109 protein-coding genes and 2 tRNA genes (2 of these 111 only partly in view) are annotated in these 113,557 nt (G+C 69.8%); 53 read left to right on the forward strand and 58 right to left on the reverse strand.

All coding sequences use genetic code 11. From position 1 onward, the window contains the following. Together AB0C35_RS11010 and AB0C35_RS11015 are read right to left on the reverse strand one after the other, a co-directional pair. Window positions 1–750: the 5' portion of an SDR family oxidoreductase gene (locus AB0C35_RS11010; RefSeq protein WP_358453072.1), read on the reverse strand. The gene continues 3 nt to the left of window position 1, outside the view; 750 of the gene's 753 nt are visible here — the first part of the coding sequence; it begins with the start codon at window positions 748–750; its stop codon lies beyond the left edge, outside the window. 11 nt (window positions 751–761) lie between these two features. Further along, window positions 762–2,150, reverse strand: a complete 1,389-nt coding sequence (locus tag AB0C35_RS11015) for an MFS transporter (RefSeq protein ID WP_358453074.1) — start codon at window positions 2,148–2,150, stop codon at window positions 762–764. 101 nt (window positions 2,151–2,251) lie between these two features. Between AB0C35_RS11015 and AB0C35_RS11020 the strand changes: the two genes are divergently transcribed. After that, window positions 2,252–3,109 (forward strand): helix-turn-helix domain-containing protein, encoded by an 858-nt coding sequence (locus AB0C35_RS11020; protein WP_358453076.1) that lies wholly within the window; start codon window positions 2,252–2,254, stop codon window positions 3,107–3,109. A 51-nt stretch (window positions 3,110–3,160) separates the two neighbouring features. Here the strand turns inward: AB0C35_RS11020 and AB0C35_RS11025 are convergent, their stop codons facing one another. After that, window positions 3,161–3,574: a DUF3592 domain-containing protein gene (locus AB0C35_RS11025; protein ID WP_358453079.1), complete on the reverse strand. Its 414-nt coding sequence runs from the start codon at window positions 3,572–3,574 to the stop codon at window positions 3,161–3,163. A 73-nt stretch (window positions 3,575–3,647) separates the two neighbouring features. Beyond that, the gene (locus AB0C35_RS11030; RefSeq protein WP_358453082.1) at window positions 3,648–3,995 is read right to left on the reverse strand and encodes a YrdB family protein; all 348 of its coding nucleotides are present in this window, start codon (window positions 3,993–3,995) and stop codon (window positions 3,648–3,650) included. 71 nt (window positions 3,996–4,066) lie between these two features. Here AB0C35_RS11030 and AB0C35_RS11035 point away from each other — a divergent pair, with 71 nt between their 5' ends. Then, window positions 4,067–5,218 carry a class I SAM-dependent methyltransferase gene (locus AB0C35_RS11035; protein WP_358453085.1) on the forward strand — a complete coding sequence of 384 codons (1,152 nt, stop codon included), beginning with the start codon at window positions 4,067–4,069 and terminating at the stop codon, window positions 5,216–5,218. 70 nt (window positions 5,219–5,288) lie between these two features. Here AB0C35_RS11035 and AB0C35_RS11040 read toward each other — a convergent pair whose 3' ends face one another. After that, window positions 5,289–6,143 (reverse strand): helix-turn-helix transcriptional regulator, encoded by an 855-nt coding sequence (locus AB0C35_RS11040; RefSeq protein ID WP_358453087.1) that lies wholly within the window; start codon window positions 6,141–6,143, stop codon window positions 5,289–5,291. A gap of 103 nt (window positions 6,144–6,246) precedes the next feature. Here AB0C35_RS11040 and AB0C35_RS11045 point away from each other — a divergent pair, with 103 nt between their 5' ends. Continuing rightward, entirely contained in the window at window positions 6,247–7,023 is a 777-nt protein-coding gene (locus AB0C35_RS11045; protein ID WP_358453090.1) for an alpha/beta hydrolase, read from the forward strand. A gap of 31 nt (window positions 7,024–7,054) precedes the next feature. Here AB0C35_RS11045 and AB0C35_RS11050 read toward each other — a convergent pair whose 3' ends face one another. Then, window positions 7,055–8,179: an epoxide hydrolase family protein gene (locus AB0C35_RS11050; RefSeq protein ID WP_358453092.1), complete on the reverse strand. Its 1,125-nt coding sequence runs from the start codon at window positions 8,177–8,179 to the stop codon at window positions 7,055–7,057. Next, window positions 8,172–8,555, reverse strand: coding sequence for a nuclear transport factor 2 family protein (locus AB0C35_RS11055; protein WP_358453095.1), 384 nt, complete (start codon window positions 8,553–8,555; stop codon window positions 8,172–8,174). The genes AB0C35_RS11050 and AB0C35_RS11055 overlap by 8 nt, the downstream gene beginning before the upstream one ends. A gap of 87 nt (window positions 8,556–8,642) precedes the next feature. Between AB0C35_RS11055 and AB0C35_RS11060 the strand changes: the two genes are divergently transcribed. Together AB0C35_RS11060 and AB0C35_RS11065 are read left to right on the forward strand one after the other, a co-directional pair. After that, complete coding sequence (locus tag AB0C35_RS11060) at window positions 8,643–9,101, forward strand: MarR family transcriptional regulator (RefSeq protein ID WP_358453098.1); 459 nt, start codon at window positions 8,643–8,645, stop codon at window positions 9,099–9,101. Next, window positions 9,098–9,601 (forward strand): GNAT family protein, encoded by a 504-nt coding sequence (locus AB0C35_RS11065; protein ID WP_358453101.1) that lies wholly within the window; start codon window positions 9,098–9,100, stop codon window positions 9,599–9,601. The genes AB0C35_RS11060 and AB0C35_RS11065 overlap by 4 nt, the downstream gene beginning before the upstream one ends. Window positions 9,602–9,648: 47 nt before the next feature. Here AB0C35_RS11065 and AB0C35_RS11070 read toward each other — a convergent pair whose 3' ends face one another. The 5 genes from AB0C35_RS11070 to AB0C35_RS11090 all read right to left on the reverse strand — a co-directional run bounded on the left by AB0C35_RS11070 (window position 9,649) and on the right by AB0C35_RS11090 (window position 14,373). Further along, a complete protein-coding gene (locus AB0C35_RS11070) occupies window positions 9,649–10,764 on the reverse strand; it encodes a HAMP domain-containing sensor histidine kinase (RefSeq protein ID WP_358453104.1) in 1,116 nt (371 codons plus the stop codon). Continuing rightward, entirely contained in the window at window positions 10,757–11,464 is a 708-nt protein-coding gene (locus AB0C35_RS11075) for a response regulator transcription factor (protein WP_358453107.1), read from the reverse strand. The genes AB0C35_RS11070 and AB0C35_RS11075 overlap by 8 nt, the downstream gene beginning before the upstream one ends. A 131-nt stretch (window positions 11,465–11,595) precedes the next feature. Continuing rightward, complete coding sequence (locus tag AB0C35_RS11080; protein WP_358453110.1) at window positions 11,596–12,579, reverse strand: D-alanine--D-alanine ligase; 984 nt, start codon at window positions 12,577–12,579, stop codon at window positions 11,596–11,598. A gap of 13 nt (window positions 12,580–12,592) precedes the next feature. Next, on the reverse strand, window positions 12,593–13,591 hold the full coding sequence (gene alr, locus AB0C35_RS11085; RefSeq protein WP_358453113.1) for an alanine racemase: 999 nt from the start codon (window positions 13,589–13,591) through the stop codon (window positions 12,593–12,595). Window positions 13,592–13,719: 128 nt separating this feature from the next. Then, the gene (locus AB0C35_RS11090; RefSeq protein WP_358453116.1) at window positions 13,720–14,373 is read right to left on the reverse strand and encodes a M15 family metallopeptidase; all 654 of its coding nucleotides are present in this window, start codon (window positions 14,371–14,373) and stop codon (window positions 13,720–13,722) included. Window positions 14,374–14,842: 469 nt separating this feature from the next. Here AB0C35_RS11090 and AB0C35_RS11095 point away from each other — a divergent pair, with 469 nt between their 5' ends. After that, a complete protein-coding gene (locus AB0C35_RS11095) occupies window positions 14,843–15,490 on the forward strand; it encodes a dihydrofolate reductase family protein (protein ID WP_358453119.1) in 648 nt (215 codons plus the stop codon). Between the two features lie 164 nt (window positions 15,491–15,654). Beyond that, entirely contained in the window at window positions 15,655–16,020 is a 366-nt protein-coding gene (locus AB0C35_RS11100) for a hypothetical protein (protein ID WP_358453122.1), read from the forward strand. Window positions 16,021–16,242: 222 nt separating this feature from the next. On the opposite strand, the gene AB0C35_RS11105 is transcribed toward AB0C35_RS11100, so the two are convergent. Together AB0C35_RS11105 and AB0C35_RS11110 are read right to left on the reverse strand one after the other, a co-directional pair. Next, window positions 16,243–16,479, reverse strand: coding sequence for a hypothetical protein (locus tag AB0C35_RS11105; RefSeq protein ID WP_358453125.1), 237 nt, complete (start codon window positions 16,477–16,479; stop codon window positions 16,243–16,245). Further along, the gene (locus tag AB0C35_RS11110) at window positions 16,461–16,853 is read right to left on the reverse strand and encodes an ATP-binding protein (protein ID WP_358453128.1); all 393 of its coding nucleotides are present in this window, start codon (window positions 16,851–16,853) and stop codon (window positions 16,461–16,463) included. Before AB0C35_RS11110 ends, AB0C35_RS11105 begins: the two co-directional genes overlap by 19 nt. A gap of 82 nt (window positions 16,854–16,935) precedes the next feature. On the opposite strand from AB0C35_RS11110, the gene AB0C35_RS11115 reads away from it, so the two are divergent. The 3 genes from AB0C35_RS11115 to AB0C35_RS11125 are packed head-to-tail and all read left to right on the forward strand — an operon-like array spanning window position 16,936 to window position 18,314. After that, a complete protein-coding gene (locus AB0C35_RS11115; RefSeq protein ID WP_358453131.1) occupies window positions 16,936–17,826 on the forward strand; it encodes a helix-turn-helix transcriptional regulator in 891 nt (296 codons plus the stop codon). Continuing rightward, window positions 17,814–18,002, forward strand: coding sequence for a DUF397 domain-containing protein (locus tag AB0C35_RS11120; protein WP_358453134.1), 189 nt, complete (start codon window positions 17,814–17,816; stop codon window positions 18,000–18,002). Before AB0C35_RS11115 ends, AB0C35_RS11120 begins: the two co-directional genes overlap by 13 nt. A gap of 48 nt (window positions 18,003–18,050) precedes the next feature. Further along, window positions 18,051–18,314 carry a DUF397 domain-containing protein gene (locus AB0C35_RS11125; protein ID WP_358453137.1) on the forward strand — a complete coding sequence of 88 codons (264 nt, stop codon included), beginning with the start codon at window positions 18,051–18,053 and terminating at the stop codon, window positions 18,312–18,314. Window positions 18,315–18,482: 168 nt separating this feature from the next. Here AB0C35_RS11125 and AB0C35_RS11130 read toward each other — a convergent pair whose 3' ends face one another. Next, window positions 18,483–18,956: a hypothetical protein gene (locus tag AB0C35_RS11130; RefSeq protein WP_358453140.1), complete on the reverse strand. Its 474-nt coding sequence runs from the start codon at window positions 18,954–18,956 to the stop codon at window positions 18,483–18,485. Between the two features lie 9 nt (window positions 18,957–18,965). After that, the gene (locus tag AB0C35_RS11135) at window positions 18,966–20,201 is read right to left on the reverse strand and encodes a helix-turn-helix transcriptional regulator (protein ID WP_358453143.1); all 1,236 of its coding nucleotides are present in this window, start codon (window positions 20,199–20,201) and stop codon (window positions 18,966–18,968) included. A gap of 487 nt (window positions 20,202–20,688) precedes the next feature. Between AB0C35_RS11135 and AB0C35_RS11140 the strand changes: the two genes are divergently transcribed. The 4 genes from AB0C35_RS11140 to AB0C35_RS11155 all read left to right on the forward strand — a co-directional run bounded on the left by AB0C35_RS11140 (window position 20,689) and on the right by AB0C35_RS11155 (window position 23,519). After that, a complete protein-coding gene (locus AB0C35_RS11140) occupies window positions 20,689–20,910 on the forward strand; it encodes a hypothetical protein (RefSeq protein ID WP_358453146.1) in 222 nt (73 codons plus the stop codon). A gap of 97 nt (window positions 20,911–21,007) precedes the next feature. After that, window positions 21,008–22,111 carry a radical SAM/SPASM domain-containing protein gene (locus tag AB0C35_RS11145; protein WP_358453149.1) on the forward strand — a complete coding sequence of 368 codons (1,104 nt, stop codon included), beginning with the start codon at window positions 21,008–21,010 and terminating at the stop codon, window positions 22,109–22,111. Continuing rightward, on the forward strand, window positions 22,108–22,740 hold the full coding sequence (gene tmk / locus AB0C35_RS11150; protein ID WP_358453152.1) for a dTMP kinase: 633 nt from the start codon (window positions 22,108–22,110) through the stop codon (window positions 22,738–22,740). The genes AB0C35_RS11145 and tmk overlap by 4 nt, the downstream gene beginning before the upstream one ends. After that, window positions 22,725–23,519, forward strand: a complete 795-nt coding sequence (locus tag AB0C35_RS11155) for an endonuclease/exonuclease/phosphatase family protein (RefSeq protein ID WP_358453155.1) — start codon at window positions 22,725–22,727, stop codon at window positions 23,517–23,519. The genes tmk and AB0C35_RS11155 overlap by 16 nt, the downstream gene beginning before the upstream one ends. A gap of 6 nt (window positions 23,520–23,525) precedes the next feature. Here AB0C35_RS11155 and AB0C35_RS11160 read toward each other — a convergent pair whose 3' ends face one another. Beyond that, the gene (locus AB0C35_RS11160; protein ID WP_358453158.1) at window positions 23,526–24,077 is read right to left on the reverse strand and encodes a CYTH domain-containing protein; all 552 of its coding nucleotides are present in this window, start codon (window positions 24,075–24,077) and stop codon (window positions 23,526–23,528) included. Window positions 24,078–24,271: 194 nt separating this feature from the next. Continuing rightward, a complete protein-coding gene (locus AB0C35_RS11165) occupies window positions 24,272–25,480 on the reverse strand; it encodes a PQQ-binding-like beta-propeller repeat protein (RefSeq protein WP_358453707.1) in 1,209 nt (402 codons plus the stop codon). Window positions 25,481–26,143: 663 nt separating this feature from the next. Between AB0C35_RS11165 and AB0C35_RS11170 the strand changes: the two genes are divergently transcribed. Beyond that, window positions 26,144–26,992 carry a slipin family protein gene (locus tag AB0C35_RS11170; protein ID WP_358453161.1) on the forward strand — a complete coding sequence of 283 codons (849 nt, stop codon included), beginning with the start codon at window positions 26,144–26,146 and terminating at the stop codon, window positions 26,990–26,992. A gap of 49 nt (window positions 26,993–27,041) precedes the next feature. Here the strand turns inward: AB0C35_RS11170 and AB0C35_RS11175 are convergent, their stop codons facing one another. The 3 genes from AB0C35_RS11175 to AB0C35_RS11185 all read right to left on the reverse strand — a co-directional run bounded on the left by AB0C35_RS11175 (window position 27,042) and on the right by AB0C35_RS11185 (window position 30,955). After that, window positions 27,042–28,490 (reverse strand): hypothetical protein, encoded by a 1,449-nt coding sequence (locus AB0C35_RS11175; RefSeq protein ID WP_358453164.1) that lies wholly within the window; start codon window positions 28,488–28,490, stop codon window positions 27,042–27,044. Continuing rightward, entirely contained in the window at window positions 28,487–30,217 is a 1,731-nt protein-coding gene (locus AB0C35_RS11180) for an NAD(P)/FAD-dependent oxidoreductase (protein ID WP_358453167.1), read from the reverse strand. The genes AB0C35_RS11175 and AB0C35_RS11180 overlap by 4 nt, the downstream gene beginning before the upstream one ends. 195 nt (window positions 30,218–30,412) lie before the next feature. Then, entirely contained in the window at window positions 30,413–30,955 is a 543-nt protein-coding gene (locus AB0C35_RS11185; RefSeq protein ID WP_358453170.1) for a MarR family transcriptional regulator, read from the reverse strand. A 132-nt stretch (window positions 30,956–31,087) separates the two neighbouring features. On the opposite strand from AB0C35_RS11185, the gene AB0C35_RS11190 reads away from it, so the two are divergent. Beyond that, window positions 31,088–32,020, forward strand: coding sequence for an NADP-dependent oxidoreductase (locus AB0C35_RS11190; protein ID WP_358453173.1), 933 nt, complete (start codon window positions 31,088–31,090; stop codon window positions 32,018–32,020). A gap of 125 nt (window positions 32,021–32,145) precedes the next feature. Here the strand turns inward: AB0C35_RS11190 and AB0C35_RS11195 are convergent, their stop codons facing one another. The 4 genes from AB0C35_RS11195 to dnaB form a co-directional block, all read right to left on the reverse strand. Then, window positions 32,146–33,180, reverse strand: coding sequence for a CU044_5270 family protein (locus AB0C35_RS11195; protein WP_358453176.1), 1,035 nt, complete (start codon window positions 33,178–33,180; stop codon window positions 32,146–32,148). A 1-nt stretch (window position 33,181) separates the two neighbouring features. Beyond that, a complete protein-coding gene (locus AB0C35_RS11200) occupies window positions 33,182–33,733 on the reverse strand; it encodes a sigma-70 family RNA polymerase sigma factor (RefSeq protein ID WP_358453178.1) in 552 nt (183 codons plus the stop codon). A gap of 106 nt (window positions 33,734–33,839) precedes the next feature. Continuing rightward, the gene (gene rox, locus AB0C35_RS11205; RefSeq protein WP_358453710.1) at window positions 33,840–35,264 is read right to left on the reverse strand and encodes a rifampin monooxygenase; all 1,425 of its coding nucleotides are present in this window, start codon (window positions 35,262–35,264) and stop codon (window positions 33,840–33,842) included. A gap of 341 nt (window positions 35,265–35,605) precedes the next feature. After that, window positions 35,606–38,227 carry a replicative DNA helicase gene (gene dnaB, locus AB0C35_RS11210; protein WP_358453181.1) on the reverse strand — a complete coding sequence of 874 codons (2,622 nt, stop codon included), beginning with the start codon at window positions 38,225–38,227 and terminating at the stop codon, window positions 35,606–35,608. Between the two features lie 341 nt (window positions 38,228–38,568). Between dnaB and AB0C35_RS11215 the strand changes: the two genes are divergently transcribed. Then, window positions 38,569–39,894, forward strand: coding sequence for an MATE family efflux transporter (locus AB0C35_RS11215; RefSeq protein WP_358453188.1), 1,326 nt, complete (start codon window positions 38,569–38,571; stop codon window positions 39,892–39,894). 57 nt (window positions 39,895–39,951) lie between these two features. Next, the gene (locus AB0C35_RS11220; protein ID WP_052357975.1) at window positions 39,952–40,140 is read left to right on the forward strand and encodes a hypothetical protein; all 189 of its coding nucleotides are present in this window, start codon (window positions 39,952–39,954) and stop codon (window positions 40,138–40,140) included. A gap of 23 nt (window positions 40,141–40,163) precedes the next feature. Here AB0C35_RS11220 and AB0C35_RS11225 read toward each other — a convergent pair whose 3' ends face one another. The 7 genes from AB0C35_RS11225 to AB0C35_RS11255 form a co-directional block, all read right to left on the reverse strand. Then, on the reverse strand, window positions 40,164–40,847 hold the full coding sequence (locus AB0C35_RS11225; protein WP_358453192.1) for a peptidoglycan recognition family protein: 684 nt from the start codon (window positions 40,845–40,847) through the stop codon (window positions 40,164–40,166). A gap of 562 nt (window positions 40,848–41,409) precedes the next feature. Next, window positions 41,410–41,898 (reverse strand): hypothetical protein, encoded by a 489-nt coding sequence (locus tag AB0C35_RS11230; RefSeq protein ID WP_358453195.1) that lies wholly within the window; start codon window positions 41,896–41,898, stop codon window positions 41,410–41,412. A gap of 207 nt (window positions 41,899–42,105) precedes the next feature. Next, window positions 42,106–42,552 carry a 50S ribosomal protein L9 gene (rplI, locus tag AB0C35_RS11235; protein WP_358453198.1) on the reverse strand — a complete coding sequence of 149 codons (447 nt, stop codon included), beginning with the start codon at window positions 42,550–42,552 and terminating at the stop codon, window positions 42,106–42,108. 16 nt (window positions 42,553–42,568) lie between these two features. Further along, a complete protein-coding gene (rpsR, locus tag AB0C35_RS11240; RefSeq protein ID WP_019631633.1) occupies window positions 42,569–42,805 on the reverse strand; it encodes a 30S ribosomal protein S18 in 237 nt (78 codons plus the stop codon). A 76-nt stretch (window positions 42,806–42,881) separates the two neighbouring features. Continuing rightward, window positions 42,882–43,454 (reverse strand): single-stranded DNA-binding protein, encoded by a 573-nt coding sequence (locus AB0C35_RS11245; protein ID WP_358453201.1) that lies wholly within the window; start codon window positions 43,452–43,454, stop codon window positions 42,882–42,884. A gap of 37 nt (window positions 43,455–43,491) precedes the next feature. Continuing rightward, complete coding sequence (gene rpsF / locus AB0C35_RS11250; protein ID WP_089310777.1) at window positions 43,492–43,782, reverse strand: 30S ribosomal protein S6; 291 nt, start codon at window positions 43,780–43,782, stop codon at window positions 43,492–43,494. Between the two features lie 184 nt (window positions 43,783–43,966). Beyond that, complete coding sequence (locus AB0C35_RS11255; RefSeq protein WP_358453204.1) at window positions 43,967–44,134, reverse strand: hypothetical protein; 168 nt, start codon at window positions 44,132–44,134, stop codon at window positions 43,967–43,969. A 217-nt stretch (window positions 44,135–44,351) separates the two neighbouring features. Between AB0C35_RS11255 and AB0C35_RS11260 the strand changes: the two genes are divergently transcribed. The 3 genes from AB0C35_RS11260 to AB0C35_RS11270 all read left to right on the forward strand — a co-directional run bounded on the left by AB0C35_RS11260 (window position 44,352) and on the right by AB0C35_RS11270 (window position 46,072). Beyond that, window positions 44,352–44,657 (forward strand): hypothetical protein, encoded by a 306-nt coding sequence (locus AB0C35_RS11260; RefSeq protein WP_358453207.1) that lies wholly within the window; start codon window positions 44,352–44,354, stop codon window positions 44,655–44,657. Window positions 44,658–44,753: 96 nt separating this feature from the next. Next, complete coding sequence (locus tag AB0C35_RS11265; RefSeq protein WP_358453210.1) at window positions 44,754–45,521, forward strand: deoxyribonuclease IV; 768 nt, start codon at window positions 44,754–44,756, stop codon at window positions 45,519–45,521. 173 nt (window positions 45,522–45,694) lie between these two features. Further along, window positions 45,695–46,072, forward strand: a complete 378-nt coding sequence (locus tag AB0C35_RS11270; protein WP_358453213.1) for a DUF4190 domain-containing protein — start codon at window positions 45,695–45,697, stop codon at window positions 46,070–46,072. Between the two features lie 7 nt (window positions 46,073–46,079). Here AB0C35_RS11270 and AB0C35_RS11275 read toward each other — a convergent pair whose 3' ends face one another. Both AB0C35_RS11275 and AB0C35_RS11280 read right to left on the reverse strand, forming a co-directional pair. Then, entirely contained in the window at window positions 46,080–46,547 is a 468-nt protein-coding gene (locus tag AB0C35_RS11275) for a barstar family protein (protein WP_358453216.1), read from the reverse strand. A 258-nt stretch (window positions 46,548–46,805) separates the two neighbouring features. Then, the gene (locus AB0C35_RS11280) at window positions 46,806–47,735 is read right to left on the reverse strand and encodes an aminoglycoside phosphotransferase family protein (RefSeq protein ID WP_358453219.1); all 930 of its coding nucleotides are present in this window, start codon (window positions 47,733–47,735) and stop codon (window positions 46,806–46,808) included. A 70-nt stretch (window positions 47,736–47,805) separates the two neighbouring features. On the opposite strand from AB0C35_RS11280, the gene AB0C35_RS11285 reads away from it, so the two are divergent. Next, complete coding sequence (locus AB0C35_RS11285) at window positions 47,806–48,747, forward strand: MerR family transcriptional regulator (RefSeq protein WP_358453222.1); 942 nt, start codon at window positions 47,806–47,808, stop codon at window positions 48,745–48,747. Here AB0C35_RS11285 and AB0C35_RS11290 read toward each other — a convergent pair. The 4 genes from AB0C35_RS11290 to AB0C35_RS11305 all read right to left on the reverse strand — a co-directional run bounded on the left by AB0C35_RS11290 (window position 48,744) and on the right by AB0C35_RS11305 (window position 57,483). After that, a complete protein-coding gene (locus tag AB0C35_RS11290) occupies window positions 48,744–50,204 on the reverse strand; it encodes a glycosyltransferase 87 family protein (RefSeq protein ID WP_358453225.1) in 1,461 nt (486 codons plus the stop codon). The genes AB0C35_RS11285 and AB0C35_RS11290 overlap by 4 nt on opposite strands. Window positions 50,205–50,369: 165 nt before the next feature. Continuing rightward, on the reverse strand, window positions 50,370–52,772 hold the full coding sequence (locus AB0C35_RS11295) for a transglycosylase domain-containing protein (protein WP_358453228.1): 2,403 nt from the start codon (window positions 52,770–52,772) through the stop codon (window positions 50,370–50,372). 439 nt (window positions 52,773–53,211) lie between these two features. After that, window positions 53,212–55,770 carry a transglycosylase domain-containing protein gene (locus AB0C35_RS11300; RefSeq protein ID WP_358453231.1) on the reverse strand — a complete coding sequence of 853 codons (2,559 nt, stop codon included), beginning with the start codon at window positions 55,768–55,770 and terminating at the stop codon, window positions 53,212–53,214. A gap of 1,335 nt (window positions 55,771–57,105) precedes the next feature. Next, window positions 57,106–57,483, reverse strand: a complete 378-nt coding sequence (locus AB0C35_RS11305) for a DUF5318 family protein (RefSeq protein ID WP_358453234.1) — start codon at window positions 57,481–57,483, stop codon at window positions 57,106–57,108. 166 nt (window positions 57,484–57,649) lie between these two features. Here AB0C35_RS11305 and AB0C35_RS11310 point away from each other — a divergent pair, with 166 nt between their 5' ends. From AB0C35_RS11310 to AB0C35_RS11325, 4 genes are all read left to right on the forward strand, one after another. Next, window positions 57,650–58,297 carry a PadR family transcriptional regulator gene (locus AB0C35_RS11310; protein ID WP_358453237.1) on the forward strand — a complete coding sequence of 216 codons (648 nt, stop codon included), beginning with the start codon at window positions 57,650–57,652 and terminating at the stop codon, window positions 58,295–58,297. 63 nt (window positions 58,298–58,360) lie between these two features. After that, window positions 58,361–59,440 carry an inositol-3-phosphate synthase gene (locus AB0C35_RS11315; RefSeq protein ID WP_358453240.1) on the forward strand — a complete coding sequence of 360 codons (1,080 nt, stop codon included), beginning with the start codon at window positions 58,361–58,363 and terminating at the stop codon, window positions 59,438–59,440. A gap of 172 nt (window positions 59,441–59,612) precedes the next feature. Next, the gene (locus AB0C35_RS11320) at window positions 59,613–61,385 is read left to right on the forward strand and encodes an ABC transporter substrate-binding protein (RefSeq protein WP_358453243.1); all 1,773 of its coding nucleotides are present in this window, start codon (window positions 59,613–59,615) and stop codon (window positions 61,383–61,385) included. A gap of 86 nt (window positions 61,386–61,471) precedes the next feature. Next, complete coding sequence (locus AB0C35_RS11325; RefSeq protein ID WP_358453246.1) at window positions 61,472–62,782, forward strand: MFS transporter; 1,311 nt, start codon at window positions 61,472–61,474, stop codon at window positions 62,780–62,782. On the opposite strand, the gene AB0C35_RS11330 is transcribed toward AB0C35_RS11325, so the two are convergent. After that, window positions 62,779–64,092, reverse strand: coding sequence for an adenosylmethionine--8-amino-7-oxononanoate transaminase (locus tag AB0C35_RS11330; protein WP_358453249.1), 1,314 nt, complete (start codon window positions 64,090–64,092; stop codon window positions 62,779–62,781). The two genes, AB0C35_RS11325 and AB0C35_RS11330, sit on opposite strands and share 4 nt — an antisense overlap. Beyond that, the gene (locus tag AB0C35_RS11335; RefSeq protein ID WP_358453252.1) at window positions 64,089–65,552 is read right to left on the reverse strand and encodes a CCA tRNA nucleotidyltransferase; all 1,464 of its coding nucleotides are present in this window, start codon (window positions 65,550–65,552) and stop codon (window positions 64,089–64,091) included. Before AB0C35_RS11335 ends, AB0C35_RS11330 begins: the two co-directional genes overlap by 4 nt. 380 nt (window positions 65,553–65,932) lie before the next feature. Here AB0C35_RS11335 and AB0C35_RS11340 point away from each other — a divergent pair, with 380 nt between their 5' ends. The 6 genes from AB0C35_RS11340 (at window position 65,933) to AB0C35_RS11365 (ending at window position 74,254) form a co-directional block, all read left to right on the forward strand. After that, a complete protein-coding gene (locus AB0C35_RS11340) occupies window positions 65,933–66,475 on the forward strand; it encodes a YbaK/EbsC family protein (RefSeq protein ID WP_358453255.1) in 543 nt (180 codons plus the stop codon). A 232-nt stretch (window positions 66,476–66,707) separates the two neighbouring features. Next, window positions 66,708–69,158 (forward strand): DUF6049 family protein, encoded by a 2,451-nt coding sequence (locus AB0C35_RS11345; RefSeq protein WP_358453258.1) that lies wholly within the window; start codon window positions 66,708–66,710, stop codon window positions 69,156–69,158. After that, on the forward strand, window positions 69,127–70,884 hold the full coding sequence (gene murJ / locus AB0C35_RS11350) for a murein biosynthesis integral membrane protein MurJ (protein WP_358453261.1): 1,758 nt from the start codon (window positions 69,127–69,129) through the stop codon (window positions 70,882–70,884). Before AB0C35_RS11345 ends, murJ begins: the two co-directional genes overlap by 32 nt. Before the next feature lie 193 nt (window positions 70,885–71,077). Continuing rightward, entirely contained in the window at window positions 71,078–72,694 is a 1,617-nt protein-coding gene (locus AB0C35_RS11355; RefSeq protein ID WP_358453264.1) for an AMP-binding protein, read from the forward strand. Between the two features lie 184 nt (window positions 72,695–72,878). Further along, entirely contained in the window at window positions 72,879–73,487 is a 609-nt protein-coding gene (gene sigM / locus AB0C35_RS11360) for an RNA polymerase sigma factor SigM (RefSeq protein WP_358453267.1), read from the forward strand. Further along, complete coding sequence (locus AB0C35_RS11365; RefSeq protein WP_358453270.1) at window positions 73,484–74,254, forward strand: zf-HC2 domain-containing protein; 771 nt, start codon at window positions 73,484–73,486, stop codon at window positions 74,252–74,254. Before sigM ends, AB0C35_RS11365 begins: the two co-directional genes overlap by 4 nt. Window positions 74,255–74,313: 59 nt before the next feature. Here AB0C35_RS11365 and AB0C35_RS11370 read toward each other — a convergent pair whose 3' ends face one another. Beyond that, on the reverse strand, window positions 74,314–74,886 hold the full coding sequence (locus tag AB0C35_RS11370) for a dienelactone hydrolase family protein (RefSeq protein ID WP_358453273.1): 573 nt from the start codon (window positions 74,884–74,886) through the stop codon (window positions 74,314–74,316). A 177-nt stretch (window positions 74,887–75,063) separates the two neighbouring features. Here AB0C35_RS11370 and trxB point away from each other — a divergent pair, with 177 nt between their 5' ends. Both trxB and trxA read left to right on the forward strand, forming a co-directional pair. Next, window positions 75,064–76,017, forward strand: a complete 954-nt coding sequence (gene trxB / locus AB0C35_RS11375) for a thioredoxin-disulfide reductase (RefSeq protein ID WP_358453276.1) — start codon at window positions 75,064–75,066, stop codon at window positions 76,015–76,017. A 107-nt stretch (window positions 76,018–76,124) separates the two neighbouring features. Beyond that, entirely contained in the window at window positions 76,125–76,439 is a 315-nt protein-coding gene (gene trxA / locus AB0C35_RS11380; RefSeq protein WP_358453279.1) for a thioredoxin, read from the forward strand. A gap of 153 nt (window positions 76,440–76,592) precedes the next feature. Here the strand turns inward: trxA and AB0C35_RS11385 are convergent, their stop codons facing one another. Then, the gene (locus AB0C35_RS11385) at window positions 76,593–77,210 is read right to left on the reverse strand and encodes a GNAT family N-acetyltransferase (protein ID WP_358453282.1); all 618 of its coding nucleotides are present in this window, start codon (window positions 77,208–77,210) and stop codon (window positions 76,593–76,595) included. Between the two features lie 310 nt (window positions 77,211–77,520). Here AB0C35_RS11385 and AB0C35_RS11390 point away from each other — a divergent pair, with 310 nt between their 5' ends. Together AB0C35_RS11390 and AB0C35_RS11395 are read left to right on the forward strand one after the other, a co-directional pair. Further along, complete coding sequence (locus AB0C35_RS11390; protein WP_358453284.1) at window positions 77,521–78,813, forward strand: PLP-dependent aminotransferase family protein; 1,293 nt, start codon at window positions 77,521–77,523, stop codon at window positions 78,811–78,813. An 88-nt stretch (window positions 78,814–78,901) separates the two neighbouring features. Next, window positions 78,902–79,843, forward strand: a complete 942-nt coding sequence (locus AB0C35_RS11395; RefSeq protein ID WP_358453287.1) for a D-alanine--D-alanine ligase — start codon at window positions 78,902–78,904, stop codon at window positions 79,841–79,843. 86 nt (window positions 79,844–79,929) lie between these two features. Here AB0C35_RS11395 and AB0C35_RS11400 read toward each other — a convergent pair whose 3' ends face one another. The 4 genes from AB0C35_RS11400 to rsmG all read right to left on the reverse strand — a co-directional run bounded on the left by AB0C35_RS11400 (window position 79,930) and on the right by rsmG (window position 84,942). Beyond that, the gene (locus AB0C35_RS11400; protein ID WP_358453290.1) at window positions 79,930–80,088 is read right to left on the reverse strand and encodes a hypothetical protein; all 159 of its coding nucleotides are present in this window, start codon (window positions 80,086–80,088) and stop codon (window positions 79,930–79,932) included. Window positions 80,089–82,106: 2,018 nt separating this feature from the next. Next, window positions 82,107–83,105: a ParB/RepB/Spo0J family partition protein gene (locus AB0C35_RS11405; protein ID WP_358453293.1), complete on the reverse strand. Its 999-nt coding sequence runs from the start codon at window positions 83,103–83,105 to the stop codon at window positions 82,107–82,109. Then, complete coding sequence (locus tag AB0C35_RS11410) at window positions 83,102–83,932, reverse strand: ParA family protein (protein WP_358453296.1); 831 nt, start codon at window positions 83,930–83,932, stop codon at window positions 83,102–83,104. Before AB0C35_RS11410 ends, AB0C35_RS11405 begins: the two co-directional genes overlap by 4 nt. Window positions 83,933–84,264: 332 nt before the next feature. After that, the gene (gene rsmG, locus AB0C35_RS11415; protein WP_358453299.1) at window positions 84,265–84,942 is read right to left on the reverse strand and encodes a 16S rRNA (guanine(527)-N(7))-methyltransferase RsmG; all 678 of its coding nucleotides are present in this window, start codon (window positions 84,940–84,942) and stop codon (window positions 84,265–84,267) included. A gap of 169 nt (window positions 84,943–85,111) precedes the next feature. On the opposite strand from rsmG, the gene AB0C35_RS11420 reads away from it, so the two are divergent. Beyond that, window positions 85,112–85,579 (forward strand): DUF6458 family protein, encoded by a 468-nt coding sequence (locus tag AB0C35_RS11420; protein ID WP_358453301.1) that lies wholly within the window; start codon window positions 85,112–85,114, stop codon window positions 85,577–85,579. Window positions 85,580–85,826: 247 nt separating this feature from the next. On the opposite strand, the gene AB0C35_RS11425 is transcribed toward AB0C35_RS11420, so the two are convergent. From AB0C35_RS11425 to rpmH, 5 genes are read right to left on the reverse strand one after another with little or no spacing between them, the layout of a single operon-like run. Next, window positions 85,827–86,312, reverse strand: a complete 486-nt coding sequence (locus AB0C35_RS11425; RefSeq protein ID WP_358453304.1) for a R3H domain-containing nucleic acid-binding protein — start codon at window positions 86,310–86,312, stop codon at window positions 85,827–85,829. 37 nt (window positions 86,313–86,349) lie between these two features. Beyond that, window positions 86,350–87,423: a membrane protein insertase YidC gene (gene yidC, locus AB0C35_RS11430; protein ID WP_358453307.1), complete on the reverse strand. Its 1,074-nt coding sequence runs from the start codon at window positions 87,421–87,423 to the stop codon at window positions 86,350–86,352. Continuing rightward, window positions 87,416–87,823, reverse strand: coding sequence for a membrane protein insertion efficiency factor YidD (gene yidD / locus AB0C35_RS11435; RefSeq protein WP_358453310.1), 408 nt, complete (start codon window positions 87,821–87,823; stop codon window positions 87,416–87,418). The genes yidC and yidD overlap by 8 nt, the downstream gene beginning before the upstream one ends. Continuing rightward, window positions 87,820–88,188, reverse strand: coding sequence for a ribonuclease P protein component (gene rnpA, locus AB0C35_RS11440; protein WP_358453313.1), 369 nt, complete (start codon window positions 88,186–88,188; stop codon window positions 87,820–87,822). The genes yidD and rnpA overlap by 4 nt, the downstream gene beginning before the upstream one ends. Window positions 88,189–88,201: 13 nt before the next feature. Then, a complete protein-coding gene (gene rpmH, locus AB0C35_RS11445) occupies window positions 88,202–88,339 on the reverse strand; it encodes a 50S ribosomal protein L34 (protein ID WP_358453316.1) in 138 nt (45 codons plus the stop codon). Window positions 88,340–89,036: 697 nt separating this feature from the next. Between rpmH and dnaA the strand changes: the two genes are divergently transcribed. The 9 genes from dnaA to AB0C35_RS11490 all read left to right on the forward strand — a co-directional run bounded on the left by dnaA (window position 89,037) and on the right by AB0C35_RS11490 (window position 102,226). Continuing rightward, on the forward strand, window positions 89,037–91,235 hold the full coding sequence (dnaA, locus tag AB0C35_RS11450; RefSeq protein WP_358453319.1) for a chromosomal replication initiator protein DnaA: 2,199 nt from the start codon (window positions 89,037–89,039) through the stop codon (window positions 91,233–91,235). Between the two features lie 651 nt (window positions 91,236–91,886). Continuing rightward, complete coding sequence (dnaN, locus tag AB0C35_RS11455) at window positions 91,887–93,029, forward strand: DNA polymerase III subunit beta (protein WP_358453322.1); 1,143 nt, start codon at window positions 91,887–91,889, stop codon at window positions 93,027–93,029. Window positions 93,030–93,170: 141 nt separating this feature from the next. After that, complete coding sequence (gene gnd, locus AB0C35_RS11460) at window positions 93,171–94,091, forward strand: phosphogluconate dehydrogenase (NAD(+)-dependent, decarboxylating) (RefSeq protein ID WP_358453325.1); 921 nt, start codon at window positions 93,171–93,173, stop codon at window positions 94,089–94,091. A gap of 161 nt (window positions 94,092–94,252) precedes the next feature. Continuing rightward, window positions 94,253–95,377: a DNA replication/repair protein RecF gene (gene recF, locus AB0C35_RS11465; RefSeq protein ID WP_358453328.1), complete on the forward strand. Its 1,125-nt coding sequence runs from the start codon at window positions 94,253–94,255 to the stop codon at window positions 95,375–95,377. Window positions 95,378–95,541: 164 nt separating this feature from the next. Further along, a complete protein-coding gene (locus tag AB0C35_RS11470; RefSeq protein WP_358453331.1) occupies window positions 95,542–96,075 on the forward strand; it encodes a DciA family protein in 534 nt (177 codons plus the stop codon). 339 nt (window positions 96,076–96,414) lie between these two features. Further along, entirely contained in the window at window positions 96,415–98,352 is a 1,938-nt protein-coding gene (gene gyrB, locus AB0C35_RS11475) for a DNA topoisomerase (ATP-hydrolyzing) subunit B (RefSeq protein WP_358453333.1), read from the forward strand. A gap of 85 nt (window positions 98,353–98,437) precedes the next feature. Beyond that, window positions 98,438–100,942, forward strand: coding sequence for a DNA gyrase subunit A (gyrA, locus tag AB0C35_RS11480; RefSeq protein WP_358453336.1), 2,505 nt, complete (start codon window positions 98,438–98,440; stop codon window positions 100,940–100,942). A gap of 42 nt (window positions 100,943–100,984) precedes the next feature. Next, entirely contained in the window at window positions 100,985–102,082 is a 1,098-nt protein-coding gene (locus tag AB0C35_RS11485; protein WP_358453339.1) for a DUF3566 domain-containing protein, read from the forward strand. A gap of 67 nt (window positions 102,083–102,149) precedes the next feature. Beyond that, a tRNA-Ile gene (locus AB0C35_RS11490) sits at window positions 102,150–102,226 on the forward strand. Between the two features lie 385 nt (window positions 102,227–102,611). Here the strand turns inward: AB0C35_RS11490 and AB0C35_RS11495 are convergent. After that, window positions 102,612–102,893: a hypothetical protein gene (locus tag AB0C35_RS11495; protein WP_358453342.1), complete on the reverse strand. Its 282-nt coding sequence runs from the start codon at window positions 102,891–102,893 to the stop codon at window positions 102,612–102,614. Between the two features lie 169 nt (window positions 102,894–103,062). Then, on the reverse strand, window positions 103,063–103,953 hold the full coding sequence (locus AB0C35_RS11500) for a dioxygenase (RefSeq protein ID WP_358453345.1): 891 nt from the start codon (window positions 103,951–103,953) through the stop codon (window positions 103,063–103,065). 1,297 nt (window positions 103,954–105,250) lie between these two features. On the opposite strand from AB0C35_RS11500, the gene AB0C35_RS11505 reads away from it, so the two are divergent. The 3 genes from AB0C35_RS11505 to AB0C35_RS11515 all read left to right on the forward strand — a co-directional run bounded on the left by AB0C35_RS11505 (window position 105,251) and on the right by AB0C35_RS11515 (window position 107,355). Then, the gene (locus AB0C35_RS11505) at window positions 105,251–105,484 is read left to right on the forward strand and encodes a hypothetical protein (protein WP_358453348.1); all 234 of its coding nucleotides are present in this window, start codon (window positions 105,251–105,253) and stop codon (window positions 105,482–105,484) included. Further along, on the forward strand, window positions 105,441–106,361 hold the full coding sequence (locus AB0C35_RS11510; RefSeq protein ID WP_358453351.1) for an AraC family transcriptional regulator: 921 nt from the start codon (window positions 105,441–105,443) through the stop codon (window positions 106,359–106,361). Before AB0C35_RS11505 ends, AB0C35_RS11510 begins: the two co-directional genes overlap by 44 nt. A gap of 73 nt (window positions 106,362–106,434) precedes the next feature. Continuing rightward, window positions 106,435–107,355 carry a DMT family transporter gene (locus tag AB0C35_RS11515; RefSeq protein ID WP_358453354.1) on the forward strand — a complete coding sequence of 307 codons (921 nt, stop codon included), beginning with the start codon at window positions 106,435–106,437 and terminating at the stop codon, window positions 107,353–107,355. A gap of 264 nt (window positions 107,356–107,619) precedes the next feature. On the opposite strand, the gene AB0C35_RS11520 is transcribed toward AB0C35_RS11515, so the two are convergent. After that, window positions 107,620–108,411, reverse strand: coding sequence for an SDR family NAD(P)-dependent oxidoreductase (locus AB0C35_RS11520; RefSeq protein ID WP_358453356.1), 792 nt, complete (start codon window positions 108,409–108,411; stop codon window positions 107,620–107,622). A 17-nt stretch (window positions 108,412–108,428) separates the two neighbouring features. Next, on the reverse strand, window positions 108,429–108,638 hold the full coding sequence (locus AB0C35_RS11525) for a hypothetical protein (RefSeq protein ID WP_358453359.1): 210 nt from the start codon (window positions 108,636–108,638) through the stop codon (window positions 108,429–108,431). 231 nt (window positions 108,639–108,869) lie between these two features. On the opposite strand from AB0C35_RS11525, the gene AB0C35_RS11530 reads away from it, so the two are divergent. The 4 genes from AB0C35_RS11530 to AB0C35_RS11545 all read left to right on the forward strand — a co-directional run bounded on the left by AB0C35_RS11530 (window position 108,870) and on the right by AB0C35_RS11545 (window position 110,419). Further along, on the forward strand, window positions 108,870–108,989 hold the full coding sequence (locus AB0C35_RS11530) for a DLW-39 family protein (RefSeq protein ID WP_358453362.1): 120 nt from the start codon (window positions 108,870–108,872) through the stop codon (window positions 108,987–108,989). A 23-nt stretch (window positions 108,990–109,012) separates the two neighbouring features. Continuing rightward, window positions 109,013–109,729, forward strand: a complete 717-nt coding sequence (locus AB0C35_RS11535) for an HAD family hydrolase (RefSeq protein WP_358453365.1) — start codon at window positions 109,013–109,015, stop codon at window positions 109,727–109,729. A gap of 16 nt (window positions 109,730–109,745) precedes the next feature. Further along, window positions 109,746–109,818: transfer RNA gene (locus AB0C35_RS11540), tRNA-Ala, on the forward strand. 208 nt (window positions 109,819–110,026) lie between these two features. Beyond that, window positions 110,027–110,419: a VOC family protein gene (locus AB0C35_RS11545; RefSeq protein WP_358453367.1), complete on the forward strand. Its 393-nt coding sequence runs from the start codon at window positions 110,027–110,029 to the stop codon at window positions 110,417–110,419. Window positions 110,420–110,806: 387 nt separating this feature from the next. Here AB0C35_RS11545 and AB0C35_RS11550 read toward each other — a convergent pair whose 3' ends face one another. The 3 genes in view from AB0C35_RS11550 to AB0C35_RS11560 are tightly spaced (at most 37 nt apart) and all read right to left on the reverse strand, a layout consistent with a single transcriptional unit that may run on beyond the window. Beyond that, window positions 110,807–111,619 (reverse strand): family 16 glycosylhydrolase, encoded by an 813-nt coding sequence (locus AB0C35_RS11550; protein ID WP_358453370.1) that lies wholly within the window; start codon window positions 111,617–111,619, stop codon window positions 110,807–110,809. Then, window positions 111,616–113,025 carry a hypothetical protein gene (locus tag AB0C35_RS11555; protein ID WP_358453372.1) on the reverse strand — a complete coding sequence of 470 codons (1,410 nt, stop codon included), beginning with the start codon at window positions 113,023–113,025 and terminating at the stop codon, window positions 111,616–111,618. The genes AB0C35_RS11550 and AB0C35_RS11555 overlap by 4 nt, the downstream gene beginning before the upstream one ends. A gap of 37 nt (window positions 113,026–113,062) precedes the next feature. Then, window positions 113,063–113,557, reverse strand: the end of a protein-coding gene (locus AB0C35_RS11560) for an FAD-binding monooxygenase (RefSeq protein WP_358453374.1). 885 nt of this gene lie beyond the right edge of the window; 495 of the gene's 1,380 nt are visible here — the last part of the coding sequence; the start codon falls outside the window, past its right edge; the stop codon is at window positions 113,063–113,065.

Below are 113,557 nucleotides of genomic sequence, written 5' to 3' on the forward strand. Positions count from 1 at the left end.
GATTTGTCGGAGCGCACCGCCGTCCACCGTCCACTCCGCCCCCGTGACCTGGGCGGCCAGCGGCGACAGCAGGTAGGCGATGACCCGCGCGACGTCCTGCGGTGTGCCCAGCCGCCCGACGGGCAGCCGTCGCTCTTCGCGGACGAACCGCTCTATGGCCTCCTCGACCGGAAGCCCGAACTGGGCGGCCAACTGGTCGGCGAACCCACCGGGCTGATCCCACAACCGGGTTCGTGTGGGGCCGGGCGTGACGATGTTGGAGCGGATGCCGCAGCGGCCGAACTCCCCCGCCAGCGTCTTGGACACCGACAGCAACGCCGTCTTGGACGCCGCATAGTCGACCAGTGGCGTATCGGGGAACCGTCCGGCTTCGCTGGACACGTGCACCAGGCTCCCCGCGCCCTGGTCGATCAGGGCGGGCAGCGCGGCGCGGGCCATCCGGACGGCCGCGTGGAAGTTCAGCTCGAAGGTCGCATGCCACTGGTCGTCGGTCACGTCGAGGAAACCGATCCGGGAGTCGAGCGCACCCGCGTTGTTGACCAGTCCGTCCAGCCGGCCGTGGCGCTCCAGCGCGACGTCCACGACGCGTTGCGCGGAGGCGGGGTCGGTCAGGTCGGCCGCGACGTCGCCGTTGCGGGAGACGCCGACGACCTGCGCGCCCTCACCGGTGAGCAGCGCGGCCGCCGCCTCACCGATCCCGGCGGACGCCCCGGTGACGATGAAGACCTTGCCGTCGAGTTCGAGATCCATGGCGGGCCCCTTCAGGATCGGCGCAGGAACGACCCGACGAGGGCCGCCCCGGCGAGGACGATCGCGACGTTCACCGCGATCGCAGTGTGGACGCCGCCGAGGACGGACGTGTTCGCGGTGGCCACGGCGCTCATCACGGGAATCCCGAGGGTGATGGCGACCTGCTGGGTCATGGTGGCGACACCGGTCGCGAGGCCCTGCTCGCCGTCCGGCAGCCCGGACGTCACGGTCCCCATGAACGCGACGATCGCGACGAGGTTCCCGAATCCGCCGATCGCGGTCGCGACGAGCATCAGGCCGAGCCCGTCGCGCGACTCACCGACCCCCAGCAGCGCCGCCGTCGCCGCCGCCTGCAGGAGGAGCCCGGCGACGAGGGTGGTGCGGCCGCCGAACCGTCCCATGATCCGGGGCGCGGCGACACCGCCGGCGAACGTCCCGGCGCCGAGAACGCCGAGCGCGAGCCCGGTCGTCAGCGGCGAGAAGTCCAGCACCTTCTGCAGGTAGAGCGTCATCAGGAACACCAGCGACGTTTCGGTGGCGAACGCCACGAACCCGCCGACGTTGCCCCAGGTGACGGTCCTGCGCGTCAGGACGCTCAGCGGCGCCAGCGGGGCCGGGGACCGCCGCTCCACCAGGACGAACGCGCTCAGCAGGACTGCCGCGGCCACGAGCGCGCCGACGGCGACCGGGTCGTCCCAGCCCCGCGAACCGCCGGACGTGATCCCGTAGACGAGCGCGAGGAGGCCGCCGGTCACGGTCACCGCGCCGGGAACGTCCAGCTTCGCCCCGCCCCGCGACCGGCTCTCGGACACGACCGCGGGCGTCACGGCGAGGATCAGCACCGCGACCGGCACGTTGATCAGGAAGGCCCAGCGCCAGCTCAGCACGTCCGTGAGCACCCCGCCGAGGATCGCGCCGACGGTGAACCCGGCGGACATGAGCGCGCCGCTGAGGCCGAGCGCCCGCGTCCGCATCGGCCCTTCCGGGAAGGACGTCGTGATCAGCGACAGGGCGGCCGGTGTGGCGATCGCCGTGGCGAGGCCCTGCAGAACCCGTCCGGTCAGCAGCATCGCCGGTGACGCGGCCAGCCCGCCGATCAGGGAGCCTGCCGCCAGGAGCGCCATGCCCGTCAGCAGCATCCGGCGCCGTCCGAACAGATCGGCCACGCGGCCGAACAGCAACGTGAATCCGGCGGCGGGAAGCGCGAACGCGGTAGCGATCCATTGCAGTTCGTCCAGACCGAAGCCCAGTCCCCTGCCGACGACGGGAAGCGCCACGTTCAGGATGGAGAAGTCGATGGCGAGCATGAACTGCGCGCCGAGCAGAAGGGTCAACACCAGTTTGTGCCGTGGCGACATCCGCCCAGGAGGAGCGGAGACGGCGGTGGTCAGTGCGGTCATGGCAGAGACCCTCGCGCCGTAGGACGCGGCTACCCAGCCCCCGCCTGTTCGTACCACCCGCAGTAGCAGGCTCCGCGGCGCCCGCCGGATAGCCTCTGCGCATGGCGCGCAACGTCGAACTCGGCGAGTTCCTCAAGTCGCGGCGGGCCCGGCTGCGGCCCGAGGACGTGGGCGTCCCCTCCTACGGGAGCCGCCGGCGCGTACCGGGGCTGCGGCGGGAGGAACTGGCACAGCTCGCCGGAGTCAGCGTCGCCTACTACATCCGCCTCGAACAGGGGACGGCCGAGGGCGTGTCCGCCGAGGTGCTCGACGCGATCTCCCGGGCCCTGCGGCTGGACGGCGACGAACACGTCCACCTGCACCGCCTCGCGCACCCGCCGCGCCGCGAACCCGCCACGGGCCCGCCCCGCCTGCGGGCCCCGCTCCGGCATCTGCTCGACTCGATCACCCACGCCCCCGCGTACGTGGTCGGGCACTACACGAACGTGGTCGCGTGGAACCGGCTCACCGCCGCCGTTTTCGTCGACCTCGCGAACGTCCCGGCGGACGAGCGGACCTGGTCGCATCAGATCCACCTGAACGGCGACTACCGGGCGCGGCTCGGGGACAACTGGCCCGCGGTCGCCCGCCGCAACGCCGCCTACCTGCGGTTCCGCTCCGGGCAGGACCCGGACGACCCGCGGCTGCGCACGCTGATCGACTGCCTGCGCGACCGGAGTCCCGAGTTCCGGCGGATGTGGTCGGCGCACCACGTGGCGGACCTGACGCACGGCGAGGCCCGCATCGACCACCCGGACGCCGGACGGCTCGTCCTGCCGTTCGAGACCCTGCACCTGCCCGGCGACCCCGACCTCAGCCGCCTCATGCTCTACGCCGCCGAACCGGGCTCGTCCTCGGAGGAGGCGCTCCGGAGGCTGGCCGAGACGTCCACCCACCTCTCCAGCGCCGACCTGGCTTGAACAACGTCGCGCGAGTCAGGCGGGACATGCCCGAGCCGCTCGCTATCGGGCCTAACCGGCCACGAAGACCACCGCGGCGCCCAGGAACAGCGATCCGATGGCCAGGAGACCCGTGTTCTCCAGCAGCGATCTCACCATGTTCTTTCGGGTGAAAAGGAGCATGACCTTCGGCTTGTGCGCCAGATACACCACCGGCACTTCCTGCCCCGGCTCCATCTCGGTGTCCATGCGCACGATCGACTTGAAGGCCACCCGGCTCCCGTGCTGGTCCTCGAAGGCGAAAACGGGTGTCCACCGTGTTTCTGATTCGACTCCGCCCACCGCTTGGTGGCCGACCACGACACCGGTCGTGCGTACGCCACTTCGCCATAGCCGGCACACGTGCACGACGTCCCGCAGGTAGCCCGCGAGGAAACCTGCTCCGAGCGCCCCAATGGCCACGATGGGAATCAGATCACCCGACACACCGCCCCCTCCACCCCATGGGCTCCCGAACAATGGGACGCCCCGAGGTGCCCCGCAGTTCGGGGCTATCCGCTCATTCGGCGGCGGCGCGCAGGCGGGTTTCGCGGTCTATGGTCAGCAGGGCCGTGTTGACCAGGGCGACCACGGCGAACGCGATCGCGAGCGTCGGATGCCCGACGCCGTGGAAGGCGAGCGCGCCGGCGCCGAACACGACCGCCTTCACCAGCATGACGAACGGCAGCGCGACCTTGAACTTCGCCTTGGGCGCGGCGAACATCCCCCACAGGAACATCGCCGCGACCGGCGTCCCGATGCCGAGGACGATGTTGACGAGCACATTGCCGCCGGTCGTGAACCCCCACCAGGCAAGGGCGGCGAAGGCGGCCATCTCCAGCAGGAAGGCGAGGCCTTCGTTCGGCACGCGCAAAGCTCCTGGTAGTGGCACGGGCTGATCCTCCCATCCGTGCCGCCGGCGGCGCTAACGTACCCCCTGTGGACGAGATCGCCTGGAATGAGGACGGCCGGGCGCAGCGCGTCCGCTGGCGGTCGGAGACCGGGGCCCCGCCGCCCCGCCGCGTCGTGACCGCCGACGATGAGACGCGGGCGGACGACGCCTACCGGCTGGCCTGCGAGGGCACCGCGCTGCTGTGGCGTGGCGACTTCCAGAACGCGCGGCAGCTTCTCCAGGCGATGGCACGCCGGATCGACCGTCCTCCACGGCGACGTAGGCACAAGGCTGAGCCGTCCCAGGTGCAGGCGTTCCACCTTCACCGCCAAGCACGTGCCCAGCGCGCGCGGACGCTGGGCATGCTGCTCATACCGTTCGATCCTGATCACGTGATTCCGCTTCGGCGGGCACCGGACGTCCAGGCCGCCTGCACGGAGGTCTACGGACCGGACGACCAGCCATACGTGACGTCGCTGCGCGAACTTCTCGGGCTGATCGGCGCACACGAATGGCGCGTGAAGGGCGTACCGATCCCCGCGCTCGGCGGCGACCACGTCCACCCGCACTACGGCGTCTTCTCGCCCGTCAGAGGCGAGTACGTGGACCTGGTCGCCCAAGCGCCGTTGCCGTCGACGGCATCGGCCTTCGACATCGGAACCGGGACGGGTGTCCTTGCGGCCGTCCTTGCCCGTCGCGGCGTAGAACGCATAGTCGCCACAGACCATGACCCGCGCGCGCTGGCGTGCGCCCAGGAGAACCTCAACCGGCTGGACGTGGCGAAGCAGGCCGACGTCGTCCAAGCCGACCTCTTCCCAGAGGGACGGGCCGGCCTCGTCGTCTGCAACCCGCCCTGGGTACCGGCCAAACCCAGCTCGCCCCTCGAACACGCCGTCTACGACCCGGGAAGCCGGATGCTCCGCGGCTTCCTCGACGGCCTCACCGACCACCTGGAGCCGGACGGCGAAGGCTGGCTGATCATGTCGGATCTGGCCGAGCATCTGGGCCTCCGCACACGCGGCGACCTCCTCGCGATGTTCTCCTCGTCCGGCCTGGAAGTCGCAGGGAGCCTCGATACCAAGCCGACCCACCCCCGCGCCGCCGACCCCGACGACCCCCTGCACGCGGCCCGCGCCGCCGAAACGACCACCCTCTGGCGGCTGAAACCCGGCTCCGACGGGCGGGCCCCAGACCTGTGACGCGTGCCCGTCCACGCCGCGTCGTTCTCACGGAGGACTGATCTTCGGCGCGGTCGCGCACGCCGAAGGATCAGATGTGGCTGCGGTGGGCGGTCTCCGGGCCGACCACGCGGAGGAGTTCCAAGGCCTCGATGGCAGCGGTTCCCGGCGGCGGGGTGAAGACGATCAGCCGCTGGTCCTCGGCCGGGGTCAGCAGGACCTCCGCGTCGAACTCGATGGCGCCGATGTCGGGGTGCAGGACCCTCATCCGGCTGGTGCGGCGCACGGCGACCTCGTGCCGCTCCCAGAGCCGGGCGAACTCCGGGCTGGCGTCATGCAGGCGCCTCACCAGGGCGGACGCGGCGGCGTCGTTGCCGCGGCGGGCGACGGCGGCGCGCAGGTCGGCGACGTGGAGGCGGCTGTAGTGGGCGTGTTCGCCGTCCGGGTAGGCCTCCCGGACGAACGGGTCGGTGAACCACCGCCACACGATGTTGCGGTCGCCCTCCCCGACCGTGCACACGCAGCCGAACAGGTACTCGGCCATGGCGTTCTGCGCGAGGACGTCCCCGAGGTCGCCGATGAGCTGCGCGGGGGTCTCGTGGAACCGGTCCAGCAGGTAGAGCAGGCCGGGCCGGATGTGATCGCCCGCGAACGGCCCGGCGGGCGGACGGTGCCCGGCGAGGACGTACAGGTGGTCGCGTTCGTCCGCGGTCAGCCGGAGCGCGCGGGCGAGCGCACCGAGGAGCTGCGTGGACGGCTGCGGGCTCCGCGCCTGCTCAAGGCGCATGTAGTAGTCGGCGGACATGCCCGCGAGCTGCGAGACCTCCTCGCGCCGCAGCCCCGGTGTGCGGCGGCGCGGCCCCGCCGCGAGGCCGACCTCCTGGGGACGCAGCCGCTCCCGCGAACGGCGCAGGAAGTCTGCGAGCTGGCGGCGGTCCATGTCCATGCCTCCCATGATCCGCCATCGACTGGCGCGCAGCCTGGGATCGCTTGTCCTAGCCAAAGCGGTCCGCTCCTCATCGGCGAGCCGCGCTGGCAGCGTCGGAAGCATGACGAAACTCACCGTTGGAAACGCCCGCATCGCCTACCGCACCACGGGTTCCGGTCCGGCCGTGGTCCTCGTCCACGGCGTGGGGCCCGGCTCGGTCATGTGGGACGAACCGGCCGGGCGGCTCGCCGGCCGCAACACCGTGATCCTGCCCGACCTCGCCGGATCCGATCCCGCTGGGGACGACGGCTCGCCGCTGACCGTCGAGGCTCTCGCGGCCCAGGTCATCGCCGTGATCGAGGACTCCGGGGCCGCCTCCGCCGACGTGGTGGGCTTCTCGCTCGGCGCCCCGATCGCGGCCGCCGTCGCGGCGCTGCGTCCCGACCTCGTCCGGCGGCTGGTCCCCGTCGCCGGGCTGGCGCACGGAGGCGACGTGTACGTCCGGCAGCTGATCGCCCTCTGGCTGAGCCTCTCCGGAAACCCCGCCGGCTTCGGACGTCTCGGGACGCTGACCGCCTACAGCCGCGCGTTCCTGAACGAGGTCGGGGACGACGGCGCCGAGCAGTTCCATGGGTTCATGCGCCCCACGGACGGCCGGCTGCGCCAGCTCGACCTCGTCCGGCGCCTCGACATCCGGGAGCTGCTCCCCAAGATCGAGGCCCCGACGCTGGTCGTCGGCTGCACGCGGGACCAGACGATCCCCGTCGAGAACCACCGGGAGTTGTTCGCCGGCATCGCGGGCAGCGAGTACATCGAACTCGACACCGGCCACGTGGCGATGATGGAACGGCCGGACGAGTTCGAAAAGCTCGTGCGGGACTTCCTCGACCGGCCATAGCGACCTTTCCGGGTGAACTACCTGTCCGGGCTCACCGCCCCCTGACAAGGCGGAAGAACGCCCGGATGTCGCGGGTGAGCAGATCGGGTGCTTCGATGGCCGGGAAGTGTCCGCCACGGTCGAACTCCGTCCAGTGGACAACGTCGTAGACGCGCTCTACGAGACGCCTCACCGGCCGGACGAGATCACGTGCGAACACCGCCACGCCAAGCGGAACCGGACACGGAGCGGGCGGACCGCCCCGCGCGGCGTTCTCCCTATGCAGCCTTGACGAAGACCCTGCCGTGCCGGTGAGCCAGTAGAGCATCACCGTCGTGAGCAACCGGTCGTCGTCGATACCGCTCGCCGGGTCGGTCCACTCTGTGACCTTGTCGGCGATCCAGGCGAGCTGACCGGCGGGGGAGTCCGTCAGCCCGTAAGCGACGGTCTGCGGACGCGTCGACTGCATCTGCCAGTACCCGGCGGGACTGGCCAGATACGCCTTCTGCCGTTCCAGCCTGTCCCTGTCGTCCTCTGACAGATCGGGGACGTCGCCTGGAGGCGATCCCAGGTAGTTGAGATGGACGCCGACGACCCGCTCTTCGGCCACGGCACCGAGTGCGTTCGAGATGGGCCACCCCCAGTCACCGCCCTGCGCGCCATACCGCTCGTAGCCCAGCCGGTCCATCAACTCGGCCCACGCACGTGCGATGCGGTTCACGTCCCATCCGGCCTTGCGTGTCGCCCCGGACAGCGTGAACCCCGGCAGCGACGGGATCACGACGTGGAACGCGTCCGCCGGGTCACCGCCGTGCGCCCGGGGGGCGGTGAGCGGGCCGATCACGTCCAGGAAGTCGGCGACCGTGCTCGGCCACCCGTGCGTGATGATCAGCGGCAGCGCGTCCGGCTCCGGCGACCGCACATGGACGAAGTGGATGTTCGCCCCGTCGATCTCCGTCGTGAACTGCGGCAGCGCGTTGAGCTTCGCCTCCTGCGCCCGCCAGTCGTACTTCGTCCGCCAGCGCTCGGCCAGCTCCTTCACCCGGCCGAGCGGGATGCCGTGATCCCATCCGATGCCGGGAAGCTCGTCCGGCCACCGCGTGCGGTCGAGCCGCTCCGCGAGGTCGTCGAGGTCTGCTTGCGGGACGTCCAGCCGGAACGGCGTGATCTCAGACATTCGAGACCTCCCAGATCGGACGGGCCTGCACCCGCGAGATCCGCCAGCCGCTCTCGGTGCGGGCGGCTTCCAGCTCGTAACGCTCGCCCAGCAGGCGAGGCGCGCCCTCGTGCGCGAAGACGACGAGAAGGTTCGCCGCGATCGTGGCACTGTCGCCGTCCACGTCGATCAGCGGGCCGGTGATGAAGTGCTGGGTCGGCACCGTGTGGTTGCGGCGCGCCTGCGCGACCAGCGCGTCGACGCCCTTGGCTATCCCGCCCAGCGTGTGGGCTTCCGCGTCCTCGGTGAAGAGGGCGCGTCCCTCATCGAAGCTCTTGTCGTCCAGCCAGAGCCCCAGCCGGCTGAGCAGGTCGGTCAGCTCGTAACGGTCGTCCATGATCTCTCTTTCGTTGGCCTGACCAACATTGGTGGGACCAACGATAACCGATCGTTGGCAGCACCAACAACCCGTAGACTGATCCGCATGATGACGGCCGACGCCCGGACGCCCGCGCGCCTCCGGCACGCCCCGAGCTGGCTGATCAACCTGGTCTCCGCGCACAGCCACCGCCTGGTCAGCGACGGTTTCGCCGCCGCGGGCGCCCGCGGCTACCACTACCGGCTGCTCGCCGCCCTCGACGAGTACGGCCCGTCCAGCCAGGCCGCGCTCGGCCGCAACACCGGCATCGACCGCAGCGACGTCGTCGCCGCGCTGAACGAACTCGCCGCGAAGAACCTGATCGAACGCTCCCCCGACCCGTCCGACCGGCGCCGCAACATCATCACGCTCACCCCGGACGGCTCACGCCACCTGGCGGAACTGGACGAGGTGCTGACCGGCATCCAGAACGATCTCCTCGCCCCGCTCACCCCGTCCGAACGCGACCAGCTCACCGGCCTCCTGACCCGCGTCATCGACCACCACGCCAAGAGCCGCTCATGATCAGATTCGTAGAACTCCCCGCACCCGTGATGACCGCGCTGCTGAACGGCGACCTGGCCACTGCCAGCACCGCGGCCGGAGTCACCCTCACCGACTACTTCGTCACCGACGAGGCCAAGGCCCTCTGGAAGTTCCGGCTCGCCCAGCTGAACCGCGAACCGGAGCACGCCCCCTGGATCGTCCGCGCCGTTGTCGCAGAACCCGAAGGCCACGTCATCGGCCACGCGGGATTCCACGGCGCGCCCGCAGAGGACGGCACCGCCGAGATCGCATATTCGGTCGACCCCGCCCACCGCCGCCGGGGATACGCCCGCGCGATGCTCGCCGCGCTGCTCGAGCGCGCCGCGTCGGAACCGTCCGTCAAGACCGTCCGCGCGTCGATCAGCCCCGGCAACGCCGGGTCGCTGGCGACGATCGCGGGCCACGGCTTCACCCACGTCGGCGAACAGTGGGACGAAGAAGACGGCCGGGAGCTGATCTTCGAACGCCCCGCCCGCTGACGGCGGGACCACCGCACCGAGCGCCGCTCATGATCGCGGCGGCCCGGCTACCGCGGGTGCCGGGGAAGCCGGATCGTGACGACGAGGCCGCCGGAAGGGCGGGGTGCGAGGTCGAGGGCCCCGTCGTGTGCTCGGACGATGCTGTGCACGATGGTCAGCCCGAGGCCGACACCGGCGTGTTCGTCGGTGCGGATGCGCGTCGTTCCGCGTTGGAAGGGCTCGGTGAGGGTCGGCAGGAGTTGCGCCGGGAGCCGAGGGCCCGTGTTCTCGACCTGAAGCACGCTCGCACCGTTCTGCGATTCGGTGTGGACCGTCACGGTGCCGCCGGTCGGGAGGTTGTGGACGATCGCGTTCTGGACGAGGTTGGTCACCACCCGCAGAAGGAGCGCAGCGGAGCCGGCGGTGTGCGTCGCCTCGCCGGTGACGTCGAGCGTGATCTGGCGCCGTTCGGCGAGGGGAAGCAGTGTTTCGGTGGCCTCCTCGGCGATGAGGGACAGGTCGACGGGCTCGCGGGCGAAGCTCCTGCTGTTGCCGCGGCTGAGCAGCAGAAGGGCCTCGGTGAGGTCGATCGCCCGGGTGTTGACGGTGTGGAGGCGTTCGATGAGTTCGCCGTGATCGCTCTTGGGGTCACTCCGGGCGACGTCGAGGAGTGTCTGCGAGATGGCCAGCGGTGTGCGCAGTTCATGGGAGGCGTTGGCGGCGAATCGCTGCTGTTCGATGACGTGGGATTGCAGTTGTTCAAGCATGGTGTCGAACACGTCGGCGAGTTCGCGGAACTCGTCGTTGGGGCCTTGCATGCGGATCCGGTGCGACAGCGACCCGTTGGCGGCCATCCTCGCCGCGTCCGCGATCCGCGTGAGCGGCGCGAGCATCCGGCCGGCGAGAAGCCATCCCCCCAGGAGGCCGAACAGCAGCAGGAACACCAGTGCTTGGCCCGCGCGGGGAGCGAAGGCGCGCTGGAGGTCGGAGCGGTTGGGTGCGAACGGCTGGGCCGGCGCCCCGCGCCTGCCGCCCCCCGGCCCGGTGACGAGCGAGCCGTCCGGTACGTAGCGCAGCAGGAACACCCACACCACGGCCAGCAGGAGAGCACCGGCGACCATGAGGAACCCGGCGTAGCTGAGGGTGAGTTTCAGTCGGGTGCTCAGCCCCGGGCGCCTATCCATGGGTGCCGCCAGGTTGGACGGGGTCCTTGCCAGTGTCCGTGCCGGTGTCGATTCGGTAGCCGACGCCGGGCACAGTGGCGATCAGCCACGGTTCGCCGAGCCGTTTGCGCAAGGCGGAGACGGTGATGCGGACGGCGTTGGTGAAGGGATCGGCGTTGGCGTCCCAGGCCCGCTCCAGGAGCTCTTCGGCGCTGATGACACCGCCTTCTGCGGCGACGAGGACTTCGAGCACGGCGAACTGCTTGCGGGTGAGAGCGACGTAACGTCCGTCGCGGTAGACCTCCCGGCGGAAGGGGTCCAGCCGCAGGCCCGCGATCTCGCTGACCGGGGGCCGGGCGTGCGCGCGTCTGCGGTCCAGCGCCCGCAGCCGCAGCACGAGCTCCCGGAGATCGAACGGTTTGGTGAGGTAGTCGTCGGCGCCGAGCCCGAACCCGGACGCCTTGTCGTCGATCCGGTCGGCGGCGGTGAGCATGAGGATCGGGACGCCGCTGCCGGACGCGACGATCCGCCGGGCGATCTCATCGCCGGACGGGCCGGGGATGTCGCGGTCGAGGACCGCCAGGTCGTAGGAGTTGACGCTGAGCAGCTCCAAGGCGGTGTCCCCGTCGCCGGCGATGTCGGCGGCTATCGCCTCCAGCCGGAGACCGTCACGGACGGCTTCGGCCAGGTAGGGCTCGTCCTCCACGATCAGAACGCGCATACCTGCAGGTTAAGCGGCACCACATATCGCCGGCATATGCGAAACAAGCACGCCCGGCCCCGGCGGCCCTGCCTCCCTTTGCCTCTCGCAACGCCCGCCCGGCCTTCTCCGGGTCGGCCGGATCACAGGCTTCACACGCTCAGATTCGAGCCGGCCGGTGCGGGCACGGAGGCGGCGTCGACCAGGCGCACAACCAGCTGTTCGTAGGACAGTCCGGCAGCGGCGAACATCCTGGGCACCTGGGAGGCGGCCGTCATCCCCGGCATGGTGTTGACCTCGTTGAGGACGGGTCCGTGGTCGGTGAGGAAGAAGTCGATGCGGGCGACACCGGCGCAGCCGAGCGCGTCGAACATCCGCAGCGCCGCCCCGGTCAGCGCCGCCCGGTCAGCGCCGTCGATGCCGGCGGGCACGCTGAACCGGGCTGAACCGTCGTACTTCGACCGGGTGTCGAACAGGCCGTCGGCATGGATCTCCAGCGGCGGCGACGCCCACCGGCGGCCATCGGCCTCGCGCAGGACGGCCACGTCGATCTCCCGGCCCACGACGACGTCCTCGATCAGGATCCGGTCGTCGAATCGCGCCGCGCAGCGCAGCGCGTCGCGTAGCTGGGAGGCGCCGCGCGCCAGGGCGACACCGAAACTCGACCCGGCCGAGGCCGGCTTGACCACCACCTCGGACTCGAACTCGACGTCCGCGATCTGTGCCGCTGTCACCAGTCGGCCGGGCGCGGTGTGGATCCCGACGGCCTGTGCCACGAGCTTGGTGGCCCACTTGTCCATGCCGAGCGCACCGGCGCGCAGGCCCGAGCCGACCATCGGCGTGTGCGTGAGGGCGCACAACGCCGCGAGGGTCCCGTCCTCGCCGGACGGGCCGTGGACTGCGGGGAAGACGACGTCGGCGCGTTCGATGACGCTCAGCGCCGCCGCCAGGGAACCGACGGCCTGTGACCCGAGCACATCGGCTCCCCGCCTCCACAGACCGTCGCGGCCGATGGTCAGCTCGTCCACGTCGAATCCGCTGGAACACAACGCCTTGGCGACCGCTGTGGCGGTGGCCAGAGAGACGTCGTGCTCGGCGTTCTGTCCGCCGCCGATCACCACGATCCGCCGTGTCATGCGATGCCGCCTTTCACGTGATGCTCCTTTTCACACGCGGCCCGATGCCGGTGACGATGGTGTGCGGAATGGTCCCGGCCCAACGAGCCCAGTCCTGGACGGCCGGGACCGCGCCCCCGTCCGGGCCGAACACGGTCGCGGACGTGCCGGCCGGGAAGGACACGGCACCGGTGTCGATCACGATCTGGTCCATCGAGACCCGTCCGACGACCGGGAAACGGCGCCCGCGGATCTCAACGCCGGCCTGGGGCGAGCACTCTCGCGGGATCCCATCGGCGTAACCGACCGGCAGGACGCTCAGATGGGCGGCACGATCGGTGACATACGCACCTGCGTAACCGACCGGCGTCCCGGCCGGGGCCGCCGTCGTGTGCACGATCGGTGCGGTCAGACGGGACGCGCCGTGCATCGCCACGGTCCCGGAGGGATCGATGCCGACGAGTCCCGCCCCGACGCGGACCATCCCGAAATGGGTCGCCGGGTCGGTCAACGTCCCCGACGTGGCCGCGAGATGGACGACCGGCGAACCGAGCCCCGCCGCCCGGACCGCCCGCTGCGCCTCCCGCATACCGGCGACCGCCGGCGCGTTCGCCGCCGGGTCGGCCCGGTCGGCCAACGGAAGATGCCCCATGACGCCCACGACGCGGATCCTGCGAGCCCGTTGACCACGCTGAGCGAGGCCGATCAGCTCGTCCCATTGCCTGCGGGGGCAGCCCCCACGAGACATTCCGGTGTCCACATGCAGATGAACCCGCACCGGCGATGCGGCTTGCGCGATAAGCGCGCCGAGCTCGTCCACCGACCCGACCGCGACATCGACCTTGGCGGCCACCGCTGGCTCGGCGTCGATCCCGGACGGATGCAACCACGTGAGGATCGGCACCTCCAACCCGGCGGCGCGCAACGCACAGCCCTCCGCGACGCTCGTCGTCCCGAGCCACTCGGCACCGGCGGCGACGGCGGCCTTGGCGACCGTGACGGCACCGTGGCCGTAACCGTCGGCTTTGACCACGGCCATGATCGTGCTCGACGTCCGCGCACGAATCCTGGCCACGTTCGCGGTCACCGCCACGGGCAGCGTCTCCAAGGTCGGCGGCCGGTAGGTACCTGATCGGCGCTGGGGCACGACCGGAACCCGGTTCAAGGCCGCGTCCTCGGGTCCTCAACCGGGTCCGCACACATCCGCGGGCAACCGTCGGCGGCATCGGGACGCAGCTCGTCATGCCAAGACTCATTGCCATAGACCGGACACAGCCCGTACCAGGCGCCGTGCTCAGACAGCCAAGCCGCGGCATCCGGATGCGGAAGCCGGACCGGCTCCGCCGTCCGGTACTCGAAGTGCCACCACTCGTTGTCGTAGACGCGGTAAAGCCGGTACCGCCCGCCGTGCCGTTCGAGCCACCGCGCGCCCTCGGTCGGCCGGACGTCGAGCGCGAGCCCCCGCACGTGACTGGATTCCTCCGGTGGCAGCACCCGGCGCCGCGCCGCCGCCACCGAGCCGGTGCGCCGCACCTCCTCGGCGAAGATCCGGCGCTGTTCCACCGCGTCGCGATGTCCCGAGGTGAGGCCGATCAACTGCCCGTCGCGCCAGAACGCCTCGGCCCGCGCATGCGTGAACGCCGCCAGCGTCTCCGGTGTCAGCCCGCGCAGATCCTCAGCGGGATAGCGCAGGGCAAGCGCCCACTGGCAGGCCAGGAAGCGGGCCCGGCCCGGCGCGCGGCAGAAGGCGATCGGCACCAGCAGCACCGCGACGAGCCGACTGATGGACGCCAGGACGCGCGCTTTGATCGCCAAGGATTGATTCGCCACGACTCACCGCCGAAGCCCGTACGCAGGGCCTCGGTCGGCGAGAGCCGGGCGGCGCAGGGCGATCGCCACACCGAGGATCGCCAGACTGACGAGCACGCCCCTGCGCCGACGACGGGCCGACGCTGACAGTGATGCGCTGTGATCCATGCCTCCACGGAAGGCGAACGGCAGTTGCGACGGCGTATGCGATTTTCGATACGCCCGCGATACACGCCATCCCCGGCATCGAAGAACCGGCGCAAGCCGTCAGTGCGATGCACCCACTCGCCTGGGCTCATCACCCTGTGAAGCACAGGTGTTTCCCCTGGTGTAGGGGTATGTGCCCGCCTGGACGCTCATGTCGCGAGCAAGATGACCAAAACACCCGACGAGGTGATGTCGAGACGGCCGTGCCGGCTCCGACCTTCTCGTGACGGCACCGGACGGTGGTGCCGATGGATCGAAGGAGCACCCGATGTCCAAGGTTCGCGTTCACAACTTCACGATCTCGCTCGACGGCTTTGGCACCGGCGCCGGTCAGGCCCCGGACGCCCCGTTCGGCCACGCCGGCGAGCGCCTGCACGAGTGGATGTTCGCCACCCGGTTCTGGGGCGAGATGACCGGCGCCCAAGGCGGCAGCACCGGCGCCGACCACGCGTTCGCCGCGCAGCACGGCCCCGGCATCGGCGCCGAGATCATGGGCGCCGGCAAGTTCGGCCCGCCCGGATGGCAGGACGACCCCGACTACAAGGGCTGGTGGGGCCCCAACCCGCCGTTCCACACCCCCGTCTTCGTCCTCACCCACCGGCCCCGGCCTTCGATCGAGATGGAGGGCGGCACCACCTTCCACTTCCTGGACGCCACACCCGCCGAAGCGCTCAACGCGGCCCGCGAGGCGGCCGGTGGCCAGGACGTGCGCCTGGGCGGCGGCCCCTCGGTGATCCGCGACTTCCTTGCCGAGGGCCTGGTCGATCACATGCACGTGGTTCAGGTCCCGATGCTGCTCGGCCGCGGTGTCCGGCTCTGGGACGGTCTGGAGTCGCTGGAGGAGACGTACGACATCGAGGCGGTCTCCACGCCCAGCGGCGTGACGCACCTGACGTTCACCGCCAAGCGCCGCTGACCGCGAAGCCGCGAGGTCTCCGGTAGCCGGGACGGACTCCGAAGACCTCGCGGCCGCCCCCGGACGAGCAGACCCCAAGTGCCAGATCGCGTCTGTTAACCGGCTGGCATCATGGGAGTTCGATCTTGAAGGGGACTGACCGCGTGAGACTCACCCGTGACCCCGTGTACGGCGAAGTGGATCTCAAGGCATCGGCAGAGGAACTGAATCGCTTGGCGGACGCGGTGGCCGAGGGTGAGGGCCTGCTCAGCTCTACGCCTTCGCCAGGCGGCGACGCCCTGGCGGGGATCGTGGTCAAGAGAGCTGCCGGCCCCGGTGTCCTCGTCCATCTGGATTCCGAGCGGCAATTCCTCGTGATCAGCGGTGACGCCGCAGGCCGGGCGGTACTCGCGGACAATCTGCGTGGCATGGCTTCCGCCGAAGACGGCGGTCACCTCCACATCGACTATTTCCCGGGGCACTTCTACCTGTCTGAAGGGTCTCTGCCGCTGGTGGTCAACAGCCCACACGGAGGCATGCCAAACCGCTAGCGTCGGCCCATTCCTCCAGACCAAGCTCCGCTTGCGCGAGAGCCGCAGCAGTTGGACGTCTTGCTCAGCAGTGCCCTAGCGAAGAGCGCAGACGCGACGCCCTCGTCCGACATCAGCAGGATGCCCGCGCCGTCGGCGACCAGTCCGGCATCGACCTCCAGCATGGCGGCGAGGACCACGGCTCTTCACGAGGTCGGCGGGCGATGCGCCCGTCCACCGCGATCACCTCTTCTCCCTCAGCAGCGCCACGGCCCGGCGCGTGGCATCGGGGTCGGCGACGGCCATCAGGCCGAGCAGCCCGTCAACGTCCGAGGCCGAGATCGCGACGCGGCCGGTTGCCTCCCAGATTCCGCGCTCGTCCCGCGTGATCGTCCAGCCGGGGAAGAGGTGCTGGAGCAGCAGCAGCGTGACGGGCTCGTTCGTCTCCGGCCGCCGGCGGGTCAGCGAAGCTTGGCCCACACGACCTTCCCTTCCTCGTTGAGGGGACGGACGCCCCACCTCTGCACCAGCTCCGCCATCAGCGCCAGCCCACGGCCGGACGTGGCGGCGTAGTTGTCCGGCTTGATCATCGGCCGCCCCTCCCCGCCGTCCCACACCTCCACGACCACGAGGCCGTCGCGCTCGTCCTGGAACACTCGCACGACGATCGGCCCTTTCCCGTGCTGCCAGGCGTTGGTGACCAGCTCGCAGACGACGAGCCGTCCCACGTAGTCGTCGGCGATTCCCCACTCCGCGAACCGCTCGGCGAGGAACCGCCGCGCCAGCCGCGGAGCCTCTTCTGTGGGATCGAGTACGAGTGTCGGGGTCTCGGGCGCACATGTCGGAGCGGCCACTTCAGATCACCTCCGGAACATTCCGTGATTGGGCTGTAACGGAGCGTCCCGCGCGAAAGGATGCCAACGAGGCACAGAACACATGGTCGCGGGCATCACCGCGACTCTGCGTTCGCCACCGTTCATCGTTCGGTCATCACCGGTCGGAGGAGACGACATGCCGCAACGTCCAAAGCGCCTAACGCCCTCGCGCGGCCCCCTGGACCTGTTCGGATCCGAGGTGCGCCGATACCGGCAACTGGCGGGGTTGTCCCTCGCCCAACTCGCGGACCAGATCCCGTACGCCGCGTCCACCATCGGGGAAATCGAGCGAGGCGAGTCAAGCTGCGACCGAGTGTTCGCCGAGCAGTGCGACCATGTACTCGACACCCGAGAAGCCCTCGCCCACCTCCACGACGGCCTCTTCGACGGCCGCACGGCCGTGTTCCCCGAACACTTCGCCCGATGGCCCGAGTACGAGGCCAGAGCCGAGACCCTGCGTTCCTACCAGCCGCTCGTGATCCATGGCCTGTTGCAGACGCCGAGTTATGCCGAGGTGCTCCTGTACGGCGACCAGCAAGCGGTGCAGGGCCGGATCGACCGGCAGGCCATCCTCATCAGGGACGAACCGCCCCCGCCGAGGCTGATCTACATCCTGCCGGAACGAGTCCTGCGCTCACGGGTCGGCACCGCCGAGGTGATGTACGAACAACTTCACCGACTCGCCGATGCCGTATCTCCACGCCTGTCCGTTCAAGTGATTCCGGACGGTGCCCCACATCCGGGCAACTCGGGAGCGTTCATCATCGCGACCCTGCCCGGCAGCCTGCGGGCCGCTTACACTGTCTCCGAGCCGCACGGCAGGATTTTGGATGGGCTGTCCGACATCGAACGACTGGACGAGCGGTTCGCGGACATTTCCACTTACGCACTTCCGGCCGAACTGTCGGCGGTGCTGATCAGGGAGATCGCGGAGGAAGTATGGAAGCCATGACCCCCCGCCCCGCGTGGCGAAAGAGCAGCCACAGCAGTTCACAGGGCGACGACTGCGTTGAACTGGCCGACCTCAACGGTGTCATCGGCGTCCGCGACAGCAAGGACCCGGACGGCCCCAAGCTGCTCATGGACGCCGACGAATTTGCGGCCCTTGTGGCGGCACTGAAGCGCTGACCTCCCAGACGGCAGAGGATCGATAGAAGACGTGACATCTCGGCCGACGTGGTAACCCCTCGCCTCACCTGGCGTAAGAGCACCTACAGCAGCAACCAGGGAGCCGGCTGCGTCGAACTGGCGCCGACTTCGCCGGAGTCCGCGCCAGTGAAGTTCGGACGTGCCGAAGTCGGTCGTGAGCCGTGTGGCCTTCTGCTGGCGGACATCTATAAATGCTGGTGGACGGTCTTGAGAGTGCCGGTTGACGGCCAAGGCCTGTGTCGCCAGGCGGACAACGAAGGTGCCGGTTCAGAAGTGCGGTTCTTGGCGTAGCCGGGCGTGATGTCGCTGCGGGTCCCGATGATTCGTCCCAGCACATCATCAGCCGATGCGGCTCAGTAACGTCTACTGGAAACGGTAGTTGTACAGCCGTGAGTTCGTCGCTCGGTCGGTCGAGAAGGACGCTTTTACAGGCACCACATTCAGGATGTCCGCTGCCGGTTAGTCTCGTGAGGCGCCCGCCGGCCAGATGGCTCGGACGGGCTTGTTGAGGGCGTGGGCGGCTTGGACTACGTCGGCGGTGCCGCCGTAGCCGCGGGCGGGTTGGCCGTCCCAGACCGCCCAGAGTTCGTCAGCGAGGGTGAGCATGTGTTGGCTGGCGGCCATGTGGGCTTCGCTGTCGGATTCGGTGAAGGGCATGTGGTGCACTTTGGTGGCTTGGGCGAGGAGCTTGCGGTACTCGGCGTGGTGCTCCTCGGGTAGGCCGGCGAGGTACTGCTCTGCTGGGACGATGACCTCGACCTGGCCGCCGTGTGCGAGTACGGCACGGGCGAACAAGGTGTCGGCGCCGTCGGCGAGGCAGGTCAGGCCGACAATGTTCGCGGTGACCGGGGCGAGCGCCTCCTCGAGCGCTTCGGCTACGAGGGCTTCGGTTGCCTCTGGGAGGAGGCGGTGTCCAGAAATGGCGATGCGCAATGGGTGCTCCTATAGCAGGGTCGATCTCAAGCGGTCGTCGAAGCGGGTCACGGTGGGTGTTGCGGACGGGGTGTTGAGGTAGCGGAACTGCCGGGCTTGCCTGATGATGCGCTCCGATCCGTACGTGATGCCTGTGTCGAGTGCGTCGAGGGCAAGGGTGAACGCCTCGTCGATTTCGCCGCGTTGGCAGGCTGCCGTCGCTACCTCCAGGGTGGTCAACGCGGCCTGCTTGGGTGCGGGTTGAGCGGTCGGGAGCGATTCGGTAAAGGCGCGGGCGGCTTCGGTGGGCTGGCCGAGTCGGACCGCAATTGAGGCCCGGGTGCGTGCGAGCTTGGTCTGGTCGAAGGGGTACACCCATGGCCAGGGAGGAGGGCCACCTGCGCGGGAGATTGCGCGTTCGGCGCTTCTGATCGCGTGGGTAGCAGCGCTCTCGTCGGGGTGGGGGCCGGAGGCGTGTGCCAGGGCTTCAAGGGACGCGAGCCAGGCGGTCGGCGTACTTCCTGCGGATGGCGGCAGTGTCTTTCGGGCTTTGTCGATCATGGCGAGGCCGAGCAGCGGGTCGCCGGCTGCGTCGATCTCGAATGAGGCAAGGCTTCCCGTCATATAGACGACGAGCAGGTCGTTCTTGGCGAGCTTGGCCGCGGTGATCGCCTGACGGTAGTAGGTGCGAGCGCTGCCGAGGTCGAGCATGTCCATGGACAGCCAGGCCGCGAAACCGGCTGCCTCGCTGACGGCGGCCGCGATGGCGGGGGTTTGTGGGCCTGCGCCGCGGTGCGCTCTGACGGCCAACTCCAGATGCGAGCGGACGCCGTCGATGAGGTCGCGAGAGCAGAAGGAGGCGTCCAGGCGTCGTTGTGAGCCGGTGATGGCCGTCAGGTCGGAGGCCGTGTTCTCGCCGGTGGCGAGCGCGGTAGCGGGGGACGGCAAGAGGGCCAGGGCGGCGAGCTTGCCGAATTGCCTGCGATTCGTGGGATCTTCCTCGTCTATCCGATGATCGCCGAATCGGAGCAGTTCTGCGGGGATGCCGAGTCGGCGGATGATGATCTGGACCTGGGCGAGCGTGAGTGAGGTCTCCCTGCGCAGGACCTTCGATACCCAGCTCTGTGTGTAGCCGACCGCCTCGCCGAGGTCGGTCTGGCTCCAGCCTCTTGCCTTCCGGATCTCTTCCATCAGGGTCGGCACGTCGCATGTTGCGAGGGCCTGACTCACGGTCGGAATCGACCAGAAACCGAGGGGCTCGTCCATGAAATCTAGGCTACGCACCGCCTCTGAGCGGCTGAGAGTCCTGATTGGAATAGGCCAGCTTCGTTTTCTAGTCGCGGCAGTGGTAGCGCCTTCCCGGGGAGTCTGCGGAACGTGACCATCAGGTTGCCGAGCGAAAGCGCCGTTTGCCGGTAGCTCGCCCCTCTGACCGCCACCTTTAGGAGCAGTTCCACATCATGCAGGATGAACAAGTTGCAAGGGCGGCGGACGGACATTACGGGCTATCGCTCGCGATTCGTTGCGGCAGCAGATGTGATCTCTCGAATGCATCCACACAGCGAGCCGTAGAAGGGCTGTGCGAGCGGTTCCCGTGGGCGCAGTGCTGGTGGGGACCGTATACGCGGAGCTGGTGGGCATACCTGCCGGGCGTCGGGCTCGGGAGGCTGGTCGAGGCCGGCGGTCCGGAGTTGCTTGCTGAGGAGATCCTGCGGGCGCTGTGGTCGTCGTGGCGGTGAAGCCCAGTGGATGCGTGCCGTTCGAAGTCTGCGGAGCGCTCGTGGAGGAAGCGATCCGCGAGGCCCTGTCAGGCCGGTTCTTCAAAGGCACGGTTGAAGAGACGCTCGCCGTGGCCCGCGGCAAGGTCGAGCAGCTTCGCGCCGACCTGGACGAGGTCGATGACGGGATCCGTGCGCCTGGCGGACACCAGGCCGCCGACACCTCCGCCTGTGGCGCGCACCAGAAGGGCGGGTGATCGGCGTCTGGACAACCTGGTCAGACCGGCTCGGCTGTGTATCTGGCGGCAACCGGGCTCGGAGACGTTCGATCCTCGGATGGGCGGGAGGCCTAGATTGAGACGTTCCTTGATTCTCGACACCCATGCCAGTTCCTGCTACTTCCGGACGTCGGTGGGAGAGGGGGAGCGCAAGGCGCTCGTGCAGATCACCGAACGGTGCAACCTGCACTGCGCACACTGCTTCGTGTCCTCGACGGCCGTCGGCGGTGACATCTCGTTGACCGACTTCACCAGCAAGGTGTTGCCCCGGCTGCGGGCCGCGCGGGTGGAGCGCATCACGCTGACCGGTGGAGAGCCGTTCGTTCATCCAGAGTTGCTACCGATGTGCGCTGCCGTCATCGAGGCGGGCCTGCCGGTGGGCATCTGCACCAACGCCACCCGCGTCACCGAGCAGCAGATCGCGGAGCTGGTCGCTCTGGACGATGTGCACATCAACGTCAGTCTCGACGGCTTCCGGCCCACCTCGCACGGCAAGTTCCGCGGCAACGTCGCCTCGTTCGAGGTGACCGTGGAGACCACCCGCAAGCTCGCGGCCGCCGGCCTGCTGCAAGGGCTGCTGTCGACTCCGAACGCGCTGACCGATCCTGAAGAGTTCGCCGACCTGTGCGCATTTGCGGTCGAGATCGGGGCCAAGTACGTCCTGATGAACCCGCTGTCATCGTTCGGACGCGGGGTCAAGTCCCAGGGACGGCTGGCCGCCCCCGAGGAGGCCATGCGGGCGATCGAGGCGGCAACGAGGCGCTTCGACGGACAGGGCGTGGAGCTGGTCCACATCCGGTTCCCCAACGAGGACAAGCCCCTGGCGGGATGCGACGCCGGAAAACTGATCTACGTCTTCGTCGACGGGGCCACAGCGGTCTGTCCCTACCTGGTGTTCGCCGCCCGCACGCCACAGTCTCAGTACGCCGACACCGAGTTCCTGGTCGGCAACATCTTGGCGGACGACGTCACCGAGGCACTGGACGGCTACGACCTGGCCGGGCGCCTTGCGATGGGACGCAACAACACCTGTCATTCGTGCACGCTGAACGGCACATGCGGAAAAGGCTGTCCGGCCGCGGTGGTCTCGCGAGGGGAACGCATCGGCGAAGTGGACGTCGAGCAGTGCCCGCAGACCGACGGCAAGCCGCTGCTGCAGATAGGACGGCGGCCGACGTGACCGGGATCTTCATAGCGATCGAGGGGCCCAACGGGGTCGGGAAGTCGGTCAGCTCCCGTCTGCTGGCCACCCGACTGGCCACGCGCGGACACTCGGTCCACCTGACCACCGAGCCGAGCCGCAATCGCCTGGGCACCCTGATACGGCAGACCGAGGCGGAACTATCCGGCCGGGCGCTCGCGCTCGCAGTCGCGGCCGACCGGGCCGCTCACGTGGTGGACGAGATCGCCCCCGCTCTGGCCGACGGGAAGATGGTGATCAGTGACCGCTACCTCCCCTCCTCTCTGGTCCTCCAACGGCTGGACGGGGTGCCTCTAGCGGAGATCTGGCGTTACAACGCCTTCGTGCCGCGCCCGTGCCTCACCCTCTACCTTGAGGAGGATCCCGCGGTCATCAGCGCCCGCTTGAAGGAGCGCCAAGTCCTCAGCAGGCTTGAGCAGACCGGTTCGCCCAGCCGTGAGCTGGCGCTGTACCGCAAGGCGTACACGTTCCTGGGGCGGCGACGCTGGCGGCAGGCGCGTATCGACTGCCGTGGTCTGACACCCGACGAAGTAGTGAAGGCCATGCTCGGCCGCATCGATCTTCTGAATCTCTGGGAAAGGAATCCCCTGTCGTGCTCTCGGTCCTGACCGTCAACCTCGGCGCGGCGGCCCGTCCGCGTGCTGAAGCCATGTTGGGCTGGCTGGCAGCTCGCCCCGAACAGGTGCTGCTGCTCACCGAGACCAGCGCGGGGCCCGGTACGGCCTACCTGCTCGAACGCTTCCGTGAGGCAGGACACGCGGTCATCAAGACCCCGGACGAAGGCGAACGGGGCGCAGCCATCGTCAGTTGCGTCAAGGTTCTGGAGGAGTCATCGGCGAAGCTCAGCAACGTCACGGTGCCCGGACGGGTCGCCGCCTGCCTTCTGGACTGCGAGCCGCGGGTCTTCGCCGTCGCCGTCTACGTGCCCAGCCGCGACCGCAGCCAGAGCAAGACCACTCGCAAGCAGCAGTTCATCACGTCCTTCCAGACGGCCCTCGCCTCCTTGCCGCAGGAGGCGGCGGCCAACGTTCTCGTGGGAGGTGACTACAACGTCATCAGCCGTGATCACGAGCCCCGCCACCGCGGCTTCCTGCCGTTCGAGTACGGCCTACTGGAGACGCTGGAGTCGACCGGCTACGTCGACACGTACACGAGGCTGCACCCCGACGAACAGGCCCACTCCTGGATCGGCCGGACCGGCGACGGCTACCGCTACGACTACTTCCACGCCGGACCTGCCCTCGCCGACAGGGTCACCGACTGCCGATACCTCCACGAGACCCGTGACAGCAAGCTCACCGACCATGCGGCGCTCACTGTGACCCTGGACGTCGTCCCCAATCTGTTGCCCACGACGGATCCGGCCACCAGCGGCGCGCTGTTCTGAGCTGGTTCAAGCGCTGTGATCCTGTGCAAGCCGAACGAGCGAGTCGTAGGTGTCGGTCACCCGCTCCAGCTTGACCCCCAGGTTGCTGGCCCATTCGTCCAGCTGCGCCTGGATAGCCAGGCCCGACTCGTCGGCGGTCGTCACCGTTTCGATCTCCAGAAACGGTCCCACGCCCTCGACCTGGTCTAGGCACAACGACCACCGCCCCGCCCGCCCGGTCCGACGCTCTTTGACGATCCGGACCGTTGGACGGAGCCCCATCTGCAGCAGCGCGTCGTGCATCTGCCCGGGGTCGGCCACGATCGTTTCGGCCTCCAGGCAGGCCATCTCGTTGTCCTGCGGGGTCTTCACGGTGAACAAGTGCTTGCCCTGCACAGTCCGAATACGTCCGAACGGGACACCGGTCTTGGGCTTGCCGTAGTCCCACCAGGTCGGAGCGTACGCCTGATCCACCTGGACGACCGGTGGGGAGAGCACAATCTCTTGATCAGCCAGAGCCTGCACCAGCGCGTCCCGCTCGATCACGCGGTACTTGACCTCGATCTCCTGAGCTCCCACGGTGCCCCCGGTCGTGACGAGTTTGCTCGAAGGAGCCTAATGGCGCCGGCCTCCTCACGAGGGCTTTTGGGCAGGCGGACGGAGATGCGGAAACTTTACGCGGGTGGATGAGCCGCGTCGTATCTGCGTGATGCCGGAGGTCGTGCTGCGGAACAAGGTCGGGCCCGGAACCGGCATCTGCGGCAGCGCCACCTTTAGTCGAGGACGAAGACTCCCTCCGTGCTTCCCCTTAGATGCACCGCCACGCCACCAGGGATTTCCACCACCTCCAGGGGCCGGGTGAGGCACCACTCCTCGTCCGGAGCGGTGGTCGGCTGGAACGGGCCCCGCCGTTCGCCGGTAGTGATGTCCCAGGCGGCCATCGCACAGCCCTTGAACCGGCCTGCGGCGGTCAACTCGCGGTACGCGACGAACAACCGGCCGTCCCGGAGAAGCGCTTCCGGACCGGGAGAATCGTTCAAGTCGCGGACCTCGATTTCGGGGACGTCGCGAGACCAGGACTTCTCGCCGGTCTGAACGTCAAAGGCGCGCAAGGCGGTCGAGTAGCGTGCTTCATCGCCCGTCCCAGTGCGGCGGTTCTCGGTGAAGACCGCCGTACCCGCCGCGGCGTGCAACTGCCCACGCTCGCCCGGATCGTCCGACCTCAATCGGCTGCCGCGTCCGCCCGGCTGCCACCACACCGGCCGGCCGTCGGCGACCCGGACTCCGACCAGGTTGTGCGACACCGTCGCCTCTTCGACCTCGCCGACCTGCCCCCGGTAGATCTCGCGAGCGTCGACGACCGCCACTCCGTCGGTGACCGCCATCGACACCTGCTCGAACCGCTGCACATCGCCGGGCTCGGCGCCATCCCGCTTGACCTGCCATGACCAGCGCGGTCGGCCGGTGCCGCCGTCGAGCCGCACCAGCCGATGATGGGGGTCGACGTGCTCCCTTTCGCTCGGGCAGGAAACGACGGTCAGTACGTCGTCACCAACTAGGGCCATTTCGGTGGGCCGGCATCCCTCGTCGAGGACGAACCGCCACGCCGTGTCGCCATCGAAGGTGAACTGGCCCAGTGCGCCGCGTCCGGTGGAGCCGGGGTCATCCCGGGCCGACGGCATGTCGACCGTTACCCGGTCTGCGCCGACGCCGACGACGCTTACGGTGTCCGGCACCGCGAAATCCGCCTTCAGCCGGCCGGAGACCGTGTCGAAGACCCATACGCGGGTGCTGGCGCGCAACCCGTCGATGAACAGCGTCCGCGGCGTGTCGACGAAGGCCGTCATCGCGAGCAGCCGCCCGTCCGGACTGACCGCCGCGCTGCCGGTGTCCACTCGGTTGGGCAGGTGCCGCGGGCCGAGGATCCGGGCGTCCCACCGGTGGAACGTCCACCGCTGCGCTCCGTTCGCCGGATCCAGCATCCGCAGACCGCGTGGGTCCAGCACCGCCAAACCGCCCGCAGTGCCGATCACGGAGATGCGGGCGGAACGGGACGTCCCCTTTTCGTTCGGCGGCGTCGACCACGCCACCGTGCCGGTCAGCGCCGGGGAACCGGCCGCCACCGGCCACGACGGCCCCGCAAAGCGCCGCCGTCACACCCGCGGTCACAAGGGGATTCCTCGACACCGTCTGCAGGCGTGACATCGCGTACCTCGGGGGCGAGTGAGCGGCCCAGATCCTGTAAGGCCCTTAGGCGTACCACGGACACCGGCCGAGCACCATGCCGCGACCGATCACCCGACGCCCGGAGCACATCACCTCGCCGGCCACCAGGCGGTCGGGATTTATGGGACGGCTGCCGAGGCGATGCCTGTTCATGGCGGGTGGCCTGCGGGAGGGCGCGACCGGGTCCACCGGAGTCATGTTCATTGTGAACTGCGCCCGCATTAATTCGGGCGACCGTCCGCCAATGGGTGCGTTATCGTTTTGTGCGGGTCGCCCCGGCGGGTTCAGGAGCGAGTGGCCTTCCGGACACCGTGCACTCGGACAGTCATCCTGTGATAGCTGGTTTCCCATCCGAAAACTCGTCCTTCACATCGGGCCTGTTACGGGGCGGCTCCTTCGCAGTTCCAGGAGAGATAGTCATGGCCCACACGCGAGACATCATCATCAAGTCCACCCACCGTGGTCTCCGCTATGAGGACGGCCGGCTGACCGACGTCCTGGAAGCGGGCCGCTACGAGGTCCCAGACGCCTCGCGGCGCCGCAAGAACAGGCCCGTCGTCGAGATCGTGCTGGTGGACGTCCGCGAGCGGGAACTGCTTCTCAAGGGTCAGGAGATCCTGACCTCGGACAAGGTCGCGGTGCGGGTCAGCATCATCACCCAGTACCGGGTCGTCGATCCGGCCGCCGCGCTGGAAAAGGTGGAGTCCTACACCGACCGTCTCTACAGCGATGTGCAGCTGGCCGCTCGCCGCTCCCTGGCGTCCATGACGCTGGAGGGGATTCTCACCAATCGCAACCAGCTCAGCGAGGACATTCTCGGTGACGTGCAGGACGCCGCGTCCGGATATGGAATCGCCATTCTGCGGGCCGACGTCAAGGACCTGGTGTTCCCCGGCAACCTCCAGGAGATCATGAACCGGGTGCTCGCCGCCGAGCGGCTCAGCGAGGCGCAGCTCGTCGAGGCCAGGACCAGCGCGGAGCGGGAGGGGATCGAGGCTCGGTCGAAGGCCGAGACCGAGCGCGTCGCGGCGGAGGCCGAGCGCGAGTCGGAGCGGATCAAGGCCGAGAGCCGCGCGGACACCCAGCGGCTGCAGGCCGAGGCGGACGCCGCCGCCCTGCGGCTGCACGCCGACGCGGCCACCGCCTACACCGACCACCCGGTGCTGCTGCGTGTACGGGAGCTGGAGACGCTGGCGCGCCTCGCCACCAACGCCGAGGCCCGCCTCTACATCGGCTTCGACAAGCACACCGACCTGCACGCGGAGTGAACACACGCCCAGGGACGACCCCGGAGGTCGTTCCTGGGCGCGCGGGTGGTCACGTGCCGGCCACCATCACCGGGATCGTCAGCGCTATCAGGGCGGTCAGGATCCACAGGGCGGGCGCCGAGCCGAGGACCTGTTCGCGGCGGGCGGTGGCGCGGGCGGCCTCCAGGTCGCTGCGGGCCAGCCACCACGGGTTCTCCCGGTGTTCCAGCCAGGCGTGGACGGCGCCCAGCGCGCCGCCGTAGGCGAGGTGGCCGATGAGGCTCGCGAAGTCCGCGGCGATCGTGGGGGCCGTCCACCACAGGGGGACGTCCAGCACCGCGGGCATCAGGGTCAGGCCGCCGAACACCCACCAGAAGAACCCATAGGAGAGCCCCCAGCCGACGCCGGAGACCAGGTCGTAGCCGCGTCCGCGGAACAGCAGCGCGTAGGACACGCCGATGCCCTGGGCGATGAGGAGATGGACGATCCACCCGGCGACGTCGCCGCCCGCGCCGACGAGTTTCGCCACCGTGGTCAGCACGTCCACGGCGCCCCACACGAGACCGAAGAGGATCCCGCCGACGAGTCCGGACAGCGCGCCGTAGCCGACGACCCGCAGGCCGCGGGTCCCGATCGCGCGGTTGCGGAGCCGGACGTCGTCGACGAACAGGGCGCGGGCCAGGGAACCGAGCCAGCCGAAGACGGCCGCGATCCCGGCGCCGGCCAGCAGGTACGGCGGCAACCTGGTCGCGGCGTCCGCCACGGCGGGCTGCGACCAGTCGAGGCCGCCGTCGTCCAGCAGCGGGGTGAGGGTGAGGCCGGCGACGACCCACCACAGGAAGCCGTAGGCGGTGCCGCGGACGATCGCCGGGCCGGTGCCCTCCGCGCGCCCGGTGAACAGCAGCGGGTAGCCGACGCCCATGCAGACCGCGACGGCCGGCAGCCACCCGAGACGCGCGCCGGCGCCGGCGCCGAACGCGAGGACGAGGAGGCCGCCGACGATCACGGCGGCGAGCAGTCCTCGGAGGAGCGTTCTCGGGCGCAGGTGGTCCCGGGCGACGGAACCGCCGTCCCGCTGGAGAAGTGCGAAGCCGACCGCGGTGACCGCCCCGTAGTAGAGGTGGCCCAGCAGGCTCGGCACGGCGGCCTGCGCGGCGTCCAGGCTCCAGGTCATCGGCGTACCGGACAGCAGCGGCAGCAACGTCAGGGTCCCCAGGAACCACCAGAACACGCCGTAGGCCAGGCCCCAGAACAGCAGTTCGCTCGACCGGATCCGCTGGTGCGCCGCGAGCAGCCCGAACCCGGCGCCGACCGTGACCGCGATCGCCATGTTCAGGACGAAGCCGAGCCACGGCGCGCTGGACCCGGCGAGGACGGCGACGTCCGGGAGGGTGCCGAGCGACAGCATCGCCGCACCCCAGACCAGGCCCCCGGCCGCGCCGGCGAACGCGCCGGCGGGTGCGCCGCGCCCCGGGAACACCGGCTCGCGCACCGGTTCGCGCACCGCCTCCGCCGTCATCGCGCACCCTGCCCGGGCAGCGGCGCCGGAGCGTCGGCGGGTGGGCCGGTGACGACGATGTCGCGCGGGAACGCCGCGTCCAGGACCCAGTCGAGGAGGACGCGGACGCGGCGTTCGACGCCGGGCAGCTTGGCGAGGTAGATGCCGCGCCACAGCAGCCAGGCGACCAGGCCGGAGAAGGGCCGGCCGCGGATCTCACCCGCGGCGGTGCGATGGCCGAGCGCGACGAACGTCCCGATGGTCCTGAACCGGAACGGGTGGGGGCGCTGGCCGCCCAGGACGGCGGCGATGTTGTCGGCGACCGCCTTGCCCTCGCGTGTCGCGTGCTGGGCGGTCGGCGGGTAGAGGGCGCCGTCCTCGGCGGGGATCTGGGCGCAGTCACCGATCGCCCAGACGCGGTCGAGTTCGAACGCGCGGAGCGTCCGGTCGACGACGACGGAGCCGCGGCGGCCGCTCTCACCGGGAAGGATCCGCAGCAGCGGGTTCGACCGGTTGCCCGCCGTCCACACGAAGGTCGCCGTCTCGATCACCTCGCCGCTGTCGAGCCGCACGCTCCGGCCGGTCGCGGCGGTCGCGCGGGCACCGAGCCGGAACTCGATGCCGCGGGCCCGCAGCTTCGTCAGCGCGTAGTCGCCCAGCCGGTCCGACAGTTCCGGCAGGATGCGCTCTTCGGTGTGGACGAGGACGAAACGCGGCTCGTCCGGGTCGATGGCGGGATAGAAGTGGAGCACGTCGTGAGTGAGGTCGTACAGCTCGGCGACCGACTCCGTCCCGGCGAACCCGCCGCCCGCGACGACGAAGGTCAGCAGGCGCCTCCGCTCCGCCGGGTCGGCCTCCTGGTCGGCGCGCTCCAGCAGCGCCAGCACCCGGTCCCGCAGCCGCACCGCGTCCGCGAGCGACTTCAGGGTCAGCGCGTGCTCCGCCACGCCCGGCAACTCGGGAAAATGCGGGACGGACCCGACCGCGAGCACCAGATGCTCGTACCCGACGGCCTCGCCCCCCGACTCGAGGACGACGCGCCGCCGCGCGACGTCGACGCCGGCGACCCGCCCGTGCCGGAACCGCGTGTGGGACGCGGCGGCGCGAACCGGTGAGCTGATGTGCCGCTCCTCCAGCCCGCCGGACGCCACCTCGGCGAGCATCGGCGTGAACAGCAGGTAGTTGGAGTCGCTGATCAGCGTCACGTCGATGCGGTGGCCCCGCAGGTTCAGCCGCTCGAACCGGCGCGCGGCGCTGACACCGCCGAACCCTCCCCCGACGATGACGACGCGCGGCGCGGGCTTTTCCGGATTTGCCGGACGTCCGGGGAGCCGGCGCGCGGCGACGTGGAACAGCATCCCGGCGAGCGTCCCCTGGAGCAGTGAGCCGACGAGTTCCGGGTACACGGCCGTGGCGGCCTCGACCGACCAGGTCGGGCTGGTGCCCCGGAGCCACGGACTCAGCGTCAGCCACCACACCGTCCAGCCGAGAAGCCCGAGCAGCAGCCCGCCCGCCGCCGACACCGCAAGGCCGGACGGACGCCGTCCGACGAACACGCCGAGCAGTTCACCGACGACCGCCGCGTACAGGGCGAACACCGCCCAGCCGTACGTCCCGTGGGACGCGAGCAAGTTCTGCGAGGCCATCAGCGCGCCGACCGCCAGCCCCGACGCCAGCCCGCTGCCCATCCCGACGAGCACCCGGACGCCGCCCCTGAGCGCCGTAGGTCCTTGCTCTCGAAACCGCACGTCACATCACCGTCCCCCGCCGTGGGCGGGGCCGCCCGCTCGTCCCCGTCCCAGCAGAGCCTCGGGACCGGACGAACCGCCCCCGTGAAAACCGGCGCGTTCCGACCCCGAGGCACTCGCTTCCCCGTACGGGCGGATGCGGCCGGCCGGTTCAGCGGAGCCGCGCCGAATTCCGGCGGGAGGAGTGGGCGCCGGTTACGGGGCGGCCGGGGCCTCCGGCGGGGTGCGGCGTTTGCGCGGGGCGGCGGAGCGGGGCGGCTGGGTGCGCATGTGGTCGCGCACGCGGGTCATGATGTCGCCGAGATGGTGCAGGTCATCGCCGGACATGGGGTCGAACAGCAGGCGGCGGACGCCCCGGACGTGGCCGGGCAGGACGCGGCCGAAGAGCGCCAGGCCGTCCTCGGTGATGGTGACCAGGGTGGCGCGCTCGTCGTCGCGGCCGGGAGCACGGGTGATGAGGCCGGCCTTCTCCAGCAGGCCGGCCTGGTAGGTCAGGCCGCTGCGGCTGTAGACGACGCCGTCGGCCAGCTGCGTCATGGTCAGCGGGCCCTGCGCGTCGGCGAGGCGGGCCAGAAGCTGGAACTGCACGTAGCTGAGGTCGCCCTCGGCGCGCAGTTGCTGTTCGACCTGGTGCTGGAGGAGGCTGACGGCCTCCATGAGCATGAAGTAGGCCCCGAGCTCCTGGGGATCGAGCGCCTCACCGTCATCGGCGCCGGCGTCGGGGTGGGTGGCGCTCATCCCGCCATCGTACGTGCTTCGAACTCAAAGCATTGTGACGAGGGTCACGGGCCCGCCCGGTATTGCTTCGAAGTTGAAGCAGGTTACGGTGGCAACATGCTTCGACTTCGAAGCACGAGTGAAGGAGAGATCATGAAGGCTGTGCGTTACCACTCCTACGGCGACAGCGGCGTCCTGGTGTACGAGGACGCCGATCGTCCGGCTGCGGGAGCGGGACAGGTGGTGGTGAAGGTGGCCGGAACCTCGTTCAACCCGGTGGACGCCGGGCTCCGCGGCGGATACCTGCAACAGGCCTTCCCGCTCGCCCTCCCGCACATCCCGAACTTCGACGTGGCGGGCACCATCGCTGAGGTCGGCGAAGGGGCCGGCGGCTGGAACGTCGGGGACGCCGTCGTGGCGTTCCTGCCGATGAACGAGCCGGGCGCAGCCGCCGAATACGTCGCCGCACCCGCCGAGGCGCTGGCCGCCGCCCCCCGCACGGTCGATCCGGCCGACGCGGCGGCACTGCCCTCGTCCGGCCTGACGGCCTGGCAGGCGCTGTTCGAGCACGCCGGACTCAAGGCGGGGCAGAGCATCCTGGTCAACGGCGCGGGCGGCGCGGTCGGCGGCTACGCCGTCCAGCTCGCCGTGCAGGCGGGCGCCACCGTGACCGCGACCGCGAGCGCCCGCAGCGTCGACCGCATCCGCTCCTACCGGGCCGACCGGATCGTCGACTACACCGACACCCCGGTCCCGCAGGCGGTCGCCGGGCAGCGGTTCGACGTCGTCCTGAACCTGGCGAAGACCACCCCCGAGGAGACCTCGCGGCTCGTGGACCTGGTCGCCGACGGCGGAGCCTTCGTCAACACCGTTCCCCCCGGCCCGCAGGACGCCGGACGCGGAGTGCGGACGGTGCAGATGTTCGTCCGCAGCGACGCCTCCCAGCTCGCCGGCCTCGTCACCCGCGTCGACGCCGGCGACCTGAAGATCGACGTCGCCCAGCGGCGGCCCCTGAGCGACCTGGCCGCCGTCCACGACGATTCCGACGCCGGACGCCTGCCCGGCAAGACCGTCCTGACCCCTTGATTCCATGCACCGGACCTTGACGCACCGCGAAGGCGTGGCCGGCTCCATCCACGACCACGCCTTCGCGATGACTGCGGGCTCCAGCGACGGCATCCGCACCGGGGCGGCGGTGCGGATGCCGGCGGTCAGGACCGTTGACCGGGCTCGTCGACGACGGCGATGGCGTCGCGGACGATGAGACGCTGCAACGTCCCCGCCTTCACCGTGCTCGGGGCTTCGCCGTCCGACTCTGTCGTGTGAGTCTTGACCGCGACCGCACGCTCCCCGAGGTAGGCGTAGGTCTTCGGATCGAGCAGCACCTCCTCGTGCAGCCAGCCGTAGAAGGTCCGTCCCAGGGCGATCATCGGCCGGCCGTTGACGTCGACCCTGCCCTTGATCGGCGTCACGCCGGGGATCAGCTTGATGGCCCGGAAGATCGCCGCCTCCCTCTCCGGGGACTGGACGCTTTCACGCAGAATGGTGACCAGCCTTTCGTAGGCGAGGTCGTAGTAGCCCTCGCTCCCGCCGACCTTCCGCAGCAGCGCCTCGGGGTCGCTGGGCAGAGGATCGAACTCGGACGCGGTGGACGGGGTCCCGAGTTCCGGCCCGGTCTGCACCTTGCCGTCCTTGTAAGCGGCGAACTGCCTGCCGTCGACCCGCCGCCAGAGCTCCCAGGCATTCGTCTTGTACGGACCGCCCGTGGCGAGCCCGCCCGCGTTGGCCGACGTTGTCAGCCGCATCTTCGTGTAGACCCACTGCCGGGGCTTCGGGAGGGTGAACGGCCGGGTCTCCGCGGCCTTGGCGGCCTGGTCGAGGACGTGTGCCGCCTGCGCGACCGAACCCAGCGGAATGTCCGGGGGCAGCGGCGGCTTGGTCCGCCGTCCATCATCGTCGGCCAGGACGATCACCCCGGCGGCCATCGCCGCCAGCGCGCCCGCGGCGACAAGGCGTACGCCCAGCCGCGGGAGGCGGAACCGGCGGCGCGGCCGCTCCGGCTTCACCGGTTCCCCGCCGGCCGGTGTCCAAGCTGCCGTTTCGGCGTGGGAACCCTCGTTCGGCGCGGCCGCCATGACGTCTTTCACCAGGGCCCGCGCGGCCGGCCGGCCGGCGAACCCGGCCAGGGACTCGTCGCGGACGCGGGCCATCGAACGCACCAACTCGTCGGTGGAGTGAGGCTTCATGTCAGGTGCTCCGTTCGCTGATGGGACGCGTGGTGGCGACGGGAATCACGTCGCTCTGCGCCGCGCGCAGGGCACGGGAGAAGCGCTTGCGCGCCCGATGCAACCGGACGCGCGCCGCCCCCGCCGAGCAGCCGAGGACCGCGGCGACGGCGGAGTGGTCCAGTCCCTCCCAGGCGACCAGGCCGAGCAACTCGCGATCGTCGTCGGACAGGCCGCGGAAGGCGTCGGCGATCGCCGACGCCTCGACCGGATCCTCGACGCCGACCGCGGCGATCTCGTCCCGCAGGTCGTGGCGCAGGCTCGTCGTACGCCGCCGACGCTGCGCCTCGCCCCGCCAGTGATTGGCCAGCACCCGGCGCGCGACGCCGTACAGCCACAGCCGCGCCCGGCCGCCGGGCGGAATCTCCTCCAGCCGCCTCCACGCGATGGTGAACGTCTCCGCGACGACATCGGCGGCGTCATCCGGCGACGGACAGCGACGCAGCACATAGCCCAGGATCGGCTCGTACGTCGCGGTGTACATCGCCTCGAACCTGTCCTCGCGATCACCCATCGAAGCCCCGATGGCCGGATCTCTCATGGCGCACGCGCATCTCCTTCACTGGGGGGACACCCCGTACGTGTCGAGAGATCCACCAGTGTTACCGCCCAACGCCCCGTCAGTGGGCGGGCTTGCCGAACCAGCGGGAGAGGTGGTCGTCCAGGTCCTGCTGATCGTCGCCGATCCAGGCGACGTGGCCGTCGGGGCGGAGCAGGACGCATGGAACATCCAGGGCCGCGGTGGGATCCGACAGGTGATCGACCCGGTCCGACCAGCCGCCGGCGGTCAGGCGTTCGGTGCGGTCCAGCAGCAGGCCGCGGCCGCGATGCAGCAGACCGTAGAGGCGGCCCTGGTCCACGTCGATGTCGCGCAGGCGGCGGCCGAGCAGGTCGGGGCCTTCGCCGAAGTCGTAGCGGACGCCGATCGCGGTGATCTTCTCGATCAGATGGCGGTTCACCTCGTCGAAGTCCATCAGTTCGGTGAGCAGCCTGCGCACGGCCTGCGGACCCGGCTCGGCGGACAGCAGTTCCGTCTGGGCGCGAGTGTTGTCCAGCACGTCCTCGGCGACCGGACGGCGTTCGGCCTCGTAGGTGTCCAGCAGGGTTTCCGGCGCCCAGCCGCGGATCTGCGCGGCCAGTTTCCAGCCGAGGTTGAAGGCGTCCTGAACACCCAGGTTGAGGCCCTGACCGCCGATGGGCGGATGGACGTGTGCCGCGTCGCCGGCCAGCAACACCCGGCCGACCCGATAACGCTCGGCCAGCCGGGTGGCGTCCCCGAAGCGGGACAGCCAGCGCGGGGAGTGCACGCCGAAATCGGTTCCGGCGATCGCGCGCAACTGTTGCTGGAAATCCTCAAGGGTCGGCGGTTCCGCGCGATCGCCGACTCCCGCGGCGGGGACGACGACGCTATAGACGCCCTCGCCGAAGGGCCTGAGCCAGAATCGCCGATGGGTCGCGCCGACTTCGGTCACCTTGGCGGCGATCTCCTCCTGCGGCACACCCACTTCCATCTCGCCCATCAGCGTCTCGGTCCGCGAGGGCTCGCCGGGGAAGCCGACGCCGAGCAGTTTGCGCACCGTGCTTCGCCCGCCGTCGCAGCCGACGAGATAGCGCGAACGCACTTGTTCCCCGTCGGCCAGCCGGACGGTCACGCCCTCGTCGTCCTGCTCGAAACCGGCGACCGCGCAACCGTGCCGGACCTGCGCACCCAGTTCGACCGCATGTTCTTCCAGCAGACGAACGACGACCGGCTGCGGGATGCCCAGCAGATAGGCGTGCGCGGAGTCCAGGCGCTTGGGCGCGGGTTTGGCGATGGCGGCGAAGAATCCGGCGGCCGGACGCTTTCTTCCGTGTTCGAGAATGCGGTCCAGCAGTCCGCGCATCGCCATCAGCTCGAGACTGCGAATATGCAGACCGACGATGCGGACGAACGACACGGGCTCGGTTTCCTTCTCCAGAACGAGTACCCGCACATCGTGCAGCCGAAGTTCGGCGGCCAGCATGGCACCGGTCGGCCCGCACCCGGCAATGATCACGTCGAACATGTGGGGTGGGCGATCGGCGCCGGAGGCCCGCGAACGGAGTTCGGGGACATCGCCCACGGTGGAGTCGCGCTCGGTCGTGTCGCTTGACGACGGCTTGGCGGTGAACTGCGGAGCATGCATGGGTGTTGCCTTTCGGGAGTGCCTTGTTGTCGAGGCGCTCCCGGCGACACCTACGTCAATCGCCGGCCATGACGGGAAGGGGGAGCACCCACGTCGATCCGTTCATGGGTCTCACCTCCTCGGGCGGTGTCACGGTCAACGGCAAGTTACAAGCCCGAGCATCACGCCGTCCACCCCTTTCCCCACCACGTGATCACGACCGGAACCCCGCAGCGGACGGTCTACTGGGCCATGTCGACGAAGCGGCTGTAGTGGCCCTGGAAGGCGACGGTGACGGTGGCGGTGGGGCCGTTGCGGTGCTTGGCCACGATCAGGTCGGCCTCACCTGCGCGCGGCGACTCCTTCTCGTAGGCGTCCTCCCGGTGCAGCAGGATCACCATGTCCGCATCCTGTTCGATTGAGCCACTTTCACGGAGATCGGACACCATGGGCTTTTTGTCCGTCCGCTGCTCGGGGCCTCGGTTGAGCTGCGACAAGGCGATGACCGGGACGCCCAGCTCCTTCGCGAGGAGCTTCAACGACCGGGAGAACTCCGACACCTCGACCTGGCGGCTCTCCACGCGCTTCCCCGACGTCATCAGCTGCAGATAGTCGACGATGACCAGCCGCAGATCATGCTGCTGCTTCAGCCGCCGGCACTTCGCCCGGATCTCCATCATCGACATGTTCGGCGAGTCGTCGATGAACAGCGGCGCCTCGGCGACCTCGCTCATCCGCCGGGCCAGGCGCGTCCAGTCCTCGTCCTGCATCGTGCCGGACCGCATCGCATGCAGCGCCACCCGCGCCTCGGCGGACAGCAGCCGCATCGTGATCTCGTTGCGCCCCATCTCCAGGCTGAAGAACGCCGACGTCAACCCGTGCTTGATGGACGCGGCACGGGCGAAGTCGAGCGCGAGGGTCGAGTTGTGCGTCGGGATGCACGACCGCCCCGCCAGATACATGTGGTCGTCGTTGTCGACCTGGACGCACCGCACCGGCACGCTCGGCACCCGCCGCACGTCCACGATGTACCGCACCTGAGTCTCCGGGTGCACGTTCTCGCGCTGTCGCTCTGCCTTACGCGACAGCCGGAACACCGTCTCGGCAGGCGTGAAGTTGATCCGGTAGTACGTCGAGGTCTCGGACGACCGCCCCTTGACCGGCTTGGTGGTCATGGTCGCCCGGTAGCCGAGGCTGAGGATCAGCTCATGAGCGTTCTCCGCCAGCTGCTTGTTGACGAACGCGAGCCGGACCTCGCCGATCTTCGACACGTGGCCGTCGGTGTCGAGCATCCCCGCGAGCAACGCCCGCCGCTGCGCTTCGGACGCCCGCAAATATTCGGGGGGAATGTGCTTGTTCCGCCAGAGCCCCAGCTCCTTGATCTTCCCGGTCAGCCCCGGAAGCCCGAACTGCCCCAGAGTCTGGCGCCGCTCCACGGGCTGCCCGGCTGCCTCGATATGCTCCAGGATCTCCTCGTCGAAGCACGTGATGGATCCTTCCCAGCTACGCCCATCCCCGAGCCATGCACCTAGAACGTATGGATCGACGGGCAGACTGGCTGAGGGCAACTGGAACGGGGCGGCAACCTCCACGGCATGGTTGGGCCGGTTGTCGCCGTCGCAGCGCAGGGTGGCGGCTATCTCTTCCGTCGTCTTGATGGGCCGATGCTTGGCGGTGGTCGCAAAGTTCACTGGGCGGACGGCGCGCCCCAGCAGGCCACGGTAGAGGCTCGTGCAGCCGTAGCGAGGCTGACGCTTCGAGATGCTCACGTCGGCTTCGCCGCGGTGGCCCAGGTCCCGAGTGACCGCGTACAGCGCGTGCTCGAACTCGGTTCCCACCTCGGCCACGGCCTCACGATGCGACAGGAGCCGCCGTGGCCGCTCGTTGGCGTCCGCCGTCGCCGACCTCACACGATTGATCGCTTCGTCCGGCCAGTGGTGAGCAGTCTTGTTCTCGGTCCGCTGACGGCGGCCGGCGCGGGTAGTGGTGCGCCACTGGTGTTCGGCGTCGGCGATGATCACCTCGCCGTCGGAGAACTCGATCTCGTAGCAGGGGCGGTCGTACATCACCTCGGTGGCGGCCACGACTCGGGTCGGCTTGCCGTCGGCGCCGAGCAGGAAATCCCCGACCTTCACCTCGCCCATGGTGGTCCACCCAAAAGGGGTCGGAAGGGGAGTTTTCAGACAATTCGCCTTGCCCATCGCAGGGCGGGCGGCGACGACGATCATCTGTCCGGCGTGGAGGCCGTTGGTGAGGGCGTCCAGGTCGGCGAAGCCGGTCGGGCAGCCGACCATCTGGCCGCCGCGGCTGCCGATCGCCTCGATCTCGTCCAGCGCGCCCGGCATGATCTCGCTGAGGGGGACGTAGTCCTCACCGGCGCGCTTCTCGGCGATGGCGAAGACCTCGGCCTGGGCCCGGTCGAGAACGTCGTCGGCGTCGGCCCCGTCGGCGGCGTAGCCCATCTGGACGATGCGGGTGCCGGTCTCGACCAGGCGGCGCAGGATCGAACGCTCGTGGACGATCTTGGCGTAGTACCCGGCGTTGGCCGCGGTGGGCACCAGGGAGATCAGGGTGTGCAGGTACGGGGCGCCGCCGATGCGGCCGATCTCGCCGTTCTTGGTGAGCTCGCCGGCGACGGTGACGGCGTCGGCGGGGTCGCCGCGACCGTAGAGGTCGAGGATGACGTCGTAGATGATCCCGTGTGCGGGGCGGTAGAAGTCCGGGGTGCGCAGGAGCTCGACGACCTCCGCGATGGCGTCCGGGGAGAGCAGCATCCCGCCGAGCACGCCCTGCTCCGCGGAGATGTCGTGCGGTGGAGTGCGCTCGAAATCCGGCTCCGGCGGTCCAAGCTCGGCCACGCTCACCGTCGCACCCCCTTCATCTCGGTCGCCCGCGGCCCCGTCCGCCTCATCGCCGACCGTTCGTCCCACGTCTACCTGACGCGTCCGACATTCTCGCGAGCCCACGCGGCGGCGAGCAAAGCGTCCTGTGGACAAGCCTGTGGAGTCCCTGTGCAGACACGCCGGAAAGGTTGTGCACGACCTGTGGAAAACTCTGTGGATTCATCGTGGAAGACTTCGATGACAGCCAGCTGAGCTGCAAGGACGTCATCCACCGGGTGTGCGGGAAAGAAAGGTCGGCCGCCTCGCCCGATGTAAGGGGTCAAGCTGCTGACGAGAATTACAGGGCTGGTACTCTCGGCGCGGTGACGACCTCCCGGCGGCCCGCGACCGCGCATGATCGCGAGATCCTGCGCCTGGCCGTCCCGGCGTTCGGCGCGCTCGTCGCCGAACCCCTGTTCCTGCTGTCGGACTCGGCGATCGTCGGGCACCTCGGCACCGCGCAGCTCGGCGGACTGGGAGTCGCCGGCCAGGCCCTGAGCACGCTGGTCTACCTGTGCGTCTTCCTCGCCTACGGGACGACGGCCGGGGTGGCCCGGCAGATCGGCGCCGGGGACCTGCGGGCCGCGATCCGGCAGGGCATCGACGGCATGTGGCTCGCGCTCGCCATCGGGGTCGCGCTGATCGTCGCCGGCTGGCCGCTGATCCCGCTGATCGTGGACGCGTTCGGCGCGTCCCCCGTCGTCGCGCCCTACGCCGCGACCTACCTGCGGGTGAGCCTCTTCGGCATCCCGTCGATGCTGGTCATCCTCGCCGGGACGGGGGTGCTGCGCGGCCTCCAGGACACCCGTACGCCGCTCCTCGTCTCGATCGGCGGGTTCTCGCTGAACATCGTCCTCAACGTGCTGTTCGTGATCGTCCTGGACTGGGGGATCGCCGGCGCGGCCTGGGGAACCGTGATCGCCCAGACGGGGAGCGCCGCCGTCTACGTCCTGGTCGTCCTGCGGGCGGCGCGGCGGCATTCGGCGCCGGTGCGTCCCGACATGGACGGGCTGAGGACGTCCGCCACGGCGGGGTTCGGGCTCCTGCTCCGGACGGCGGCCCTACGCGTCGTCCTCATCGTGGGCACCTCGATCGCGGCCCGCATGGGGGACGAGGAGATCGCCGCGTACCAGGTGGGTTTCCAGGTGTGGACGCTCTTGGCGTTCGCGCTCGACGCCATCGCGATCGCCGGGCAGGCGATCACCGGGCGCTATCTGGGCGCGGGCGACATCGCCGGCACGCGGGCCGTCACACGCCGGATGGTGTGGTGGGGGATCGGCTGCGGCGTGGCCTTCGGGCTGATCGTCCTGCTGGTCCGTCCGTGGCTGCCGGGCCTGTTCACCTCGGACGGCGGAGTCCGCGAACTGCTGCTGGCCTCGCTGCTCCTCGTCGCGGTGATGCAACCCGTCGCGGGCGTGGTGTTCGTCCTGGACGGGATCCTGATCGGCGCGGGCGACGGCGCGTACCTCGCCGCGACGACGCTGATCGCGACGGTCGTCTTCCTGCCCGCCGCCATCGTCCTCTACCGGGTGGACGCCGGGCTGATCGGGCTCTGGTCGGCGATCGGCCTGTGGATGCTGACCCGGATGCTCACCCTGGGCCTGCGCGCCCGCGGCGACCGCTGGATGGTCACCGGCGCCGTCCGCTGAGAGCCGATTTCCGCGAAGCGCACCCGCCCCGGCAGTCACACTCGCTACTATTCGAACATGTGTTCCACACACGGCGAGCGGATGGCCCGGCTGACACAGGCGATCGACGACCTGGCGGCGGAGGGCCTCGCGGGGCTGCCCCCGGAGACCCTGGTGGAACGGGTCGCGGGGATCTGGTCCCTGGTCGAAGGCATCGACCCCGAGATCGCCCGCCGCCGCACCCGCTACACCACCCCCGAAACGTAGCGGCGCCCGCCGCGGCCGGCCGGTCAGCCGAAGTCGCCGAAAGTCGGGAACGCCGGCATCTGCTGGCCACCGGTGACACCGCCCGGGCTCGGCGAACCGTTCAGCCGGGCGGCCACCGACCTGCGGAGCTTCGGCAACTGGGCGTAGAGCACGTCGCCGGGGCACGCGGTGCTGTTGTAGTCCCGGTGGCCGACGATCGCCTGGGACGGGTCGAGGTTGTACGCCTGGCAGAGCCAGACGCACACCTCCACGAGCGAGTCCCACAGACGTCCCGGGACGCGTTTGTTCGTGTATGTGCCCTCGTTCTCGATCCCGATCGTGTGCCCGTTGTGGTGCAGGACCTGCGCGCCGACGGCGAGATCGCCCGCCCGGACGGCTTTCAGGCTCCTGTTGCGTCCCTCCATCACGATGCCGCCGCGGCTGATCGTGAGTTGCTGGCCCGTGTCGTCCCAGCCGTTCCCGTTCATGTGGAAGTTCTGGATGGACCGGGACAGGGCGAACGCGTGGCCGAGCGAGCGGTCACTGGAGTTCGCCGTGGCCGTGTGGTGGACGACGATGTGGTCAGGTGGCCGGCCGAGGACCTTGGCGGGACGCCGCGGCGGCCGCGCGTTCCATTGCGCACGCGTGTACACGTGTGGAACGTCCGCCGTGAATGCGACGTGATCGCCGACCCGGTGGTCCGGTCCGGCGGAAAACTCGTCCGCCATGGCCGCATTCTGGACGGGAGCTCCCATCCACAATGCCTCCAGCAGGCCCGCCCCCACCACGCCGCCGATGAGCGACCGGCGCGTCACCGGTGGGCCGCCCCGTCGCCGGCCGTCCGCGCTCTCCCCCGAATGCGCGATCAACACCGTCCCCCTTCGTTCCGCGGCGATCTTGTCACGGAACGTATTGACCGCTTAGTTGATCAACCAAACACAGGGCGGTTCGTGGACGTTTCACATGAAACCCAGGGGACATCACCCCCGTTTGAACGAGGCAACGCCGGACCTTGCAACAGAGATTGCCGACGTTAGAGCCGCCCGGAGGCGGTTCCCGGCGACGGCACGCCGGCGCCCCGATGGCGCCGACCCCGGCGACGCGTGGGCGCAGACATGACGCGTGGGCGCAGACATGACGCGTGGGCGCAGACACGAACCGTGGGCGTGCACGAGACGCGCGGGCGCGGACACGACGCGTGGGCGCGGACACGGACACGACGCGTGGGCGCGGACACGACGCGTGGGCGCGGGCACGACCCGTGGGCGTGCACGCGACGCGTGGCCGGGATCAACCAGGTCGGAGTGGCCGCAACCGGTACGCACTCCAGGCCACGCCCATGATCCCGAACACGGTCAGCAGTACGCCCGCGCCGACCACGTTGCCGGAATGCGCGATCCATCGGTCGACGACCGGCACGCGGGACGCGGTGACTTCCTGCGGGTCGCGTCGTCCGTCATGGTCGACGAAGGTCAGCCTGGTGCGCTTGTGCGGCCCGATGTCAGAGGGGACGCCGTCGCGGTGGGCGCGCAGCGCGGCCTGCGCGGCCCGCCGGTCGGCCTCGTCGTTGGCGCGCACCTGGGCCGGGCTCTCACCTATGCAGTGCCAGACCGTACCGCCCTTGACGGAGACGGAACGGCAGTCGACACGGGTGAAGGTGTGCGTCTCCAGCCCGAGCGCACCCGTACCCGCCGAGGTCACGCCGACGCCGGCCGCCGCCGTCAGCACCCCGGCGGACAGCCACCCCAGCCCCGCAGCCGTCCATCGCCCTCGCCGCATTCCGCTCCCAGGAGTGTCCCTGCGGCCAGAGTACGCAAACGCCATGTATCCGACGCCGAGTCAACGGAGCCGGCCTGCCGGAAGCACGTGCGGCGGTGGTTGCGGCGTGTGGGCGGGGGGGTCGGCGTCGGAGGTGGTGTGGTGGATGCGAAACGACCCCCGTGCCTCGGGTGGTCCCGGGGCGCGAGGGTCGTTCGGTGGAGCGTGTCAGGCTTCGACGACGTCGACGTCGATGGTGGCGTTGACGTCGCTGTGAAGGCGGACGCTGACCCGGTGGGTGCCGACCGTCTTGATCGGGTTGCCGATCTCGATGCGGCGGCGGTCCAGGTCGGGGCCGTCGGCCGCGCGGACCGCCTCGGCGATGTCGGCGGCGGTCACGGCGCCGAAGAGGCGGCCGCCGCTGCCGGTGCGGGTGCGCAGCGTCACCCGCAGCGCCGCCAGCCGGCCGGCGACCTCCTTGGCGTGCTCGACCGTGGCGATCTCGCGGGACGAGCGCGCCTTCTTGATCGAGTCGATCTCCTTCTCGGCGCCCCGGGTCCACCTGATCGCGAAACCGCGGGGGACGAGGTAGTTGCGGCCGTAGCCGTCCCGGACCTCGATGACGTCACCGGGCTCGCCGAGCCCGGAGACCTGCTGGGTCAGGATGAGCTTCATGATCTATCCCCCTGCCTCAGCGCGCGGTGCTGGTGTAGGGCAGCAGCGCCATCTCGCGGGCGTTCTTGATCGCCGTGGCGACGTCCCGCTGGTGCTGGGTGCAGTTTCCGGTCACCCGCCGGGCACGGATCTTGCCGCGGTCGGAGATGAACTTCCGCAGCAGGCCGGTGTCCTTGTAGTCGACGTAGGAGATCTTCTCCTGGCAGAAAACGCAAACCTTCTTCTTCGGCTTGCGGGGAGGTGGCTTCGCCATCGTGGTGCTCCTTTGGGAGAGCCCCGCTCACGCGGGAATGGACGTGTACTTGATCTTGCTGGCCGGAACGGCCGGTCTAGAACGGCGGGTCGTCGGAGAATCCGCCTCCGCCGCCACCGCCGCCGGTGGCCCAGGGGTCGTCGGCAGGGGGGCCGCCCTGCTGGCCGCCGCCGAAGCCGCCGCCCTGCTGGCCGCCGCCACCGCCGCCGCCGAAACCGCCGCCGCCCTGGCCGCCGCCACCGCCGCCGCCGCCGCCGAAGCCGCCGCCACCGCCACCGCCCTGCCGCTGGGTCTTGTTGACCTTGGCGGTCGCGCTGCGCAGTGACGGGCCGACCTCTTCGACCTCGATCTCGAAGACGGTGCGCTTCTCACCCTCGCGGGTCTCGTACGACCGCTGCTGGAGACGGCCCTGCACGATCACGCGCATGCCGCGCTGCAGGGTCTCGGCCACGTTCTCCGCGGCCTGCCGCCAGACGTTGCAGGTGAGGAACAGCGCCTCGCGGTCCTTCCAGTCACCCGACTGGCGGTCGAAGTACCGCGGGGTCGAGGCGATGCGGAAGGACGCGACGGCCTGGCCGCTCGAGGTGAAGCGCAGATTCGGGTCCTCGACGAGGTTCCCGACGATCGTGATTACGGTGTCGCCTGCCATGGGGCTCGCTCCGGCTGGTGAGAGGGCTGAGCCTGGCTCAGTGGACCTCGGGGCGGATGACCTTGGTACGGAGGATCGACTCGCTCAGGTTGAGCTGCCGGTCGAGCTCCTTGACCGTGGCAGGCTCAGCCGACAGGTCGACCACCGCGTAGATGCCTTCGGACTTCTTCTGGATGTCGTACGCCAGGCGCCGGCGGCCCCAGACGTCGACCTTCTCCACGCTGCCGCCGCCGTCCTTGACGACCTTCAGGAACGGGTCGAGGGCCGCACTCGCGGTGCGCTCGTCGATGGCGGGGTCGAGAATGGTCATGAGTTCGTAACGACGCATGCTGTCCCTACCTCCTCTGGACTGATGCGGTCACGGTCTCTCCGTGACAGGAGGGCTGTTGCGTCTCCCGCGGCGGCGCCGGACCCCGGATCGCCGGGCGCACCTGCCGCGAGACCGCTCCAGGCTACCAACAGTTGGCAGCGTACGAGCCGGTTCCGACAGCGAGCGCCGACAGCGAGCGCCGTCAGCGCCGCATGCCCGACCGGACGTTCTTGCCGCAGCGCCGACGCTCCAGTTCGGCCATGATGTCGGCCATGCGGGCGCGCATGCGGGCGGTCTGGGTCGTCAGCAGCGACAACTCCTCCACGAGCTCCGCGTCACCGATGAGCCCCAGCTCCGCTTTCGTCACCATGGTTCACCTCCTGCTCTCCCCCGCTTCCCCTCGGGGGCCGGACCGGGCCGGATTTCTCGAATCTGTGTTCGACTCTACCGGGTGCCGCCGACATTTTCCGGGCGTCCGCCCCGGTTGATCGCCGGTCCGGCTGGGAATCCCTACGGGCACGGTCCGTCCGTTCCCCGCGGGCAGCGTGTGCCCCTCACGCGGGAGACTCGACGTGGAGGAGGGTCCCATGCCGCAGGAGGCAGCAGGTACCAGAAGGCAGGCCATCGGCCTCGACGGCGAACCCGAACCGCACCGGCTCCAGGACGCGCTGGCGGTGGCGTCGATCACGGTCGGAATCGCCGCGCTCATCCTCGGCTGGATCCCGGCGACGCACTTCCCCGGGGCCGTCGCCGGCCTGATCGGCCTGCCGCTCGCCCTGTACTCCCAGTTGATCTCCGAGACCACGAACGAGCGGTGGCTGAACGTCATCGGCATGGTGGCCTCGTTCCTGGGCGTCGGCTTCGCGCTGAACAACGGCGGCTTCTCGATCTGACCTTCGCCGCCCGAAGATCCGGTGACCGCCGGGCCCGCTCCCGCGTGGGCCCGGGTGTTCGTGTGCGTTGTCGGAGGGCGCGGCTAGGCTCGTGGCATGCGCATCGGAGCCCATGTCGATCAGACCAACCCGCTCGACAACGCCCGCGCGATCGGGGCGGACGTCGTTCAGTTCTTCCTGGGTGACCCGCAGGGCTGGAAGAAGCCCGTCCTACCGGAGGGCGTCGGTGCGCTGGCGGGCTCGGGAGTGGACGTCTATGTGCACGCGCCCTACACGATCAATGTGGCGACGTCCAACAACCGGATCCGCATCCCGAGCCGTAAGAACCTCACCCAGCAACTGGAGGCGGCCGCGTCCATCGGCGCAAAGGCGCTGATCGTGCACGGCGGCCATGTGCTGAAGGACGACGACCCCGAGATGGGCTTCGAGAACTGGCGCAAGGTGTTCGAACGGGTCGAGTGCCCCATCCCCGTCTACATCGAGAACACCGCGGGCGGCGGGAACGCCATGGCTCGCAAGTTCGACCGGATCGCGCGGCTGTGGGAGGTGCTGTCCGGGGTTCCGGGGCTGGAGTCCAAAATCGGTTTCTGCCTCGACACCTGCCACGCGCACGCGGCGGGGGAGGAACTCGTGGACGCCGTCGACCGCATCAAGGCCATCACCGGCGGCATCGACCTGGTGCACTGCAACGACAGCCGCGACGCGTTCGGGTCCGGTGCCGACCGGCACGCCAATCTGGGCAACGGCAGCATCGATCCCGAACTGATCCTGAGCGTGGTGCGGGCCGCGGGTGCGCCGGTCGTGGTGGAGACGCCGGCGGACGGTCAGGCGGACGACATCTCCTGGTTGCGTTCGAATCTCTGACCGCACGCAGAGTCGGACGATGGAACCCTTCCGGCAGACGCGGCATCCAAGAACACGTAAGCCCAGCATGACGACAAAAACCGAAGGTCGCGTCACACTGGCATAATCCGGAACCCAGCCTCAGCGCACGCGCGTACTCTCGGCGGCGGGCGCGCGAACCGATCGGGAAGCACATGGCATACGACCCCTACGGCTACGGCTCTCAGGACCCCTACGGCCAGTCCTACTCCCAGCAGCCCCCCGCCGTGCAGCACCACTACTACGGGCCCTCGGTCCCCGTCGCCCGGCCGACGAACGGCATGGCGACCGCGTCGATGGTGTGCGGGCTCATCGGTTTCTTCGCCTGCGGACTGACGTCCATCCTCGCGATCATCTTCGGGCACGTGGCGCAGAGCCAGATGAAGCGGACGGGTGAGGGCGGCCACGGGATGGCCGTTACCGGCCTCATCCTCGGCTACCTCATCACGGCCGGCTGGATCGTCTTCTGGTTCCTCTACATCCTCGGCCTGGCGATGTTCGCCGCCGAGACGGGCAGCACGAGCACCTACTAACGTCCGGTCAGGCGAGGCGGGGGACGCCTGCGACTTCCACACCGACGCTCGACATCAGAACGGTCATGGGGGTGGACGTGTCCCGCCAAGCCTTGACCGTGCTCGCGAACACGTCCAGGACGGCGCGGAACGACCGCTGGTCGGCGTCGGCGAGTTCGGCCCACGACTCGTACAGCACCACGTAGCCGTTCTTGGCGGGCGTCCACGACAGGTCGGCCAGGCCGTCACCGAGCGCGTCCCAGCCGTCGGCCGTCCCTCCGGGGAGTTCGAAGACGTCCGCGCACAGGCGCAGGAACGATTCCCGGTCGCGGGCGCGGCGGCCGTCGAGATGGAACCCCCTCCAGCCGGCCTCCTCGGCGCGTTCGGTCCAGCTCGTGTCGCCGACCGCGCCCGGCACCGGGGGCGTCCGCCACTGGTAGACGCCCGGTGCCAGCCGTCCCGCCAGCAGCTCGGTCAGTGCTTGGTTCGCGTCCACGTCATCTCCCGGCAGTTCGTGCGCCCCGCCTCCGCGGGGCCGGGGCGACCCGCCCCACCGGCCGCGATCATCCCCGGCCAACGCCCACGAAATCCCCCCAATTTGGGCAGAATCCGGCCACAGCTTCCGGGCACGGATACCCGCGTGCGTCCGCGATCGTCGCACAGCCCCCGCGACCGGACGTCCAACGACGCGCTGACCTGCCCGATCACGGGTGAGCCCCGCCACGGCCAGACGGTCCTTCGCATCGTCGCCAGATCAGCGGCGGTCAGGGGCCAGGAGGGTGGTGAGGAGGTTCACGCCCTCGTCGCGGACGTCCGGCATGCCGTGCTCGATGCCGTGGAGCACGTCGCTCACCGGGTCGGCCAGTTCCCAGAAGCGCAGCTTGGCCTCCAGGCGCGCGTCGAACGGCCGGCCCCGGTGTTCCTGGAGCCGCCGGACGAACCGCCGGTTCGTCTCCGGCCACAGGTAGCACAGGTCGTAGTCGGGGTCGCCGATCCGCACGTCACCGAAGTCGATCAGCCCGGTGATCCGCGTCCCGGTGACCAGGAGGTGGTCCAGGCTGAAGTCGGCGTGGATCAGCGCCGGCCGGCCGTCGAAGTCGCCGTCGTCGGCGAGGTGACGCTCATAGGCCGCGATCAGGAGGCGGGCCACGTCCGGCGGCAGCAGCGGCGCCACCTCGGCGCGGACGAGACGCAGGTCGCCGGTGAAGTCCGCGCGCAGATCCGCCTCGGGGACGCCGAGTTCGCGGGCGCGCTCCACCGGGAACGCGTGGATCGCCTCCAGCAGATCCGCGATCTGGCGGACGGGGCCCGGTTCGTCCAGCAGCCCGCGGGCATGCCATTCCTCCTCGTCCAGCGACTCCCCGGGGACGAGCGGATAGCAGCAGAACACTCCCGGGCCGAGCGGGTTCGGGGCGGTGAACGCGAAGGAGGGGATGGGGACGCCGAGCGTGCCGCCGAGTTCGGGCAGCAGCCGGGCCTCGCATGCGATGCCCGCCGCGCCGTCCTCGCCGCGCGGGAAGCGGAGCACGTACGTCTCCCGCTCCGCCTCCAGGAGCAGCGCCACGCTCTCGTACCCCGCGCCGAGGTGCCGCAGCGGGCACCCCGCCAGGTCGGGCCGGACGTCGGCGAGGGCGGCGCGAACCCTCGGTTCCCACGCTTCGGGGAGGACGACGTTCCTGGTCATCTGCGCTCCTGTCCAGTTCGGGCGGGGGTGATGATGGTGTGGGCTTGAGTCTCTAGTAACTGGAGGCCTCATGGTGGACGGCATGGAAGGCGACATCCGGTACACGATCGGCGAACTGGCGCGGCGCACCGGGCTTTCGGTGCGGACGATCCGGTTCTACTCCGACGCGGGCGTGGTGCCGGCGACGTCCCGTACCGCCGCCGGCTACCGGCTGTACGACGTGGAGGCCGTCGCACGCCTCGACCTGGTGCGGACGCTGCGCGACCTCGGCGTGGACCTCGGGACGGTCCGGCGGGTGCTGGACCGCGAGATCGGCGTCGGGGAGGTCGCGGCGGCGCACGCCGAGGCGCTGGACGTGCAGATCCGCACGCTCCGGCTTCGCCGGGCCGTGCTCCGGGCCGTCGCCAAACGAGCATCCAGTCCCGAGGAGATGGAACTCATGCACAAGCTCGCACGCCTTTCCGACGAGGAGCGGCGGCGCATCATCACCGACTTCATCGACGAGTCGTTCGCCGGGCTCGACGTCGACCCCGACTTCGAGGCCAAGATGCGGTCCGCGCTGCCGGAACTGCCCGACGACCCCGAGCCCGAGCAGGTCGACGCATGGGTGGAGCTGGCCGAACTGGTCGGCGACCCCGGATTCCGGGCGGCGGTCCGGCGGATGGCGGAGGCGCAGGCCGCCGAGATCCAGCGGGGCGGGTACCCGGAGGACCTGGAGCAGCTCGGCCGGCTCACCGGAGAGAAGATCGCGGCGGCGATCGAGAACGGGATCGAGCCGGGCTCGGACGCGGCCCGTCCCATCGTCGACGAACTCGTCGCCGCCTACGCGCAGGCCTACGGCGCCACCGACGACACCGAGTTCAGGCGTGAGCTGCGGAGGCGGACCGAGATCGGCACCGACCGGCGCGCGGAGCGGTACTGGGAGTTGCTCGCCATCATCAACGGATGGCCCACGTGGCCGACGATGACCCCGTCGTTCGAATGGTTCGTCGAGGCCCTGCGCCGCTCCTAGGACGGCACTGGGACGCCGGCGTGGTGGCGGCCACGCCAGCGTCCCAGTGAGATCACGTCCTCCGCGCCGTCGAGCACCCCGCCGGCGGGGTCGTCGACTCCGCCGGACCGCACGACGTCGCTGGACGGGCGCAGCACGTCCCACACCACCAGAGCCGCCAGCGCCAGGACGGTCACGAACCGCGCGAGCAGGGCCAGGTGGTACACGTCCTGGCTGATACCGCCCTCGGGCGCGTCGAAACCCAGTACCGCCGACAGGGTGTCCGGAAAGTCCGCGCCCGGCGTCTGCGCGGAGACCGACAGCAGGAACCACCAGATGCCGAAGAAGTAGATGATCTCCCCGACCTGCCAGGCCACGAACGCGGGCAGCTTCGGGCGCGCCAGGACGACGAGGGGCAGCAGCCACAGCACGTACTGCGGCGACCAGACCTTGTTCGGCAGCATGAACGCGACCAGCACGAGGAACATCAGCTGCGGCAGGCGCGGCCGGCGCGGCGCGGTGAGGGCGAGGACGGCGATGCCGGCCGCGAGGACGAGGAACGTGCCCGTGCCGAGGAGGTTGAGCAGCTCCGTATCGGACAGCGGCTTCTCCAGCCCGCGATCCCCCAGGTAGAAGAAGATCGAACCCCAGTCGACGCCGCGGCCCTGGCTGAAGGTGTAGAACTCCTTCCACCCGTCCCACGCGAAGACCATCACCGGCAGGTTGACCAGCAGCCAGGCGGCGGCGGTGCCGGCGAGCATCCGTCCCATGGCGCGCCACTGCCCGGCGCGGACGCACAGCAGCACCAGCGGGCCGAGGAACAGCAGCGGGTAGAACTTCGCTGCGATCGCCAGCCCGAGCATCGCGCCCGCGAGGGCCGGGCGCCGCGCCGACCAGGCGGCCAGGGCCAGCGCGGACAGCGCCACCGCGAGCAGGTCCCAGTTGATGTACGCGGTGAGCAGCAGCGCGGGGGACAGCGCCACCATCAGACCGACGCGCAGCGAACGCCGTCCCGCCGCGTACGCGGTCGCGAGCACCGCCACGACCGCGAGGACGGCGAGAAGCAGTGCGGTGACGTTGTAGAACGCCATTCCGCGGGCTTCCACACCGAACGGCTGCACCAGCCAGGCGACCAGCTGCATGAAGGCGCCGCTCAGGACCGGGTACTCCACGTAGTGGATGTCGGAACCGGTGAACGAGTCGAAGTACGGGACCTTGCCGTCGCTCAGCCCGCGCACGTAGTAGAGCGGATAGATGTCGGTGTAGCAGGCGTTCGTCGTCGTCTTGATGAAGTCGAAGTTCGCCGACGCGCACGGCCGTTTCTGCAGCCAGCCGAGCAGGCACACCAGGGCGGTGAGGCCCGTCAGCACCGGCGCGAACGGCATCAGCCGGTCCCGGCGCCGGGACGCCGGACCATCCGCCTCATCGCTGTCGGTGTCGGCGGCGGACATCGCGAGCCTCTCGGAAGACGACGACATGGACAGAAAGACTATTGGTCATGGCACCCGCCTCGTTCCGGACGCCCAGGAAACCGGTGCCAGGAAACCGGCGCTCAGAATGCGAGACGGCCCGGAGCCACTTCGGGTTCCGGGCCGTTCGCCTCGCCGCGGATGCCGGGACGGGCGTCCCGCCATCCGCGGCCACTAACTCTGTCTGGTGCCGTCAAAGTTCGGGTCGTCCCCGCCGTTCTGACGGCAGGCGGGATCGTCCCGATGCTCGGGCTGCGCGCACCACCAGTCCTTGTCTCCCTCGGGCGGCAGGTTGGGGTCGCAGCCGACCGGCATGCCGATCCGGTTACAGGGCTCCCCCGGTCCGGGCGGAGGCGTCTGCGAGAACGTCGGGCCCGGCGTGTTCGTCTGGCAGCCCGGCGTCGGGTTCGGCTGGCCCGGCCGGCAGTCCGGCGTGTTCGTCGGGGACGGCGTCGCCGACGGGGTGGGCTCCGGCTTCGCCTTCGCCCACGGCGCGATCTCGCCACCGTAGACCGGCGGCGGGAACTGCTTGATCTCCTTGCCCTCCAGCGCCTTCATCATGAACGTCTTGAACAGGTCGGCGGGGACCGTACCACCGTAGACCTGGCTGTAGTTGCCCACGCCGATCAGCGACTTGCGGTTCCCGTTCTTGTCCTGGCGCCACATCGCCGACGCCGTCGCCAGTTCCGGCGTGTAGCCGACGAACCAGGCCGACTTGTTCTCGTCCGTCGTACCGGTCTTGCCGGCGACCGGGCGGGAGCCGAGGCTGGCGCGCTTACCGGTACCGGACGTGACGACCGCCTGCAGCGCCGACGTGGCGTCCCGCGCGACGCCCTGTGAGAACGCCTTCGTAGGCGTCTCCCAGGGCAGCTTCTCCAAGACCTTGCCGTCCTCGTTCGTGATGGGGTTGCCCTGGTTGTCGGTGATCTTGGCGATCACGTGGGCCTGGCGGTGCTGCCCCTCCGCGGCGAACGTCGAGTACACCGAGGCCATGGTGACCGGGGTCGTGTCGATGACGCCCAGCGGCAGCGACGTGTAGCTGGGGTTGAGGTTGTCGGTCTTCTCGGGGATGCCCATCTTCTTGGCCATCTCCACGACATTGGACAGCTGGACCTTCTGGCCGAGCTCGACATACGCCGTGTTGATCGACATTGCCGTCATCTGCTTGAGCGTGTAGATGCCGTTCTCAGCCCGGTTGTCGTTGGTGAACGTCGCACCGTTGATCGTCCGCTTGTAACTGCCGTCCATCGTCGTCTTCAGGCTGATGCCCTGATCGAGGGCGGTGGCGAGGACGATCGGCTTGAACGACGAACCGGGCTGCACGTTGCCCTGGAACGAGTTGTCGAACTGCTGCTTGCGGAAGTCGGGGCCACCGTAGGCGGCCACCACCCCTCCCGTCTTCGGGTCGATCGCCGCCAGCCCGAAGTGAATGTCCTTACCGAGGCCGTTCTCTTTCCTGATCTGCTTGACGGCCTTGTTGGTGTAGTCCTGCAGGCCCTTGTTGAACGTGGTCTTGATCTTCAGACCGCCGGTCTCCAGCATCTGGTCGTTGATGCCGAGCGACTTCAGCTCCGCGATCACCCGCGCCTCCAGATAGCCGGCGTTCGGGTCGTCCGGGACGTCGCTCCAGTTCTTCTGCGTCTGCGGGAACTTCGCCGCCGCGCGCTTGGACGAGTCGAGCCAGCCCTCCTCGACCATCCCGTCGAGGACGTAGTTCCAGCGGTCGATCAGCGCCTGCTTGGCCGGGTTGGACGCCGGGCCGTAGGTCGCGAAGTATCCGGGGCGCTGGATCATCGCCGCCAGCATCGCCGCTTCCGACTCGTTGATCTCGGTGACGGACTTGTGGAAGTAGGCCCGCGACGCCGCCTGGATGCCGTACGACCGGCGCCCGAAGGGAACGGTGTTGAGGTACAGCTCGAGGATCTTCTCCTTCTTCATCTCCTTGCCGAGGCGGATGGAGATGAGGATTTCCTTGAGCTTGCGGCTTACCGTCCGCTCCTGGCTGAGGCCCGCGTAGTAGTTCCGGGCCATCTGCTGGGTGATCGTCGAGGCGCCCGCGATCTCTCCGCCGGTCAACGCCCGGTACGCCGCACCCGCGATGCCGGTCGGGGAGATGCCCGGCTCGGTCCAGAAGCCGCGGTCCTCGGCGGCGAGGATCGCGTTCTGCACGTGCTTGGGGACCTTCTCGAGCGGGATGTTCTCGCGGTGCGTGCCGATCCGCGCGAGCGGCGAGCCGTCCGCGTACGTGATCACCGATTCCTGCCGGATCGCGTCCTGCTGCTTCTCCGTCGGGATCGGGGTGTTGGCGTACGCGACGATGACGAGCGTCGCCATCCCGAGGATCATCACGCTGACGACGGCGACCATGACCTTCCAGGACGGGATGTACCGCCGCCAGCCGGTCTTCTCGTCCGGGTCGTCCGACCGCTTGCCGCGCCCGTCCTCGTCCCAGAAGCCGCCGCCGCCGGAACCGCCGCGGCCGCCGCCCGAACCTCCGGGGCCGCCGGGACCTCCGCGGCCACCGGAGCCGCCCGGACCACCCGGGCCGCCCGGCCGGCCGCCCGGCCCCGAACGCATGGCCGACGGCGCGGCACGGCGCCGTCCGCCGCCGGAGCCGCCGCCCACTCTCGCGGGCCCGCCGCCCCGTCCACCCGGCCTGCCGCCGGGACGTGGGCCCTTGCCGGGCGCGGGCGAGCCGGACGGCCCGCCGCGCGGCGCACCGGCGGGCGTGCCCGAACCGCCGGGGCGGGGGGCGCCCCTCCGGCCGGGGCCATCTCCGTGTTCCGGTCCGTATCGGCTTCGGTTACTCACGCGACCTCATCAACTGGGATACGGCTGTGCGTCGTCAGAGAGTACTGCTCACCCGGAGGCGTGAGGGCCGGGGGAGCGATGCTCCCCGTCCCCCGCCCGTCCGGACGCACTCGATCATGCCCGCTGGCGTGCGGCAATCCGCGAACATGCTTCATGTCACACCACCGCCTCCACAAGACGGTTCGCACGCGACGGCCCGCCCGGTTCATTCCGGAGGCCTTGACAACGGCAACAGCGGCACGATGCTCGCAGTGTTCGGTTCCATGCCGCGACCACCCCGCGGGCGGCAGGCGCGCTCACCCTGGTGAAGCTGACACCACCACCGGGGCGGCGGGTTGCTCGGCGGCTTGCTCGGGTCGCAGTCGTCGTTGGGGATCGGCGACTGGCACGGCGGCTTCTTGCCCCGGTCGTCGTCACCGTCGCCCTGGCAGCGCGGGTCGAACCTGCCGATCGGCTCGTCGCACCACGGCGGCCTGTCGTCGTCCTTCTTCTTCGGCGGCCTCGCCCACTTCTGCACGATCCCGCCCCACGCCGGCGGCGGGAACGCCTTCACCTCGATGCCCTGCATCGCCTTCACCATGTAGGACCGCCAGATGCGGGCCGGGATCGTACCGCCCTCCACCGTGCCGATCCCGGGCAGGACCACCGACTTCTTCTTCCCGTCCCGCCCCGTGTCGTCGTTGTAGATCGTCACGGCGGTGGAGACCTGCGGCGTGTACCCGACGAACCACGTCGCGACGTTCCGGTCGGTGGTACCGGTCTTGCCGGCCACCGGACGGTTCGGGATCGCCGCCGCCGTCGCGGTACCGCCCTTGACGACCTGCTGCATCGCGTACGTGGCGTCCGCGGCGACCTTCGCGTCGAAGACCCGGCGCTTGTCGTACTTCGGCTTCAGCCGGACCGTCTTGTTGTCGGACTCCTTCACCTGGCGGATCACGTGCGGCTGGTGGTACACGCCGCCGTTGGCGAACACCGCGTAGCCCGCCGCCTGCTCGATCGGCCGGATGTTGTTGACGCCCAGCGCCAGGTTCAGGCAGCAGTCGTGCGGCTCCAGCAGGTCCTTCGCGATCCCGGCGTCCGTCTCGGTCTTGATGACCTCCTCGATGCCGACCTTGCCCATCAGCTGGATGAACGCGGTGTTCACCGAGTCCTTCGTCGCCGTGATCATGTTGATCGGCGTGCCCACGTCATGGCTGTTCGGGACGATCACGGCGTTCGGGTCGTCCTTCGACACCACGTTGCCGTTCGGGCCGATCGGCGTCTTCGACTTCCCCTCGAGCGTGCTCTTCAGGCTGTAGTTCTGCTTCAGCGCCGTCGCCAGCACGTACGGCTTCATCGCCGACCCGCCCTGCGCCGAGCCCTGCCACACGTTGTTGAAGGACTGGTCGAGATAGTCGGGCCCGCCGTAGAACGCCACGACCTCGCCGTTCGCGGTGTTCACCGACACCAGCCCGACGCGGATCTTCTTCTTCGCGAGCTTCTTCGGGTTCACCTGCGAGACGGTCTTCTCGGCCGCCCTCTTGGCCATCGCCATCCGCTTGCGGTCGAACGTCGTGTAGACCCGCAGGCCCTTGGTCGTCAGCTCCTTCTCGTCGATCCCCATCCGGCGGAGCTCTTCCTTGGCGCGCATCAGCATGTAGCCGCGCTGGCCGCCGTACAGCTGGTCGCTGGTGCCCGCCTTCCGGATGTCGGGCAGCCCCTGCTTGATGTACTTGTCGGCGTCGGCCTGGCTGAGCTTGCCCATCGAGACCATGCCCTTGAGCGTGTACTCGTACCTCGCGGTCGCCCACGCCTTGTTGGCCTTGTCGCCCGGGTCCCGGTTGGGGTTCTGGATGATGCCGCCGAGGAGGGCCGCCTGGTCGGGCTTGAGCTTCCACACGTCCGTCCCGTAGTACTCGCGGGACGCGGCCTGGATGCCGTAGGTGTTGCGGCCGAAGTAGATCGTGTTCAGGTACAGCTTGAGGATCTCGTCCTTGGTGTGCTTGTCCTCCAGCTTCAGCGAGATGAACAGCTCCTTGAACTTCCGGCTCATCGTCCGGTTGTTCGGGTCGGAGTAGTAATTCTTCGCCAGCTGCTGCGTGATCGTGGACCCGCCGCCCGAGCCGCCGGTCAGGTTGTCCCACACCGCGCGCGTAGTGCCCTTGACCGAGAATCCGGGGTCGGTGCGGAAGCTGCGGTTCTCCGCCGCCAGCACCGCCTCCTGGACGTGCGGCGGAATCTTGTCCAGCTCGACGCTCTGCCGCTTCTTGCCGATCCGGCCGATCTCCCGGCCGTCGGTGTAGTAGAAGATCGACGCCTGGTCCTCGACGCCCGCGACCGTGGGCTCCTCGGGCGTCGGCGTGTTCGCGTACGCGACCCAGATCAGGGTGACGAACGCCGCGAACCCCAGCGCGCAGACACCGGCCACGACCTTCCAGGACGGGATGTACCGCCGCCAGCCCGACTCCCGGGACCGCAGCTGATCGATGAAGCCGGACTTCTTCTTCGGCTGACCATGCCGTCCGGGCCCACCGGGACCACCCGGCCGCCCCGGCCCACCTGGACCGCCTGGACCGCCGGGGCCTGCCGGACCACCGGGTCCCGCGGGTCCCGCGGGCCGTCCCGCCCCACCCGACCTGTTGGCCGCGCGGACGCCGCCGCCACGGAACTTCGCGGTGACCTTGGAGCCGAGATCCTGGCCGACCTTCCCGAGCTCGCCGAGTTTGCCCTTGACACCGGGCTTGGCGGCCACCCCGAAACCGGCCGCACCCGCGGCACCGGCCACGCCGCCCATCCCCGGCCCACCGGGACCGGCGACTCCGGGCCCACCCGGCACACCACCCATACCGGACGCGCCGGGCATCCCACCACGGTTCGGCGGCCGCATCCCAGGAGGACCGCCCGGCCCACCGGGCACACCCCCCATACCGTGCCCACCGGGCGCCCCGGGACCACCCGGCCCACCGGGTCCCCCTTGCATCCCGTGACCACCGGGCCCAGGTGATCCAGGACCACGCCCCATTCCAGGACCACCCGAACCACCCGGCCCGGACCCACCCGGACCGCCGGGACGACCTCCGCCGAACTGACCGCCAGGCCCACTCGGACCACCAGAGCCCGCACCGCCAGGCCCGCCGGCCCCACCCATGGGACCACCCGGACCACCGGAACCGCCGGAACCGCCGGAACCGCTGTAAGGACTCGCACCGCCGCCGCCCGGGCCGCCCTGACTACCGGAGCCACCAGAGCCGCCCATACCGGCAGGACCGCCGGGGCCGCCCGAGCCACCAGGACCGCCGGGATGGCCAGAACCACCGGGACCGCCAGGACCACTCGGACCGCTGGGACCGCTCGGACCGCCGGAGCCACCCATGCCGGCGGGGCCGCCAGGACCGCCCGAGCCACCAGGACCGCTGGGGCCGCCGGGACCGCTGGAGCCGTGTTGACCGCCGGGGCCGCTCGGTGTTCCGCTCATGCTGGAGCCGCTGAATGCGCCGGGGCCGCCGGAGGCACCGGGGCCGCCGGGCATTGCGGGGCCGGCGTGTCCGCCGCCCGGCTGGTTCGGACCGGTGGGCGGGCGGGAGCCGCCCGGGACGCCGGGGAAGCCGGAGTCCGCGGGGATGGCGGGGCCGGGGGCCGTCGGCGGGGCGCCGGGGTCGGAGCCCGGGCCGCTCAGCGGGCCCGGGGCTCCCGGCCCGCCGGGGACGGAGTGGCCGCCCATGAAGCCCGGGCTCTGGAAGTTGTCCGATGGTCCGGCCGGTGCCCCCTGCGCGCCGGAGTCGTCCGGCACGCCGGGGAAGCCCGCGGGGGACTCGCGGTGGACTCCCGGATGGCCGGGGTCGTCGGAGTCGCCGGGGCGGGGGACCTGCTGCCCGCCCGGCCTCTGCGACCCGGGTTCCGGTCGGGGCTGGCTTGGATTACTCACGCGACCTCATCAACAGGGGACAGCTGGTTGTTGCCGAGGGCCGGGGATCGCTCCCCAGCGTTGCCACGACTCGTGTGCCGTCCGAAGAGTACTGTGCGGGCTGGTGAGCGGGGGGAGCATGCGCACGGCGAAGTTACGGCCTGGCTGGTCAACGCCCCCGCCGGACGTTGCGGTCGGCGGATCCTCCTTGTTCGGCTACCGCTCGGGGCCCTGCTCCCCGTGGCCGAGGACGTACGACATCGCCAGGTGGTTCCAAGCGCAACTTTGACATACTTCCACCACATACACCCTGAATTCGCCGTATTCGCGGTCCATCTCTGCCAGGTCGGCGGTGGCCTTCACGCGTCCCGCGTAGCGGCCCAGCTCATCCCCGTATACGTAGGTGACGTGGGTCAGGGGTTCATGCCGGCAGACGGGACACGGCTTACCGGCCGGCTCCCCGTGGTACTTGGCGGCACGCAGCAGGTAGGGGTGGGCGTCGCAGGCGTCGTCCCTGGTCAGCGCCCCGGACCTCAGCTCCGCGAGCGCCGCCCGCTTCGCCAGGCCGTAGTCGACGACCAGCCTCGGTCTCATCGTCGGCTCCGGCACCGCATACCGGCAGGGTAGGCCGCGCCCGGCCGCCGGGACAGATCGCCACTTGCCAGGAAGGGTCCGGTCTACGTATCGTGTCGATGTATCGAGTCGATACATTGGCTCGATACATCGAATCGAGACATCGGCTCTGCTGAGGAGTGACCGGATGGCGGCCAGGAAGGGCGCGGGCGTGCTGGAGCTCGCCGTGCTCGGCCTGTTGCACGAGTCCCCGATGCATGGCTACGAGCTGCGCAAGCGACTCAACGCCCTGCTCGGCATGTTCCGCGCGTTCTCCTACGGCTCCCTCTATCCGTGCCTCAAACAGCTCTTGGCCAACGGGCTGATCATGGAGGACCGGCCGGAGGAACCGAACACGGCGCTGGCGTTGCAGAGTCGCCGGTCGAAGATCGTTTACAAGCTCACCGCCGATGGCAAGGAGCGCCTCCAGGAACTGCTGACCGAGGCCGGTCCGGCGTCGTGGGAGGACGAGGGGTTCGGCGTGCACTTCGCCTTCTTCTCGCACACCCGCGCCGACGTCCGGCTGCGGATCCTCGAAGGCCGGCGCAGCCGGCTGGAGGAACGCCTGGAGGGTTTCCGCGCGGCCCTGGCGCGCACTCGCGAAAGGGTCGACTCCTACACCCTGGAGCTGCAGAACCACGGGCTGGAGTCCGTCGAACGCGAGGTCAGATGGCTCAACGAGCTCATCGGCCGCGAGCGGGCCGAGCAGGCCGAGCAGGAACAGCAAGCCAAGCAGGAACAGCAAACCAGGTCTTCAGAAACCACACAGGACATGCCTCGGGAGAACGACCGCTGAGCGGCGGCACCGGGGTCGGGTGAAGAAACACCACATGTTCCACAAGAGAGAAGGAGCAACAGGATGGGTTCGGTGCGCGTAGCCATCGTTGGTGTGGGCAACTGCGCCTCTTCGCTCGTCCAGGGTGTCGAGTTCTACAAGGACGCGGCCCCCGAGACGCGAGTCCCCGGCCTGATGCACGTCCAGTTCGGCGAGTACCACGTCGGTGACGTCGAGTTCGTCGCGGCATTCGACGTGGATGCCAAGAAGGTCGGGATGGACCTGTCCGAGGCCATCCACGCCAGCGAGAACAACACGATCAAGTTCGCCGAGGTCCCGCCGACGGGCGTGACCGTCCAGCGCGGCCCGACTTACGACGGCCTTGGCGAGTACTACCTGGACATGGTCGAGGAGTCGGACGCGAAGCCGGTCGACGTGGTGCAGGCGCTGAAGGACGCCGAGGTGGACGTCCTGGTGTCGTACCTGCCGGTGGGGTCGGAGGACGCCGACCGCTATTACGCCCAGTGCGCGATCGATGCCAAAGTCGCCTTTGTGAACGCGCTGCCGGTGTTCATCGCCAGCGACCCCGAGTGGGCCCAGAAGTTCACCGACGCCGGCGTCCCGATCGTCGGCGACGACATCAAGTCGCAGGTCGGCGCGACCATCACGCACCGCGTGATGGCCCGGCTGTTCGAGGACCGCGGTGTCGAGCTGCTGCGTACCTACCAGCTCAACTTCGGCGGCAACATGGACTTCATGAACATGCTGGAGCGCAAGCGCCTCCAGTCCAAGAAGATCTCCAAGACGCAGTCGGTGACCTCGCAGATCCCGCACGAGATGGCGAAGGCCGACGTGCACATCGGCCCGTCCGACCACGTGCCGTGGCTGGACGACCGCAAGTGGGCCTACGTCCGGCTGGAGGGCAAGTCGTTCGGCGACACGCCCCTCAACCTGGAGTACAAGCTGGAGGTCTGGGACTCCCCGAACTCCGCCGGCGTCATCATCGACGCGGTCCGCGCCGCGAAGATCGCCAAGGACCGCGGCATCGGCGGCCCGATCCTGTCGGCGTCCTCCTACTTCATGAAGTCGCCGCCCGAGCAGTACAGCGACGACCAGGCGCACGAGGCCGTGGAGGGCTTCATCCGCGGCGACCTCGACCGCTGAGAGCCTGATCACAGAATCTCCCCGGAACGCCCTGTCAGTGGACACTCCACTGACAGGGCGTCCTTACGTTTGTGAGAAAACGGTGATGTACCGGCCCCTCGTCACGCTTCGGCCCTACTGTGACACCGCCGGTGACTGCGGCCACGTTCCGAGTCTTCGAGGTGAGAACCTGATGGCACGCGAGATGATCAAGGTGACGGTGGGGCTGACGGGGCTGGTGCTCGGGCTTACGGGATGCGCCGGGGGAGGTGACGACGCCTCTGCGGCGGGCACCGCCCGCGACGGCGGCACGCTGAAGATCGTCGGCTCGTCCGACGTCGAGCACCTCGACCCCGCCTCCGTGGCCAGCGTCGGCGCGTACGGACTCGCCCGCACGTTCGCGCGGACGCTGTTCGGGACCCGGGCGTCCAACGACTTCCAGGAGACGATCCCCGTCCGGCCCGACGTGGCCACGCGGATCCCCACCCGGGAGAACGGCGACATCGGCAAGAACCGGCGCACCTACACGGTGCGGCTGCGCGACGGCGTCCAGTGGGACACCGACCCGCCGCGTCCGGTGACCGCGCACGATTTCGTCCGCGGCTTCGAGCGGCTGTGCAACCCGGCGTCGCCGTCCGCCGGCAAGGGGTACTTCATCTCCACGATCAAGGGCATGGAGGAGTTCTGCACGGGTTACGGCTCGGTGGACGCCAAGAACGCCGCGGCGATGGCCGCCTACCAGCGCGACCACGAGATCGAGGGCGTCCGCGCGAAGGACGACCGCACGCTCGTCTTCGAACTGGAGGAGCCCGCGAGCGACTTCCTCCATCTGCTCTCCCTGCCGTACACGGCCGCCGCACCGAAGGAGTACGACCAGTACATTCCGGATTCGGCGGAGTTCAGGCAGAACACGATCTCGAACGGCCCGTACCGGATCAGCAAGTACCGTCCGGGCATGTCGTACCTGCTCACCCATAACCCGGCATGGCGGCAGAACGGCGACCCCCTCCGCGAACGGCATGTGGAGAAGATCCAGATCACGCTCGGGCAGGACTCGCCGGAGACCGTGCAGCAGCAGATCGAGCAGGGCGTCGCCGACCTCGCCTGGGACCAGCCCGTCCCGACGTCCGCGATCCCCCGCCTGCGGGACGACCCCCGGTTCGCCATCAGGGACACCCCCAGCAACAGCCCGTACCTGGTGTTCAACACGCTCAGCCCGAACAACGGCGGCGCACTGGGCGACCGGGAGGTCCGGCAGGCGCTGGAGTACGCCGTGGACCGCAGCGCCCTCATCAAGATCGTCGGCGGCCCGTCGGTGGCCAAGCCGCTGCACACGGTCATCCCGCCCGGCAACTCCGGCTACGCGCCCGCGAACCACTATCCGACGCCCAACGAGTCCGGCGACCCCGCCAAATGCCGCGAGCTTCTCGGCAAGGCCGGTCACACCGGCCTCACGCTGAAGTTCCCCTACCGGACCAACAGCGTCCACAAGCTCATCGCCCAGTCCATCGCCGAGAACCTCGACGCCTGCGGCGTGAAGACCGAACTCAGCGCCGACTCGGGCGGCTCCTTCTACTCCGGCACGATCTCCACGCCCGCGAACGCCCGCGAAGGCAAATGGGACATCGCCGCCCCCGGCTGGACACCCGACTGGTACGGCAACAACGGCCGCTCGCTCATCCAGCCGCTGTTCGACGGCCGCAGCTACGGGCAGAACTCCACCAACTACGGCGGCTACGACAACCCCGAGGTCAACGCCCTCATCGACGCGGCCCTCACCGCCACCGACCCGTCCCGCGCCGCCGGCTACTGGCAGCAGGCCGACCAGAAGATCATGCAGGACGCGGCGATCATCCCCCTGCTCGACCGCGCCCACACGATCTTCCACTCGTCCCGCGTCCACAACGCCTACTTCCTCCCCACCACCGCCGGCTACGACTACACGCGCGTTTATTTGCAGTCCTGAGCTCGGCGGATGGCTGGGGTGTCGGCTGAGGGGGTGGCGGGGGCGGAAGGGGCTCTTTTGGGCAAGGGAGCACATATGGTGATCTGATGCGGGCGGGTGAGTTGCGGGAGATCTTGCGTGGGCGGGATTTTCGGCGGCTCTATGCGACGCGGCTGGCCTCACAGTTGACCGACGGCGTGTTCCAGGTGGCGTTGGCCGGCTACGTGTTCTTCTCACCCGAGCGGCAGACGACCGCGGGCAAGGCCGCCGCCGCGTTCGCGGTGACGTTGCTGCCGTATTCGGTGCTCGGACCGTTCGCCGGGGTGTTCATCGACAGGTGGCGCCGGCGGCAGATCCTGGTGTGGACCCCGGTGCTGCGGGCCGTACTGGTGCTCCTTGTCACGGGGCTGGTCGCGGCCGGGCAGGACGGGGCGGGCTTCTTCCTCGGCGTGCTCGTCGTGCTCGGCGTCAACCGGTTCTTTCTCGCGGCGCTGTCGGCGGCGCTTCCCCTCGTGGTCCGACGCGATCAGCTGGTCACGGCGAACGCGTTCTCGGTCACGTCCGGGACCGTCATCGCGTTCGTCGGCGGCGGGATCGGCTACCTGCTGCGGCTGCTGTTCGGCGCCGGGCATGGCGGGACGGCCCTGATCCTCGTGGTGGCGGCGGCGCTGTTCCTGCTGGCGGGCACGATCGCGACGTCGCTGCCGAAGGGGCTGCTGGGGCCGCACCCGTCCGAGGACGCCGTGGCGGGGCTCGCGAAGGCGGACGCCCCGCGGCTGGTCGAGGCGCTCCGCACCGTCCTGGACGGCCTGGCCGACGGGGCGCGGCACATCGCGCGGCGGCCGCATGCGGCGCTGGCGCTCGGCGCCATCTCGTTCCACCGGTTCCTGTACGGCATCGTCCTGATCATGACGCTGCTGCTGTGCCGGAACCACTTCGCGGACGATCCCGACCAAGGCCTGCAGACGTTCGCGGTGATGCTCGGCGTGTCCGGCGCCGGCTACTTCGCCGCGGCGCTGATCACGCCGGCGGTGGTGCGGCGGATCAGCAAGCAGGCGTGGACGGCGTGGCTGCTGGCCGGGGCGGCGTTGAGCCTGCTCGTGCTGGGGATGCCGTTCACCGAACGTCCCTGGGCGGCCGCGGCGTTCGCGCTGGGCGTCGTGTCGCAGGGCGTGAAGCTGTGCGTCGACACGACCTTGCAGGAGTCGATCGACGACGCCTACCGGGGCCGGGTGTTCGCCGTCTACGACATGCTGTTCAACGCGATGTTCGCGGCGGCCGCAGCGGCCGCGGCGACATGGCTGCCGGCCGACGGACGCGCCGACCTCACCCTGCTCATGGTCATCGCCGCGTACGCCGGGGGCGCGGTCGTCTACCGGTCGGCCGCCGCCCGCAGACCCGCCCACGCCCTCCGCTAGAGGGACTCGGCGATGGCGTGGAGGGCGGCGGCGATGTGCAGAACCTCGTCGTCCGTGCAGACGTAGGGCGGCATCGTGTAGATCAGCTTGCCGAACGGGCGGAGCCAGACGCCGTGCGCCATGGCGATCTCCTGGACGGACGGGACGTCGACCGGCTCCCGCGCCTCGACCACGCCGATCGCGCCGAGGACACGGACGTCGGCGACGCCGGGGAAGTCCGCCGCGTCGTGCAGTTCGCTGGTGAGGATCGCCTCGATGGTGTCCACTTCGTCCCGCCAGTCTCGCGACAGCAGGAGGTCGATGGACGCGGAGGCGACGGCGGCGGCCAGGGGGTTGGCCATGTAGGTGGGGCCGTGCATGAGGACGCCCGCTTCGCCGGATGTGATGCCGTGGGCGACGCGGTCGGTGCACATGGTGGCGGCCATGCTCAGGTAGCCGCCGGTCAGGGCCTTGCCGAGGCACATGATGTCCGGGGTGATCTCGGCGTGGTCGCAGCCCCACAGCTCACCCGTCCGGCCGAACCCGGTCGCGATCTCGTCCAGGACGAGGAGCAAGCCGTGCTCGTCGGCGATGTCGCGGAGGGCGCGCAGGTACTCGGGGGCGTAGAAGCGCATGCCTCCCGCCCCCTGGACGACCGGCTCCACGATGATCCCGGCCAGCTCGCCCGCGTGCTCGGCGGCCAGCCGGGACAGCTCGTCCAGGTACGCCTGGTCGGGTTCCACGGAGTAGCCGAGCGGGGGCGGCGGCGCGAACACGTGCCCGGCGAGGACGTCGCCGAACAGGTGGTGCATGCCGTTCACCGGGTCGCAGACGGCCATGTCCCCGAACGTGTCGCCGTGGTAGCCGCCGCGGACGGTGAGCAGCCGCTGCCGTTCGGGCCGCCCCTGCGACCGCCAGTACTGCAGCGCCATCTTGATCGCGACCTCGACCGCGACGGACCCGGAGTCGGCGAAGAACACCTTCGTCAGCGGCTCCGGGGTGATGTCGACGAGCCGCTCGGCGAGCCGGACGGCGGGCGGGTGGGTGAGCCCGCCGAACATCACGTGCGCCATCTTGCCGAGCTGGCCGGTGACGGCCGCGTTCAGCTTCGGGTGGTTGTAGCCGTGCACGGCCGCCCACCACGACGACATCCCGTCGATGAGCTCGGTGCCGTCCGCCAGCGTCAGCCGGACGCCGTCGGCCGACACGACGGGAAGGGCCGGCGCCGGCGCTGGCATCGGCGCGTACGGATGCCAGATGTGCTCCCGGTCGAACTCCAGCATCCGTTCGGCCTCGCGGGGGCTCATCCGCCCGAGCTGAAGCGGGATCATTCGCCGCGCCCCTCCGTGGGGAGGATGCCTTCGGCGGCGGCCCAGCGGCGCAGCTCGTCCGCCGCGGCCTCCTTGCCGATGATGCCGCGGTCGAGCCGGAGGTCGAGCAGGAACCGGTAGGCCCTGCCGACGAGCGGGCCGGGCGTGATGCCGAGGATGTCCTGGATCTCGTTGCCGTCGATCTCGGGGCGCATCGCGGCCAGCTCCTCCTCCTGCGCCAGCCGCTCGATGCGCGTCTCCAGGTCGTCATAGGTGCGGCGCAGCCGGTCGGCCTTGCGCTTGTTGCGCGTGGTGCAGTCGGCCCGGGTCAGCTTGTGCAGGCGGGAGAGCAGCGGGCCGGCGTCGCGGACGTACCGGCGGACGGCCGAGTCGGTCCACTCGCCGGTGCCGTAGCCGTGGAACCGCAGGTGCAGCTCCACCAGCCGCGAGACGTCGGCGATGACGTCCTTGGGGTAGCGCAGCGCGACCAGCCGCTTGCGCGTCATCTTCGCGCCGACGACCTCGTGGTGGTGGAACGATACGCGTCCGCCCGGCTCGAACCGGCGCGTGCGCGGCTTGCCGATGTCGTGCAGGAGGGCGGCGAGCCGCAGGACGAGGTCGGGCCCCTCCTTCTCTTGCGCGATGGCCTGCTCCAGGACGATCAGCGAGTGCTCGTAGACGTCCTTGTGCCGGTGGTGCTCGTCGATCTCCAGCCGCAGCTTCGGCAGCTCGGGCAGGACCTGCGCGGCGAGGCCCGTCTCCACGAGCAGCGCGAGCCCCTGCCTCGGGTACTCCCCGCAGACCAGCTTGGACAGCTCGTCCCGTACCCGCTCCGCCGAGACGATCTCGATGCGGCCGGACATGTCCGTCATGGCGCGGACGACGTCCGGTGCGACCGTGAAGCCGAGCTGCGAGGTGAACCGGGCGGCGCGCATCATCCGCAGCGGGTCGTCGCCGAACGAGTCCTCGGGCTTGCCGGGCGTCCGCAGCACCTTGTCGCGCAGGTCGGTGAGCCCGCCGAACGGGTCGACGAACTCGTGCCCGGGCAGCCGCGCCGCCATGGCGTTCACGGCGAAGTCGCGGCGCCGCAGGTCCTCGACCAGGGACGTCCCGTACGAGACGTCGGGCTTGCGCGACTTCGGGTCGTAGGACTCGCTGCGGTAGGTGGTGATCTCCAGCTCGACGCCGTCCTTGCGGAGGCCGACCGTGCCGAACTCGATGCCGATCGTCCAGTGCGCGTCCGCCCAGCCGCGGATGATCTCCAGGGTGCGCTGGGGCGGCGCGTCGGTGGTGAGGTCGACGTCCTTGGTCGGACGGCGCAGCAGCGCGTCCCGGACCGGACCTCCGACCAGCGCCAGCTCGTGACCGGCCGCCGCGAATCGGGCTCCGAGATCGTCGGCGACGGGCGCGATCCGGCGCAGCAGTTCGGCGATCGCGGTGCGCCGCGGCTCGGGGGTCACGTTGTGGTTGGGCACGGCCATCGAGCGTATTTCCTTGATAGACGGGCTGACAAAGGACTTTCCGATGATCGGCGGGGTCCGCGCCGGAGTCCTTGCGGGGCCGAAGAAGGACGGGGCCCTTCACATGGCGCGATCCCCGGGTTACGTTCTGGACACCCCGATGACGCCAGCGCGACCGCCGGTGAGCCTCCCGCACGACAACGGTAGCGGGACACGGAAGGGCCACGGCCCGCCGCATGTGCGGCAGAGGCGCATCGTCAGGGTTTTACGTGACGTATGGCGGGGGTTAAACCGGACGTCTCGGGTATGTGGGGATATCCCTCGCAGAGTGTGATGCAGGGGGACACAGGGACAACAGGCACGGGGGTGAGCGGGGCGACCCCCGCGGGATGGAGACGATCATGAAGGACGCTCTGACCATCCACCGCGCGCTGCTCGAATGGGAGGCCGTGCACGAGATCGTCCGGCTGCCCATCGCGCTCGCGGATGCGGACGAACTCCCCCGAGCACTCGGCCTTCCCCCCGAACGATGCCTGGTGACGCGCGTCTACTCCTGCGACGGCGTCTACCGGGGCCGCCGGTTCCTCGCCGGAGTGATCGCCCCGGCGGGTGAGCGCCCGTCCATGGAGGCGGTACGGCTCACCGTCGGAGCCGAGACCGTCCAGCCGGCCCACGCCGACGTCGTCAACGCCGTCACCGAATACGCGGCGGGCCTCGTCTGCCCCCTCCTCCTGCCGGACGACATGCCCCTGCTCATCGACCAGCGCGTCATCGACACCCTCCCGGCCGACGACGTCGTCTACACGGCGACCGGCGAAGCGTCCACCGCCTTGGGCATCAGACGCCGAACCCTCTACGCCCTCTCCCACGCGAAGCCGGCGGACCTCTCCACCCCGTCCACCGCGACTCCCACCACCCACGCCCCACGCCACCCGGTCCCCTGACCACCCGGTCCGCTGACCGTCCAAGCCGCCCCGACCCGGCCAGAAGAGCACCAGGGACGCCCGGGGCCAGGGCCTGACGCCGAGGGCCGCCGCAAGCAAGACTCCGATGCCATAAACTCCCGAGTGTGGTGCGGGATATCCATGCCCGCCGTCCGGAGGCGGCCAGGTCCGTTGCCGTTGCGGCTTTCGTAGTCGGTGCGGTGTCGGGCGGCGCGCCCTGCGCGGATTCGGCGTGAGAAGGATCAAACGTGCGGTCGCGCTGGCCGCTCTGCTGCCCTGCATCGCGTGGGCGGCGCCACCGGTCCTGGTTCCGCCGGCCGCGGCGGACGCACGCGTTGAGAAGCGGGCCCAGGTGGGGATCGCGCTGACGAAGGTCGGCCCCAAGACCGTGAACGCGAACTCGAAGATCCAGATCTCGGGTGTGGCGAAGAACCGGTCGGACCAGCGCTTGGACGGCCTCACGATGAGGCTGCGTTACAGCGCGCAGCCGGTCGTCAGCCGCAGCCAGCTCGACCAGTACGCGTCCGGCCGGCCGCAGCTGATGCCCAACATCGGCCCGCAGCAGCGGCTCGCGAACATCGCGGCGCCCGGCGCGAAGCAGAACTGGACGTTCAAGACCAGCACCAAGGCGCTGCAGCTGCGCGCCCCCGGAGTCACGCCGGGCGTCTACCCGGTGGGCGTCGAGGTGCTGAACTCGGCGCAGCAGGTGGTCGGCGGCCTGACCACGTTCGTGACGTACATGCCGGAGAAGCCGCGGTTCAAGCCGGTGGCGATCAGCTGGGTGTGGCCGCTGATCGACCGGATGCACCGCACGAACGACCGGACGTTCTTCGACGACCGGCTCACCGAGGACATGGCGCCCGGCGGGCGGCTCGGCTCGCTGGTCGAGGCGGCCGCCGCGACCGGCACGCCGGTCACGTGGGGGATCGACCCGGCTCTGCTGGACGACGCGCAGCGGATGGCGTCCGGTGAGTACACCGTGAACCCGTTCGGCGCGAAGAAGGGGACGCGGAAGGAGAAGAGCAAGGTCGCGGCGACATGGCTGGCGTCGTTGAAGGAGGCCGTCAAGGACGACCCCTACTTCGCCGTCCCGTACGGCGACCCCGACGTCGTCGCGCTCGTCCGCCACAAGACGCCCCGCGACATCGGTGTCGCGTTCGACGACCGGAACACCGGTGTCGCGACGAAGGTCCTCGGCCGGGCGGCGAACGCGCATGTCGCGTGGCCGCCGTACGGCGCGGCGGGGCCCGGGACGCTCGAACAGCTCGCCAAGCACGAGCTGAAGGACGGCGGAACGTTCCTGATGAGCAGTTCGCAGTTCCAGAACCCGCCGCCGGGTTCGCTGCCGAACGCCACCACGACGATCCAGACCCGGGTGGGCAAGAAGAACGCCCTGCTGTACGACGCCAAGCTCAACCAGATCGTCAGCGAGGGTTCGGGCTCCGCCGCAGGGGCGCTGATGACCGAGCAGCGTTTCCTCGCCGAGACGGCGATGATCGCGGCGGAGGCGCCGAACCTGCAGCGCACCGTGGTCGTCGCCCCCGACCGGTACTGGGACCCGGCGCCCGGCCTCGCCGAGAACCTGCTGGACTACTCCGCGGACGCGGACTGGCTGCGCGAGCTGCCGCTGAGCAAGATCGAGTCGGCCGAGCCCCAGCCGAGGGTGTTCAACGGCTACCCCGACGCCTACGAGCGGTACGAGCTCGGTGACGCGCACCTGGAGCAGGTGCGGGCCATCGCCCGCCGGGCCGCGACGTTCCAGTCCGTGATGACGGGCCAGGTCAACATTTCCTACGAGCGCGCCCTGCTGCGTCTGGAGTCGGTGGCGTGGCGGTTGTCGCACGGCCACGCCAAGCGGGCCCGCAACGAACTCGCGGACCAGCTCGAAGCGGACATGAACCAGGTCCGCATCGTCACCACGAAGAACAAACGGGTACTGATGGGCGGCAGCTCGGGCAAGCTGCCGGTGCTCGTGGAGAACACGCTGAGCAACCAGTCGGTGAAGGTCCGGCTCGTCGCGACGTCGGAGAACACCGCGAAGCTGCAGCTCGGGCAGCTGGACCCCGAGGAGGCGGTCATCGAGCTGCGGCCCGGGGAGCGGGCGCAGCGGTGGATCCCGGCGCAGGCCGCGGGCAACGGCAACTTCCGCGTGCAGCTGGAACTGATGATCCCCGGCTCCGGCGGCCGGACGTTCGGCGGCGGCGAGACCATCACCGTCGTCACCACCGGGTACGGGCGCATCGCCTTGCTCATCACGGGCGGCGGACTTGCCGTACTCTTCGTGGGCGTCGGAGTGCGGGCCATCAGAGCAAGGCGCCGCCGGAATTCGGAGGCAGCCGGTGACGGACCGACCGGAACGGGACCAGCAGGGACCGCAGAACAGGGGAACGGGTTCCCCGGCACCGCGTTCGCAGGGCCCGGGGTATCCGCCTCCGCCGAATTCCCCGGGGCACCAGGGGCACCCGGGCCAGGGCTACCCGGCACCGGGCGGCCCCCAGGGACAGGGATATCCCCAGGGCCCGCCGCCACAGGGGCCCCAGCCCCAGGGACCGCCGCCCCAGGGGTATCCGGCGCCGCAGAACCCGGGGACGGGATATCCGAGCCCGCCGCCGACGGGAGCTCCGCCGGGCGCGGGAAACACGCCGCCGGCAATGGGGAACGTCGCGGCCGAGACGGCGATTGACGTTCCCATCCCGAGCGGGCAGCCGCCCGCGGGTGAAACGGTCGTCGACACGCTTCCGGGCGAGAGCCCCCGCGAAGGGGGCGCGGGCCGCAGGGATTCGGGCGGCGGCATCCTGCGGTCCGGCGCGATCATGGCGGTCGGCACGCTCGCGTCCCGTGTCACCGGGTTCCTGCGGACGGCGGTCATCGTCGCCGCGCTCGGCACCGGCATGCTCGCCAACGCCTACAACACCGCCAACACGATCCCCAACCAGATCTACGACCTGCTGCTCGGCGGCATCCTCGTCAGCGTCATCGTCCCGCTGCTGGTGCGGGCCAAAGAACGCGACCGCGCCTACGGCGAACGGTACGAACAGCGGGTCTTCACCCTCGCGGTGATCGGCCTCGGCGTCCTGACCGGCGTCGCGGTGCTGTGCGCTCCGCTGTTCATCGACGTCCTGGCGGGCAGTTACACCGGCGACCAGCGGGCCGTCGCGGTCATGTTCGCGCGGTTCTTCCTTCCGCAGCTGTTCTTCTACGGCATCGGGGCGTTCGCGGGGGCCATCCTCAACACGCGCGGCAGTTTCGGCGCGCCGATGTGGGCGCCGGTCCTGAACAACCTCGTGGTGATCGGGGTCGGCGGCGCGTTCCTGGCGATCACGTCCGGAGCGGTCGACCCGTCCGGCATCTCCGACCGGCAGATGCTGCTGCTGTCCATCGGCACCACCGGCGGGATCGTGCTGCAGACGATCGCGCTGTGGCCGTCCCTGCGCCGCGCCGGGTTCCGGTGGCGGCCCCGCCTGGACTTCCAGCGCGGCGAGCTCGGCGAGGTCGGGCGCATGGCCGGGTGGACGCTGGTGTACGTCATGGCCACCCAGGCCGCGCTCGCCGTGGTGACCGCCCTGTCGAACAGCGCGGGGAACCTCGCCGTGGACGAGGGCATCGGCGAGGGCTACGGCTACACGCCGTACTTCAACGCCTACCAGCTCTTCCAGCTGCCCTACGCCATCGTCGGGGTCTCGGTGATCACCGCGCTGCTGCCGCGGATGAGCCGGTTCGCCGCCGAGGGCAAGACCGCCGACGTGCGCGCCGCGTTCTCCACCGGGCTGCGGCTCTCCTCGGTGATCATCATGCCGGCGGCGGCGCTGATGCTGGTGCTCGGCCCGGAGATCACCACGGTGCTGTTCGCGCACGGCAACACCTCGCCCGATGACGCCCTGGTCATCGCGCGGGTGATGCAGATGTTCGCGATCGCGCTCGTGCCGTTCTCCACCTACCAGCTGATGCTGCGGGTCTTCTACGCCCACGGCGACACCAAGACGCCCGCGCTGATCGGCATGGTGACCGTCACCGCCAACATCATCATGGCGTTCACCGCCTACAGCGTCCTCGGCGTCAAGTGGATCGTGGTCGGCATCGCCGGCGGGTTCGCGCTCGCCAACGTGGCCGGCGGCCTCACGTGCTGGCTGGTGCTGCGCCGCAAGCTCGGCGGCATCGACGGACGGCGCATCGTCGGCGGACACCTGAAGCTCCTCGTCGCCATCTGGCCGCTGGTCGGGTTCGCCTACGCCGCGCAGAGGGTCGCCGACGCCCTCGGCGACACCACCGCGACGCTCCCGGCACTGGTCACACTGGTCGTCGGCTCCACCGGCGGCGGCCTGCTGTACCTGCTGTTCGCCAAGCTGATGCGGGTGGACGAGGTCCAGATGGCGATCTCCACGTTCGCCCGCAAGCTCCCCGGACGCTGAGCCGCGACCGGAAAGCCGGGCAAAGCAAAAAAGGACGCGCGGCGATAAGGCGGGCCACTTGTGCGAGTAGCCACTACCATGTGGGGGACCACGGCTTGCGGGGCGACACCCTGGGGAACGCAAAGAGGAGGGTCGGAGGCGTAAGCTGCCACGCCACTAACATGGGATCTGACCACCTTTCCAGGACGCTGCCGTGAGCACGTCCGTCATTGAGCCCGGCACACGTCTCGCCGGCCGCTACCGGCTCGAAGAGCGCATCACCGACTCTGGCGGCTCCTGCCTCTGGAAGGCCATCGACGAGATCCTTGCGCGGGCCGTCGCCGTCCGCACCTTCGACCCGGAGTTCCCGCGGATCCACGAGGTCGTCACCTCGGCCCGCGCCGCCAGCCGGCTGACCGACCCGCGGCTCACCCAGGTGTTCGACGCCGACGACAGCGGCGAGAGCGCCTACGTCGTCAGCGAATGGGTCGTCGGCGAGAACCTGGAGGGCATGCTCACCAAGGCGCCGCTGGAGCCGGGCCGCGCCGCGACCCTGCTGTACGAGGCGTCCGAGGCCATCGCCGCCGCGCACTCCGCCGGGCTGTCGCACCTGTGCCTGACGCCCCGCGACCTCGTCTGGACGACCGGCGGCACCGTCAAGCTGCTCGGCGTCGCGACCGACGCCGTGCTCGCCGACCGGCACACCGACGACCCGGCGGCCGAGGACGTCCGCGGCCTCGGCCGGATGCTGTACGCGGCGCTCACCGCGCACTGGCCCGGCGACGAGGACGGATCCGGCCTGCCCGCCGCGCCCGCCGTCGACGGGGTCCCCTACGCGCCCCGCCAGGTCCAGGCCGGGATCTCGCACGCCGTCGACGCGATCGTCTGCCGCTGCCTCGGCATCGGCCCGCCGGCTCAGCACGCCGAACCGCTCGCGTCCCCCGCCGACCTCGCCAGGGCGCTGCGCAGCGTCCCGCGGACCCCGCTGCCGCTGTTCGCCGGGCTCGGTCACAGCCAGCCGCCGTCCCCGCGGCCGACCGGGCCACGCCGTCCCGCCACGGCGTCGACGTCGGCGTCGACGCAACCGCATCGGCCGCCCGCGCACGACCCGGCGCCCTCGCACGTCCCGCCGCCGCGGGTTCGGCAGCAGCGCGGCGACTACCCGCCGCCGGGGTCGTCGTCCACCCGCACCGCGTCGGCGCGCGGCCACGGCGCGCACGGCGCCGACCGCCGGCACGGCAACCGCGCGCTCATCGGCGTCGCCGCGGCCGCGCTCACCGTCATCGTCGGCCTCGGCGTGTGGGCGGTGTCCGGCATCGCGGGCGACGGCTCACCGGACGGCGGCGTCACCGACAACGGCCAGCAGAGCACGCAGCCGGAGCCGTCCATGGCGAAGCTGGACGTGCAGAGCATCGCCGCCGCCCAGGACTCGCGCCCCAACCATCAGGACACCTCGATCGGCCAGGGCGTCAACACGCTCATCGACGGACGGCCCGACGGCAAGTGGGAGACCCAGAGCTACGCCGACCCGAACTTCGGCCGGTACTCCAAGGGCCTCGGCGTCATGCTCGACATGGGTCAGCCCGTCAACATCGCCAACGTCAAGATCCACTCGCCGTCCAGCGGCGGGATCCTGCAGGTCAAGGTCGGTACCTCGCGGTCACCGGGCAGCCTGAAGGCCATCGGCCGGCAGCCCGCCAACGGCGGCGAGGTGACCTTCGCCGCGAACCCCCGGGCCACCGGCCAGTACGTGCTCGTCTGGTTCACCCAGCTTCCCTCGCCCCACAAGGGCAAGCTGGGCGAGATCACCGTCTACGGTTCCGCGGGCTGAACTCACTCCCCGCCGTGGTCATGACCTGTGACGCGGAGTGGCGCATGTCTGTATCGTGCCTGTGAGCACGAATGTCCCCTCGCCCCCAGGAATCTGTGGTGCCTTCCCCAGCAGCCGGTCGCGGACGCCCGGCACCGACCGGGCGTCCCGAACGAGAAAGCGGTCGCTCATGACGTCGGTGAGCATGCGTCGTGTTGACGAGGTGCCCGACAAGGAGCTCCTCGCCCGCCATGCCCAGGGGGACCCGCACGCCTTCGCCGAACTCGTGCACCGCCACCGCGACCGCATGTGGGCCGTAGCGCTGCGGACCATCGGCGACCCCGAGGAGGCCGCGGACGCGCTGCAGGACGCTTGTCTTTCGGCGTTCCGCGCCGCCTCACGGTTCCGCGGGGACGCGGCCGTCACCACCTGGCTGCACCGGATCGTCGTGAACGCCTGCCTCGACCGCATCAGGCGCAAGTCCGTCCGTCCGGCGACGCCGATGGGCGACGACGCCACGTTCGACGCCGTCGCGCCGAAGATGCCCGACCCGACCGACGCGCACGGCGTGTCCCTCGACGTCCGCACCGCGCTGGAGCAGCTTCCGTTCGAGCAGCGCGCGGCCCTCGTCCTCGTCGACATGATGGGCTACTCCGTCGACGACGCCGCGCAGGTCATGGAGGTCCCGCCCGGAACGATCAAGAGCCGGTGCGCGCGGGGACGTGCCCGGCTCGCGCCCCTTCTCGTCCATCACCGGAACCGACGGGAACGCAAAAACGTCGGAGGGATGGAAGGAGGTGGCATGCCCAAGTGAACCCCGCACATCTTGACTACGACGTCCTGGCCGACCTGGCCGAGGGGCTGCTCGAAGACGACGAAGCCGCCTCCGTCAACGCGCACCTCGACACCTGCGCCGACTGCCGTGACCTGTCCGCCGACCTTGCGGACGTGTCCCGGATCCTGGCGGAGGCACCCGCGCCGTCCATCCCCGCCGAACTGGCCGAACGCATCGACACCGCGATCGCGGCGGAGTCGCTGAACAACGCCACCGTGGTGAGCATGGAGCAGCGGCGCGGAAGGCGGCATTGGCGGATACTGTCGGCCGCCGCCGCGGCCGTGATCGTGGCCGGCGGCGGAGCGGCGGTCGGCTCGGTCGCCTTGGGCGGGGCGGACGGCAACGACGGCGCGACCACGGCCCCCGCACAGGACAATCCCAAGCAAACCGGTTTGGAAGGTGTGGACCCGAAGGTCGCCGCCCCGTCGGCGGCGCCGGAGTTCAAGGTCTATCGCAGCCGCACCGACTACCGGGCCGGGACGCTGGGTGCCCAGGTCGAGAAGCTCCTGGACGGCCGGCGGAAGCAGGGCGCAGGCGAACCGCCGGGGACCAAGCTCAGGGGATGCGTCTACGGCGTCACCAAGGGGCAGGCACCCGCACTGGTCGACCAGGCCGACTACGAAGGAAACCCGGCCATCGTCATCGCGACACGCGCCGCCGAGTCCGGCACGTGGAACGTGTGGGTCGTCGGGCCGGACTGCTCGGCCGGTGACCAGCACGTCCTGAAGACGCTGAAGAACGTCTGACCATATATTCGGAGGCCATGGGCGGAACGCTCCGCCCATGGCCTTCCGGCCGTCGTCCGTCAGAGGGAGCCCAGGAACTCCAGGGCGATCGTCCAGGCCCGCTCGGCGGCGTCGGCGTCGTGATCGGGCAGGTCCGGGTCGGTGAACAGGTGCCCGGCGCCCCGGTACCGGAAGACCTCCACGTCCGCGCCCGCCCTGCGCATCCGCAGATACCAGGCGTTCAGCCAGTCGACGGGCTCGTAGGTGTCGGGGTCGGCGACGTGCAACTGCACCGGGATGTCGGTGGACACGTCGTCCGCCATGTCGGACGTGCCGTGCATCAGCAGCAGCCCGCCCGCCTTGGGGTCGGCGAACGCGAGGTTCTGCGCGAGGGAACCGCCGAGCGAGAACCCCGCGTAGACGAGACCGCCGTCGCCGACCAGCGGAGCGGCCGCCGCCACCGCACGCCGCAGCAGCTCGTCCCGGCCGATCTCCTCCTTGATCTCGATGCCCGCCTCGGGCGTGTCGACGACGCGCCCGTCGTAAAGGTCGGGCACGTGCACTTCGTGCCCCGCCGTCCGGAGCCGGTCCGCCGCCTGGCGCACCGCCGGACGCAGCCCGTACATCGAGTGAAGAAGCAGAACACACGCCATGGCCCCGAGCCTATTGCAGTGCTCTTGGCGTGGGCGCTGGATGTCCTTGGTCACCGGGTCGGTGAGCGGCCGGGGCCGGTGACGGCGTGCGGGAATCATCGGGGCCTAGGATCGGTTGACGCGACTGGCAGGCCGGGTCGTGCGGCACAGTCGGCCAATGAGGAGAGGCGCAGAACAGTGAGCGACGTCCGTAACGTCATCATCATCGGCTCGGGCCCCGCGGGCTATACGGCCGCCGTCTACGCGGCCCGCGGCGACCTGAAGCCGCTGGTGTTCGAGGGTTCGGTGACGGCCGGTGGTGCGCTGATGAACACCACCGATGTGGAGAACTTCCCCGGTTTCCCCGACGGGATCATGGGGCCGGACCTGATGGACAACCTGCGCAAGCAGGCCGAGCGTTTCGGCGCCGAGCTCGTCACCGACGACGTCACCGCCGTCGACCTCACCGCCGACCCGAAGGTCGTCACGGTCGGCGACGAGACCTACCTCGCCAGGACCGTGATCGTCGCAACCGGCTCCGGCTACCGGGAGCTCGGGCTGCCGGACGAGAAGCGCCTGTCGGGACGCGGCGTCTCCTGGTGTGCGACCTGTGACGGCTTCTTCTTCCGCGAGCAGGACATCGCCGTCGTCGGCGGCGGCGACACCGCGATGGAAGAGGCGATCTTCCTCACCAAGTTCGCCCGGTCCGTCACCGTGATCCACCGCCGCGACCAGCTGCGCGCGTCCAAGATCATGCAGGATCGCGCGTTCGCCAACGAGAAGATCAAGTTCCGGTGGAACGGCGAGGTCACCGCGATCGCCGGCGACGACCGCGTCACCGGCGTGACCGTGCGCGACACCCAGACCGGCGAGACGTCCTCGCTGGAGGTCACCGGGCTGTTCATCGCGATCGGCCACGACCCGCGCAGTGAGCTGTTCGCGGGCCAGCTGGAGACCGACACCGACGGGTACCTGCTCGTCGACGCCCCGACGACGAAGACGAAGGTCCCCGGCGTGTTCGCCTGCGGGGACGTGGTCGACCACGTCTACCGTCAGGCCATCACCGCCGCCGGCACCGGCTGCGCGGCCGCCATCGACGCCGAGCGGTGGCTCCAGGACCAGGACGCCGCCGAGACGGTGCCGCAGGCCTGAGGCCGCCTCCGCATACGCACGCACGCCGGACACCTCCGGCACCGGCACACGAACGCCAGGCACGCGGCGGATGCTCGCCCGCCCCGCCGCGAGAACAAAGGAGAACCATGAAAGCCGTGACCGACGCCGACTTCGCGTCCGAGGTCCTCGACAACGACAAGCCCGTCCTCGTCGACTTCTGGGCCGAGTGGTGCGGCCCGTGCCGGATGGTGGCGCCGATCCTGGAGGAGATCTCCAAGGAGCACGGCGACAAGATCGACATCGTCAAGCTCAACATCGACGAGAACCCGCAGGTGCCGCAGCAGTACGGCATCATGCAAATCCCGACGATGAACATCTACAAGGGCGGCGAGGTCGTCAAGCAGATCATGGGCGCCAAGCCGAAGGCCGCCCTCCTGAAAGACCTCGCCGACTTCATCTGAGCCCCTAGGACTCACAGAGGCCCGACGCTGGGAGCGATTGCCCCCCGGCCGTCGGGCCTTCTGCATCAGTGGCCCCACCGCCGACGAAGGGCCCTCTAGGGCTCGACGCCAAGGGCCACTGCAACGAACGCGCGCAGGGGCGCTGAGATGAGCTCAGACGGGCCGTAGTGCGCCCTCTGGTGTCATGGAGCCCAGGAGCCGTTCCAGGGCCACCTCGACGTCCTCACGCCACGACAGGGCCGACTTCAACTCCAGCCGCAGCCGCGGATACCGGTGGTGCGGACGGACCGTCTTGAACCCGACCGACAGCAGATAATCGGCGGGCACCATGCAGCCGCCGTCCTCGCCCTTCAGGTCGCCGAACGCCTCGATCGCCTTCACCGCGCGCCGGGTGAGGTCCTTCGCGACGCCCTGCACCAGCATCCGGCCGAGGCCGCCGCCCGCGAACTCCGGAAGGATGTGCGCGGTCATCAGCAGCACCGCGTCGGCGCTGACCGGACTCGTCGGGAACGCCACCGAGCGCGGCACGTACAGCGGCGGCGCGTACAGCACGAAACCCGCCGGGACGTTGTCGACGTACACGATCTTGCCGCAGCTGCCCCATTCGAGGAGCGTCGAGGAGATCCACGCCTCCTTCTCCAGACCGGCGTCGCCGGTCTCCAGGGCGCGGTCCCGGGTCACCGGGTCCAGTTCCCAGAACACGCAGCCGCGGCAGCGGTGCGGCAGATCACCCAGATTGTCCAGCGTGATGTTGACGAGACGACGCGACACCGGGTCGGCACCCCCTGTTGCGATCCTCGCCCGCCCGGCCTGAAACCGGTGACCGGGCCGGGCCGTCGGCTTCTCGGGCGAACGCCGTTCGCGGAAGTTCCCGGCAACATTCCGGGATCCTCGGGCATCGTATCGGACAGGGGAGTTTCCACCCGGGCGGCACGCCCGGTATGGATCTCGCGGCGGTTTCCGCCGACCGAGGCGACGCGCGAGCGCGGCGGCGTCCCGGACGGCACGCCGGGGTTCCGCCCGGATCGCCCCGGCCGATGCCGTAGTTTGCAGGCAAGCCAGTTCACCTCGGAGGTGCCTCGTGGAACAGCACTCGCGGACAGACGCCTACACCGATCGCTACGCCGCCCGTGCCGCCGGCATGGTGCCCTCGGAGATCCGGGCTCTGTTCGCGATGGCCGCCCGTCCCGAGGTCGTCTCGCTCGCGGGTGGGATGCCGTACGTCTCGGCGCTCCCCCTCGACGCCGTCGGACGGATGATCGGCGACCTCATCGGGGGCAAGGGCGCGGAGGCGCTGCAGTACGGCTCCGCGCAGGGCGACGTGCTGCTCCGCGAGCACATCTGCGACGTGATGTCCCTCGAAGGCGTCCAGGCGTCCGCGGACGACGTCGTCGTCACGGTCGGCGCCCAGCAGGCGCTCGACCTCATCACCAAGATCTTCGTCGACCCGGGCGACGTCATCCTCGCCGAAGCGCCCTCCTACGTCGGTGCGCTCGGCACGTTCGCGTCCTACCAGGCCGACGTCGTGCACGTCCCCCTCGACGACGCGGGCCTCATCCCCAGCGCGCTCCGCGAGACCCTGTCGCGGCTGCGCCGCGAAGGACGCCGCGTCAAGTTCCTCTACACCGTCCCGACGTTCCAGAACCCGGCCGGCGTCACCCTCACCACCGCCCGCCGCGCCCAGATCCTGGAGATCTGCGCCGAACACGACGTTCTGATCATCGAGGACAACCCGTACGGACTCCTCGGCTTCGAGGGCGAGCCGATGCGGGCACTTCGAGCGGACGACGCCGAGCGCGTCATCTACCTCGGCTCGTTCTCCAAGACGATCGCCTCGGGCCTCCGCGTCGGCTGGGTGCTGGCGCCGCACGCCGTGCGGGCGAAGCTCGTCCTGGCCGCCGAGTCCGCGATCCTGTGCCCGTCGAACTTCTCGCAGTTCGCCGTCCGCGAGTACCTCGCCACTCAGCCATGGCGGGAACAGATCAAGGACTTCCGCGAGCTCTACCGGGCCCGCCGCGACGCGATGCTCGAATCCCTCGACCAGCTCATGCCGGACGGCTGCACCTGGACCCGTCCCGCCGGGGGATTCTTCGTCTGGCTGACGCTCCCCGAGGGGCTCGACGCCAAGGCGATGGCGCCCCGCGCGATCGCCGAGCGCGTCGCCTACGTCCCGGGCACCGGTTTCTACGCCGACGGAACCGGGCATCGGCACATGCGGCTCTCCTACTGCTTCCCCGAACCGCACCGGATCCGCGAAGGCGTCCGCCGGCTCGCGGCGGTGGTGGAGCACGAGATCCGGCTCCGCGACACGTTCGGCGGGGCCGTCGCGGGCGGATCCACCGGCGTCCAGGCGCCGGGACCGGACGTCGTCTGAATGTTTCACGTGAAACGCGCCGGCCTCCCGAGTCGCTGAGCCTTCGGCACAGCCGCTATTCGTCACATCACCTAGAGGGGCAGCATCAATGGAACTCGGGCACGTCGTCGTCCTGGCCGGGGGACTGTCCTACGAGCGGGAGGTCTCGCTCCGCTCCGGCCGCCGGGTCACCGACGCCCTGCGCGCCCTCGACATCCCCGTCGAACTCCGCGACGCGGACGCCAACCTCCTGGACTCCCTCACCGACGATCCCCCGGACGCCGTGTTCCCCGTCCTGCACGGTGCCGCGGGCGAGGACGGCGCCATCCGCGACGTCCTCGAACTTCTCGGCATGCGCTACGTCGGCGCCCGCCCGGACGCCTGCCGCGTCGCCTGGGACAAGCCGACCGCCAAATCCGTCGTGCGCCGCGCCGGCCTCCAGACCCCCGCCTCGGTCGCGCTCCCCAAGGAGATCTTCCACGACCTCGGCGCCGCCTCCGTCCTGGACCAGATCATCCGGAGCCTCGGGCTCCCCCTCTTCGTCAAGCCCACCCGCGGCGGGTCGGCGCTCGGCGCCTCCGTCGTCCACAACGCCGCCGACCTGTCCGCCGCCATGGTCGGCTGCTTCGCCTACGGCGACTCCGCCCTCGTCGAACGGTTCATCTCCGGCATCGAGGTCGCCGTCAGCGTCATCGAACGCGACGGCACCCCCACGGCCCTGCCCGCCGTCGAGATCGTCGCCCCCGGCGGCCTCTACGACTACACCGCCCGCTACGACGCCGGCGACACCGAGTTCGTCACCCCGGCCCGCCTCACCCCCGACGCGACCGCCCGCGCCACCGCCGCCGCCGTCACGGCCCACCGCGCGCTGGGCCTCCGCGACCTCTCCCGCACCGACCTCATCGTCACCCCCGACGACGAGGTCCACTTCCTCGAAGTGAACGTCGCCCCCGGCATGACGGAGACAAGCCTCTTCCCCCGCGCCGTCAGCGGCGCGGGCCTAGACCTCGGCGAGGTCTGCCGAGACCTCCTTCTCTCCCGCTTTCCCTAACCCCCGGTCACAACCGCCCCAAGGGGAACGGCGTCAGCCGACACCACGCCCGCCCCCGGTCACGGCCGATCCAAGGGGAGACGGCATCAGCCGACACCGCGCCCGCCCCCGGTCTCAGCCACCCCCAACGTCCTGCGAAGCGCGCCGTCCACGTCCAGCCTGTTGACCTTCTTCGGCTGGAGGGCGATGGCGGCGCAGCCGAGGAACCCGCCGACCCTGGCGCCGACGGAGGCGGCGGACGGCATTGCCGGCGATGCCGATGTGCTGGACGAGCCGGCGCGCTGCCTTGCTCATCCGGCCGATGGCGAGCCCGTCCAGGAAAGTTCGGCGGACGCGTTCACGGCCAACAAAGACCCTCACGCGAGAAGGCCCGCCCCGACGGCCACGACGAGCCAGCGACGTCCGGGCCCGACCATCGCGCGTGCGGTGAACGTCCACTGGCTGCCAAGCGCGCCACCCCTGGCCGCAGACCTCACCGCGGAGCCCCGCTGCCCGCACCTCCGGCGAGGCAAAGAACGGCTAGCCCCAAAGCCATCCCAAATCCTTCACACAGACAGGCCCGTGCCACGGTTTCACGTGAAACAGCACGCCCGTCACCGCACAGCCCACTCACCCCTGGCCCTGGCGCGAGTCGCCACGAGGCGACCCGCGAGCTCGGTTTCACGTGAAACCGAGTCTTCAGGGACCGGACGAATTCGGCCTGGCCGTCGCCGAGATCCGCGAGGGGTTCGACCGGCTCGGCAGGCCGTTCGAGGCCGTCCTGGCCCGCCTCGACCTGCCGCCGGACTCGGTTTCGCGTGAAACCGCGAGATTCGGCACCCTCACCGGCCCGGCGGTCCTGAGTACTCTCGCCGCTATCACCGCCGCCCACGAACAGCCACCACATGAGGATGACGACCGGCGCCTCGCCCCTCCGCCCCCAATTGGGCCAGCCACCGAACAGCCAAGCGCCCTACCGCCATGCCGAGGCCGGTACTACGCCGCGTCGCGGCGATGGCCCATCAGCTCCCCATCACGTGCGCGTTGAGTGTGTTGAGGGCGGGGCCTCCTGCCCGCGGCGTGGAAGGTAGATGGGTCCGGCCGCGGTGCAATGGAGGATGCGGGTAACCGCGCAAGCGAGTTCGGCTTCCTTCCACGTCCCGAACACGAGACCTTGCGTTCCCCAGCGCTCTCCTAGGGCAGCCAATTTGGAGCGCGTCCGGCCGTCAGGGAGTTGTTTCACGTGAAACCAAGTCGGCTCCGGCCGGCGAGCGCTCCCCTCTAGCGTCACGCACGCGGGACAAGAACTCCTCTCACGTCTCTTTGGGACGAGGACCGCATGGACCAGGTGCAGCCCCACAAACGGGGACTCCGGCGCAGCGGCCGACCCCCGTCTCTGGCTTCAGGTGGAGCGAGGGCGTTCGGCCCGGCGAGTGCTCGCTTTCGTGGCGCGCACGGGCGCGAAGCGGGGGACGGGCCGCGAAGCGGGTGGTCGGCATCGGCCGTGCCGAGCGCCGGTTTCACGTGAAACCGAGCCGACGGCCGCGTCCTTGTGAGGCGTCCTGGCCCACCGCAAGGCGAGGGGATCCCACTCCGGCCGCGCCCGCGGTGAGCCCTGGGGCCAGGGGGTGGCCGCACGTGGCAACCTCGCAGTGGACGTTCCCTGCACGCGCGATCCAGCAGCCCGGGGGGCCGCTGGATCATCGTGGCCGTCGGGGCGGGCTTTCTCGCATGGGTGTTTGTTGGCCGTGAACGCGTCCTCCGAACTCCTCCTGGACGGGCTCGCCATCGGCCGGATTAGCGAGGCATCGCGCCGCTTCGTCCGGCCCATCGGTATCCCCGGCAATGCCGCCCGGCGCCTCCATCGGCGCCAGGGTCAGCCGGTTCCTCGGCTAGGCCGCCATCACCTTCCAGTCGACGACGGCCAATGGGCTGGACGTGGACGGCGCACTCCGCGAACCCGCCGGCGCACCCCGCCAGAGCCTGAACCCCGTGTGTCATGACTACGTTCGCACCCACCGCCGGTTCGCCGCGCCGGGCTCGGACCACCAAGGCGACGGTACTGATCTACTCGTTGCGGCCCACCGCCGGATCGCATGTGGTCCAGCCGGTCAGGGGCCTGGGTAGTTCAGCACCGTGGCGATCTCCGCCTTACGACGGGCCGTCGTTGGTCGGCAGCCCGCCGCACACGCCCGGCGGCGCGGCCGGCGTGCCATCCCGTTGACAGACGAGCGCCCCGGGAGCTTGGGGCTTCCGGGGCGCTCGACGTGGGCTTGGGCGGTGGTCAGGGTTCGTTGACGCCGTCCTCGTCCGGGGCCATGGACTTGATGATGCGGTCGAGGTCTTCCAGCGTGGCGAACTCGACCACGATCTTGCCCTTGTTGCGGCCCATGTCGACGCGGACCTTGGTCTCGTAGCGGTCGGAGAGGCGGTCGGCCAGTTCCTTGAGGCCGGGGGCGACCGGCTTCTTGCGGCGGCCCTGCCGCGCGGCCCTCGGTTCGTCGTCGACCTCGCGGATCGCGATCATTTCTTCGAGCGCGCGAACGGAAAGACCCTCCTGGACGATGCGCTGCGCCAGGTGCTCTTGAGCCTCGATGCTGTCGAGGGAGAGCAGCGCGCGTGCGTGTCCGGCGGACAGGACTCCCGCGGCGACGCGGCGCTGGACGGCGGGCGGCAGGTTCAGCAGCCGGAGCGTGTTCGTGATGTGCGGCCGCGACCGGCCGATGCGTCCGGCGAGCTGCTCGTGGGTGGCGCCGAAGTCCTGGAGCAGCTGCTGGTACGCGGCCGCCTCCTCCAGCGGGTTGAGCTGCTGGCGGTGGAGGTTCTCCATGAGGGCGTCACGGAGAAGGTCGTTGTCGCCGGTGTCGCGGACGATCGCCGGGATGACGTCCAGCCCCGCCATCTGGGACGCGCGCCAGCGGCGCTCGCCCATGATGAGTTCGTAGTCGTGCTCGTCCGACGGGGACCTGCGGACGACGATCGGCTGCAGGAGCCCGACGATGCCGATCGACTCGGCGAGCTCCGCCAGGGCCTGCTCGTCGAAGTGCTCGCGGGGCTGGCGCGGGTTGACGGTGATCGAGGCGAGGGGGAGTTCGGCGAAGTGCGCGCCGGCGACGGGTTCGAGCGCCGGTCCGGACGAGGCGGTGCCGTTCGAGGCCGGGACGGGGCCGCCGGGGTATCCCGGTTCGCCGACGCCGTCCGATTCGCCGGACGACACCGGGGGCGGGGCGGTGGGGATGAGGGCGCCGAGCCCCTTGCCCAGGCCGCGTCGCTGCTGGCTCACTGGACAGCTCCTCCGTGGGCCATCTCCGAGGCGGCCTCGCTGTAGGCGAGGGCACCGCTGGAACCGGGGTCGTAGGTCAGGACGGACTGCCCGTAGCTGGGGGCTTCGGAGACCCGGACGCTGCGGGGGATGACGGTGTTGAGGACGACCTCGCCGAAGTGGTTCCGGACGTCCTCGGCCACCTGCGCGGCGAGGCGCGTCCGGGCGTCGTACATCGTGAGCAGGATCGTGGACACCTTCAGCGTCTGGTTGAGGTGCGCCTTGACGAGGTCGACGGTCCGGATGAGCTGCCCGAGGCCCTCCAGCGCGTAGTACTCGCACTGGATCGGGATGAGCAGTTCGTCGCCGCCGACGAGGGCGTTGACCGTGAGCAGTCCGAGCGACGGCGGGCAGTCGATCAGCACGTAGTCGAACTTGTCGGTGTCGTAGGCGTCGAGCGCGCGCCGCAGCCGCGACTCGCGGGCCACCTTGGAGACGAGTTCGATCTCGGCGCCGGCGAGGTTGAGGGTCGCGGGCGCGCAGTAGAGGTTGGGGATCTCCGCCGCCGGGACGACGATGTCGGCGAGCGCCATGTCCTCGATCAGCACGTCGTAGATCGACGGGACTTCCGCGTGGTGTTCGACTCCGAGGGCCGTGGACGCGTTGCCCTGGGGGTCGAGGTCCACGACGAGTACCTGGGCGCCGTGCATGGCGAGGGACGCGGCGAGGTTGACCGAACTGGTGGTCTTGCCCACGCCGCCCTTCTGGTTGGCGATGGTGATGATGCGGCATCTGTCCGGCCGCGGCCACTCGCGGTCCTTGCGGCCCGGGACCGCTTTGACCGCCATGGCCGATGTTTCATGTGAAACCTTGGCGTCCTTGAGCGCCTCGCGCACGAGTTCTGACTCCCCCTGAGATGGTCCCTTGCGCGGACCCGGCGGCTGAGCGCCGGTCTGCGTCGGAACATAGCCGACGTTCTCCGCGGTACCGGACGTCGTCGTACCCCACATTGCGTGTCCGGAGGGAGCGGCTCCAGGCGCGACGCCCGGGCCCGCCTCCCCCCACATCCCGGCGGGGGACGCCGCAGGGGCGTCGTCCTCGCCGGTCCCGCCCAGGCCGGACGGCTGATCGTCGGGGGATTCGCCGGCGCGGTCAGGCCGGCCCAGTCCTGGTCCCGTGCTCATGAAGACCTCTTCCTCGACCCTTTGGCGCGCCGGGGTGCGCGCTGTCGTCGCCCGACAACCGCGCCCCGGCCGGCGACCACACGGACGAGTGTTGTCGGCGGGTCGACCATACCGTGCCCGACTTGAAGCAGTTCCGCGGCGCGGACCCCGAACCGTTCCAGGACGGGCTTCGCCTCGTCCAGTTCGGCGGCGGCCCGCTCACCCTTGAGGGCGAGCAGTTCGCCGCCCGGACGCAGCAGCGGAAGCGCCCATGTCACGAGGCGTTCGAGCGGTGCGACGGCCCGCGCGGTGGCCACGTCCATCGAGAACTCGTCGGCGACATCTTCGGCCCGCGCCCGGCGGACCTCGACGTTCGGCAGGTCGAGCATGTCGACGCACTCGTTGAGGAACGTCGTGCGCCGCAGCAGCGGTTCCAGGAGGGTCACCCGGAGGTCGGGCCGGACGATCGCGAGGACGACGCCCGGCAGGCCCGCCCCCGAGCCGACGTCGACGACCTGCGCGTCCGCCGGAACAGCCCCGGACACCACCGCGCAGTTGATCAGATGGCGTTCCCAGAGACGGTCGACCTCGCGCGGCCCGATGAGCCCGCGCTCGACCCCGGCTTCCGCGAGGAACGCCGCGTAGCGCTCCGCGACCGGCAGCGCGTCACCGAATACCTCACGTGCAATCCCCACCAGACGAATCGTTCCACAAAAACCGGCGGGGGGGTGCACGCGCGACGTCAGGGCGCCGTGTCGGCCGACCCTTGCGCTATGGCGAGAACCACATGACCCCTTCGCATACTCGGGGCCCGTCGGGTAAAGGCGCAGTGTCGCCCAACCCCCCCGGAAGGAGCTCCGACAGATGGGAATCGGAGTCAGTCTCTCATTCATCACCATCGGCGCGATTCTCGCGTTCGCCCTCCAGGTCGAGCTCAGCGGCATCAACATTCAGCTCGTCGGCTGGATCCTGATCCTGGTGGGGCTGTTCAGCTTGGGGTTCACCCTCAAGTACACGCGGCCGCGCCGTCGCGCCGGCCGTGTCGTCGGCGCTGATCCCGCTTACGGGGACGAGCCGGGGACGGTCGTCCACGAGGAGCACATCATCGAGGACCCGGCGCCCGTCGGCCGTCCGGGCGAGCGAGTCGAACGCGTGATCGAACACCCGGCGGACGAGGGTGTGACGCACGGCCAGGTCGCTCAGGACCCGGCGTTCGCGCAGGATCCCGCGCACGCCCAGAATCCGGCGGAGCAGCAGAACCCGTCCGTCGTCGACGCGGAAGGGCAGGTCGTCCGGCAGCGCCGCCGGTGGCGGCGGACCGCCAGGAGATGACCCCTTCGGCTTCCGATACCGCTCGGTGTGCTTGGGCGGCGGTGCACACCGAGCTTCCGAGGGCCCCGTGCCGGGCAGGGCGCGGGGCCCTCCCCACTCGCGTGGGTTCTTCCTTGGCTCGGCGGGTCGTCTGAGAGATATCCGGTCGGCACGCATGCGAACGGCCCCGGTGCGGGTGGGCACCGGGGCCGTTCGTTGGGTCGGGCGGACGTCGGGCGATGATCGCCGACGCCGGACGATCGAGGCGTCAGGCGGGGTAGACGACCACGTAGCGGTCGGGTTCTTCGCCGTCGGACTCGCTGCGCAGGCCCGCCGCGGCGATGGCGTCGTGGACGATCTTGCGTTCGAACGGGGTCATCGGGGCGAGCGGCTTCGGCTCGCCGGCCTGCTTGACCTCGTCGGCGACATCGGTGCCGAGCTTGGTCAGCTCGGCGCGGCGACGCTCGCGGTAGCCGCCGATGTCGAGCATGAGGCGCGTACGGTTGCCCGTCTGCCGGTGGACGGCGAGGCGGGTCAGCTCCTGCAGCGCCTCCAGGACCTCACCGCGCTTGCCGACCAGTTCGTCCAGGGCGCCGCCGACGACGGCGACCATCGCGCGCTCGCCCTCGACGTCCATGTCGATGTCGCCGTCATAGTCACCGATGTCCAGCAGGCCCTCGATGTAGTCGGCGGCGATCTCGCCTTCCTGTTCGAGCGCCTGGACGTCGACCTCGGTTGTGTCGGTCTGGCTCAACGGGGTCTCCTTCTCCGGCACGTGCTCGGGGTTCAAACTAGCGCTTCTGGGTGCCGCTGCGCTTGCTGCGCGACTTGCGGGTCGGCTGGTTGCGGACGACCTTCGGCTTCTCGTCGTCCTCGGGGACGGGGTCCGCCTCCTTCTTCAGCCTGGCCTTCCCACCGGACGGGGCCTGGCCGTTCTTCGAACCGGCGCCCTTGGTGCCCGATTTCGCCCCGGTCTTGGTACCTGACTTGGCGCCGGCCTTGGTACCGGCCTTGGTACCGGCCTTCGAGCCGCTGCCCGCCTTCGCACCGGACTTGGCGCCCGCCTTCGTGCCCGCCTTGGTGTCCGCCGGGGTGTCCTCCGTGCTGGGCGGCGGGTACTTCTTGAAGATGTAGTGCTGCTGCGCCAGCGTCCAACTGTTGGACGTGACCCAGTACATGAGGACGCCCAGCGGGAAGCCGAGGCCGAAGAGGCCGAACAGCGGCGCCATGAAGACCATCATCTTCTGCGCCTGCATCATCGGGTTGGCGTCGTCGGTGACCGGCTGACGCCTCATGCTCGCCCGGACGGTGAAGAACGTCGTGACAGAGCTGATCACCACGGCGACGCCGGTGATGAGGATGGCGGTCCAGCTCTTGGGGTCCGAACCCCAGGCGTTGAGGAAGGTGTCCGGGATGTGGGCACCGAAGATGCTGGCGTTCTGGGCGCTGGCGACCAGCTCGGCCGACACCGCGAAGACGCTCTCGCCGGGGTCGGCGTCGGAGATCTTCTTCAGGGTCTGGAAGAGCCCGATGAAGATCGGCATCTGGACCAGGAGGGGCAGGCAGCCCGCCAGCGGGTTGGCGCCGTTCTCCTGGTAGAGCTTCATGACCTCCTGGTTCATGCGCTGCTTGTCGTTCTTGTATTTCTTGCGCAGCGCCTGGACCTTGGGGTTCAGCTCCTGCATCTTCCGTGAAGCGTGGATCTGCTTCACGAAGAGGGGGACGAGGACGAGCCGCAGCAGGACCGTCAGCAGGATGATCGAGCCACCCCAGGCCCATCCACTGTCCTTGGGGACGACGGTGCTCAGCCCCGTGTGAATCCACACGATGAGCTGAGAGACGATCTCGTACAACCAATCAAGCACCGGGCAGCTCCTTGGGCTCTGCTAGGGCGGGGCCGCTCTCCTCGCGGCCGGAGTTCGAAGAAGCCGCCGCGGATCGCTCCTCGGCGGCGGGCCCCCCAGATCCCCCGGAGAGTCGTCCTTCGGACGTCTTCTTCGGCGGCACCGGGTCATAACCCCCGGGATTGAAGGGATGGCACCGCGCGATCCGGCGGGCCGTCAGCCACGTGCCGCGCGGCGCGCCGTGCACCTGGAGCGCCTCCAGGCCGTACGCGCTGCAGCTGGGCTGGAATCGGCACTGCTGCCCGAGCAGGGGACTCAAGAAGCGGCGGTAGGCGCGGACGAGAAAGATCAGCAGGGTCGCGACGGGGCCCGGGGACCCCGGGTGCTGCGAGGGGAGCACCGTCCCCTGCCGACTCCTCATCTTCGCCCCTTGGACGCGGGCCGCATCAGCCGGTCGAGCGCCGACTCCAGATCCGCGGCCAGTTCGTCAGGACGCGCCCTCCCCGCCCGGGGGTTGGCGCGCACTACGAGCAGGCTACCCGCTGCGAGCCGGTCGAGGTGCGGGCGCATCAGGTGGCGGAGCCTGCGCCGCACGGAGTTGCGGACGACGGCGTTCCCCACGGTGCGCGCCACGATGAACCCGACCAGCGGCGGCGCGGGCGGATCGGGGAGCTCGTCCGGGTGAAGCAGGTGAACCACGACAGTCGGCCGTCCGGCGCGGCGTCCGCGCCGGACGGCCAACGTGAAGTCGTCCCGCCGCCGCATCCGGTTTCCGGACGGCAGCACGGTGAGCGGTGGGTCAGACCGCGATACGGGTGCGGCCCTTGCCGCGCCGGTTGGTCAGGATCGCGCGTCCGGCGCGAGTGCGCATGCGCAGCCGGAAGCCGTGCTTCTTGTGGCGGCGACGGTTGTTCGGCTGGAAAGTACGCTTGCTCACTTGGGGCTCCAGTGCTGCGGTCGGTTCGTCTTCGAAAGGCTCGATAGCTCGCATCGAGGGCCGCGTCCGGTCCCCCGCAGCGGGGGCCCACCCGAACTTGCCTGGAGGGGCTGCCGGCGGGCACGCGTCATCTCCGTCGATGCGACTCGACCTCAGAACATTACGGGCCACACGGGTATCCGGTCAAACGGAGGAGGCACCTCACCTGGCACCCGCACCGGGACCCGCACCGGGACCCGCACCGGGCATCCCGCCGGGCACCCGCGCTTGGTGACTCGCCGGCCGTGTCCGCTGCCGAACCCGGCCGATCGTGGACGCGGGGTCCGGATGGGACGGCGCTTGATTCTGTTGCGGGTGTGGCTCACAGAGGTTAGGGTCGTCCGGGCGAGCCGACACTCCTTCGAGGAATTCGACGAACCGATGTCGGTTTTCCGCCCCGCAAGCCCCCCGTTCGAGAACCACCCCGCACCGGCCCTCAGAAGGCCGGATACTTCCCGACCCCGTTCACCGGAACCCGCCGTACGGGTTTTACACAGGGTCCCCCATGCCTATGCACAGCATGTGGACAACTCTGTGGACAACTCGTGAGAGAGTAAGGCTTCCGCGTCGCGACCGTGCCCTGTGAGGCCGGTCACGACCCGCGGGAAAGCCGGGCAGTCAGGTACTCCGTAGAACGGAGGGGGAGGGGACCTTGCGCATGGACGGTCAGGATCTCGGATCGGTCTGGGCCCGTACCCTCACCGCGCTGTCCGAGAGTGATCTGTCTCCGAGTTACCGCGCTTGGCTGCCGATGGTCCGCCCGCTGGCGCTCGTGGAGGGGACGGCTCTGCTCGCCGCTCCGAACGAGTTCGCCAAGGACGCGCTGGAGACCCGGCTGCGCAACCTCATCACGCAGGCCCTGTCCCGTGAGCTGGGCAGGGAGATCCGTGTCGCGGTGACCGTCCAGCCGGAGCCGCCCGGTGCCGGCTCTGGAGGGGGTCCATCAAGGCCGGGCGCCGGTGAGCCGCTGTCCGCGCCGATCCCCGGGCCTGGGGCCGGGTCTGGGGCCGGGCCCGGGATGCACGAAACCACACCTTCTTCTTATGGCGATCCCTACGGGGAACGGCCGCAGGACGACCGTGACCGCGAGCGTGAGCGCCCCTACCCGGATCAGGCGTACGGCGAGCAGAAGTACGGCGGCGGGGACCAGCAGTACGGCGGCGATCCGTCCTACGGCGAACGGTCCGACCGTCCGTACCCGGAGCAGCCGTATGGCGATCACGGCTACCGGCCGCAGTCGGGAGCTACCCACAGTCACGGGTCACCCGGAGGTTATCCACAGGCTCAGGATGACGACCGTGGGTCTTATCCGCCGGCGTCTCGTCCCCCCGCGTATGGGGCGGGCCCGGGCGGACGCGGCCCGTCCCCGTACGAGGGACGCGGTCCGCAGGGCTACCCGCCGGGCTACGGCGGACAGGAGGGTTTCGGTGGAGAGCCGCCGGGACGGCCCCCGCACTCGCATCTGAACGACCGTACGCTCGGCCCGCGTCGTTCCGGCGGCCGTGCAGAGCAGATGGGGCACGAATCCCAGCACGGTGGGAACGACCCTCAGCTCGGGCATGCGGAAGACACGTTCCAGGGTGGCGACCCATCGTTCCCCGGCGGCGAGCAACAGCAGTACGGCTCCGAGCAGTACGGCGGTGGCGAGCAGTACCGGGGTGAGGAGCCCTACCGCGGTGAGAGCCCCTTCCGCGACGAGGAGGGTTCCGACTCCCGCGGCGCCATGCCGGCGCCGGGCACCGGGGGAGGCCCCGGCGTGGGTGCAGGTCCGGGGTCGGGCCCCGGGTCGGGTTCCGCACCGGGTTCGGGTGCGTCCGAGCACGCCCGCCTGAACCCGAAGTACACGTTCGAGACGTTCGTCATCGGATCGTCGAACAGGTTCGCGCACGCCGCCGCGGTCGCGGTGGCCGAGCAGCCGGCCAAGGCGTACAACCCGCTGTTCGTCTACGGCGACTCAGGTCTGGGCAAGACGCACCTTCTCCACGCGATCGGGCATTACGCGCAGAGCCTCTTCAATGGGGCACGCGTCCGTTATGTGAGTTCAGAGGAATTCACCAACGACTTCATCAACTCGATCCGTGACGGAAAGGCCGACGGGTTCCGCCGCCGGTACCGGGATGTGGACATCCTCCTCGTCGACGACATCCAGTTCCTTGAGGGCAAGGAGCAGACGCAGGAGGAGTTCTTCCACACCTTCAACACGCTGCACAACGCCAGCAAGCAGATCGTGATCTCCAGCGACCGTCCGCCCAAGGAGCTGGTGACGCTGGAGGACCGGCTGCGCAACCGGTTCGAATGGGGGCTGACGACCGACGTCCAGCCGCCCGAGCTGGAGACGCGGATCGCGATCCTGCAGAAGAAGGCGCGCCAGGAGGGCCTGGCCGCGCCGCCGGACGTGCTGGAGTTCATCGCCTCGCAGATCGCGACGAACATCCGCGAGCTGGAGGGCGCGCTGATCCGGGTCACGGCGTTCGCGAGCCTGAACCGGCAGTCGGTGGACATGAAGCTCGCCGAGATCGTCCTGAAGGACCTCATCCCCAACGACTCCGGTCCCGAGATCACCGCCGCGATGATCATGGCGCAGACGGTGGAGTACTTCGGGACGACCATCGAGGACCTGTGCGGCCCGTCGCGTTCGCGGATGCTCGTGACCGCCCGGCAGATCGCGATGTACCTGTGCCGGGAGCTGACCGAGCTGTCGCTCCCCAAGATCGGGCAGCAGTTCGGGGGCCGCGACCACACGACGGTGATGCACGCCGAGCGCAAGATCAGGTCGCTGATGGCCGAGCGCCGTGCCATATACAACCAGGTCACGGAGCTGACGGGGCGGATCAAGCACCAGGCCCGCAAGCGCTGACGGCGCGGGCGTACACACTGTGGACAGACCGGCACGATGCCTGTGGACGGGGCGCGACACTCTCGTCCACACCCCGTCCGCCGTGCGAATCCGGCAAAAGACGCGCATCCGCCGAGAACCGGAGCCGCTACTCACAAGTTGTGGAAAACTCTGGGGATTTTCGTGGATAACCCGGTGGGCAACCCATGGAGAAGCTGAGGATGAAGGGTGGACGGATGTGGACCGCTGTGCACGGCCATCCGGCCTCCTGGGGAAAACCGGTGGACGACCTGGGGACGGACCTGGGGGCGAACTCCGTGATCATGAGTCGCGTGTACACAGGCCGCCGAAACCACCGGCATACCCGTGGAGAACTCGTGGAAAACCGGGGGATGACATGAGGACGACGTGTGGGGATGATTTCGCCGTCCCCAGGCGCCGCCGCGCCGTCCACTCCCGATGCACAGGACCGGTGGACAGAGAAACGGGGTCTCACCTGGGAAAACTCGGTCTGTCCACACTATCCACCGCCCCTATGACTAGTACTGCACCTGTTCTCTACCTAAGAAAAGATTCACCTCAAGTCAGGGCCTGGGGACAACCTGCCCCGAGCGCCCCGGCCGAGCCAGCACCACCTCACCGTTGTCCGACACCTGCAGGAGGCGGGTCCCCTTGAAGTTCCGCATCGACAGAGACGCCCTCGCTGACGCCGTCGCCTGGACCGCGCGCACGCTCCCGGTCCGCCCGCCGGTACCGGTCCTCGCGGGCATGCACATCGTCGCCGGGGGCGAGGAGAACAGTGACCGGCTGAAGTTGTCCGCCTTCGACTACGAGGTCTCCGCCCAGGTGTCCACGGACATCGACGTAGAGGAGGCCGGGACGGCCCTGGTGTCCGGGCGGCTCCTCGCCGAGATCTCCCGCAGCCTTCCTCCCCACCCTGTGGAGGTGACGACGGACGGTGCGAAGGTGATGCTCCGCTGCGGGAGCGCGAAATTCACACTTCTCACCATGCCTGTGGAGGACTACCCCACCCTGCCGGAGATGCCGCCGGCCGCCGGGTCTGTGGGCAGTGACGAGTTCGCCGCAGCCGTGTCCCAGGTCGCGATCGCCGCAGGCAAGGACGACACGATCCCCATGCTGACCGGCGTCCGTGTGGAGATCGAGGGTGAGACCGTCACGCTGGCGTCCACCGACCGCTACCGGCTGGCCGTCCGCGAGCTGCACTGGAAGCCGGAGCGTCCCGACTTCTCCGCCGTCGCGCTCGTCCCCGCCAGGACGCTCGCCGACACGGCCAAGTCGCTGACGGCGGGCGCGGAGGTGTCGATCGCGCTGGCGGCGACGGGCGGTACCGGCGAAGGCATGATCGGTTTCGAGGGCGGCGGCCGCCGGACGACGTCCCGTCTCCTGGACGGCGACTTCGTCAAGTACAGGTCGCTCCTGCCGAGCGAGTACGCGGGCCTCGCCGAGATCCAGACCGCGCCGTTCATCGAGGCCGTCAAGCGCGTGTCGCTGGTCGCCGAGCGCAACACCCCCGTGCGGCTCTCGTTCAGCCAGGGCGAGGTCGTCCTGGAGGCCGGGACCGGGGACGAGGCTCAGGCCGTCGAGGCCTTGGAGGCGACGCTGGAGGGCGAGGACATCGACATCGCCTTCAACCCCGCGTTCCTCCTCGACGGGCTCTCCGCGATCGGCTCGGACGTGGCCCGGCTGTCCTTCACCACCCCGACGAAGCCGGCCGTCCTCACCGGCAAGCCGCCGCAGGACGGCGAGAACCCGAACTACCGCTACCTGATCATGCCCGTCCGGCTGTCCGGGTGATCGCCTGTCCGGGTGATCGGCCGTCCGGCTGATCCGGATAATCCGGGTAAGGAGCCAAAGGGCTGCGGTCACGCAGCCGCGAGGGTCGCACGGTCGTGCGGTCGCGCACGCGTGCTTATGCACAGGGGAGAGTGAGCTTGCATGGAGCTTGGGATCATCGGCCTGGGCAAGATGGGCGGCAACATGGCCGAGCGGCTGCGCCGCGGCGGCCACACGATCGTCGGCTATGACCGCGATCCCGGCATCACCGACGTCGGCTCGGTGGAAGAGCTGGCCGAACGGCTGTCCCCGCCGCGTGCCGTGTGGGTGATGGTCCCCGCCGGGAAGCCCACCGCCGACACCATCCACAGGCTGGGGGAAATCCTTCAGCCCGGCGACATCGTCGTCGACGGCGGTAATTCACACTATGTGGACGACCAGAAACACGGCGAGGAGCTGGCCGCCAAGGGCATCGGTTTCGTGGACTGCGGCGTCAGCGGCGGTGTGTGGGGCCTGGAGAACGGCTACGCGCTCATGGTCGGCGGCGACGACGACAACGTGAAGCGCCTGATGCCGATCTTCGAGACGCTCAAGCCGGCGGGCGAGTACGGCTTCGTCCACTCCGGCAAGGTCGGCGCGGGCCACTACGTCAAGATGGTCCACAACGGCATCGAGTACGCGATGATGCAGGCGTTCGGCGAGGGTTTCGAGCTGATCGAGGCCAGCGACCTCGTGACCAGGGTGCCGGAGACGTTCCTGAGCTGGCAGGAGGGCACGGTCATCCGCTCCTGGCTGCTGGACCTCCTGAACCGGGCCCTGGCCGGCGACCCCGAGCTGGACGACCTGCGCGGCTACGCCAACGACTCCGGTGAGGGCCGCTGGACGGTCCAGGCCGCGATCGAGCACGCCGTCCCCCTGCCCGCCATCAGCGCCTCCCTGTTCGCGCGGTTCGCCTCCCGTCAGGAGGACTCGCCCACGATGCGGGTCGTCGCAGCCCTCCGCAAGGAGTTCGGGGGCCACGCGGTCGAGGCCGTCGGCGACGGCGACTCCCCCGGCGCCGACGTCAACCCGCCCCCGGTCTGAGACTCGGCGAGTTATCCACAGTTCCGGTTCCGGGTTCCGGCCGGCGTCCGCCTCCCCGATGCTCGACAGAGGGCCGGCCGCGAGGGCCGCCGGGAGCAGCGGAGGTGGTGGACGTGAGGGTGTGCGCTGCGTGGGTGCTGGAGGCTCTACGCTCGTGTCTCGTGCACGTCGCCCACCTTTCCTTGCAGGACTTCCGCTCGTACCCGGCCGCCGAGGTCGCGCTCGAGCCGGGGGTCACCGCGTTCGTGGGCCCGAACGGCCAGGGGAAGACGAACCTGGTCGAGGCCATCGGGTACGTCGCCGCGCACGCCAGCCACCGGGTGGCGACGGACGCGCCGCTCGTCCGGCACGGCGCCCCCCGCGCGATCGTGCGCGCCGGGGTGGTGAAGGACGACCGCAAGGCGCTGATCGAGCTGGAGATCAACCCGGGGAAGGCGAACCGGGCGCGGCTCAACCGGTCCCCCGTCCCGAGGCCGCGCGAGATCCTCGGGATGCTGCGGACGGTGCTGTTCGCCCCGGAGGACCTCTCACTGGTGAAGGGCGATCCGGGGGAGCGGCGGCGGTTCATGGACGAGCTGCTGACCGCGCGGGCTCCGCGGTTCGCGGGCGTGCGGTCCGACTATGACCGCGTCCTCAAGCAGCGCAACGCCCTGTTGAAATCGGCGGCCGCGCACAGGCGCTCCCCTACCCCGGAGGTCCTCGCGACCCTGGATGTGTGGGATTCGCATCTGGCGCGCACCGGTTCCGAGCTCCTGGCCGCCCGGCTGGACCTGGTCGATGCGCTCACCCCGCTCGCCGTCAGCGCCTATGCGGCGCTCGCCCCGGGCGGTGACGCGGCCGGCCTGCACTACAAGAGCTCGCTGGGTGACATCGAGTTGTCCACAGACCGTGGACAACTCGCCGAGCAGCTGCTGACGGCGGTGGGGGAGTCGCGCAAGCAGGAGCTGGAACGCGGGGTGAGCCTCATCGGGCCGCATCGCGACGAGCTCGTCCTGCGGCTGGGGGAGCTGCCGGCGCGCGGCTACGCCAGCCACGGCGAGTCGTGGTCGTTCGCGCTCGGGCTGCGGCTCGCCGCGTTCGACCTGCTGCGGGCGGACGGCGACGACCCGGTCCTGATCCTGGACGACGTGTTCGCCGAGCTGGACACCGGGCGCCGCAGCCGGCTGGCCGGGATGGTCGCCCCGGCCGAGCAGGTGCTCATCACGGCGGCCGTCCCCGCCGATGTACCGGCCGAATTGACAGGGGGTTCGTATACCGTTTCCGACGGCAAGGTCGTCCGAGACTGATCAGTGCCCGGAGCGCGCGGAAGGCGTCGCCGGCCCATCGGCAGGCGGGAGCCGGCCCTCGGTTGGCGGGAGTCGGTTCGCCGGAGGCGGGAGTCGGGTTCTTGCAGGCGGGGGGCAGGTCGGGGCGTCCTTCGAGAGTGGTGTCGACCGGAAGGGGTGAGCGGGTGAACGACGATCCACAGGATGTGCACAACTCCCCCGAGCCCGCGGAAGAGGCGAACGGCCCGCCGGCCAAGTCGGGCATCGAGCTGGCCCGTGAGGCGCTGGCCCAGGCGAAGGCGGACGCCCTGAAGCGCGGCACGCTTCCCGGCCAGAACGGCAAACGCAGAAGCGGCGGACGGGTCGTCCGGGTGCGGGAACCGGGGCGGGGCGGCGATCCCAAGCTGTTCAGCGCGGCGATCCACGAGCTGATGGCGTCCCGTGGCTGGGAACAGCGCGCGGCGGTCGGCGGCGTGTTCGGCAACTGGGCCGGCATCGTCGGCGCCGAACTCGCCGAGCACACCCGGCCGGAGCGGTTCGAGGAGGGCGAACTGACCGTCGCCGCCGACTCGACGACGTGGGCGACGCAGCTTCGCCTGCTGTCGTCCACGCTCGTCCGGCGGCTGAACGAGGAACTCGGCCACGGCACCGTTCGTCGGGTGAAGGTCGTGGGGCCCTCGTCCGGCCCGCGCCGCACCGGCGCCTGGCGCGTCCGCTGATCGGTGCCGCCCACATCTCCGGCCGTTCGGCGCAACACTGCGGAAACGCAATCAACACAGCCAGCGCCACGCAGGCCAGAGAACCCCCCTGGTCCTATAGGGGGGTGTAGCTCCAGGCCCACTCGGCCGCCACACGCGCACACAGCGCTCTGGGAGTGCCACTTTTAGCCGTGTCACCCGGTAGAATGAAATCGGTTCAGGATGCTGCGCCGCCAAAGGGTGCCCGGGCCTCTGACCAAGACGAACAGAGCACAACCGGGCACCCTCATGTGTGTTACGGGGCACACCGCGCCTCCCTCGGGTGCGGAGCGGCAGACATCCCCGGCAGGAGGATCTCCTTTGGCGTACGACGCTAGTTCGATCACTGTCCTTGAAGGGCTTGAGGCGGTTCGCAAGCGCCCCGGCATGTACATCGGCTCGACCGGTGAGCGCGGCCTGCACCACCTCGTCTACGAGATCGTGGACAACGCGGTCGACGAGGCCCTCGCCGGCTATGCCGACGACATCGTGGTCACGCTGATGGCCGACGGCGGCGTGAGCGTGCTCGACAACGGCCGCGGGATCCCCGTGGGCGAGCACCCCGTGGAGAAACGTCCGGCCATCGAACTGGTGCTGACCACGCTGCACGCGGGCGGCAAGTTCGACGGCAAGTCCTACGCCGTCTCGGGCGGCCTGCACGGTGTCGGTTCCGCGGTGGTGAACGCGCTTTCGTCGCGGATGGAGGCCGAAGTCCGCACCGACGGCCACGTCTGGCGCCAGTCGTACACGTGGCAGGGCCCCGAGACCGAGCTGCGCAAGGGCGAGCCGACCGAGGAGACCGGCACCCTCATAACGTTCTGGCCGGACCCCGACATCTTCGAGACCCTCGAATGGAACTTCGAGACCCTCTCCCGCCGCATGCAGGAGATGGCGTTCCTCAACCGCGGCCTGGCCATCACCCTGCAGGACCACCGTCCCGACTACATCAACGGTGAGCCGCACGTCGTCCGGTACCACTACGAGGGCGGCATCGAGGACTTCGTGCGTTACATCAACGCGCGCAAGGACGCCGTCCACGAGTCGGTGGTCTACTTCGACGACGACACCACGGGCATGTCGCTGGAAATCGCCATGCAGTGGAACTCGTCGTACGCCGAGTCCGTGCACACCTTCGCCAACACGATCAACACGGCGGAGGGCGGCACCCACGAGGAGGGGTTCCGGGCGGCGCTCACCACGATCGTCAACCGGTACGCCCGCGACAAGGGCCTGCTGCGCGACAAGGACGACAACCTCACCGGCGAGGACGTCCGCGAGGGCCTCACCGCGATCATATCGATCAAGCTGGCGGACCCGCAGTTCGAGGGGCAGACCAAGACCAAGCTCGGCAACACCGAGGCCAAGTCCTTCGTCCAGAAGGCCTGCAACGAGCACCTGCGGGACTGGTTCGAGGAGAACCCCGGCGAGGCCAAGGAGATCATCAACAAGGCGTCGCAGGCGGCGCGGGCCCGGGTGGCGGCGCGGCAGGCGCGCGACCTGACCCGCCGCAAGAGCCTGCTGGAGTCGACGTCGCTGCCCGGCAAGCTGTCGGACTGCCAGTCCACCGACCCGGCCAAGTCGGAGCTGTACATCGTCGAGGGCGACTCGGCGGGCGGTTCGGCCAAGGGCGGCCGCGACCCGCACTTCCAGGCGATCCTCCCGATCCGCGGCAAGATCCTCAACGTGGAGAAGGCCAGGATCGACCGGATCCTGAAGAACAACGAGGTGCAGGCGATCATCACCGCGCTCGGCACCGGGGTGCACGACGAGTTCGACATCACGCGGCTGCGCTACCACAAGATCATCCTGATGTCGGACGCGGACGTCGACGGCCACCACATCAACACGCTGCTGCTGACGCTGCTCTTCCGGTTCATGAAGCCGTTGATAGAGGCCGGGCACGTCTACCTGTCCCAGCCCCCGCTCTACAAGATCAAGTGGGACTCGCGGGGAACGGAGGCCGACTACGCCTACTCCGACTCCGAACGCGACGCGATCATCGAGGCCGGGGTGGCCGCCGGCAAGCGCGACCCGCGCCCCCGCGACCTGGTGCAGCGCTTCAAGGGCCTCGGCGAGATGAACGCCAACGAGCTGTGGGACACCACCATGGACCCCGACAACCGGGTCCTGCTGCAGGTCCAGCTCGACGACGCCGCGCAGGCCGACGAGCTGTTCAGCGTGCTCATGGGCGAGGAGGTCGAGCCCCGCCGGGAGTTCATCCAGCGCAACGCCAAGGACGTGCGCTTCCTCGACATCTGAGGTGCGGGCCTCGGCCGGGCTCCCAGCGGCCTGACTCCCAGAGGCGACCGTACGTGCATCCCATCGAGCAGAAAAGGTTTTGAGAGTGACGGACGTGACCACAGAGGGCGGCCACCCAGGCGAACGGATCGAACCGGTCGACATCCAGGTCGAGATGCAGAAGAGCTATCTCGACTACGCGATGTCGGTCATCGTCGCGCGCGCGCTGCCCGAGGTACGCGACGGCCTCAAACCCGTCCACCGCCGCGTCCTCTACGCCATGTACGACGGCGGCTACCGGCCCGACCGCGGCTACTTCAAGTGCGCCCGCGTCGTCGGCGACGTCATGGGGAACTACCACCCGCACGGCGACTCCGCCATCTACGACGCGCTCGTCCGGCTGGCTCAGCCGTGGTCGATGCGGTACCCGCTGGTTGACGGCAACGGAAACTTCGGCTCGCGCGGCAACGACCCCGCCGCGGCCATGCGGTACACCGAGTGCCGCATGGCGCCCCTTGCGATGGAGCTTCTGCGCGACATCGACAAGGAGACCGTCGACTTCTCCCCCAACTACGACGGCCGTTCGCAGGAACCGGACGTCCTCCCGTCCCGGTACCCGAACCTGCTGGTCAACGGGTCCGCCGGCATCGCCGTCGGGATGGCGACCAACATCCCGCCGCACAACCTGCGCGAGGTCGCCGACGGCGTCCGGTGGTACCTGGACAACTACGGCGCCTCCGACGACGAGCTGCTCGAGGCGCTGATCGAGCGGATCAAGGGCCCAGACTTCCCGACCGCCGGGCTGATCGTCGGCCGCAAGGGCATCGAGGACGCCTACCGCACCGGCCGCGGCTCCATCACCATGCGGGCCGTCATCGAGGTCGAGGAGATCCAGGGCCGCACCTGCCTCGTCGTCACCGAACTGCCCTACCAGGTCAACCCGGACAACCTCGCGCTCAAGATCGCCGACGGGGTGAAGGACGGGAAGCTCGACGGCATCGCCGACGTCCGCGACGAGACGTCCGGCCGGACGGGGCAGCGCCTCGTCATCGTCCTCAAGCGGGACGCCGTCGCCAAGATCGTCCTGAACAACCTGTACAAGCACACCCAGCTGCAGGAGACGTTCGGCGCGAACATGCTCGCGCTCGTCGACGGTGTGCCGCGCACCCTGCGCATCGACCAGTTCGTCCGGCACTGGGTCACCCACCAGATCGACGTCATCGTCCGCCGCACCCGGTTCCTGCTCCGCAAGGCCGAGGAACGCGCCCACATCCTGCGCGCCCTCCTGAAGGCCCTCGACCGCATCGACGAGGTCATCGCGCTCATCCGCCGCTCGCCGTCCGCGTCGGAGGCGCAGCAGGGCCTGATGGGCCTCCTGGAGATCGACGAGATCCAGGCGCAGGCCATCCTCGACATGCAGCTGCGCAAGCTCGCCGCCCTGGAACGCCAGCAGATCACCGACGAGTACGACAAGCTCATGGCGGAGATCGCCGACTACAACGACATCCTGGCCTCGCCCGAGCGGCAGCGCCAGATCGTCGGCGACGAGCTCGCCCCCATCGTCGAGAAGTACGGCGACGAGCGGCGCACCGAGATCGTCCCGTTCGACGGGGACGTGTCGTACGAGGACCTCATCGCCGAAGAGGGCGTCGTCGTCACCATCACCCGCGGCGGCTACGCCAAGCGCACCAAGACCGACCTGTACCGGGCGCAGCGGCGCGGCGGCAAGGGCGTCCGCGGCGCGCAGCTCAAGCAGGACGACATCGTCGACCAGTTCTTCGTCACCTCGACGCACAACTGGATCCTGTTCTTCACCAACAAGGGCCGCGTCTACCGCGCGAAGGCCTACGAACTGCCCGACGCCGGCCGCGACTCGCGCGGCCAGCACGTCGCGAACCTGCTGGCCTTCCAGCCCGACGAGCACATCGCCCAGGTCATGACCCTGCGCGACTACGACGTGGCCCCCTACCTGGTGCTCGGCACCAAGAAGGGCCGCGTCAAGAAGACCGCGCTGCAGGACTTCGACTCGCCCCGCACCGGCGGCATCATCGCGATCAACCTGATCGAGGACGACGAGGTCATCGCCGCGCGGCTCGTGTCGTCCGACGACAACCTGCTGATGGTCTCCACCGGCGCCCAGGCGATCCGCTTCCGCGCCGACGACGAGTCGCTGCGCCCGATGGGACGCGCGACGTCCGGCGTCATCGGCATGCGTTTCGAGGAGAGCCAGGAAGTCCTCAACATGCTCGTCGTGCAGGACACCTCCCACGACGTCCTGGTCGCCACCCAGGGCGGTTACGCCAAGCGGACCCCGGTCGACCAGTATCCGCTCCAAGGTCGTGGGGGTAAGGGTGTCCTCACCGCTAAGATCGTTGAATCGCGGGGGATGTTGGTAGGGGCCCTCATGGTGGGCCCGGACGACGAGGTGTTCGCGATGACGTCGAACGGCGGCGTCATCCGCACCACCGCCGCGGAGATCAAGCAGTCCGGCAGGCAGACCATGGGCGTCCGCCTGATGAACCTCGCGGACGGGGACAGCGTGGTGGCCATCGCGAGGAACGTAGAGTCCATGGAGGACTCAGACGACGCCGAGGGGGGCGACGGTGAATGACGGACCCCGCCCCGGCACCGAGCCGATAGGCCAGGAGGACACGTGAGCACCGAGCCCGGCAAGAGCAAGGGCGGGCCCGGCGCCGGTGGGGCCGGCGCGGACGGCGCCGGCAAGAAGCCCGGGGCCAAGCCCGGTAAGACCGTGGCCGCCGCGTCCGCCAAGTCGAGCCGGGACGAGACGACCGTCGAAATCGACTCCCCCGACACCGACACCGCCGCGTCCGAGTCCGCCACGGACTCGGACGCGGCGGCGTCCGGCACCGAGGAGACCAGGACCGACATGGCCTCCCTCAAGGACGAGCCGGCGAAGAGCGCCGCCTCGTCGGAGATCGCCCCGGTCAAGGACACCACCGAACCGCCCAAGTCCAAGGACGCCAAGCCGGCGAGCCCCCCGGAGAAGCCGGCGGCCCCGAAGGCCCCCGCCCCGGCCGCCCCCGCGGAAACCACCCCGGCCCGCTCCGCTTCGGCGTCAGGCCGGGCTTCGGGTTCGGGCTCCGGCCCGACGGGCTGGGCCAAGCCCGCCGAGCCGTCCGGTTCGGTCTCCACGGGCCGTACGGAACAGCCCCCCAAACCGTTCAACGCGGGCAGCCCTTCACCCGCCGCGGGTAGCCCGTCACCCGCCGCGGGCAACTCGTCCGGCGCCCGCCAGGGCGGCTCCGGCCGGTCGAACCGCCCGAGCTTCGCGAGCACCGTCCTCAAGAACCGCCCGTCCCCGTCCGCGGCGCCCGCGAACACCTCGTCCAAGCCCGCCACCACTGGCAAGCCGGCGCGCAAGGCCCAGCTTCAGCTCGCCCGGCTCGAACCGTGGTCGGTGATGAAGTTCAGCTTCGTCATGTCCGTCGTCTGCTTCGTCATCCTCCTCGTCGCCGTCATCGTCCTCTACGCGATCCTGGCCGGTCTCGGCGTCTTCGACGCCATCAGCGACACGATCAACAGCCTCACCAGGGAGCAGGGCGAGACCACCGGAAGCGTCGACGCCGGCAACTGGTTCTCCTTCTTCCGCATCTTCGGCTACACCGTCCTCGTCGGTGCCCTGAACGTGCTGCTCATCACCGCCCTGTCCACCGTCGGCTCCGTCATCTACAACCTCGCCGCCGACCTCGTCGGCGGCGTCGAGGTGACCCTCAAGGAGGCCGAGTAATCGATTTCCGGTTGCCGCGCCAGATGGGGTAACCTCTCGTTGCGCCGCCAGACCAGCGGCACAACCCGGGCCTATAGCTCAGTCGGTTAGAGCGCATCCCTGATAAGGATGAGGCCGGAGGTTCAAGTCCTCCTAGGCCCACCACCTCACAGACCCCCGCCGGGTACCGACGGGGGTCTTTTGACGCCGACCGTGACGGCAACGGCCCTTATCTCTCCGAGTTGCCGAATAGGACCCCGGCCACTCGGCCGAGCGACGTCCTCCGGCGCTTGGCAGGGCGCCCGTCACTGGCGATCAAGATCATCCTCACCCTCGTTGCCAGCGCCACGATCAGTGTCGCCTACCTTGACCCGCCGTTCCAGGCGATCATCCTGATGACTGCCGGCGTAGCCGGGGGGATGGCTGCTCCACCGAGGCGGCTAGCCGGGAGGTCTGCCGCCGTCCCCCGATCGGAGCCCCACAGACCAGTGCCGGGGTGAGGGCGTTCGTCCAGGGGCGGGTTCACCTTCGCCCCCGGCTGGAGGCCGGTTTATACGGCCGTAAGAGTGAGTTCGCCTTGTTGTGGTTCGTCCACGCGCACCTCGATCGTCGCGTGCTCGTCGTCTTCGAACCTCAAGGTGAAATAGGGGGACAGGTCTTTGAGGAACGTCCAGGCTTCACGGTCCTCTGCGATCAGCGGCGAGGTGAAGGCGGCGGTGGCGCGCCAGCCGGAACTGTCATTGACGACGAGGACGCGCACTTCGATTGAGCCGAGACATGTGTGCCTGTTCGCCCACCACTCCAGCCGGGCTGATCCTTCGTAGCGGTCCACGATCGCCAGTATGGCCGTGGTCGTTGAGTACAGGCCGGGCGTGTGGTGGCGGGCCGGCGGCTGTGCAGGTCAGGACGGGGTTATCCCGAGATAGGGGGTGCTTTTCCACAGGTTGTGGATAGTGGGGTCGTGGAACGCCGGCCTGAGTTGCTCTGACAGGTAGGGGTTGTTATCGGGTCGGTTCTCTGTTCAGGACCAGGTCGAACTCCGCGTGGCGGAAGGGCGCCTGGACGGCGTGCCGCGCGGCCTCCTCCTCGTCGTCAGACTCGGTGAAGTCGACGACGAGGCTCTGTTTGACCGCGAAGACCGCGTCGGAGTCGAGATAGGGGCTTCCCGCCACGAACACGTGGGTGGTCAGCGGCGTGTGGCCGTCCGCCTGGACGATGAAGTGGATGTGCGCGGGGCGGTAGGGATGGCGTCCGGTGGCCTCCAGGAGGCGTCCGACGGGCCCGTCTGTTGGAATCGGGTAATGGCTGGGGACAACGGTCCGGAACCGGAATCGTCCTTCGGTGTCGGTGTGGAAAAGCCCACGGCCATTGCCGGACGGCTGGACGCCGGGCTGCTGGACGTCGTAGAACCCTTGCTCGTTGCACTGCCACACGTCGACCTTCGCGTCGGGCAGCGGCGCCCCGTCGGTGTCTAGGACGCGTCCTGAAACCACGCAGGGTTCCGCTTCGCCGACCAGGTCGATGCTGTCGCCAAGCGCGCGTGGGGGCGAATCGACCATGTGGAATGGGCCCAGGACGGTGCTCTCTGTTCCGCCTTCACGTTCGTTGAGCGTCTCCACCAGCATCGAGACCCCCAGAACGTCGGAGAGCAGTACGAACTCTTGTCGTGTGTCGGTACAGGTTTGGCCCACGGCGGTGAGGAACTGAATCGCCTGCTCCCACTCCTGGATGGACGGCCTGGTCTCGCGGACGAAGTCGTGCAGGTGGCGGGTCAGGGCGGTCAGGATCTCGTGGAGGCGCGGGTCGGGGGTCTTGCCGAAACCGTCCTGGACGGCCTGGGTGGCGGTGTGTTCATTGAAGTCCACGGGGATCGCCTCCGCCTCATCGTCCACAAGCTGTGGATAACTCTGTCCTAAGGTATGGCCTGCTCTGCCTCAAGACTGGTCGGGTACCCCGCCGCATCTCCCCACCCGCGCCATGAAGATCGATCTGGGCCACCGTGGTCACCGCGGCCGCGGTGGCTGCGATCACGCACACATCATCCTCTCCCGGCGCGATCTCCGCACGGCTGAACGACGCGTCCCCCCGTCCCGGTGGTGGACGGCGGTGTGGGGCGCCGGCATGCAGCCGGCGGTCGTCGGAGGCGATGACAACTGGTTGCGGATGGGATTCGCCGACCAGTCGCTGCGGCAGCTCGTGCGGGTGGGGCGTGCGGGTGGGGCGTGCGGCGCCGAGGTGCGGATCTGGGCCACTCGGTGCACGGTCCTTGTCCTCGGGGTGAGGGGTGCCGTGCTGGCTGGGTGCTCGGTTGTTCTGGCACTGGCCATAGTCGTGCTCGTCGTCGTTGTTCTGGACGTGAGCGCTGGCCGCGCGACGTTGGGTGTCCGATTTCCGTTGGTTCGCTTGCGCACGTCGCGCTCACGGGACGGGGGGCGGCGGCGCGGGTTGCAGGCGAGAGTCGGTGTGCGGCTTGGGGACGTGCCTGGGGATTCACGGTGGGCAGCGTTGTCCACTGGTGGCGCCGGGTTGTGGAGGCGGATTGCCCACAGGGTGTGAACGGGCTGTGGGAAACGACTCGCCCAGGGCGCCTTCGTTGCTGGTCAGCGGCTTTTCCACGACGTGGACAACTGGACGCCGAGGTTGGGGGCGGGCTGGGGAAGAATGGTGGACGCCGGAACCGTCGGCCGTACCCAGGGTGTGCACATCGGTTATCCACAGGTTGTGGATTCCCTGTGTCACCGCCCGGCCGCGTGGATGCTGAGGGTGATGGCGTCCACGATGGCGCTCGAACCGTGGAAAGGCCTGCTGTTCTGGGGATCTCCCTGTGGACGGGGCCTTCCGGAGCGCCTGTCGGCAAGGGGAGGGAGGTGTGTGCGGATGGTGTCCCCAGCCTGTGGATAAAGCCCTGGCGGGGTGGCCGGCAGTGCCGTCTGCCTCCATATGAGGGCGGTGGCGCGCCCCCCGACGGCACTTTGCCGGCGGCAGTGGGATGAAGGGAGGTGGAGTTCTCCGTTGGTCTGTACATGGGCGACACGTTCCGGCTGAATATCGGCATGAGGTCGAGTGCCGCGCCACGCCCGGCGGCGTGCGGGCGGGGGCGCCTACGATGGCCCGGGGCCACCGTCCCGGAGGTCCTTAGACCCCTCCTGGCCTGCGAACACCAGTTCGAATGCATGCTACGCTCGCGGAATGGGGCACTTGCTGAACGAGCCGGTCCGCGCCGAGCACGACCCGGCGGGACGGCTCACCGCGTACGTGTGGCGGGGATCGCGCTACGCGGTCGACGAGGTGCTGAAGACCTATGGGACCGCCCAAGAGGGCCGGGTCTACAGGGTCCGCGTCACGGGCGCCGAGGGAGTGGCCGTCGCGGAGCTCGGCCGTGACGAGGATCGTTGGCGTCTCCGGCACGTCTTCTCCGCCTGACGACGCGGCCTCCATCGTCGACCGGACCCTCTGGACGCGGGTCGACGGCATTCAGGGGACCTCGCTCGACCTGCTGACGGCCCGGATCGGACGCCGGCACTACGCGCCGCACATCCACGACGAGTACGCCATCGGCGTCACGGTCGACGGTCTGGAGACCATGCGCTACCGCGGCGAGAAGATCTACTCCGGTGCAGGCAGCGTCGTCGTGATCGAACCGGGAGAGGCGCACACCGGCGGCCCGGCCCGTCCCGAAGGCTTCGCCTACCTGTGCTTCTACCCGGACGCCGAGCTGCTGGGCGCCGCGCTGACGGCCGACGCGGGCCCGACGCAGGCGCGGCCGCACTTCCGGGATCCGATCATCGACGATCGGCGGCTCGGCGAGGCGCTGCGCCTCGCCCACCACGCCCTGCGACTCGGCGAGGACCCGCTGGAGGGCGAGTCGCGCCTGCTCGGAGTGCTCGGCGCGCTCGTCCGGCGGCACGCGGGGGCGGGCCCGAAGACCGTTCCGGACGGGCGCCGCCGAGCCGACACCGGACGCATCGCACGGGCCGTCGCGACCCGCCTGTCGGACGAGCTGATCGCCCCGCCGACCCTCGCGGAGGTCGCCGCCGACCTGGAGCTTTCGCGCTACCAGTTGCTGCGCGCCTTCAGCGATGTCGTCGGCATGCCGCCGTACGCGTGGCTCGCGCAACACCGGGTGACCCGGGCCCGTGCCCTGCTGGACGCCGGGCACCGCCCGGCGGAGGCCGCGACGCTCGTCGGGTTCGCCGACCAGGCGCACCTCACACGCTGGTTCCGGCGTGTCGTGGGCGTCACACCGGGCGCGTACCGCAACAGCGTTCAAGACACTGCGCCCCGCCACCGCGCATTCTGAACTCGTCTGACCCGGCCGCATGTCACGGGCGACGGGGTCGCGTGCGGCGGGTGGAGGGGAACGGAGGTCGGGCATGAGCCGGCGTGGCTGGATGCTGTTCGTGCTGATGGGTGTGCTGTGGGGCATCCCCTATCTGATGATCAAGGTGGCGGTCGAGGGCGTCTCGGTGCCCATGGTGGTGTTCGCGCGGACCGCGCTCGGCGCGGCCGTGCTGCTGCCGCTGGCGATCCGGGGCGGGCAGTTCGACGTGGTCCGCCGCCACTGGCGTCCGCTGCTGGCGTTCACGGCGGTGGAGATCCTCGGCCCCTGGGCGCTGCTGTCGGACGCCGAGAACCGGCTGACCAGTTCCATGACGGGACTGCTGATCGCCGCCGTCCCGATCGTCGGAGTCGTGCTGGCCAGGCTCACCGGCGACGCCGAGCGGCTCGGCCCGGCGCGCTGGGCGGGGCTGCTGGTCGGGCTGGCCGGCGTCGGCGTGCTCGCCGCGCCGCACCTCGGCGGCGGCAGCGCATGGGCGGTCGGCGAGGTCATGCTGGTCGTGCTCGGATACTCGATCGCACCGATGATCGCCATGAAGCGCCTCCAGGACGTCCCGAGCCTGCACCTGGCCGCGTACGCGCTCGCCATCGCCGCCCTCGTCTACACGGGACCGGCGATCTACACCTGGCCGGAGTCGATGCCGAGCGGGCAGGTTCTGGCCGCACTCATCGGCCTCGGCCTGGTGTGCACGGCGCTCGCGTTCATCGTGTTCTTCGAGCTCATCCGGGAAGTCGGCACGTCCAGGGGGATGGTGTTCACCTACGTGAACCCGGCCGTCGCGGTCGCCGCCGGCGTGGTGTTCCTCAGCGAACCCCTCACCGGGACGATCATGGCGTCGTTCCTGCTGATCCTCGGCGGTTCCGTCCTCGCGACCGTGCGCCGGACCTCAACGCCCGCGCAGGCGGCGGCTCCGGTCGACGATGCCTCCGCCGACGCCCAGGATGCGCGGGCTTAGCGACACGGCCAGGCACAGGCAGCGAGCCCCTGCCGCCCCGTCCGGTGGATGCCGCGCCCCGATTGGTGGATGCCGCGCCCTGTTCGGTGGATGCCGCGCGTCGTTCGGTGGGTGCTGTGCCTTGTCCCTTGGATCCTGCGCGCCGTTCGGGGGACGTCGCGCGTCGTTCGGTGGACGCCGTTCGGTGGGGGGCGTGCGTCGTTCGCCGCTGCGCTGATCAAGAGGCGAACGGCCTCGGACGCCACGTGCGGGCCGGGGCGTTCGCTAGCGTTTGCCGCGCTGTCCGTCGGCAAGGCCGCGGGAGACGCGGGACCCGCCCGCCCGCCGCTGGACGGCAGCGGAGAGGACGGGTGCTACCCCGCCCAGCCTTGCTCCGAGCCGCAGCCCGAGCGGCGCCACGTCGATCTCGGCGATGTTCCTCTCGATGGCCCGGACGGTCGACCGCGCCACGTCCCGCGGCGACTTCGTCCCGACACCCTTGGGCAGCGTGACCCCGGCATCGGCGAACATGCCCGCGTCCCGGATGAACCCCGGGAACACCGTCGACACGCCGACGCCGTGCGGCCGCAGATCTTCGCGCAGGGCCAGCGCGAACCCCCGCATGCCGAACTTCGTCGCGTTGTAGAGCGACGCGTGGCCGGACGCGGTCTTCCCGGCCAGTGACGACACGAACACCAGATGCCCGCGGCCACGATCGGCCATTCGCGCGCCGGCGAGCTTCGCCATCACGATCGGTGCGCGCAGGTTGACGTCCAGCGCCCGGTCGATCTCGTCGATCGAGTACTCGTCCAGCAGCCCGGACGCCGGCAGCGCCGCGTTCGCCACGAGCACGTCCACCCGGCCCGCCTCGTCCAGCAGCCGCTCGGCCGCCGCGCGATCCGCCAGGTCAGCCACGATGGACCGGCCGCCGAGCCGCTCGGCAAGCGGTTCCAGCACCTCCGCCCGGCGTCCCGTCAGGACGACCTGCCCGCCGCGTTCGGCCAGCGCCGTCGCCAGTGCCCGGCCGATCCCGCCGGTCGCTCCGGTCACCAGGACGTTCGCTCCACGCAGCTCCATGGCGAGATCATTGCGGATCACATCCCGATCCGCCACAGCAGCAGAATGATCGACGAGAGCACCAGCCCGGCCGTGCCCAGCGACACCTCACCCATCGCGATCATGGCGGCACATCCCGTCGCGGTGACACCCGCGGCCAGCACCATTCCACGGCCCCCGGACGGCTCCTCCTCCGGCGCGCCCGAGTCGAACTCGCGTTCCCAGCGCCGGAAGTCGTCCTCCGCCATCGGTTCTCCCGAAGGGTCGTCCCTCCGGATTATGCGGCCGCCCGGCCGTCCCGGCGAGATGGCGCGGACGTGACAGCACCCGCACCGGGGATTGGACGGCGGGTCCGATAACGGAGTGGGGGTGCGGATCGACCATGAACGATTGCTAGGCTGCGAGGAGCCTGGGAAGCAGACGCTGATGCGAACGAATCCCGGGTTTTGACTTCATAGTCGAGGTGAAGGGGTCCCACCGTGAAGAAGCTGCTCATTCTCGCCGTTGTCGCTCTCGGTGGCTTCGCTGTCTGGCGCCGGCTGCAGCAGGATCGTGCCGAGCTGGACCTGTGGAACGAGGCCACGTCGTCCGACAGCTGAGACGCCGGCGATAAGGCCCCGGCGTGAACGAAGCAGACCCGATCACCGTCGCCTGCCTCGATCTCGCCGGGACCACTGTCGCGGACGGCGACATCATCGCCGCCGCCTTCGCCGAGGCGATCGCCGCCCTGGGGATCGTCTCCGGCACGGCGGCGCATGGGCGTGCCCTGGCACGCTTCCACGATTCGCGCGGCGAATCGAAGATCGGCATTTTCCGATCGCTCTTCGACGAGCCCCGCGCCCGGGCCGCGAACCTCGCGTTCGAGCGTTCCTACGGCCAACACGTCGACCGGCACGGCCTGAAGCCCGTGCCCGGCGCCGACCGTGCCCTCGAACGCATCCGGACCGCCGGCATCGGCGTCTGCCTGCTCACCGGTTTCGGCCGCAGCACGCAGGCCCGCGTCCTCGACGCCCTCGGCTGGTGGGACCGCGTCGACCTGACGCTCTGCCCCGAAGACGTCCCCCGCGGCCGCCCGTGGCCCGACATCGTCCTCACCGCCGCCTTGCGCCTCGGCGCGGACGACGTCCGCAATATCGCCGTCTGTGGCGGCACCGCCGCCGGCATGCTGTCCGGCCGCCGATCCGGCGCGTCCATCGTCGCCGGCGTCCTCACCGGCGCCCACGACCGGGACCGCCTTCTCACCGCCGGCGCGACCCACATCCTCCCCAGCGTGGCCGCCCTCCCCGACCTCATTCTCCCGGCCCCCGTCGGTGACGCGGTGACCGCCGACCACAGGTAGGCTTGTGCCGCCGCACGGGGCCTTAGCTCAGTTGGTAGAGCACTGGCTTTGCAAGCCAGGTGTCAGGGGTTCGAATCCCCTAGGCTCCACCCACCAGAAGCCCAGGTCAGAACCGAACTTCCGATCTGGGCTCCCGCCTCTCACGACCTCTTCTTCCGCTTCCGTGCCCGTTGCGTGCCCGCTCCCAAGGTGATCAAGGGGGTTCGCGCACGGCCACCGGTCTGCCCCGACCAGTCGGCTACAGGGCCTGGCAGTGCCGCACTGAGCGACAGGTTTCTGCGGGCTAGTCTCGTGCGGGTGCGACTTGGTCTGATCACGATCGTTGTGGACGACTACGATCAAGCCATCGAGTTCTTCACCGCCGCACTGGGATTCGACCTGGTCGAGGACTCGCCGTCACTGACCAACGACGGCCGGCCGAAACGGTGGGTCGTCGTGCGGCCGCCGGGCGCGGAGACCGGTGTCTTGCTGGCTCGTGCGGATGGCGAGCGCCAGACCGGCGCCGTGGGAAACCAGGTCGCCGGGCGCGTTGGGTTCTTTCTTCAAGTGGACGATTTCGATGCCGCCTATGAACGCATGTTGGGCGCCGGCGTCGACTTCGTGTCCTTGCCGCGCACGGAGGCCTATGGGCGTGTCGCCGTGTTCCTCGATGTCGCCGGCAACCGTTGGGATCTGCTCGGTTCGGCTTGATGGACACGAGCATGCCTGCGGCGGTGGCCTCTGAGGCCGGGGAGCGGGGCCTGGTCTCAACCAGGAAACTGCTGGAGCGGCATGTGTAATTCTCCCTTGTCGGCCTTGACTTGGGGAGCGAGGCTGATCGCATGTGGTGGCTCGTCCTCGGATTCTTGGCCCTTCTGCTCGCTTACGGCGTGGTTTTCGACTGGCGTCTCCGCCGGCGGGGGCATCGGCTGCGAGACGGTGCGGCATTGACGGCCGAGACTCGGGAGAACCGTCGCGACATGCGCGCATGGGACAGAGGCTCGCAAGGACACGGCGGAGCCGATTTGTCTTGGACGGACGAAGCGCGGCGTCGCCGTGACCGATGACTATGGGCGCGGGCCGGCTTGTCAGACGCCGTCAGACTCGGGAGCGGCCGACGTAGAGGTTGCGGGCCCTGTAGTAGGTGTCGGTCGTCGGGCCGGGGGATCCCGACGAGCCCTCCATCTGCAGGTTGATGATGATCCACATCGGGTGGCCGACGAAGTTCGCGCCGCGGTGGCGGCCGACCCATGAGCCGTCCAGGTAGTAGTGGATGTCGACGTCGGTCGCGTTGACCTTGGTGATCCAGGCGCGGTAGCCGTGCCAAGCGCCGGGGTTCGAGACGTTGACGATGGTGCTGGACCACCCGCCGGACGCGTTCCGGTACGTGTTGAACCAGTTGCGCGCGTCGCCCTTGTACTCCAGGATGTCGCTCTCCGGCGGCCAGGAGTCGGCGCCGGTCAGCCAGAACGCGGGCCACGTGCCCCGTGCCGACGGTGCCTGGAACTCTCCCTTCACCTCCCAGTTGGGGAACTGGTCATTGACCAGCACGTGCTGCTTGGCGTGGACGGCGCCGGAGTGGTACCGGATCGGCAGGTGCGGGTCGGCGGAGCTGTTCCCCTCGTCCCAGGTGATGCGGGTCGCCTTGATCGTCAGCACTCCGGGGCTTGCCAGGTAGACGTGGTTGCGGTCGGAGGCGCTGCCGTACATCCGGGCGCTGCCGTTGTGGTCAGAGCCCCAGGGATAGCGGTGGTTCCAGGCCGCCTCCAGCGTCGGATAGCTCGCGAGCGAGCCGTCGATCACCGTCTCCCATGTCGCGGCCGCGGCGGGTCTGGTGAGGCCGAGCGCGGCGGCGGCCGCTCCGGCGCCGCCGGCGATGAGGAGGCTTCGCCGGGTGGGAGTCATGGTCATCGCCTCCGCGGTCCCGTGGTCGTCTGGTCGAGGGTGATCAGGTGCTCGATGCCGCGGGCCGCGAGGTAGGCGGTGTCCGCGGTGCGGCTCTGGAGGACGACGGCGGGCCGCGTCCCCTCGTCGACGAGCTTCATGAACGGGTCGAAGAACGCGCTGAAGTCGGCCACCGGGATCATGTCGTCCGGCAGGACGAGCGCGGTGTCGCGCGGCCGCGGCACCGGCGGGTGGGCGTCGTATTCGGCGATGAGCCTGCGGATCGTCCTGCCGATCGGCTTGAGCCTGCGGTCGTTGGTGAACAGGCCGAGGTCGTATTCGAGGTCGACGTATCCGCTGAGCTTCGGGTTCAGATCGTGCGAGTCCCACCAGGTGACGCCGAAGAGGCCGGCGCAGTCCGCCATCGCGCGGATCGACCGTTCGGTCCAGGGCGGGATGTCGGCGGCGTCCATCCATACGGTCGAGACGCCGGTCTCCTCGATCCACACCTTCCTCCGCAGGTCCGTGTGGAAGGCCTTGATCAGTTCGATGAAGAACTCGGAGTAGTGCGTGGACGACGTCGACAGTGCCCCGTACCGCTGGATCACCCGCGTCCATCCGGCCCAGGTGTGATTGGCGGTCATCGTCCCCGACGTGGCGAGCCCGTGCCGCGTCCAGTAGGCGTCGTTCTGCCACGGCCAGTGGTCGATGCCCGACACGTGGATCTTCCCCGGCGCGACCTTCTCGCAGGTGTCGAACAGGGCGGTGTGCCAGGCGTCGCCCTGTTCGGGGGTGGCGTCCATGCCGAGGGGGATCGCGTACCAGTGGATCTCGTTGGACAGGTCGAATCCCATGAACCTGCGGTGCCGTCCGATTCGTTCGGCGATCCGGCCGAGCAGCCATTGCTCCCGTTCGATCGCGACCGGGTCGGTGAGCACGTTGCGGATCTGGCCGTCGCCGTTGCCGACGAGGAACGGCGGCACGAACAGGACGCCGCTGACCGCGCCGATGAAGACGGTCACCTCCACGTCCAGGTGCCGCCGGTCGGCGAGGTCGAGCAGTTCCTCCAGCCGGTCGAGCTGCTCACCGCGCACATAGGTGGCGTTCGGCTGGAGTTCCGACCAGACCAGCATGATCCGGATGTGGTCCATGCCGAGGGACGCGATGTCGTCGAGGTCGGCCGCGATGGACGTGCGGTCCCAGTCCGACCAGGAGAACCACCAGTTCTTGCTCGGCACGTAGTTCACGCCGAACCGTACGCGGCGGTGCCGGTGGCGGCCTCCCCCGGGCATGAGCGCGGGTTCGGGTGCGTCGGCGCGTGCCTCGGCGGGGTTCAGGAGGGTGGACGCCGCGGCGGCCCCTGCGGTCACGCCGAAGAACTTCCTTCGGTCGATGGGCGTCCGGTCGTGGGCGGCGGGGGGCGATTCGGGCATGGACGGCCCTTCGGAGTTCGTCTCGACCCCCTGGAGCCTAAGAAGATCCCTTTGGTGGGACCAGTGAGCTTTCAGCTTTTTCATCACCGGCCGGGCCGCGGCGCAGGGCGTGCCGGAGCACGCGGGTGGCCGTCGACGGACGCATCAGCGCCGGCGGCGGGTCGATCAGCCCCGCCACCCGGAGGAAGGCGCGGCCGAGGTCGGGGTCCCGGGTGGCGCCGGCGTGGATGCGGTCGATGTACCGCTCGATCAGCCGGGACGGCGCTGGGCGCCGGGTGTCCTGGTAGGCGAGGTCGGCCTGGGTGGACGTCGTCCAGGCGGGGTCGATGATCCGGCCGATGTCGCGCTGGAACCGCGTCGGCCGCGGTGCCGTCCCCCGCCCGAGGTGGCGGCGCAGAGCCAGTGCTTCGAGCGCGGCCACGCTCATGCCCTGGCCGTAGACGGGGTTGAATGCGCAGACCGCGTCCCCGATGACGAGCAGGCCGTCGGGGAGCCTGGGCAGCCGCTCGTACCGGTGGCGGACGCTGGCGGG

It is taken from the genome of Spirillospora sp. NPDC048819 (assembly GCF_040650055.1).
In the GTDB taxonomy this organism is placed as follows: Bacteria; Actinomycetota; Actinomycetes; order Streptosporangiales; family Streptosporangiaceae; genus Spirillospora.

Bases quoted from the DNA above. Each gene is read 5' to 3' on its own strand.
- trxA (WP_358453279.1), top strand. From the start codon at position 76,125: ATGAAAGCCGTGACCGACGCCGACTTCGCGTCCGAGGTCCTCGACAAC.
- AB0C35_RS11370 (WP_358453273.1), bottom strand. From the start codon at position 74,886: ATGGCGTGTGTTCTGCTTCTTCACTCGATGTACGGGCTGCGTCCGGCG.
- AB0C35_RS11200 (WP_358453178.1), bottom strand. From the start codon at position 33,733: ATGGGTGATCGCGAGGACAGGTTCGAGGCGATGTACACCGCGACGTAC.
- AB0C35_RS11075 (WP_358453107.1), bottom strand. From the start codon at position 11,464: ATGCGCGTTCTGATCGTGGAGGACGAGCCCTACCTGGCCGAAGCCGTC.
- AB0C35_RS11065 (WP_358453101.1), top strand. From the start codon at position 9,098: ATGATCAGATTCGTAGAACTCCCCGCACCCGTGATGACCGCGCTGCTG.
- AB0C35_RS11330 (WP_358453249.1), bottom strand. From the start codon at position 64,092: ATGATCCCGCTTCAGCTCGGGCGGATGAGCCCCCGCGAGGCCGAACGG.
- AB0C35_RS11550 (WP_358453370.1), bottom strand. From the start codon at position 111,619: ATGACCATGACTCCCACCCGGCGAAGCCTCCTCATCGCCGGCGGCGCC.
- AB0C35_RS11310 (WP_358453237.1), top strand. From the start codon at position 57,650: ATGGCGGCCAGGAAGGGCGCGGGCGTGCTGGAGCTCGCCGTGCTCGGC.
- AB0C35_RS11505 (WP_358453348.1), top strand. From the start codon at position 105,251: ATGGGGCACTTGCTGAACGAGCCGGTCCGCGCCGAGCACGACCCGGCG.
- AB0C35_RS11335 (WP_358453252.1), bottom strand. From the start codon at position 65,552: ATGGCCGTGCCCAACCACAACGTGACCCCCGAGCCGCGGCGCACCGCG.
- rox (WP_358453710.1), bottom strand. From the start codon at position 35,264: ATGTTCGACGTGATCATTGCCGGGTGCGGGCCGACCGGTGCCATGCTG.
- AB0C35_RS11095 (WP_358453119.1), top strand. From the start codon at position 14,843: ATGTCCAAGGTTCGCGTTCACAACTTCACGATCTCGCTCGACGGCTTT.
- AB0C35_RS11185 (WP_358453170.1), bottom strand. From the start codon at position 30,955: ATGAGCGCCACCCACCCCGACGCCGGCGCCGATGACGGTGAGGCGCTC.
- yidD (WP_358453310.1), bottom strand. From the start codon at position 87,823: ATGAGGAGTCGGCAGGGGACGGTGCTCCCCTCGCAGCACCCGGGGTCC.
- gnd (WP_358453325.1), top strand. From the start codon at position 93,171: ATGGAGCTTGGGATCATCGGCCTGGGCAAGATGGGCGGCAACATGGCC.
- AB0C35_RS11055 (WP_358453095.1), bottom strand. From the start codon at position 8,555: ATGGACGACCGTTACGAGCTGACCGACCTGCTCAGCCGGCTGGGGCTC.
- AB0C35_RS11190 (WP_358453173.1), top strand. From the start codon at position 31,088: ATGAAGGCTGTGCGTTACCACTCCTACGGCGACAGCGGCGTCCTGGTG.
- AB0C35_RS11060 (WP_358453098.1), top strand. From the start codon at position 8,643: ATGATGACGGCCGACGCCCGGACGCCCGCGCGCCTCCGGCACGCCCCG.
- rplI (WP_358453198.1), bottom strand. From the start codon at position 42,552: ATGAAGCTCATCCTGACCCAGCAGGTCTCCGGGCTCGGCGAGCCCGGT.
- AB0C35_RS11195 (WP_358453176.1), bottom strand. From the start codon at position 33,180: ATGAAGCCTCACTCCACCGACGAGTTGGTGCGTTCGATGGCCCGCGTC.
- AB0C35_RS11295 (WP_358453228.1), bottom strand. From the start codon at position 52,772: ATGCGTTCGGGGCCGGGCGGCCGGCCGGGCGGCCCGGGTGGTCCGGGC.
- AB0C35_RS11135 (WP_358453143.1), bottom strand. From the start codon at position 20,201: ATGGACGAGCCCCTCGGTTTCTGGTCGATTCCGACCGTGAGTCAGGCC.
- AB0C35_RS11040 (WP_358453087.1), bottom strand. From the start codon at position 6,143: ATGGACATGGACCGCCGCCAGCTCGCAGACTTCCTGCGCCGTTCGCGG.
- AB0C35_RS11120 (WP_358453134.1), top strand. From the start codon at position 17,814: ATGGAAGCCATGACCCCCCGCCCCGCGTGGCGAAAGAGCAGCCACAGC.
- AB0C35_RS11225 (WP_358453192.1), bottom strand. From the start codon at position 40,847: ATGGCGGACGAGTTTTCCGCCGGACCGGACCACCGGGTCGGCGATCAC.
- murJ (WP_358453261.1), top strand. From the start codon at position 69,127: ATGGGGAACGTCGCGGCCGAGACGGCGATTGACGTTCCCATCCCGAGC.
- AB0C35_RS11115 (WP_358453131.1), top strand. From the start codon at position 16,936: ATGGTCGCGGGCATCACCGCGACTCTGCGTTCGCCACCGTTCATCGTT.
- AB0C35_RS11320 (WP_358453243.1), top strand. From the start codon at position 59,613: ATGGCACGCGAGATGATCAAGGTGACGGTGGGGCTGACGGGGCTGGTG.
- AB0C35_RS11315 (WP_358453240.1), top strand. From the start codon at position 58,361: ATGGGTTCGGTGCGCGTAGCCATCGTTGGTGTGGGCAACTGCGCCTCT.
- AB0C35_RS11400 (WP_358453290.1), bottom strand. From the start codon at position 80,088: ATGCCGTCCGCCGCCTCCGTCGGCGCCAGGGTCGGCGGGTTCCTCGGC.
- dnaA (WP_358453319.1), top strand. From the start codon at position 89,037: ATGGACGGTCAGGATCTCGGATCGGTCTGGGCCCGTACCCTCACCGCG.
- AB0C35_RS11270 (WP_358453213.1), top strand. From the start codon at position 45,695: ATGGCATACGACCCCTACGGCTACGGCTCTCAGGACCCCTACGGCCAG.
- AB0C35_RS11220 (WP_052357975.1), top strand. From the start codon at position 39,952: ATGTGTTCCACACACGGCGAGCGGATGGCCCGGCTGACACAGGCGATC.
- AB0C35_RS11070 (WP_358453104.1), bottom strand. From the start codon at position 10,764: ATGGATAGGCGCCCGGGGCTGAGCACCCGACTGAAACTCACCCTCAGC.
- AB0C35_RS11260 (WP_358453207.1), top strand. From the start codon at position 44,352: ATGCCGCAGGAGGCAGCAGGTACCAGAAGGCAGGCCATCGGCCTCGAC.
- AB0C35_RS11170 (WP_358453161.1), top strand. From the start codon at position 26,144: ATGGCCCACACGCGAGACATCATCATCAAGTCCACCCACCGTGGTCTC.
- AB0C35_RS11395 (WP_358453287.1), top strand. From the start codon at position 78,902: ATGGAACTCGGGCACGTCGTCGTCCTGGCCGGGGGACTGTCCTACGAG.
- rpsF (WP_089310777.1), bottom strand. From the start codon at position 43,782: ATGCGTCGTTACGAACTCATGACCATTCTCGACCCCGCCATCGACGAG.
- AB0C35_RS11520 (WP_358453356.1), bottom strand. From the start codon at position 108,411: ATGGAGCTGCGTGGAGCGAACGTCCTGGTGACCGGAGCGACCGGCGGG.
- AB0C35_RS11245 (WP_358453201.1), bottom strand. From the start codon at position 43,454: ATGGCAGGCGACACCGTAATCACGATCGTCGGGAACCTCGTCGAGGAC.
- AB0C35_RS11420 (WP_358453301.1), top strand. From the start codon at position 85,112: ATGGGAATCGGAGTCAGTCTCTCATTCATCACCATCGGCGCGATTCTC.
- AB0C35_RS11265 (WP_358453210.1), top strand. From the start codon at position 44,754: ATGCGCATCGGAGCCCATGTCGATCAGACCAACCCGCTCGACAACGCC.
- AB0C35_RS11175 (WP_358453164.1), bottom strand. From the start codon at position 28,490: ATGACGGCGGAGGCGGTGCGCGAACCGGTGCGCGAGCCGGTGTTCCCG.
- AB0C35_RS11050 (WP_358453092.1), bottom strand. From the start codon at position 8,179: ATGTCTGAGATCACGCCGTTCCGGCTGGACGTCCCGCAAGCAGACCTC.
- AB0C35_RS11285 (WP_358453222.1), top strand. From the start codon at position 47,806: ATGGTGGACGGCATGGAAGGCGACATCCGGTACACGATCGGCGAACTG.
- rpsR (WP_019631633.1), bottom strand. From the start codon at position 42,805: ATGGCGAAGCCACCTCCCCGCAAGCCGAAGAAGAAGGTTTGCGTTTTC.
- AB0C35_RS11230 (WP_358453195.1), bottom strand. From the start codon at position 41,898: ATGCGGCGAGGGCGATGGACGGCTGCGGGGCTGGGGTGGCTGTCCGCC.
- AB0C35_RS11280 (WP_358453219.1), bottom strand. From the start codon at position 47,735: ATGACCAGGAACGTCGTCCTCCCCGAAGCGTGGGAACCGAGGGTTCGC.
- AB0C35_RS11020 (WP_358453076.1), top strand. From the start codon at position 2,252: ATGGCGCGCAACGTCGAACTCGGCGAGTTCCTCAAGTCGCGGCGGGCC.
- AB0C35_RS11015 (WP_358453074.1), bottom strand. From the start codon at position 2,150: ATGACCGCACTGACCACCGCCGTCTCCGCTCCTCCTGGGCGGATGTCG.
- AB0C35_RS11410 (WP_358453296.1), bottom strand. From the start codon at position 83,932: ATGGCGGTCAAAGCGGTCCCGGGCCGCAAGGACCGCGAGTGGCCGCGG.
- AB0C35_RS11305 (WP_358453234.1), bottom strand. From the start codon at position 57,483: ATGAGACCGAGGCTGGTCGTCGACTACGGCCTGGCGAAGCGGGCGGCG.
- AB0C35_RS11165 (WP_358453707.1), bottom strand. From the start codon at position 25,480: ATGCTGGATCCGGCGAACGGAGCGCAGCGGTGGACGTTCCACCGGTGG.
- AB0C35_RS11255 (WP_358453204.1), bottom strand. From the start codon at position 44,134: ATGGTGACGAAAGCGGAGCTGGGGCTCATCGGTGACGCGGAGCTCGTG.
- AB0C35_RS11080 (WP_358453110.1), bottom strand. From the start codon at position 12,579: ATGACACGGCGGATCGTGGTGATCGGCGGCGGACAGAACGCCGAGCAC.
- AB0C35_RS11290 (WP_358453225.1), bottom strand. From the start codon at position 50,204: ATGTCGTCGTCTTCCGAGAGGCTCGCGATGTCCGCCGCCGACACCGAC.
- AB0C35_RS11325 (WP_358453246.1), top strand. From the start codon at position 61,472: ATGCGGGCGGGTGAGTTGCGGGAGATCTTGCGTGGGCGGGATTTTCGG.
- sigM (WP_358453267.1), top strand. From the start codon at position 72,879: ATGCGTCGTGTTGACGAGGTGCCCGACAAGGAGCTCCTCGCCCGCCAT.
- AB0C35_RS11525 (WP_358453359.1), bottom strand. From the start codon at position 108,638: ATGGCGGAGGACGACTTCCGGCGCTGGGAACGCGAGTTCGACTCGGGC.
- AB0C35_RS11515 (WP_358453354.1), top strand. From the start codon at position 106,435: ATGAGCCGGCGTGGCTGGATGCTGTTCGTGCTGATGGGTGTGCTGTGG.
- AB0C35_RS11340 (WP_358453255.1), top strand. From the start codon at position 65,933: ATGAAGGACGCTCTGACCATCCACCGCGCGCTGCTCGAATGGGAGGCC.
- AB0C35_RS11045 (WP_358453090.1), top strand. From the start codon at position 6,247: ATGACGAAACTCACCGTTGGAAACGCCCGCATCGCCTACCGCACCACG.
- AB0C35_RS11555 (WP_358453372.1), bottom strand. From the start codon at position 113,025: ATGCCCGAATCGCCCCCCGCCGCCCACGACCGGACGCCCATCGACCGA.